109 protein-coding genes, 3 tRNA genes, 3 rRNA genes and 1 riboswitch (2 of these 116 only partly in view) are annotated in these 111538 nt (G+C 63.0%); of the genes, 47 read left to right on the forward strand and 68 right to left on the reverse strand.

Annotated features, from left to right (window positions below):
• Nucleotides 1–437, reverse strand: the 5' end (the start) of a protein-coding gene (locus BXE_RS19490; protein ID WP_011489928.1) for a long-chain fatty acid--CoA ligase. 1237 nt of this gene lie to the left of the window's left edge; 437 of the gene's 1674 nt are visible here — the first part of the coding sequence; the start codon lies at nucleotides 435–437; its stop codon lies beyond the left edge, outside the window.
• A 146-nt stretch (nucleotides 438–583) separates the two neighbouring features.
• Entirely contained in the window at nucleotides 584–2662 is a 2079-nt protein-coding gene (locus tag BXE_RS19495; protein WP_011489929.1) for a molybdopterin-containing oxidoreductase family protein, read from the reverse strand.
• A 178-nt stretch (nucleotides 2663–2840) separates the two neighbouring features.
• Here BXE_RS19495 and BXE_RS19500 point away from each other — a divergent pair, with 178 nt between their 5' ends.
• On the forward strand, nucleotides 2841–4037 hold the full coding sequence (locus BXE_RS19500; protein WP_038457302.1) for a M20 aminoacylase family protein: 1197 nt from the start codon (nucleotides 2841–2843) through the stop codon (nucleotides 4035–4037).
• A gap of 199 nt (nucleotides 4038–4236) precedes the next feature.
• Here BXE_RS19500 and rrf read toward each other — a convergent pair.
• From rrf to BXE_RS19530, 6 genes are all read right to left on the reverse strand, one after another.
• Nucleotides 4237–4350: ribosomal RNA gene (gene rrf, locus BXE_RS19505) — 5S ribosomal RNA — on the reverse strand.
• Nucleotides 4351–4525: 175 nt separating this feature from the next.
• A 23S ribosomal RNA gene (locus BXE_RS19510) occupies nucleotides 4526–7407 on the reverse strand.
• A 294-nt stretch (nucleotides 7408–7701) separates the two neighbouring features.
• A tRNA-Ala gene (locus BXE_RS19515) sits at nucleotides 7702–7777 on the reverse strand.
• Between the two features lie 81 nt (nucleotides 7778–7858).
• Nucleotides 7859–7935 (reverse strand) — tRNA-Ile (locus tag BXE_RS19520).
• Nucleotides 7936–8013: 78 nt separating this feature from the next.
• A 16S ribosomal RNA gene (locus BXE_RS19525) occupies nucleotides 8014–9544 on the reverse strand.
• Together the 16S, 23S and 5S rRNA genes with 2 tRNA genes alongside form the textbook arrangement of a ribosomal RNA operon.
• Nucleotides 9545–10031: 487 nt before the next feature.
• A complete protein-coding gene (locus BXE_RS19530; RefSeq protein WP_011489931.1) occupies nucleotides 10032–10808 on the reverse strand; it encodes an enoyl-CoA hydratase in 777 nt (258 codons plus the stop codon).
• Between the two features lie 137 nt (nucleotides 10809–10945).
• Here BXE_RS19530 and paaN point away from each other — a divergent pair, with 137 nt between their 5' ends.
• From paaN to paaK, 5 genes are all read left to right on the forward strand, one after another.
• Complete coding sequence (gene paaN, locus BXE_RS19535) at nucleotides 10946–12646, forward strand: phenylacetic acid degradation protein PaaN (protein WP_011489932.1); 1701 nt, start codon at nucleotides 10946–10948, stop codon at nucleotides 12644–12646.
• A gap of 139 nt (nucleotides 12647–12785) precedes the next feature.
• Complete coding sequence (gene pcaF / locus BXE_RS19540) at nucleotides 12786–13988, forward strand: 3-oxoadipyl-CoA thiolase (RefSeq protein ID WP_011489933.1); 1203 nt, start codon at nucleotides 12786–12788, stop codon at nucleotides 13986–13988.
• A gap of 50 nt (nucleotides 13989–14038) precedes the next feature.
• Nucleotides 14039–14830, forward strand: a complete 792-nt coding sequence (gene paaG, locus BXE_RS19545; RefSeq protein ID WP_011489934.1) for a 2-(1,2-epoxy-1,2-dihydrophenyl)acetyl-CoA isomerase PaaG — start codon at nucleotides 14039–14041, stop codon at nucleotides 14828–14830.
• A 1-nt stretch (nucleotide 14831) separates the two neighbouring features.
• On the forward strand, nucleotides 14832–15293 hold the full coding sequence (gene paaI / locus BXE_RS19550) for a hydroxyphenylacetyl-CoA thioesterase PaaI (RefSeq protein ID WP_011489935.1): 462 nt from the start codon (nucleotides 14832–14834) through the stop codon (nucleotides 15291–15293).
• 205 nt (nucleotides 15294–15498) lie between these two features.
• Nucleotides 15499–16803 carry a phenylacetate--CoA ligase PaaK gene (gene paaK / locus BXE_RS19555; protein ID WP_011489936.1) on the forward strand — a complete coding sequence of 435 codons (1305 nt, stop codon included), beginning with the start codon at nucleotides 15499–15501 and terminating at the stop codon, nucleotides 16801–16803.
• A 58-nt stretch (nucleotides 16804–16861) separates the two neighbouring features.
• Here the strand turns inward: paaK and BXE_RS19560 are convergent, their stop codons facing one another.
• The gene (locus tag BXE_RS19560; protein WP_011489937.1) at nucleotides 16862–17986 is read right to left on the reverse strand and encodes a murein transglycosylase A; all 1125 of its coding nucleotides are present in this window, start codon (nucleotides 17984–17986) and stop codon (nucleotides 16862–16864) included.
• A 28-nt stretch (nucleotides 17987–18014) separates the two neighbouring features.
• Here BXE_RS19560 and BXE_RS46605 point away from each other — a divergent pair, with 28 nt between their 5' ends.
• The gene (locus tag BXE_RS46605) at nucleotides 18015–18185 is read left to right on the forward strand and encodes a hypothetical protein (RefSeq protein ID WP_007180284.1); all 171 of its coding nucleotides are present in this window, start codon (nucleotides 18015–18017) and stop codon (nucleotides 18183–18185) included.
• A gap of 57 nt (nucleotides 18186–18242) precedes the next feature.
• Here BXE_RS46605 and apaG read toward each other — a convergent pair whose 3' ends face one another.
• Nucleotides 18243–18617 (reverse strand): Co2+/Mg2+ efflux protein ApaG, encoded by a 375-nt coding sequence (gene apaG, locus BXE_RS19570; protein WP_007180283.1) that lies wholly within the window; start codon nucleotides 18615–18617, stop codon nucleotides 18243–18245.
• Between the two features lie 289 nt (nucleotides 18618–18906).
• Between apaG and rpe the strand changes: the two genes are divergently transcribed.
• From rpe to BXE_RS19610, 8 genes are all read left to right on the forward strand, one after another.
• Nucleotides 18907–19590 carry a ribulose-phosphate 3-epimerase gene (rpe, locus tag BXE_RS19575; RefSeq protein WP_007180282.1) on the forward strand — a complete coding sequence of 228 codons (684 nt, stop codon included), beginning with the start codon at nucleotides 18907–18909 and terminating at the stop codon, nucleotides 19588–19590.
• Nucleotides 19591–19616: 26 nt separating this feature from the next.
• Nucleotides 19617–20333 (forward strand): phosphoglycolate phosphatase, encoded by a 717-nt coding sequence (locus BXE_RS19580; protein ID WP_011489938.1) that lies wholly within the window; start codon nucleotides 19617–19619, stop codon nucleotides 20331–20333.
• A 367-nt stretch (nucleotides 20334–20700) separates the two neighbouring features.
• Nucleotides 20701–22194 (forward strand): anthranilate synthase component I, encoded by a 1494-nt coding sequence (gene trpE, locus BXE_RS19585; protein WP_011489939.1) that lies wholly within the window; start codon nucleotides 20701–20703, stop codon nucleotides 22192–22194.
• 13 nt (nucleotides 22195–22207) lie between these two features.
• Nucleotides 22208–22810, forward strand: coding sequence for an aminodeoxychorismate/anthranilate synthase component II (locus tag BXE_RS19590; protein ID WP_011489940.1), 603 nt, complete (start codon nucleotides 22208–22210; stop codon nucleotides 22808–22810).
• Between the two features lie 17 nt (nucleotides 22811–22827).
• On the forward strand, nucleotides 22828–23859 hold the full coding sequence (gene trpD, locus BXE_RS19595) for an anthranilate phosphoribosyltransferase (RefSeq protein ID WP_038458510.1): 1032 nt from the start codon (nucleotides 22828–22830) through the stop codon (nucleotides 23857–23859).
• An 18-nt stretch (nucleotides 23860–23877) separates the two neighbouring features.
• Entirely contained in the window at nucleotides 23878–24663 is a 786-nt protein-coding gene (gene trpC / locus BXE_RS19600; protein WP_011489942.1) for an indole-3-glycerol phosphate synthase TrpC, read from the forward strand.
• 46 nt (nucleotides 24664–24709) lie between these two features.
• Nucleotides 24710–25336, forward strand: coding sequence for a CYTH domain-containing protein (locus tag BXE_RS19605; RefSeq protein ID WP_011489943.1), 627 nt, complete (start codon nucleotides 24710–24712; stop codon nucleotides 25334–25336).
• Nucleotides 25337–25424: 88 nt separating this feature from the next.
• Nucleotides 25425–26264 carry a uracil-DNA glycosylase gene (locus BXE_RS19610; RefSeq protein WP_011489944.1) on the forward strand — a complete coding sequence of 280 codons (840 nt, stop codon included), beginning with the start codon at nucleotides 25425–25427 and terminating at the stop codon, nucleotides 26262–26264.
• A 128-nt stretch (nucleotides 26265–26392) separates the two neighbouring features.
• Here the strand turns inward: BXE_RS19610 and BXE_RS19615 are convergent, their stop codons facing one another.
• From BXE_RS19615 to BXE_RS19630, 4 genes are all read right to left on the reverse strand, one after another.
• A complete protein-coding gene (locus tag BXE_RS19615; protein WP_011489945.1) occupies nucleotides 26393–26989 on the reverse strand; it encodes an FMN-dependent NADH-azoreductase in 597 nt (198 codons plus the stop codon).
• A gap of 153 nt (nucleotides 26990–27142) precedes the next feature.
• Nucleotides 27143–28933, reverse strand: a complete 1791-nt coding sequence (locus BXE_RS19620; RefSeq protein ID WP_011489946.1) for a M61 family metallopeptidase — start codon at nucleotides 28931–28933, stop codon at nucleotides 27143–27145.
• 95 nt (nucleotides 28934–29028) lie between these two features.
• Nucleotides 29029–29754 (reverse strand): DsbC family protein, encoded by a 726-nt coding sequence (locus BXE_RS19625; protein ID WP_011489947.1) that lies wholly within the window; start codon nucleotides 29752–29754, stop codon nucleotides 29029–29031.
• A 122-nt stretch (nucleotides 29755–29876) separates the two neighbouring features.
• Nucleotides 29877–31049, reverse strand: a complete 1173-nt coding sequence (locus BXE_RS19630) for a UbiH/UbiF family hydroxylase (RefSeq protein ID WP_011489948.1) — start codon at nucleotides 31047–31049, stop codon at nucleotides 29877–29879.
• 397 nt (nucleotides 31050–31446) lie between these two features.
• Here BXE_RS19630 and ychF point away from each other — a divergent pair, with 397 nt between their 5' ends.
• Nucleotides 31447–32541: a redox-regulated ATPase YchF gene (gene ychF, locus BXE_RS19640; RefSeq protein ID WP_011489950.1), complete on the forward strand. Its 1095-nt coding sequence runs from the start codon at nucleotides 31447–31449 to the stop codon at nucleotides 32539–32541.
• A 122-nt stretch (nucleotides 32542–32663) separates the two neighbouring features.
• On the opposite strand, the gene BXE_RS19645 is transcribed toward ychF, so the two are convergent.
• Nucleotides 32664–33638, reverse strand: coding sequence for a glycerophosphodiester phosphodiesterase family protein (locus BXE_RS19645; RefSeq protein ID WP_011489951.1), 975 nt, complete (start codon nucleotides 33636–33638; stop codon nucleotides 32664–32666).
• 322 nt (nucleotides 33639–33960) lie between these two features.
• Here BXE_RS19645 and ugpB point away from each other — a divergent pair, with 322 nt between their 5' ends.
• The 7 genes from ugpB to BXE_RS19680 all read left to right on the forward strand — a co-directional run bounded on the left by ugpB (nucleotide 33961) and on the right by BXE_RS19680 (nucleotide 41968).
• Nucleotides 33961–35286: a sn-glycerol-3-phosphate ABC transporter substrate-binding protein UgpB gene (gene ugpB / locus BXE_RS19650; protein WP_011489952.1), complete on the forward strand. Its 1326-nt coding sequence runs from the start codon at nucleotides 33961–33963 to the stop codon at nucleotides 35284–35286.
• Nucleotides 35287–35351: 65 nt separating this feature from the next.
• Nucleotides 35352–36236, forward strand: coding sequence for a sn-glycerol-3-phosphate ABC transporter permease UgpA (ugpA, locus tag BXE_RS19655; protein ID WP_011489953.1), 885 nt, complete (start codon nucleotides 35352–35354; stop codon nucleotides 36234–36236).
• The gene (gene ugpE, locus BXE_RS19660) at nucleotides 36233–37078 is read left to right on the forward strand and encodes a sn-glycerol-3-phosphate ABC transporter permease UgpE (RefSeq protein WP_011489954.1); all 846 of its coding nucleotides are present in this window, start codon (nucleotides 36233–36235) and stop codon (nucleotides 37076–37078) included. The genes ugpA and ugpE overlap by 4 nt, the downstream gene beginning before the upstream one ends.
• 96 nt (nucleotides 37079–37174) lie before the next feature.
• On the forward strand, nucleotides 37175–38263 hold the full coding sequence (locus BXE_RS19665) for a sn-glycerol-3-phosphate import ATP-binding protein UgpC (protein ID WP_011489955.1): 1089 nt from the start codon (nucleotides 37175–37177) through the stop codon (nucleotides 38261–38263).
• A gap of 49 nt (nucleotides 38264–38312) precedes the next feature.
• Complete coding sequence (locus BXE_RS19670) at nucleotides 38313–38612, forward strand: DUF3761 domain-containing protein (protein WP_011489956.1); 300 nt, start codon at nucleotides 38313–38315, stop codon at nucleotides 38610–38612.
• A 244-nt stretch (nucleotides 38613–38856) separates the two neighbouring features.
• Nucleotides 38857–40524 (forward strand): energy-dependent translational throttle protein EttA, encoded by a 1668-nt coding sequence (ettA, locus tag BXE_RS19675; RefSeq protein ID WP_011489957.1) that lies wholly within the window; start codon nucleotides 38857–38859, stop codon nucleotides 40522–40524.
• 322 nt (nucleotides 40525–40846) lie between these two features.
• Nucleotides 40847–41968 carry a DUF748 domain-containing protein gene (locus tag BXE_RS19680; protein ID WP_011489958.1) on the forward strand — a complete coding sequence of 374 codons (1122 nt, stop codon included), beginning with the start codon at nucleotides 40847–40849 and terminating at the stop codon, nucleotides 41966–41968.
• 99 nt (nucleotides 41969–42067) lie between these two features.
• Here BXE_RS19680 and BXE_RS19685 read toward each other — a convergent pair whose 3' ends face one another.
• Genes BXE_RS19685 through BXE_RS19695 form a run of 3 tightly spaced genes read right to left on the reverse strand, consistent with a single transcriptional unit; the run spans nucleotide 42068 to nucleotide 44811 of the window.
• Nucleotides 42068–42691, reverse strand: coding sequence for an HAD family hydrolase (locus BXE_RS19685; protein WP_011489959.1), 624 nt, complete (start codon nucleotides 42689–42691; stop codon nucleotides 42068–42070).
• Nucleotides 42692–42722: 31 nt separating this feature from the next.
• On the reverse strand, nucleotides 42723–44537 hold the full coding sequence (locus tag BXE_RS19690; RefSeq protein ID WP_011489960.1) for an aminopeptidase P family protein: 1815 nt from the start codon (nucleotides 44535–44537) through the stop codon (nucleotides 42723–42725).
• Nucleotides 44538–44556: 19 nt separating this feature from the next.
• On the reverse strand, nucleotides 44557–44811 hold the full coding sequence (locus tag BXE_RS19695) for a hypothetical protein (protein ID WP_011489961.1): 255 nt from the start codon (nucleotides 44809–44811) through the stop codon (nucleotides 44557–44559).
• Between the two features lie 204 nt (nucleotides 44812–45015).
• Between BXE_RS19695 and BXE_RS19700 the strand changes: the two genes are divergently transcribed.
• The 7 genes from BXE_RS19700 to BXE_RS19730 all read left to right on the forward strand — a co-directional run bounded on the left by BXE_RS19700 (nucleotide 45016) and on the right by BXE_RS19730 (nucleotide 51165).
• On the forward strand, nucleotides 45016–45726 hold the full coding sequence (locus BXE_RS19700; RefSeq protein WP_011489962.1) for a response regulator transcription factor: 711 nt from the start codon (nucleotides 45016–45018) through the stop codon (nucleotides 45724–45726).
• A 63-nt stretch (nucleotides 45727–45789) separates the two neighbouring features.
• Nucleotides 45790–47076, forward strand: coding sequence for a glutamyl-tRNA reductase (gene hemA / locus BXE_RS19705; protein ID WP_011489963.1), 1287 nt, complete (start codon nucleotides 45790–45792; stop codon nucleotides 47074–47076).
• A 124-nt stretch (nucleotides 47077–47200) separates the two neighbouring features.
• Nucleotides 47201–48283, forward strand: a complete 1083-nt coding sequence (prfA, locus tag BXE_RS19710) for a peptide chain release factor 1 (RefSeq protein WP_011489964.1) — start codon at nucleotides 47201–47203, stop codon at nucleotides 48281–48283.
• Nucleotides 48284–48290: 7 nt separating this feature from the next.
• On the forward strand, nucleotides 48291–49151 hold the full coding sequence (prmC, locus tag BXE_RS19715) for a peptide chain release factor N(5)-glutamine methyltransferase (protein ID WP_011489965.1): 861 nt from the start codon (nucleotides 48291–48293) through the stop codon (nucleotides 49149–49151).
• Nucleotides 49152–49269: 118 nt separating this feature from the next.
• On the forward strand, nucleotides 49270–49581 hold the full coding sequence (gene grxD, locus BXE_RS19720) for a Grx4 family monothiol glutaredoxin (RefSeq protein WP_007180255.1): 312 nt from the start codon (nucleotides 49270–49272) through the stop codon (nucleotides 49579–49581).
• Between the two features lie 44 nt (nucleotides 49582–49625).
• Entirely contained in the window at nucleotides 49626–50225 is a 600-nt protein-coding gene (locus BXE_RS19725) for a UbiX family flavin prenyltransferase (RefSeq protein ID WP_011489966.1), read from the forward strand.
• 154 nt (nucleotides 50226–50379) lie between these two features.
• Nucleotides 50380–51165, forward strand: a complete 786-nt coding sequence (locus BXE_RS19730; protein WP_011489967.1) for a DODA-type extradiol aromatic ring-opening family dioxygenase — start codon at nucleotides 50380–50382, stop codon at nucleotides 51163–51165.
• A gap of 115 nt (nucleotides 51166–51280) precedes the next feature.
• On the opposite strand, the gene BXE_RS19735 is transcribed toward BXE_RS19730, so the two are convergent.
• Complete coding sequence (locus BXE_RS19735) at nucleotides 51281–52876, reverse strand: APC family permease (protein ID WP_038457296.1); 1596 nt, start codon at nucleotides 52874–52876, stop codon at nucleotides 51281–51283.
• A 481-nt stretch (nucleotides 52877–53357) separates the two neighbouring features.
• On the opposite strand from BXE_RS19735, the gene BXE_RS19740 reads away from it, so the two are divergent.
• On the forward strand, nucleotides 53358–53561 hold the full coding sequence (locus tag BXE_RS19740) for a cold-shock protein (protein WP_007180251.1): 204 nt from the start codon (nucleotides 53358–53360) through the stop codon (nucleotides 53559–53561).
• A gap of 111 nt (nucleotides 53562–53672) precedes the next feature.
• Here BXE_RS19740 and BXE_RS19745 read toward each other — a convergent pair whose 3' ends face one another.
• Nucleotides 53673–54923: an Hsp70 family protein gene (locus BXE_RS19745; protein WP_011489969.1), complete on the reverse strand. Its 1251-nt coding sequence runs from the start codon at nucleotides 54921–54923 to the stop codon at nucleotides 53673–53675.
• 188 nt (nucleotides 54924–55111) lie between these two features.
• On the opposite strand from BXE_RS19745, the gene BXE_RS19750 reads away from it, so the two are divergent.
• Nucleotides 55112–56587, forward strand: a complete 1476-nt coding sequence (locus BXE_RS19750; protein WP_011489970.1) for an MFS transporter — start codon at nucleotides 55112–55114, stop codon at nucleotides 56585–56587.
• A gap of 53 nt (nucleotides 56588–56640) precedes the next feature.
• On the opposite strand, the gene BXE_RS19755 is transcribed toward BXE_RS19750, so the two are convergent.
• A complete protein-coding gene (locus tag BXE_RS19755) occupies nucleotides 56641–57234 on the reverse strand; it encodes a nitroreductase family protein (RefSeq protein WP_171913301.1) in 594 nt (197 codons plus the stop codon).
• Between the two features lie 203 nt (nucleotides 57235–57437).
• Entirely contained in the window at nucleotides 57438–58721 is a 1284-nt protein-coding gene (locus BXE_RS19760) for an MFS transporter (protein WP_011489972.1), read from the reverse strand.
• Nucleotides 58722–58876: 155 nt separating this feature from the next.
• On the opposite strand from BXE_RS19760, the gene BXE_RS19765 reads away from it, so the two are divergent.
• Together BXE_RS19765 and BXE_RS19770 are read left to right on the forward strand one after the other, a co-directional pair.
• Nucleotides 58877–59527, forward strand: coding sequence for a TetR/AcrR family transcriptional regulator (locus BXE_RS19765; RefSeq protein WP_011489973.1), 651 nt, complete (start codon nucleotides 58877–58879; stop codon nucleotides 59525–59527).
• A 94-nt stretch (nucleotides 59528–59621) separates the two neighbouring features.
• Nucleotides 59622–60176, forward strand: a complete 555-nt coding sequence (locus BXE_RS19770) for a DUF1415 domain-containing protein (RefSeq protein ID WP_011489974.1) — start codon at nucleotides 59622–59624, stop codon at nucleotides 60174–60176.
• A 42-nt stretch (nucleotides 60177–60218) separates the two neighbouring features.
• Here BXE_RS19770 and BXE_RS19775 read toward each other — a convergent pair whose 3' ends face one another.
• Complete coding sequence (locus BXE_RS19775; RefSeq protein ID WP_011489975.1) at nucleotides 60219–61061, reverse strand: class I SAM-dependent methyltransferase; 843 nt, start codon at nucleotides 61059–61061, stop codon at nucleotides 60219–60221.
• Between the two features lie 387 nt (nucleotides 61062–61448).
• Here BXE_RS19775 and BXE_RS19780 point away from each other — a divergent pair, with 387 nt between their 5' ends.
• A complete protein-coding gene (locus BXE_RS19780; protein ID WP_007180243.1) occupies nucleotides 61449–61769 on the forward strand; it encodes a hypothetical protein in 321 nt (106 codons plus the stop codon).
• Nucleotides 61770–61862: 93 nt separating this feature from the next.
• On the opposite strand, the gene BXE_RS19785 is transcribed toward BXE_RS19780, so the two are convergent.
• Nucleotides 61863–62072, reverse strand: a complete 210-nt coding sequence (locus BXE_RS19785) for a DUF1059 domain-containing protein (protein ID WP_038457288.1) — start codon at nucleotides 62070–62072, stop codon at nucleotides 61863–61865.
• 385 nt (nucleotides 62073–62457) lie between these two features.
• Between BXE_RS19785 and BXE_RS19790 the strand changes: the two genes are divergently transcribed.
• Nucleotides 62458–63750, forward strand: a complete 1293-nt coding sequence (locus BXE_RS19790) for a TIGR03862 family flavoprotein (RefSeq protein WP_011489977.1) — start codon at nucleotides 62458–62460, stop codon at nucleotides 63748–63750.
• A 45-nt stretch (nucleotides 63751–63795) separates the two neighbouring features.
• Here the strand turns inward: BXE_RS19790 and BXE_RS19795 are convergent, their stop codons facing one another.
• The 8 genes from BXE_RS19795 to BXE_RS19830 form a co-directional block, all read right to left on the reverse strand.
• Entirely contained in the window at nucleotides 63796–64920 is a 1125-nt protein-coding gene (locus BXE_RS19795) for a methyltransferase (RefSeq protein ID WP_011489978.1), read from the reverse strand.
• A 704-nt stretch (nucleotides 64921–65624) separates the two neighbouring features.
• Nucleotides 65625–65700: transfer RNA gene (locus BXE_RS19800), tRNA-Thr, on the reverse strand.
• Nucleotides 65701–65719: 19 nt separating this feature from the next.
• Nucleotides 65720–66229 (reverse strand): ClpXP protease specificity-enhancing factor, encoded by a 510-nt coding sequence (locus tag BXE_RS19805; protein WP_011489979.1) that lies wholly within the window; start codon nucleotides 66227–66229, stop codon nucleotides 65720–65722.
• 70 nt (nucleotides 66230–66299) lie between these two features.
• Entirely contained in the window at nucleotides 66300–66911 is a 612-nt protein-coding gene (locus BXE_RS19810) for a glutathione S-transferase N-terminal domain-containing protein (RefSeq protein WP_006052302.1), read from the reverse strand.
• A gap of 95 nt (nucleotides 66912–67006) precedes the next feature.
• Nucleotides 67007–67762: a cytochrome c1 gene (locus tag BXE_RS19815; protein ID WP_007180225.1), complete on the reverse strand. Its 756-nt coding sequence runs from the start codon at nucleotides 67760–67762 to the stop codon at nucleotides 67007–67009.
• 22 nt (nucleotides 67763–67784) lie between these two features.
• Nucleotides 67785–69164 carry a cytochrome b gene (locus BXE_RS19820; protein ID WP_011489980.1) on the reverse strand — a complete coding sequence of 460 codons (1380 nt, stop codon included), beginning with the start codon at nucleotides 69162–69164 and terminating at the stop codon, nucleotides 67785–67787.
• Nucleotides 69164–69784, reverse strand: a complete 621-nt coding sequence (gene petA / locus BXE_RS19825; RefSeq protein WP_011489981.1) for a ubiquinol-cytochrome c reductase iron-sulfur subunit — start codon at nucleotides 69782–69784, stop codon at nucleotides 69164–69166. The genes BXE_RS19820 and petA overlap by 1 nt, the downstream gene beginning before the upstream one ends.
• A gap of 231 nt (nucleotides 69785–70015) precedes the next feature.
• Entirely contained in the window at nucleotides 70016–70762 is a 747-nt protein-coding gene (locus BXE_RS19830; protein ID WP_011489982.1) for a Nif3-like dinuclear metal center hexameric protein, read from the reverse strand.
• Between the two features lie 19 nt (nucleotides 70763–70781).
• Here BXE_RS19830 and BXE_RS19835 point away from each other — a divergent pair, with 19 nt between their 5' ends.
• Nucleotides 70782–72005: a Do family serine endopeptidase gene (locus tag BXE_RS19835; RefSeq protein ID WP_011489983.1), complete on the forward strand. Its 1224-nt coding sequence runs from the start codon at nucleotides 70782–70784 to the stop codon at nucleotides 72003–72005.
• 179 nt (nucleotides 72006–72184) lie between these two features.
• On the opposite strand, the gene tatC is transcribed toward BXE_RS19835, so the two are convergent.
• From tatC to BXE_RS19985, 29 genes are all read right to left on the reverse strand, one after another.
• Nucleotides 72185–72964 (reverse strand): twin-arginine translocase subunit TatC, encoded by a 780-nt coding sequence (gene tatC, locus BXE_RS19845; RefSeq protein WP_011489984.1) that lies wholly within the window; start codon nucleotides 72962–72964, stop codon nucleotides 72185–72187.
• Between the two features lie 34 nt (nucleotides 72965–72998).
• Nucleotides 72999–73526: a Sec-independent protein translocase protein TatB gene (gene tatB / locus BXE_RS19850; RefSeq protein WP_011489985.1), complete on the reverse strand. Its 528-nt coding sequence runs from the start codon at nucleotides 73524–73526 to the stop codon at nucleotides 72999–73001.
• A gap of 39 nt (nucleotides 73527–73565) precedes the next feature.
• Nucleotides 73566–73805 (reverse strand): Sec-independent protein translocase subunit TatA, encoded by a 240-nt coding sequence (gene tatA / locus BXE_RS19855; RefSeq protein WP_007180217.1) that lies wholly within the window; start codon nucleotides 73803–73805, stop codon nucleotides 73566–73568.
• A 240-nt stretch (nucleotides 73806–74045) separates the two neighbouring features.
• Entirely contained in the window at nucleotides 74046–74411 is a 366-nt protein-coding gene (locus BXE_RS19860) for a histidine triad nucleotide-binding protein (protein ID WP_011489986.1), read from the reverse strand.
• 81 nt (nucleotides 74412–74492) lie between these two features.
• Nucleotides 74493–74888, reverse strand: coding sequence for a DUF4870 family protein (locus BXE_RS19865; RefSeq protein WP_011489987.1), 396 nt, complete (start codon nucleotides 74886–74888; stop codon nucleotides 74493–74495).
• 128 nt (nucleotides 74889–75016) lie between these two features.
• On the reverse strand, nucleotides 75017–75412 hold the full coding sequence (locus BXE_RS19870; RefSeq protein ID WP_011489988.1) for a phosphoribosyl-ATP diphosphatase: 396 nt from the start codon (nucleotides 75410–75412) through the stop codon (nucleotides 75017–75019).
• Nucleotides 75409–75819: a phosphoribosyl-AMP cyclohydrolase gene (gene hisI / locus BXE_RS19875; protein ID WP_011489989.1), complete on the reverse strand. Its 411-nt coding sequence runs from the start codon at nucleotides 75817–75819 to the stop codon at nucleotides 75409–75411. Before hisI ends, BXE_RS19870 begins: the two co-directional genes overlap by 4 nt.
• A 1-nt stretch (nucleotide 75820) precedes the next feature.
• Nucleotides 75821–76594: an imidazole glycerol phosphate synthase subunit HisF gene (hisF, locus tag BXE_RS19880; RefSeq protein ID WP_011489990.1), complete on the reverse strand. Its 774-nt coding sequence runs from the start codon at nucleotides 76592–76594 to the stop codon at nucleotides 75821–75823.
• A gap of 217 nt (nucleotides 76595–76811) precedes the next feature.
• On the reverse strand, nucleotides 76812–77564 hold the full coding sequence (hisA, locus tag BXE_RS19885) for a 1-(5-phosphoribosyl)-5-[(5-phosphoribosylamino)methylideneamino]imidazole-4-carboxamide isomerase (RefSeq protein WP_011489991.1): 753 nt from the start codon (nucleotides 77562–77564) through the stop codon (nucleotides 76812–76814).
• Between the two features lie 214 nt (nucleotides 77565–77778).
• The gene (gene hisH, locus BXE_RS19890; protein ID WP_011489992.1) at nucleotides 77779–78420 is read right to left on the reverse strand and encodes an imidazole glycerol phosphate synthase subunit HisH; all 642 of its coding nucleotides are present in this window, start codon (nucleotides 78418–78420) and stop codon (nucleotides 77779–77781) included.
• Nucleotides 78417–79037 (reverse strand): YchE family NAAT transporter, encoded by a 621-nt coding sequence (locus BXE_RS19895; protein ID WP_011489993.1) that lies wholly within the window; start codon nucleotides 79035–79037, stop codon nucleotides 78417–78419. The genes hisH and BXE_RS19895 overlap by 4 nt, the downstream gene beginning before the upstream one ends.
• 75 nt (nucleotides 79038–79112) lie before the next feature.
• Nucleotides 79113–79700, reverse strand: coding sequence for an imidazoleglycerol-phosphate dehydratase HisB (gene hisB / locus BXE_RS19900; protein ID WP_007180208.1), 588 nt, complete (start codon nucleotides 79698–79700; stop codon nucleotides 79113–79115).
• 115 nt (nucleotides 79701–79815) lie between these two features.
• Complete coding sequence (gene hisC / locus BXE_RS19905; protein ID WP_011489994.1) at nucleotides 79816–80886, reverse strand: histidinol-phosphate transaminase; 1071 nt, start codon at nucleotides 80884–80886, stop codon at nucleotides 79816–79818.
• A gap of 176 nt (nucleotides 80887–81062) precedes the next feature.
• On the reverse strand, nucleotides 81063–82385 hold the full coding sequence (gene hisD, locus BXE_RS19910; RefSeq protein WP_011489995.1) for a histidinol dehydrogenase: 1323 nt from the start codon (nucleotides 82383–82385) through the stop codon (nucleotides 81063–81065).
• A 53-nt stretch (nucleotides 82386–82438) separates the two neighbouring features.
• Entirely contained in the window at nucleotides 82439–83137 is a 699-nt protein-coding gene (gene hisG, locus BXE_RS19915; protein WP_011489996.1) for an ATP phosphoribosyltransferase, read from the reverse strand.
• Nucleotides 83134–84495, reverse strand: coding sequence for a UDP-N-acetylglucosamine 1-carboxyvinyltransferase (gene murA / locus BXE_RS19920; RefSeq protein WP_407668611.1), 1362 nt, complete (start codon nucleotides 84493–84495; stop codon nucleotides 83134–83136). The genes hisG and murA overlap by 4 nt, the downstream gene beginning before the upstream one ends.
• A 12-nt stretch (nucleotides 84496–84507) precedes the next feature.
• Nucleotides 84508–84747 carry a BolA family protein gene (locus BXE_RS19925; protein ID WP_007180203.1) on the reverse strand — a complete coding sequence of 80 codons (240 nt, stop codon included), beginning with the start codon at nucleotides 84745–84747 and terminating at the stop codon, nucleotides 84508–84510.
• Nucleotides 84748–84762: 15 nt separating this feature from the next.
• Entirely contained in the window at nucleotides 84763–85527 is a 765-nt protein-coding gene (locus BXE_RS19930; RefSeq protein WP_011489998.1) for an ABC transporter permease, read from the reverse strand.
• Complete coding sequence (locus tag BXE_RS19935) at nucleotides 85524–86456, reverse strand: ABC transporter ATP-binding protein (RefSeq protein WP_011489999.1); 933 nt, start codon at nucleotides 86454–86456, stop codon at nucleotides 85524–85526. Before BXE_RS19935 ends, BXE_RS19930 begins: the two co-directional genes overlap by 4 nt.
• 171 nt (nucleotides 86457–86627) lie before the next feature.
• Nucleotides 86628–86921: an STAS domain-containing protein gene (locus BXE_RS19940; protein WP_011490000.1), complete on the reverse strand. Its 294-nt coding sequence runs from the start codon at nucleotides 86919–86921 to the stop codon at nucleotides 86628–86630.
• Nucleotides 86918–87550, reverse strand: coding sequence for an MlaC/ttg2D family ABC transporter substrate-binding protein (locus tag BXE_RS19945; protein WP_038458503.1), 633 nt, complete (start codon nucleotides 87548–87550; stop codon nucleotides 86918–86920). The genes BXE_RS19940 and BXE_RS19945 overlap by 4 nt, the downstream gene beginning before the upstream one ends.
• A gap of 117 nt (nucleotides 87551–87667) precedes the next feature.
• Nucleotides 87668–88711, reverse strand: a complete 1044-nt coding sequence (locus BXE_RS19950; RefSeq protein ID WP_011490002.1) for an MlaA family lipoprotein — start codon at nucleotides 88709–88711, stop codon at nucleotides 87668–87670.
• A gap of 11 nt (nucleotides 88712–88722) precedes the next feature.
• Nucleotides 88723–89268 (reverse strand): outer membrane lipid asymmetry maintenance protein MlaD, encoded by a 546-nt coding sequence (mlaD, locus tag BXE_RS19955; RefSeq protein WP_007180197.1) that lies wholly within the window; start codon nucleotides 89266–89268, stop codon nucleotides 88723–88725.
• A 90-nt stretch (nucleotides 89269–89358) separates the two neighbouring features.
• A complete protein-coding gene (gene mlaE, locus BXE_RS19960) occupies nucleotides 89359–90126 on the reverse strand; it encodes a lipid asymmetry maintenance ABC transporter permease subunit MlaE (protein ID WP_011490003.1) in 768 nt (255 codons plus the stop codon).
• Nucleotides 90123–90944, reverse strand: a complete 822-nt coding sequence (locus BXE_RS19965; RefSeq protein ID WP_011490004.1) for an ABC transporter ATP-binding protein — start codon at nucleotides 90942–90944, stop codon at nucleotides 90123–90125. Before BXE_RS19965 ends, mlaE begins: the two co-directional genes overlap by 4 nt.
• Before the next feature lie 94 nt (nucleotides 90945–91038).
• Nucleotides 91039–92142 (reverse strand): thiamine phosphate synthase, encoded by a 1104-nt coding sequence (thiE, locus tag BXE_RS44425; protein ID WP_011490005.1) that lies wholly within the window; start codon nucleotides 92140–92142, stop codon nucleotides 91039–91041.
• Nucleotides 92139–92954: a thiazole synthase gene (locus BXE_RS19975; protein ID WP_011490006.1), complete on the reverse strand. Its 816-nt coding sequence runs from the start codon at nucleotides 92952–92954 to the stop codon at nucleotides 92139–92141. Before BXE_RS19975 ends, thiE begins: the two co-directional genes overlap by 4 nt.
• Nucleotides 92955–93009: 55 nt before the next feature.
• Complete coding sequence (thiS, locus tag BXE_RS19980; RefSeq protein ID WP_038457271.1) at nucleotides 93010–93207, reverse strand: sulfur carrier protein ThiS; 198 nt, start codon at nucleotides 93205–93207, stop codon at nucleotides 93010–93012.
• Nucleotides 93208–93288: 81 nt separating this feature from the next.
• Complete coding sequence (locus BXE_RS19985) at nucleotides 93289–94419, reverse strand: FAD-dependent oxidoreductase (RefSeq protein WP_011490008.1); 1131 nt, start codon at nucleotides 94417–94419, stop codon at nucleotides 93289–93291.
• A gap of 217 nt (nucleotides 94420–94636) precedes the next feature.
• Nucleotides 94637–94760: riboswitch (TPP riboswitch) on the reverse strand.
• 383 nt (nucleotides 94761–95143) lie between these two features.
• Here BXE_RS19985 and BXE_RS19990 point away from each other — a divergent pair.
• From BXE_RS19990 to BXE_RS20010, 5 genes are all read left to right on the forward strand, one after another.
• Nucleotides 95144–96895 carry an ABC transporter ATP-binding protein/permease gene (locus BXE_RS19990; protein ID WP_038457270.1) on the forward strand — a complete coding sequence of 584 codons (1752 nt, stop codon included), beginning with the start codon at nucleotides 95144–95146 and terminating at the stop codon, nucleotides 96893–96895.
• A complete protein-coding gene (locus BXE_RS19995) occupies nucleotides 96892–97701 on the forward strand; it encodes an SDR family NAD(P)-dependent oxidoreductase (RefSeq protein WP_011490010.1) in 810 nt (269 codons plus the stop codon). The genes BXE_RS19990 and BXE_RS19995 overlap by 4 nt, the downstream gene beginning before the upstream one ends.
• 287 nt (nucleotides 97702–97988) lie before the next feature.
• Nucleotides 97989–98456: a hypothetical protein gene (locus BXE_RS20000; RefSeq protein ID WP_011490011.1), complete on the forward strand. Its 468-nt coding sequence runs from the start codon at nucleotides 97989–97991 to the stop codon at nucleotides 98454–98456.
• A 68-nt stretch (nucleotides 98457–98524) separates the two neighbouring features.
• Nucleotides 98525–99166, forward strand: coding sequence for a hypothetical protein (locus BXE_RS20005; protein WP_011490012.1), 642 nt, complete (start codon nucleotides 98525–98527; stop codon nucleotides 99164–99166).
• Between the two features lie 106 nt (nucleotides 99167–99272).
• Entirely contained in the window at nucleotides 99273–100010 is a 738-nt protein-coding gene (locus tag BXE_RS20010) for a response regulator (protein ID WP_011490013.1), read from the forward strand.
• Between the two features lie 76 nt (nucleotides 100011–100086).
• On the opposite strand, the gene BXE_RS20015 is transcribed toward BXE_RS20010, so the two are convergent.
• Genes BXE_RS20015 through BXE_RS45925 form a run of 3 tightly spaced genes read right to left on the reverse strand, consistent with a single transcriptional unit; the run spans nucleotide 100087 to nucleotide 101690 of the window.
• Nucleotides 100087–100755 carry a flagellar basal body L-ring protein FlgH gene (locus BXE_RS20015; RefSeq protein ID WP_038457268.1) on the reverse strand — a complete coding sequence of 223 codons (669 nt, stop codon included), beginning with the start codon at nucleotides 100753–100755 and terminating at the stop codon, nucleotides 100087–100089.
• Between the two features lie 50 nt (nucleotides 100756–100805).
• The gene (locus BXE_RS20020) at nucleotides 100806–101519 is read right to left on the reverse strand and encodes a hypothetical protein (RefSeq protein ID WP_011490015.1); all 714 of its coding nucleotides are present in this window, start codon (nucleotides 101517–101519) and stop codon (nucleotides 100806–100808) included.
• Between the two features lie 3 nt (nucleotides 101520–101522).
• Complete coding sequence (locus BXE_RS45925; RefSeq protein WP_216668815.1) at nucleotides 101523–101690, reverse strand: DUF6726 family protein; 168 nt, start codon at nucleotides 101688–101690, stop codon at nucleotides 101523–101525.
• A gap of 240 nt (nucleotides 101691–101930) precedes the next feature.
• On the opposite strand from BXE_RS45925, the gene BXE_RS47275 reads away from it, so the two are divergent.
• The 3 genes from BXE_RS47275 (at nucleotide 101931) to BXE_RS20035 (ending at nucleotide 104339) form a co-directional block, all read left to right on the forward strand.
• Nucleotides 101931–102218, forward strand: a complete 288-nt coding sequence (locus tag BXE_RS47275) for a hypothetical protein (protein ID WP_011490017.1) — start codon at nucleotides 101931–101933, stop codon at nucleotides 102216–102218.
• Nucleotides 102219–102330: 112 nt separating this feature from the next.
• Nucleotides 102331–103071 carry a response regulator gene (locus tag BXE_RS20030; protein WP_011490018.1) on the forward strand — a complete coding sequence of 247 codons (741 nt, stop codon included), beginning with the start codon at nucleotides 102331–102333 and terminating at the stop codon, nucleotides 103069–103071.
• A complete protein-coding gene (locus BXE_RS20035) occupies nucleotides 103068–104339 on the forward strand; it encodes an ATP-binding protein (RefSeq protein ID WP_011490019.1) in 1272 nt (423 codons plus the stop codon). Before BXE_RS20030 ends, BXE_RS20035 begins: the two co-directional genes overlap by 4 nt.
• A gap of 180 nt (nucleotides 104340–104519) precedes the next feature.
• Here BXE_RS20035 and BXE_RS20040 read toward each other — a convergent pair whose 3' ends face one another.
• Nucleotides 104520–105467, reverse strand: a complete 948-nt coding sequence (locus BXE_RS20040; protein WP_038458495.1) for a tyrosine-protein phosphatase — start codon at nucleotides 105465–105467, stop codon at nucleotides 104520–104522.
• Between the two features lie 221 nt (nucleotides 105468–105688).
• Between BXE_RS20040 and BXE_RS20045 the strand changes: the two genes are divergently transcribed.
• Both BXE_RS20045 and BXE_RS20050 read left to right on the forward strand, forming a co-directional pair.
• Nucleotides 105689–106948: an MFS transporter gene (locus BXE_RS20045; RefSeq protein WP_011490021.1), complete on the forward strand. Its 1260-nt coding sequence runs from the start codon at nucleotides 105689–105691 to the stop codon at nucleotides 106946–106948.
• A gap of 17 nt (nucleotides 106949–106965) precedes the next feature.
• Nucleotides 106966–108231, forward strand: coding sequence for a D-amino acid dehydrogenase (locus tag BXE_RS20050; RefSeq protein WP_011490022.1), 1266 nt, complete (start codon nucleotides 106966–106968; stop codon nucleotides 108229–108231).
• 219 nt (nucleotides 108232–108450) lie between these two features.
• Here the strand turns inward: BXE_RS20050 and BXE_RS20055 are convergent, their stop codons facing one another.
• The 3 genes from BXE_RS20055 to BXE_RS20065 form a co-directional block, all read right to left on the reverse strand.
• Entirely contained in the window at nucleotides 108451–108945 is a 495-nt protein-coding gene (locus BXE_RS20055) for a type II toxin-antitoxin system VapC family toxin (protein WP_011490023.1), read from the reverse strand.
• A complete protein-coding gene (locus tag BXE_RS20060) occupies nucleotides 108932–109678 on the reverse strand; it encodes a hypothetical protein (protein WP_011490024.1) in 747 nt (248 codons plus the stop codon). The genes BXE_RS20055 and BXE_RS20060 overlap by 14 nt, the downstream gene beginning before the upstream one ends.
• A 491-nt stretch (nucleotides 109679–110169) precedes the next feature.
• A protein-coding gene (locus BXE_RS20065) for a glutamate synthase subunit beta (protein WP_011490025.1) crosses the window boundary here: on the reverse strand, nucleotides 110170–111538 show its 3' portion. The gene runs 101 nt beyond the window's last position; the window shows 1369 of its 1470 coding nt (coding positions 102–1470); its start codon lies off the right edge, out of view; its stop codon occupies nucleotides 110170–110172.

The following is a 111538-nucleotide window of genomic DNA, read 5'->3' on the forward strand; positions in this document are numbered from 1 at the left end:
ACATGCTTGACCGAGGTGTTGCGTACGATCGCCTGCAGCGTGACGGCGAAGTTCTCGAGCAGAATGATCGCCTCGGCGCCACTGTCCTTGAGCTGATGCTCCAACTCACGCGGGGTGTAAAGCGGGTTCACGTTCACGACCACGTAGCCCGCGCGCAGGATAGCGGCAATCGCCACCGGATATTGCAGCACGTTCGGCATCATGATCGCAATGCGTGCGCCGCGGGCCAAGCCCTTCGACTGAAGCCATGCGGCGAGTTTGCGCGAAAGCACGTCGAGCTCGCCGTAGCTGATTTCCTTGCCCATGCAGACGAACGCCGGCTTGGCGCGGTGGTCGCGGAATGCTTCTTCGAGCAGTTCTCCGACCGACGAGTAGCGGCTTGGGTCAATCTCTGCGGGAACGCCGGGTGGATAAGATTTCAGCCAGATTTTGTCCATGCAGCGTCTCCTCCTTTATTTTCGAATGGTCGTGCTAAAAACGCATCGTAGCATGGGCACCTCTCGGTTATTTGCGAAAAGCGGCCGGGTTAGACTGCAGCCTCGAACCCTCAGAAGACGAGCACCGCTCGGCGATTGAAGGTATTTCAGACGCGCTCGACTTCGACGAGGCAGTCGTAAAAAGTCGCCGATCCGCCCAGATCGGTGAGCGCCTGGCTGGTGACCTGATTGGCGTTGCGGCCGTCCGGAGCAAGCTTCTTCCACCAGATCGACAGGCCCACCACGAGCCCCTCGCGTGCTTTATCGGTAACGCGGACGCGCGCCTGCATCGACCCGCGATCGTTAAAAATGCGCACCTGATCGCCGTCGACGATATCCCGCGATTGCGCGTCGGCCGGATGCATGTCGAGATGCGGCTCGCCTTCGGTCGAACGCAGACTTTCGATATTCACGAAGGTGCTGTTCAGGAAGTTGCGGGCGGGCGGCGAGATCATCGCCAGCGGATAACGGGCGGCAAGTTCCGGCGCGCCATCAGCGGATTCGTAGGGAGGCAGATAGTCCGGCAGTGGGTCGAGTCCCCGTTGCGCGAGGCGCTCGCTGTAGAACTCGCATTTGCCGGACGGCGTTTGGAACCCCCCTTCGGCGAAAGGCGCATCGGGCAGATTCAGCTTGGCCCAGCCGGTCTTCTTGAGGGTCTCCCAATCTACGCCTTCGAGCGTTCTGTCTTGCCAGCGAAACGCCGCCTGCGCGACGGTCTCGTCGCTCTCGAACAGCGCGGGCTCGTCGAGGCCCATATGACGCGCGATGCCGCGGAAAATCTCCGTGTTCGGAAGCGCTTCGCCGACCGGCGCGATTGCCGGCAGGTTGACCATGACGTGCGTGTGGCCGTACGACTTGTGCACGTCGAGGTGCTCGAGTTGAGTTGTCGCGGGCAGCAACAGATCGGCGTAGTCGGCTGTGTCGGTCTGGAAATGCTCGAGGACGATTGTGAACAGATCTTCGCGCGCGAAACCCGCGGCGACTCGCTCCGAATCTGGCGCGACAGCCACCGGATTCGAGTTGTAGACGACGATCGCTTCGACCTTGGGACCGAACGCCGCGTCGCCCTTGTGCAGCAGCGCGTCGCCGATCCCGTTCATGTTGATGACGCGGCTCGTCCTGGTCGGCCAACCCGGCATCAGGTCCGGACGCTGCAACGCATACGAGTCGACCGGCGCCCAGCCGCCCGACGACAGCAACACGCCCCCCGCTCTCTCGCGCCAAGCACCCGTGAGCGACGGCAGGCAAGCGATCGCGCGCACGGCATTGCCGCCGCCACGTACGCGTTGCAGGCCGTAGTTCATGCGGATCGCGGCCTTTCTGGTGCCACCGTAAAGTCGTGCGAGATCGACGATCACCCGTTCGTCAATACCGCAGATTTCCGCAGCGCGCGACGGCGGGTAGCTAAGCGCGCGGGCTTTCAGCGCTTCAAAACCTGACGTATGAGCTTCGATGTAAGCGTGATCGAGCAGATTTTCCCTGATCAACACGTTGATCATACCGAGCGCCAAAGCGCTGTCGGTGCCCGGTTTCAAAGCGATGTGCTGATGGCATTTTTCGGCCGTCAGCGAGCGGTACGGATCGATTGCGATCAGCCGTGCACCGCGGCGTTTGGCCTGTTGGGCGCGCGTCCAGAAATGGAGGTTCGACGCGATCGGATTCGAGCCCCAGATGAGGATGAGCTCGCTTTCGTCGAAAAACTCGGTGAGCATGCCGAGGCTCGCGCCGTAGGTGTACTTCAGCCCGGCTGTGCCGGCGGCCGCGCAAATCGTGCGATCCAGTTGCGAGGCGCCGAGCTTGTGGAAGAACCGTTGTGCAATGCTGTCGCCCTGAATCAAGCCCATTGTGCCGGCATAGCTGTAAGGGAGGATTGCCTCCGGCGCGCGATGTGCAATTTCCGACAGGCGACGCGCCGCGAGCTGGAACGCCTCGTCCCAGCCGATCGGCTCAAAGCGCCCCTCGCCTTTGCGCCCGACACGCTTCATTGGCCGCGTCAGTCTCTGCGGATGATGCACGCGCTCCGCGTAGCGGCTGACCTTGGTGCACAGCGCGCCTTGCGTTGGAGGATGCTCGGGATCGGCGACGACCTTGATCGCCCGACCGGCCTCGACCGTCACGCGCATCGCGCAGGTGTCGGGGCAATCGTGCGGGCACACGGCGCGAGCGTGTTCAGTCGGAGCATTCATCGGCGGTCCGTCGTGGGGAGCGGTAAAGCAATGGGAGATTCTATTACGTCAATTGCCGGTTAACCCGCACGGTCCCGCCAAAAACGCCTTCGGCGTAGAATCGATGATCACCGTGCCCGGGCCAGCGCGTTCCCGAGCGATTCCACGCAAGCCAGCACACACGCATCATCACTCCATCATGAAACTGATTCCCGAAATCCAGGCCGCTCACGGCGAAATCCAGACCCTCCGACGAACGATCCACGCCCATCCGGAACTGCGTTACGAAGAGACAGCGACAGCTGATCTGGTTGCGCGAACTCTTGAGTCGTGGGGTATCGAAACACACCGAGGATTGGGCAAAACCGGCGTGGTTGGCGTATTAAAACGCGGCAATGGTTCACGCTCCATTGGTCTGCGTGCTGATATGGATGCGTTGCCGATACAGGAACTGAACAGCTTCGATCATCGGTCGAAAAACGACGGCAAGATGCACGCGTGCGGCCATGATGGACATACCGCGATGCTTCTGGGCGCCGCGCGGCACCTCGTCAAGCACGGCGAATTTGACGGCACGATCGTGTTTATCTTCCAACCCGCCGAAGAAGGCGGTGCCGGTGCGCAGGCCATGATCGACGACGGCCTGTTCGTGAAATTTCCGGTCGACGCAGTGTTCGGCATCCATAACTGGCCGGGCATGGCGACGGGTCACTTCGGTGTGACCGAAGGTCCGATCATGGCATCGAGTAACGAATTTCGCATTGAAATCAAAGGGGTGGGCTCGCACGCAGCGATGCCGCACAATGGTCACGACCCGGTGTTTACCGCCGTGCAGATTGCAAATGGATTACAAAGCATCATCACGCGGAATAAGAAACCGATCGACACGGCAGTACTGTCGGTCACTCAGATTCACGCTGGCGACGCGGTCAACGTGGTCCCGAACAATGCGTGGATCGCAGGCACGGTACGGACATTTACAATCGAGACCCTCGATCTGATCGAAGCGCGTATGCGTAAGATCGCAGAGAGCACTGCAGAAGCCTACGACTGCTCCGTCGATATTCAATTCCACCGAAACTATCCGCCAACGATCAACAGTAGTGAAGAGGCCCGCTTCGCGGCGACGGTCATGAAAGAGATTGTCGGTGCAGAAAATGTCGACGACGCAGTTGAGCCGACGATGGGCGCAGAGGATTTTTCCTTCATGCTGCTCGCTAAACCGGGCTGCTATGCCTTTCTGGGCAATGGAAACGGCGGCCACCGGGATTCAGGCCACGGCGCGGGTCCGTGCATGCTGCATAACGCGAGCTATGACTTCAATGACGAGTTGTTGCCGATCGGCTCGACATACTGGGTAAGGCTTGCCCAACGGTTCCTGGCGCAGGAGAAATAGAATTCTTTCGAGGAGCCGTTTGATTTGGTGATTAGTTCGCCGTCTGGGCTCCCCTCGCTCTTTGGATTAGATGTCTTTCTCGGACTTCACTTGAACGCGAACGTACCTAAGTGAGGCTCAGGTCGCGGTGGTTTCGTGGCGTCCGGTAAACGCAGAAACCCCACCTGTGTTGGGGTGGGGTTTCTGATGCTGCTTGGGAGCCTGACGATGACCTACTTTCACACGGGTAATCCGCACTATCATCGGCGTGGAGTCGTTTCACGGTCCTGTTCGGGATGGGAAGGGGTGGGACCGACTCGCTATGATCATCAGGCATGACTGGTTGCCGCGCTGGATCTGGGGCCAGCGCGGCCAATCGGGAAGAAGTAGTTTCTGGTGATGCTCACCAGGGGTGGAGCGTGGGGTTGTGTTGTTTCTGCTGGCACAACACGGATCACTCAACCGTGCGTGTCCTGTTTCCCCCTGTGGGGGCAAGACACACCTGTTATAGGATCAAGCCTTACGGGCAATTAGTATCAGTTAGCTTAACGCATTACTGCGCTTCCACACCTGACCTATCAACGTCCTGGTCTTGAACGACCCTTCAAGGGGCTCGAAGCCCCGGGGATATCTCATCTTAAGGCGAGTTTCCCGCTTAGATGCTTTCAGCGGTTATCTCTTCCGAACATAGCTACCCGGCGATGCCACTGGCGTGACAACCGGTACACCAGAGGTTCGTCCACTCCGGTCCTCTCGTACTAGGAGCAGCCCCCTTCAAATATCCAGCGCCCACGGCAGATAGGGACCAAACTGTCTCACGACGTTTTAAACCCAGCTCACGTACCTCTTTAAATGGCGAACAGCCATACCCTTGGGACCGGCTACAGCCCCAGGATGAGATGAGCCGACATCGAGGTGCCAAACACCGCCGTCGATATGAACTCTTGGGCGGTATCAGCCTGTTATCCCCAGAGTACCTTTTATCCGTTGAGCGATGGCCCTTCCATACAGAACCACCGGATCACTATGACCTGCTTTCGCACCTGCTCGACTTGTCGGTCTCGCAGTTAAGCACGCTTATGCCATTGCACTATCAGCACGATTTCCGACCGTACCTAGCGTACCTTCGTACTCCTCCGTTACACTTTGGGAGGAGACCGCCCCAGTCAAACTGCCTACCATGCACTGTCCCCGGTCCGGATAACGGACCAAGGTTAGAACCTCAAACAGACCAGGGTGGTATTTCAAGGTCGGCTCCACGCAGACTGGCGTCCACGCTTCAAAGCCTCCCACCTATCCTACACAGACCGGTTCAAAGTCCAATGCAAAGCTACAGTAAAGGTTCATGGGGTCTTTCCGTCTAGCCGCGGGGAGATTGCATCATCACAAACACTTCAACTTCGCTGAGTCTCGGGAGGAGACAGTGTGGCCATCGTTACGCCATTCGTGCAGGTCGGAACTTACCCGACAAGGAATTTCGCTACCTTAGGACCGTTATAGTTACGGCCGCCGTTTACCGGGACTTCAATCAGGAGCTTGCACCCCATCATTTAATCTTCCGGCACCGGGCAGGCGTCACACCCTATACGTCCACTTTCGTGTTTGCAGAGTGCTGTGTTTTTATTAAACAGTCGCAGCCACCAGTTTATTGCAACCCCTTCACCCTTCTGGCGCAGGCCAGTCAGGCTACAGGGGCGTACCTTATCCCGAAGTTACGGTACCAATTTGCCGAGTTCCTTCTCCCGAGTTCTCTCAAGCGCCTTAGAATACTCATCTCGCCCACCTGTGTCGGTTTGCGGTACGGTCTTGTTAAACTGAAGCTTAGAGGCTTTTCCTGGAACCACTTCCGATTGCTTCTTCACCGAAGTGAATGGCCTCGCACCCTTGAATCCTGCGCCCGGATTTGCCAAAGCGCCTTCTCCAATGCAAGGACCGGGACTTCCAACACCCGGACAACCTTCCGCGATCCGTCCCCCCATCGCATTTAACAATGGTGCAGGAATATTAACCTGCTTCCCATCAGCTACGCATTTCTGCCTCGCCTTAGGGGCCGACTCACCCTACGCCGATGAACGTTGCGTAGGAAACCTTGGGCTTACGGCGAGGGGGCCTTTCACCCCCTTTATCGCTACTCATGTCAGCATTCGCACTTCCGATACCTCCAGCACACTTTTCAATGCACCTTCGCAGGCTTACGGAACGCTCTCCTACCATGCATATAAATATGCATCCGCAGCTTCGGTATATTGCTTAGCCCCGTTACATCTTCCGCGCAGGACGACTCGATCAGTGAGCTATTACGCTTTCTTTAAAGGATGGCTGCTTCTAAGCCAACCTCCTGACTGTTTTAGCCTTCCCACTTCGTTTCCCACTTAGCAATATTTGGGGACCTTAGCTGGCGGTCTGGGTTGTTTCCCTCTTGACACCGGACGTTAGCACCCGATGTCTGTCTCCCGTGATTGCACTCTTCGGTATTCGGAGTTTGCTATGGCGTAGTAATCCGCAATGGACCCCACAACCATGACAGTGCTCTACCCCCGAAGGTGATACACGAGGCACTACCTAAATAGTTTTCGGAGAGAACCAGCTATTTCCAGGTTTGTTTAGCCTTTCACCCCTATCCACAGCTCATCCCCTAACTTTTCAACGTTAGTGGGTTCGGACCTCCAGTACGTGTTACCGCACCTTCATCCTGGCCATGGATAGATCACCTGGTTTCGGGTCTACACCCAGCGACTGAATCGCCCTGTTCGGACTCGCTTTCGCTACGCCTGCCCTAATCGGTTAAGCTTGCCACTGAATGTAAGTCGCTGACCCATTATACAAAAGGTACGCCGTCACCCTCTTTCAAAGGCTCCGACTGTTTGTATGCATGCGGTTTCAGGATCTGTTTCACTCCCCTCCCGGGGTTCTTTTCGCCTTTCCCTCACGGTACTGGTTCACTATCGGTCGATCACGAGTATTTAGCCTTGGAGGATGGTCCCCCCATCTTCAGACAGGATTTCACGTGTCCCGCCCTACTTCTCGCATACCTAGTTCTTCCATGATGTTTTCGTCTACAGGGCTATCACCTGCTATGGCAGCACTTTCCAGAGCTTTCGACTAACACTACGGATAAAGAATGCAGGCTGGTCCCATTTCGCTCGCCACTACTCTGGGAATCTCGGTTGATTTCTTTTCCTGCGGTTACTTAGATGTTTCAGTTCACCGCGTTCGCTTCACGCAGCCTATGGATTCAGCTACGGATGACCCATACGGGCCGGGTTTCCCCATTCGGATATCGGAGGATCAAAGCTCGTTTGCCAGCTCCCCTCCGCTTTTCGCAGGCTACCGCGTCCTTCATCGCCTGTGATCGCCAAGGCATCCACCACATGCACTTGTTCGCTTGACCCTATAACGGGTGTGTCTCTCGATACACACGCTACAGGTTGAGTATTCGTGTTGCGCCGTATTCCAAAGCAATCTTTCGATCACCTTTTCATACATTGATACAATCACAACCCTGATTCACCTACTCGCACACCCATCTCTAAGTATGCTTTCGTGAATCTCCTTACTACTTCTTCCTGATTGTTAAAGAACGACAGCCGATATCACGGTTGCTATAACCATGTATCACTCTGACTGGCTCAATCGCCAATGCACAACGCTCTGCTTCTCTCGCAGAACGCTACGCATTGAGGATTGGTGGAGGATGACGGGATCGAACCGACGACCCCCTGCTTGCAAAGCAGGTGCTCTCCCAGCTGAGCTAATCCCCCAGTCATGCACACACCAGATCCGCCCTGCCCCCTTCGGGGGTGGGATGCCCGTAAGCGCTAAAGCGCCAACGGTCATCGACATGGTGGGTCTGGATGGATTCGAACCATCGACCCCCGCCTTATCAAGACGGTGCTCTAACCGGCTGAGCTACAGACCCCTGAGTCTGTCTGCGTTTCTGTCTTCAATTTCACAGCCGATAAGCGTGAGCGCTCAACGCTTGACACGTTAGCTCGGGAAAGGAGGTGATCCAGCCGCACCTTCCGATACGGCTACCTTGTTACGACTTCACCCCAGTCATGAATCCTACCGTGGTGACCGTCCTCCTTGCGGTTAGACTAGCCACTTCTGGTAAAACCCACTCCCATGGTGTGACGGGCGGTGTGTACAAGACCCGGGAACGTATTCACCGCGGCATGCTGATCCGCGATTACTAGCGATTCCAGCTTCACGCACCCGAGTTGCAGAGTGCGATCCGGACTACGATCGGTTTTCTGGGATTGGCTCCCCCTCGCGGGTTGGCGACCCTCTGTTCCGACCATTGTATGACGTGTGAAGCCCTACCCATAAGGGCCATGAGGACTTGACGTCATCCCCACCTTCCTCCGGTTTGTCACCGGCAGTCTCCCTGGAGTGCTCTTGCGTAGCAACTAGGGACAAGGGTTGCGCTCGTTGCGGGACTTAACCCAACATCTCACGACACGAGCTGACGACAGCCATGCAGCACCTGTGTTATGGCTCCCTTTCGGGCACATCCACCTCTCAGCAGACTTCCATACATGTCAAGGGTAGGTAAGGTTTTTCGCGTTGCATCGAATTAATCCACATCATCCACCGCTTGTGCGGGTCCCCGTCAATTCCTTTGAGTTTTAATCTTGCGACCGTACTCCCCAGGCGGTCAACTTCACGCGTTAGCTACGTTACCAAGTCAATGAAGACCCGACAACTAGTTGACATCGTTTAGGGCGTGGACTACCAGGGTATCTAATCCTGTTTGCTCCCCACGCTTTCGTGCATGAGCGTCAGTATTGGCCCAGGGGGCTGCCTTCGCCATCGGTATTCCTCCACATCTCTACGCATTTCACTGCTACACGTGGAATTCTACCCCCCTCTGCCATACTCTAGCCCGCCAGTCACAAATGCAGTTCCCAGGTTAAGCCCGGGGATTTCACATCTGTCTTAGCGAACCGCCTGCGCACGCTTTACGCCCAGTAATTCCGATTAACGCTTGCACCCTACGTATTACCGCGGCTGCTGGCACGTAGTTAGCCGGTGCTTATTCTTCCGGTACCGTCATCCCCCCACCGTATTAGGGCAGAGGTTTTCTTTCCGGACAAAAGTGCTTTACAACCCGAAGGCCTTCTTCACACACGCGGCATTGCTGGATCAGGCTTGCGCCCATTGTCCAAAATTCCCCACTGCTGCCTCCCGTAGGAGTCTGGGCCGTGTCTCAGTCCCAGTGTGGCTGGTCGTCCTCTCAGACCAGCTACAGATCGTCGCCTTGGTAGGCCTTTACCCCACCAACCAGCTAATCTGCCATCGGCCGCCCCTGTAGCGCGAGGTCCGAAGATCCCCCGCTTTCCTCCGCAGAGCGTATGCGGTATTAATCCGGCTTTCGCCGGGCTATCCCCCACTACAGGACACGTTCCGATGTATTACTCACCCGTTCGCCACTCGCCACCAGGGTTGCCCCCGTGCTGCCGTTCGACTTGCATGTGTAAGGCATGCCGCCAGCGTTCAATCTGAGCCAGGATCAAACTCTTCAGTTCAAACCTGTTACTGTTTTTCGGGCTCTTCCGAGCCCGGTCGCTCACTCAACGTACTGACGAATGATCCAACCATCTTGCGACAGTCAAACCTTCCTTTCATTACTGTGTGAGACCTGATACTTCCGCTTTACGGCAGATCCCGGAAGATCCGCCCCGCATCGCGCATCAAGCGCCCACACTTATCGGCTGTTAATTTTTAAAGATCGGGTCCGCATTCACCACCAAACCGCCACCGGAGAACCTCAACAACTCACACCACCGGTACCGCTTTGTTCTGCGTCGCTGCATCAGCAGCAGAGAAACGAGATTATGAAGAACTTTCGCTACGTCGTCAACAGGTTTTTCCAACTTTTCCAACCCGCCCACTTCGCTGAAAGCCTTGCCACTGCTGGCTCTCCCGCCTCCCGCGCCCCGTTGTCCGGAGCACGAAAGAGCGAGATTCTAGCGAGCCGGACTCCGCCTTGCAAGCGTTATTTTGACAAGCGTATTAACGATGTTTGAAAACCGGTTTGCGCTTCTCCACGAACGCGGCCATGCCTTCCTTCTGGTCTTCGGTAGCGAAGAGCGAATGGAACAGGCGGCGCTCGAAATGCACACCTTCCGCGAGCGTCGTCTCATAAGCACGATTAACCGATTCCTTCACCATCATCACGGCCGGCAACGGGAATTCTGCGATCGTGGCAGCCGCGGCTACCGCCTCGTCAACCAGAGAAGCAGCCGGAATAACACGCGACACCAGGCCGGCACGCTCGGCTTCGGCGGCATCCATGAAACGCGCGGTCAGGCAAAGGTCCATTGCCTTCGCCTTGGAGACGGCGCGCGGCAACCGCTGCGTGCCTCCGGCACCCGGCATGATGCCGAGCTTGATTTCCGGCTGACCGAACTTTGCCGTGTCGGCGGCAAAAATAATATCGCACATCATCGCCAATTCGCAGCCGCCGCCAAGCGCAAAGCCCGCCACCGCCGCAATGATCGGCTTGCGGATGGAGCGGACCGTTTCCCAGTTGCGGGTGATGTAGTCCCCCTTATAAACATCCATATAGGTATAAGTGGACATCATGCCGACGTCTGCACCGGCCGCGAACGCTTTCTCGCTGCCGGTCACCACGATCGCACCGATCGCGTCGTCGGCATCGAACTCGCGCAGCGCCGCGCCCAGTTCGTCCATCAATGCGTCGTTCAGCGCGTTCAGCGCCTTCGGTCGATTCAAAGTGACCAACCCGACCCGCCCCCGCGTCTCAACCAGAATATTCTCGTAAGCCATGCCACCTCCTAAGGGTAGAAACATCGCGCGCGAAAACACTTCGCGCGGCCATCCTAATAATGCTAACATTCCCCAACCAACCGGTCGGTCAATTATTAGACAGGCTTTCCCCAACGTACGAGCCAAGTCCCCCTGCCATGACACATCCGCTATTCACCAAACACGAAGACACGCTGCAAAAGGCACTCGCCGCGATCGAAACGCGCGGCTACTGGAGCCCGTTCGTCGAAATGCCCAGTCCGAAAGTGTACGGGGAAACAGCTAACGCAGACGGCGAAGCCGCATTCAAAGCGCATCTCAACACGACGTTCCAGCTGGACCAACCGTCGACGGGCGAAACTGTCGGTGCCGAAGTCTCGCCGTTCGGATTCCCGCTCGGCGTGCGCTACCCGAAATCCGCCCCCACCGCACTGATCGCGGCGGCCGCCGTTGCCCAGCGTGACTGGCGTGCGGCTGGTCCGCAGGCATGGATCGGCGTGTGCCTCGAGATTCTTGCCCGCGTGAATCGCGCCAGCTTCGAAATTGGTTACAGCGTGATGCACACAACCGGTCAGGCGTTCATGATGGCCTTCCAGGCCGGCGGCCCGCACGCACAAGACCGCGCACTGGAAGCCGTCGCGTACGCGTGGGACCAATTGCGCCGCATTCCCGGCGACGCCCACTGGGAAAAGCCGCAAGGCAAGAATCCGCCGCTCGCCATGCACAAGCATTACACCGTCGTGCCGCGCGGCACCGGCCTGGTACTCGGCTGCTGCACCTTCCCGACGTGGAACGGCTATCCGGGCCTCTTCGCCGACCTGGCCACAGGCAACACGGTCATCGTCAAGCCGCATCCGGGCGCAATCCTGCCGCTCGCCCTGACTGTACGCATTGCGCGCGATGTTCTGCGCGAAGCGGGTTTCGATCCGAACGTCATCACCTTGCTGGCCACCGAACCGAATGACGGCGCGCTCGTCCAGGAGCTGGCCCTGCGCCCGGAAATCAAGCTCATCGACTTCACGGGCAGCACGCAAAACGGCACGTGGCTCGAACGCAATGCGCACCAGGCGCAGGTTTACACCGAAAAAGCCGGCGTGAACCAGATCGTGATCGACTCGGTGGACGACATCAAAGCCGTTGCCCGCAATATCGCCTTCTCGCTCGCGCTGTACTCGGGCCAGATGTGCACCGCGCCGCAAAACATCTATGTGCCGCGCGGCGGTATCCGCACCGCGGAAGGCACGCTCGGGTTTGACGAAGTCGCTCAAGCCATTGCCGCCGCCGTGCAAAAACTCGTCTCCGACCCGGCCCGCGCGGTCGAAATACTCGGCGCGATTCAGAACGAAGGTGTGGCGCAACGCATTGAGGAAGCCGCAAAATCCGGTCGGGTTCTCGTCGAGAGCCAGACGCTCGAGCATCCCGCTTTTGCGGGCGCCCGCGTGCGCACGCCGCTCGTGGTTCAGCTGGATGCCGCGACCGACTACGCGCAGTTCACCAAAGAATGGTTCGGCCCGATCTCTTTCGTGATCGCGACGGACTCGACTGCGCAGTCGCTCGACCTCGCCGGCGCAATCGCTGCCGAACATGGCGCACTGACGTTGTCGGTCTATAGCACGGACGAAGCGGTGCTCGAACAGGCGCACGAAGCATCCATTCGTGGTGGCGTGGCCTTGTCGATCAATCTGACGGGCGGTGTATTCGTCAATCAGTCGGCGGCCTTTTCGGACTTCCACGGCACGGGCGCGAATCCGGCAGCCAATGCCGCGCTGGCCGACGCGGCCTTCGTTGCGAATCGCTTCCGCGTAGTTCAAAGCCGCGTTCATGTTGAACCGAAAGCGGCGCCGGCGGTAGCTGGCTGAATGGCATAAGACAAAGTGGCATAAGACAAAGCACGGCTTCGTCCTATACCGTTTGGCCGAATGGACCGGGCTGTGCGCTCCAACTAACATGAGACATCGGATCGGCATTTCGCGCCGATCCGCCCCAGCAGGAATCCCTATGAACGACGCCTTCATTTGCGATGCGATTCGCACCCCAATCGGCCGCTACGGCGGCGCCCTGAAGGATGTCCGCGCCGACGACCTCGGCGCGGTGCCGATCAGGGCGTTGATCGACCGCAATCCCGGCGTCGACTGGCGCGCCCTCGACGACGTGATCTACGGCTGCGCCAACCAGGCGGGCGAAGACAACCGCAACGTTGCGCGCATGTCGGCATTGCTGGCCGGCTTGCCCACTGAGGCACCGGGCGCCACCATCAACCGCCTGTGCGGCTCGGGTATGGACGCGGTCGGCACCGCGGCGCGCGCCATCAAGGCGGGCGAAGCGCGTCTGATGATCGCCGGCGGCGTCGAAAGCATGACACGTGCGCCGTTCGTCATGGGCAAGGCGACTGGCGCGTTCTCCCGCCAGGCTGAGATCTACGACACGACCATTGGCTGGCGCTTCATCAATCCGCTGATGAAACGCCAGTACGGCGTCGATTCGATGCCTGAAACCGCGGAAAACGTCGCCGTTGAATTCAGCGTGAGCCGCGCGGATCAAGACATGTTCGCGCTGGCAAGCCAGCAAAAGGCGGCTCGCGCACAACAGGACGGAACGCTGGCCCAGGAAATTGTCGGCGTCGAAATCGCGCAAAAGAAAGGCGACCCAGTGCGCGTGCTGCTCGACGAACACCCGCGTGAAACGTCGCTCGAAAGCCTGGGCAAGCTCAAAGGCGTGGTTCGCCCCGACGGCAGCGTGACAGCCGGCAACGCGTCCGGTGTGAACGACGGTGCCTGCGCGCTGTTGCTCGCGAACCAGCAGGCCGCCGACCAGTACGGCCTGCGCCGCCGCGCCCGCGTGGTGGGCATGGCGACCGCGGGCGTCGGGCCGCGCATCATGGGGATCGGTCCGGCGCCGGCTACGCAAAAGCTGCTGAAGCAGCTCGGCATGACGCTCGAACAATTCGACGTGATCGAGTTGAACGAAGCGTTCGCATCGCAAGGCCTGGCAGTTCTGCGTACGCTCGGCTTGCGCGACGACGACCCGCGCGTCAATCCGAACGGCGGAGCCATCGCGCTCGGCCACCCGCTGGGCGCATCGGGTGCGCGTCTGATCACGACCGCGCTGTACCAGCTGGAACGGATCAACGGCCGCTTTGCGCTTTGCACGATGTGCATCGGCGTAGGCCAGGGCATCGCGCTGGTCATCGAGCGGCTCTGACACGAGCACCACAGCGCCCATCGGTCAACGAGACTTCGAGGAGACACCCAATGTCATATGAAGCGATCCGTCTCGACATCGACGCATCGAGCCACGTCGCCACCATTACGCTGAATCGGCCGGACAAGCTCAACAGCTTTACTCGCGCGATGCATCAGGAATTGAGCGCCGCGCTGGACCAGGTCGAAGCGTCCGGTGCCCGTGCGCTCGTGCTCACCGGCGCGGGCCGCGGCTTTTGCGCCGGCCAGGATCTGGCCGACCTCGACTTCACGCCAGGCGCCATGACCGATCTGGGTGAACTGATCGAACAACATTTCAATCCGTTGATTCGCCGCCTGCAGGCATTGCCGTTGCCGGTCATCGCCGCGGTGAACGGCACGGCTGCCGGCGCCGGCGCCAATCTCGCGCTCGCGTGCGACCTCGTGCTCGCAGCTCGCTCCGCGAGCTTCATTCAGGCGTTCGTGAAGATCGGCCTGGTGCCGGACTCCGGCGGCACATGGTTCCTGCCGCAGCGTGTGGGCATGGCTCGCGCATTGGGACTCGCCATTACCGGCGACAAACTCAGCGCGGAAAAAGCCGAAAGCTGGGGTTTGATCTGGCAGGCAGTCGAAGACGCCGAGCTCGCCGGCACCGCGACAAAACTCGCGTCCCAACTCGCGCAGCAACCCACGCGCGCCATCGCAGCAATCAAGCAGGCCATGCGCGCGGGCGCGACGCAAACGCTCGATCAGCAACTCGATCTGGAACGGGATCTGCAACGCGAACTGGGCGCTTCCCACGATTACGCGGAAGGCGTGCAGGCCTTCGTGGAAAAGCGCGCGCCGCGCTTCGAGGGCCGCTGACATGTCCACTCGAGCCAACCATCCCAGCCAGATGACGCCTGACGAACTGGCCCGCGCAACCGCCGTGGCCATGTACGAGAACGACGCGTGCAGCCGCGCGCTCGGCCTCGAAATCGTCGAAGTGCGCCCCGGATACGCGCGTCTGCGCATGGCCGTACGCGACGACTTTCTGAACGGCCATCAGATTTGCCACGGCGGCCTGATTTTCACGCTCGCGGATTCGACGTTCGCGTTCGCCTGCAACACGTACAACATCAACACGGTCGCAGCTGGCTGCTCGATCGAGTTCCTGCGGCCCGTGCAAGGCGGCGACGTGCTGACGGCGGAAGCCGTCGAGCAGACGTTGAGCGGCCGGACCGGCATCTACGATATCCGCGTGACGAATCGTGCCGACGAAACCGTCGCGATGTTTCGCGGCAAATCGGCACAGATCAAAGGGAACCTGATTCCGGCAGGCGATTGATATCGGCAACCCCGCGGCAGCCCCACGGCAAGCTCGCGTCAAGCACCCGGCAATCGCACGATGCCCCGCGACAAAACCCGCGGCAGATTCGCGGCTCAGTGGAGCTCCCGGGCGCCGCCCGGTTAAACGACCGCCGGCGCCCCGGTTTTCGCGCACGAGCGCATGTACACCAGACCCAGGCATTAAGGCAGCAAGGAGACATTCGATGACCACCGCCCTTCCGCTCGATCCAATCGAGACCGCCAGCCGCGACGAACTTGCCGCCCTTCAACTTGAACGGCTCAAATGGTCGCTGAACCACGCCTATGAAAACTCGCCGGTTTATCGGCGCAAATTCGATGAAGCCGGCGTTCACCCGAGCGACGTGAACAGCCTCGCGGACCTGGCGCGCTTTCCCTTCACCACCAAAAAAGATCTGCGCGACAGCTATCCGTTCGGGATGTTCGCCGTACCGCAGGACCAGGTTTCACGGATTCACGCGTCGTCCGGTACTACGGGCAAGCCGACCGTGGTGGGCTACACCGCGCGCGACATCGACACGTGGGCGAATCTCGTCGCGCGCTCGGTCCGCGCCGCCGGCGCACGGCGCGGCGACAAGGTTCACGTGAGCTACGGCTATGGCCTGTTCACGGGCGGTCTCGGCGCGCATTATGGCGCCGAGCGCGCGGGGCTCACCGTGATCCCGTTCGGCGGCGGCCAGACCGAAAAGCAGGTGCAACTGATCCAGGACTTCCGGCCGGACATCATCATGGTGACGCCGAGCTACATGCTCTCGATTGCCGACGAACTCGAGCGTCAAGGCGTGGACCCGGCCAATTGTTCGCTGCGCATCGGCATTTTCGGCGCGGAACCGTGGACCAACGACATGCGTCAGGCAATCGAAAAACGCATGGGCATCGATGCCGTCGACATCTACGGTCTGTCCGAAGTGATGGGACCCGGCGTCGCGTCGGAATGCGTGGAAACGAAAGACGGTCCGACCATCTGGGAAGATCATTTCTATCCCGAGATCATCGATCCCGAAACCGGCGAAGTGCTGCCGGACGGCGAACTCGGCGAGCTGGTGTTTACGTCGCTGACCAAAGAGGCGCTGCCGATCATCCGTTACCGAACGCGCGATCTCACGCGCCTCCTGCCGGGCAGCGCCCGCACCATGCGCCGAATGGAAAAAATCACCGGCCGCTCGGACGACATGATGATCGTGCGCGGCGTGAACGTGTTCCCCACGCAGATCGAAGAACTGCTGCTCAAGCAGCCCATGCTCGCCCCGCACTATCAGATCGTGCTGACCAGGGAAGGCCCGCTCGACGTGTTGACGTTGAATGTCGAGCCGTGCCCGGAAACGGCACCTGACACCGCCGCGTTGAACACGGCCAGGCAGGCGTTGGCCTATGACATCAAGGCACTGATTGGCGTGAGCGCGGTGGTGAACGTGCTGGGCGTGAACGGGATCGAGCGTTCGGTGGGCAAGGCGCGGCGTGTGGTCGACAAGCGCAAGTCGGGGCTGTAACAAACAGGAATGAGCGCGCGACACGGCGGATAACGCCGCGCCGTGCGCTACTTACACATCAGGAATTCGGCAGCAACAGCCACATCCGGCCGCCCTGCTTCATCTTGCCGGCAAGGTCGCCGGCGTCGTCGCCCAAGCCCCAGAAGTAATCCGCGCGCACACCGCCCTTGATCGCGGAGCCCGTATCCTGCGCGAAGACGAGGCGATTCATTGGCGAATTGGTCAGCGGGCGCGTGGTCTGCAAAAACACCGGCGTGCCGAGTGGAATCGCCGTCGGATCGACCGCGATCGACCGCTCCGGCGTCAGCGGCACACCCAGCGCGCCGATCGGGCCGTCCGCGCTGCCGTTCGGCACGCTTTCGCCGGACGGCATCTCACGGAAGAACACAAAACGCGGATTCGTATCGAGCAGCGCATCGACCCGGCTCGGGTTCGCACGCGCCCATGCCTTGATACCCTGCATGGTCGCCTGCGCCGGCGTAAGTTCGCCGCGATCCAGCAGCCAGCGACCAATCGATTTGTACGGCTGATTGTTGGTGCCGCCAAAGCCAAGACGCATCACGCTGCCGTCTTCCATCACGATGCGCCCCGAGCCCTGCACCTGCAGGAAGAACGCCTCGATTGGATCATCGACCCATACGATTTCATTACCGTTGAGCACCCCCGCGCGCTCGAGTTGCGCGCGCGCCGGCAGCGGTGCGCCCGCGCGATAACCGCTTGGCCAGCGATACAGCGCGGTCTGATACACGCCGTGCCGCGTGCGCGAACCACGCAGCAAGGGCTCGTAGTAACCGGTAACCAGGCCGTCCACCGTGCCGTCGGTATTCGCTAGCTGGAAGGGCGTGAAATAAGCTTCAAAGAAAGCCCGCGCACTGGTGACGTCGAGGTCGTCGATGTGCGAGGCCGCCGCACATGCGCGCGACCAGTTCGGTTGACGCGCCAGCCTCACGCAGTTTTGCCGCAATGCGGCGGTCGCGCCGATCAGCGAATCGTCCTGCCAGCCCGGCACCTGCTGCCATGCAACTGCCGTCAGCCGGGTCGCGGCAATCTGTCCTGGTATGATCGCCGCACCCGTGGGTGGCGAAACTGAAGGCCGGACCGCGCCGCTGCCGCCGCAGGACGCCAGCAATACCGCGACCGAAAGCGCACCGAGCCACCCTGCGGCCGTGCGGACAAAACGCATACAATGTTCGTTCTTGATGGAAACCGCCATGTCTGATCTGTTCGACGAATACCCGATGCTTATCTTCGCGCTGGAATCGCTCCTCGCGCTCTTCCTGCTCGTCTTTATCGTTGTATGGACGTCGTCCGGCAAGAAGAAAGCGGCGCGTGCCAACGCCACTGAACAGCAAAAGCAACAAAAACAGCAAAAACCGCAGTAAAGCTGCGCGTTGAATCGCGCATTGAGCTTTCTAAAGACCGCGAGCCACGCGCCCGGTTCAATGCAACGTACGCGGCATGCGCAGGATGAACTCCGGCACCGGCGCATCGAACCGCTCGCCGTCCTCGGCCACACAGAAGTATTCTCCGCGCATGGTGCCGACCGGTGTGGCGATCACCGCCCAACTCGTGTACTCGAAATGCTCGCCCGGTTTGAGCAGCGGCTGATGGCCGACCACGCCAAGACCCTTCACTTCCTGCACGTTCTTGTCGCTGTCTGTGATGACCCAATGCCGCGCGATCAACTGCGCGGGCACCTGGCCGGTGTTACGGATAGTCAGCGTGTATGCGAATGCATACTGGCGGCGCTCCGGGTCCGACTCTTCGGGCAGATATTGCACCTGCGTCGAGACGCTGAATTCGTACTGGCTCATCCTGATTCCGGTCTGCTGAAACGCGGTGTGAAATGTCGCGGGAAAGCCCGAACGCCAATGGTTTGCGGGCGCATTGGCGAAGCGGCGCTGATGGTGTTGGCATTCTGCTTGATGCGCGACACGCCCGCAACCGGACAAATCCCTTTGGCCAGGGACCAGTAAGACGTTTTGTCACACTCGCCACCCGAATCGATGCCGGGCGTGGCGCGGGCCTCAAAGCGGCGGCGAACCGGGACGCTCGCGCACAAAACGGTAAAATGGCGCTTTCCCGCTTGCCTCCGCCCCCGCCATGACGCAATTCCGCATCGCCCCAAGCATTCTGTCAGCCGACTTCGCCCGCCTCGGGGAAGAAGTGCGCAATGTCGTCGCCGCCGGCGCCGACTGGATCCACTTCGACGTGATGGACAACCACTACGTGCCGAACCTGACCATCGGCCCGCTCGTTTGCGAGGCGATCCGCCCGCATGTGGACGTGCCGATCGACGTGCATCTGATGGTGCGTCCGGTCGACCGGATCGTGCCGGACTTCGCCAAGGCCGGCGCAAACCTGATCAGCTTTCACCCGGAGGGCTCGGATCATATCGACCGCACGCTCTCGTTGATCCGCGACCACGGCTGCAAGGCCGGCCTGGTGTTCAATCCGGCCACCTCGCTGAATTATCTGGATCACGTGATGGACAAGGTCGATCTCGTGCTGATCATGTCGGTGAATCCGGGTTTCGGCGGCCAATCGTTCATTCCGGAAGCGCTCAACAAACTGCGCGAAGCGCGCCAGCGCATCAACGCCTACACGGAGCGCACCGGCCGCGAGATTCATCTGGAAGTGGACGGCGGCGTGAAGGTGGACAACATCGCCGAAATCGCGGCGGCCGGCGCGGACACCTTCGTGGCCGGCTCGGCGATTTTTGGCCAGCCGGACCACAAGGTCGTGATCGAGAAAATGCGCGCAGCACTCGCCAACATCCAGCACTGAGAATCGACGCATAACCGGCACGCAAGATGACCACTCCGTTCCCCGCCCCGACTTTCACCGGCCCGCGCCTGCAAGCCGCGATCATCGACCTCGACGGCACGATGATCGATACCGCCGACGACTTCACCGCCGGCCTGAACGGCATGCTCGCGCAACTCGACGCGCAGGAGACTTCGCGCGAGGAAGTGGTCGGTTATGTCGGCAAGGGTTCGGAGCATCTGATCCGCAGCGTGCTGGCGCCGCGCTTCGAAACGGAGCATGCGCAAGACCGCTTCGACGAAGCGCTCGCGATCTATCAGGCGGAGTACGCAAAGATCAACGGCACGCACACGCGGCTTTATCCCGATGTCGAAGCCGGCCTGATCGCCATGCGCAATGCCGGCCTCAAACTCGCCTGCGTGACCAACAAGCCGCATCGGTTCGCGGTCGAGCTGCTGCAGCAATACGGGCTCGCCCAGTATTTCAGCGTCGTGCTCGGCGGCGACAGCCTCGCGAAAAAGAAGCCCGATCCGCTGCCCATGCTCACCGCCGCAGCGCAACTGGGCGTCGAGCCGCAGGCCACGGTCGCCATCGGCGATTCGGAAAACGATGCACTGGCAGGCCGCGCGGCGGGCATGGCCACGTTGACGGTGCCCTACGGCTACAACCACGGCCAAGCTATACAAACAATAAAATCCGATGGTATAGTTGCCTCGCTGCTGGACGCCGCCAAGGCGATCGCAGCGCACCAATCCACGACTTGAAAAGTCCTTCATCCTCATGTTTCTGAATAAAAAACGGAGTCTGATTAGCATCGACCGGGGAGCCTGGCCCTGGCGTCGCTGGTCGCGCTAACCTCGCTTGAGGTACGCTGAAGCTCGTCTTCGGCAACCGTTTTTTACTTCGCTGCGCTCACGCGTTTTTTCCATCATTTTGTTTCGCTGCATCGGTTGATTCGGCCTGCGTGTACCCGCAAAGTACATCTGTGCGCTGAAATCCCTTGCACGCGTCGATGGGAAACTCGCGCCGGTCGGTATCATCGTGTCGAAACGTCGAACGAATGCCTGACCGGGCGCGCCACGCCCCGCTTTGTCCAACGCACGCCGCCGGACCACCGTACAGGATCGGAACATGACCGAACTCGAATTCCAGTCCCTCGCCAACGAGGGTTTCAACCGCATCCCGCTGATCGCCGAAGCGCTCGCCGACCTCGAAACGCCGCTCTCGCTGTACCTGAAGCTCGCGCAGAGCGAGCGCAACGGCGCCAACTCGTTCCTGCTGGAATCGGTGGTGGGCGGCGAACGTTTCGGCCGCTACTCGTTCATCGGACTGCCGGCGCGCACGCTGCTGCGCACCCGCAACGGCGTGTCGGAAGTGGTGCGCGACGGCAAGGTCGTCGAAACGCACGAGGGCGACCCGCTCGAATTCATCCAGCAGTTCCAGGGGCGTTTCAAAGTGGCGCAACGCCCCGGCTTGCCGCGTTTCGCGGGCGGTCTGGCCGGCTATTTCGGCTACGACGCGGTGCGCTACATCGAGAAAAAGCTTGCGCACACGGCGCCGAAAGACGATCTGAATCTGCCCGACATCCAGTTGCTGCTGACCGAAGAAGTCGCGGTGATCGACAATCTCGCGGGCAAGCTCTATCTGGTGATCTACGCCGACCCGACGCAGCCCGAGGCGTACACCAAAGCCAGACAGCGTCTGCGTGAATTGCGCCAGCGTTTGCGCACTACCGTGCAGCCGCCGGTCACTTCGGCCAGCGTGCGCACCGAGACCTACCGCGAGTTCGCGAAAGACGATTACCTGGCGGCCGTGCGCAAGGCAAAGGAATACATCGCGGCCGGCGAACTGATGCAGGTGCAGGTCGGCCAGCGCCTGACCAAGCCGTATCGCGACAATCCGCTCTCGCTGTACCGCGCGCTGCGCTCGCTGAATCCGTCGCCGTATATGTATTTCTACAACTTCGGCGACTTCCACGTGGTGGGCGCATCGCCGGAAATTCTGGTGCGCCAGGAAAAGCGCGGCGAGGATCGCATCGTCACGATCCGTCCGCTCGCCGGCACGCGTCCGCGCGGCAACACGCCGGAACGCGACGCCGAACTCGCAACCGAACTGCTGAACGACCCGAAGGAAATCGCCGAACACGTCATGCTGATCGACCTTGCGCGTAACGACGTGGGCCGCATCGCGCAAATCGGCTCGGTGGTCGTCACCGACAAGATGGTGATCGAAAAGTACTCGCACGTGCAGCACATCGTGAGTTCGGTCGAAGGTAAGCTGAAACCCGGCACCACCAATTTCGACGTGCTGCGCGCCACTTTCCCGGCCGGCACGCTGTCTGGCGCGCCGAAGGTTCGCGCGATGGAACTGATCGACGAACTCGAACCCGTGAAACGTGGCCTGTACGGCGGTGCGGTCGGCTATCTGTCGTTCACCGGCGAAATGGATCTGGCCATCACCATTCGCACCGGCGTGATCGCGAACGGCAATCTGTACGTGCAGGCGGCAGCGGGTGTAGTCGCGGATTCGGTGCCGGAATCCGAATGGCAGGAGACCGAGAACAAGGCGCGCGCCGTACTGCGCGCCGCGGAACAAGTGCAAGACGGCCTCGATAGCGACTTCTGACCGGAGACACACCATGCTGCTCATGATCGACAACTATGACTCGTTCACCTACAACCTGGTGCAGTACTTCGGCGAACTCGGCGAAGACGTGCGCACCTACCGGAACGACGAAATCACGCTGGACGAAATCGCGAAGCTCAACCCCGAGCGCATCTGCCTCTCGCCTGGTCCGAGCAATCCGCAACACGCCGGCATCACGCTGGACGTGCTGCGCGAATTCAGCGGCAAGACGCCGATTCTCGGCGTCTGTCTCGGCCATCAGGCAATCGGCGAGGCCTTCGGCGGGCGCGTGGTGCGCGCGCAAACCATCATGCACGGCAAGGTCAGTACGATCGAAACCGACTGCAAAGGCGTGTTTGCGGACCTGCCGAAGCATTTCGTCGTGACCCGCTATCACTCGCTCGCGATCGAACGCGAATCGCTGCCCGACTGTCTGGAAGTGTCGGCGTGGACCGAAGACGGCGAGATCATGGGCGTGCGTCACAAAGAACTGGCCGTTGAAGGCGTGCAGTTCCATCCTGAATCGATCCTGTCCGAACACGGCCACGCGCTGCTCGAAAACTTCCTCAAGCAGTCGAAGCGCGCCGGCGCACAAACGTCCAATCGCAACGCTTGATGAAGAGAGACGACATCATGTCGATTACGCCCCAGGAAGCGCTGCAACGGACCATCGAGCACCGCGAGATTTTCCACGACGAAATGCTGCACCTGATGCGGCTCATCATGCGCGGCGAACTCTCGCCCGTGATGGCGGCCGCGATCATTACCGGCTTGCGCGTCAAAAAAGAGACCATCGGCGAAATCACCGCCGCCGCCACGGTGATGCGTGAATTTGCCCGGCACGTCGAGGTGCAGGACAACTCGAACTTCGTCGATATCGTCGGCACCGGCGGCGACGGCTCGCACACCTTCAACATTTCCACGGCGACCATGTTCGTCTCCGCCGCGGCGGGCGCCAAGGTCGCGAAGCACGGCGGCCGCAGTGTATCGAGCAAGTCGGGCAGCGCGGACGTGCTCGAAGCGCTCGGCGTGAATATCGACTTGCAGCCGGAACAGGTGGCGGCTTCCATCGCGGAAACCGGCATGGGTTTCATGTTCGCGCCGAACCATCATCCGGCCATGAAGAACATCGCGCCGGTGCGCCGCGAACTCGGCGTGCGGACCATCTTCAACATTCTCGGGCCGCTCACCAATCCGGCCGGCGCGCCCAATCAGCTGATGGGCGTGTTCCACGCCGACCTCGTCGGCATTCAGGTGCGCGTGATGCAGCGCCTCGGCGCAAAGCACGTGCTGGTGGTGTACGGTATGGACGGCATGGACGAAGTCTCGCTCGGCGCGGCGACGCAAGTCGGCGAGTTGCGCGACGGCCAGATTCACGAGTACGAGATTCATCCGGAAGACTTCGGCATGCAGATGGTGTCGAACCGCACGCTGAAAGTGGCCGACGCCAACGAATCCAAAGCGATGTTGCTCGAAGCGCTCGACAACAAGCCGGGCGTCGCGCGCGAAATCGTCACGCTGAACGCGGGCACCGCGCTGTATTCGGCGAACGTGGCTTCGTCGATTGCGGACGGCATCCAGTTGGCGCGCGAAGCGATCGCGAGCGGCAAGGCGCGCGCGAAAGTCGACGAGCTGGCCCGTTTCACCCAGCAATTCAAGCAGTAACCACGTAGCGAGACACTTATGAGCGACATTCTCGACCGCATCATCGCGGTCAAACGCGAAGAAGTCCGGGCGGCCGAACAGAGCGCGCCGCTCGAAGAGCTGCGCCTCGAAGCGTCGTCGCGCGACCTGCGCGATTTCGTCGGCGCGTTGCGTGCGAAGCACGCGGCGGGTCTCGCCGCGGTGATCGCCGAAGTCAAGAAGGCGAGCCCGTCCAAAGGCGTGCTGCGCGAACACTTCGTGCCGGCCGAGATCGCGCGTTCGTATGAAAAACACGGCGCAGCCTGCCTGTCCGTGCTCACCGACGTGCAGTTCTTCAAGGGTAGCGTCGCGTATCTGGAGCAGGCGCGCGCGGCCTGCAATTTGCCGGTGCTGCGCAAAGACTTCATCGTCGATCCGTACCAGATCGTCGAAGCCCGCGCGATGGGTGCCGACGCCATCCTGCTGATTGCCGCCGCGCTCGAAACCTCGCAGATGCAGGATCTCGAAGCGCTCGCGCATTCGCTGGGCCTCGCGGTGCTGGTAGAGGTGCACGACCGCGACGAGCTCATGGAAGCGCTCACGCTGAAAACGCCGCTGATCGGCATCAACAACCGCAATCTGCGCACCTTCGAGACGTCGATCGAAACGACGATCGGCATGCTCGAAGCGATTCCCGACGACCGCATCGTCGTCACGGAGTCGGGCATTCTGTCGCGCGTCGACGTGGAGCGCCTGCGCGCAATGGATGTGCACACGTTCCTCGTCGGCGAGGCGTTCATGCGCGCGGACGAGCCGGGTGTGGAACTTGCGCGGATGTTTTTCTGAGCGCGCTGTCGACACGCGGCAAGCGGCATACGTAGCGGAGCAGGTCATGGGCATGGAACGCGAAATCAAACTGGCGCTGCCGCCCGCGCAGGTGGAGGCGGCGACGCAGTGGTTCGTCGCACGCACCGGCGCGCAGGGTACACCGATCAAGCTGGTGAATATTTACTTCGACACGTCTGACCTGACGCTGGCAGGCTCGAAGAGCGCCTTGCGTTTGCGCCAGACGCCCGAGGGCTGGCTGCAAACCTTCAAGACGGTCGGCAAGGCCGAGGATGGTTTGCACAGCCGGCACGAATGGGAAATGCCGGTGGCGGGCGAAAGGCTGGAGATCGACGCGTTGCTGCGCGAGTGCGACGAACCGTCGGCTGCGGATGCCTTGCGTCAGGCCGCGCCCGAACTCATCGAACTCTTCCGCACGAATTTCACCCGGACGCTGTGGCAGCTTCAGACGGACAGTGCCCAAGTCGAAGCGGCGATCGATCAGGGCGACGTGCTCGCCGAGGTGGACGGCCAAACGCGCCGCGCGCCGATCTCGGAAGTCGAACTCGAACTGAAGTCCGGCGACGAAGCCACGCTCCAGGCGCTCGCCACGGAACTCGGCAAGCAGATTGCCGCTCTGGCACCAGACAACATCAGCAAGGCGCAGCGCGGTTACCAGTTGCGGGCGGGTTGAGCGCCGCAAAGCCGCTCCTCCGGCGCTCGCGCTGAATGCCGTGCCCACACCTTGAGCAACGCAGCGTTTGCTGCGACACTTCCCCGCCATGACCTCCGCTTCCCGCACCCGCTCCAATCCGTCGCAGGCTTCGCTGTTCGGCGACGCCGCATCCGAGCCAACCAGCGCCACGTCGACCACGCCGCAGAAATCCGGCGCCAGCGCGCCGCCGCCAACGCTCGAGGCGCAATTCGACGCGCTGCCGCCGGCATGGCGCGCGCATCTCAAACCGTTCATCGAAAGCGACGCCTACGCGCCGCTCTGCCGCTTTGTCGACGGTGAGCGCGCCGCCGGCAAAACCGTCTATCCCGCCGACGTATTCCGCGCGCTGCGCCTGACCAGTCCCGATGAAGTGAAAGTGGTGATCCTCGGCCAGGATCCGTATCACGGCGAAGACCGTGGCACGCCGCAAGCGCACGGGCTGGCGTTTTCGGTAGCGCCGAACGTGCGCACGCCGCCGTCGCTGCGCAACATCTTCAAGGAGATCGCCGCAAGCCTTGGCCACGAGACGCCGCGTCACGGCTGTCTCGACACCTGGGCGAAGCAGGGCGTGCTGCTGCTGAACACGGTGTTGACGGTGGAGCGAGACTCGGCCGCCAGCCACGCAAAACGCGGCTGGGAAAAATGCACCGACACGCTGATCCACGAACTCGCGATGCGCCATGACGGCCTCGTGTTCATGCTGTGGGGCGCGCATGCGCAAGCCAAGCGCGCGCTGCTCGGCGGCAAGTCGCATTGCGTGCTGGAAGCACCGCATCCGTCGCCGCTGTCGGCGCATCGCGGTTTTCTCGGCTGCGGGCATTTCGCCAAGGCCAACGAATATCTCGCACAGCACGGCCGCGAGCCGATCGACTGGCGCCTGCCAGATGAAGCACAAATGCTCGCCTGAAAGCGCCGGCATCGGACATCAGGCATCGGCGAAACATCGGCGCCTAAAAAAACGCCACGGACTCAAAATCCGTGGCGTTTTTCATTCCACCGGGCGATTCGCCGCAAATTGAAGCGGCGCGGCCAGCCTTACGCGGCGGCGATCGCTTCGCGCGCGGAAGCCAGCGCGGCGCTGGCAGCGTCCGGGCCCATGTTCAGCCCTTCGGCGTAAATGAAGCTCACGTCGGTCATGCCGAGGAAGCCGAGGAAGCTCTTCAGGTACGGCGTCTGGCTATCGTTCGGCGTGCCCAGATACTTGCCGCCGCGTGCCGACACGACGTAAACCTTCTTGCCCTTCACAAGCCCTTCCGGACCGTTCGCCGTGTATGCGAACGTGATGCCGGCGCGTGCGATGAAGTCGAAGTACGTCTTCAGTTGCGACGAGATACCGAAGTTGTACATCGGTGCGCCGATCACCACGATGTCGGCGGCTTGCAGTTCGGCGATCAGCGCTTCGCTGCGCGCTGCGATCGCGGCTTGCTCGGCCGTGCGTTGGTCGGCCGGCGTGAAGAACGCGCCGAGGACGGCGTCGTCCAGATGCGGCAGCGGTTCGGCTTGCAGATTGCGGACGACGACTTGCGCGCCCGGATTCGATTGTTGCAGCTTTGCGGTCAGCTCGTTGACGAGTAGCGTCGAGTTCGCGCCTTGCGAGCGGGCTGCCGAGTTGATTTGCAGGATCGTGGTCATGGTTGACTCCAGTTGGGGCGCGCAGTGTTGCGCGAGTGGAGCCATTGTGTTTTTTTACCGACCCGGGAAAAAGCCGTCCGGCGGCGACGGATTGTTGCAGTGGTAGAACAATCCGCCACGCTCCGCCGCCCAATAGCGACGGCCGGATGACGATCAGCTTGCCAGCCAGTACTCGCGCGCCTTGCGCGCGGCGGGCCGCTTGTCGCTGACGGCGAGCTTGTAGCGCGCCACCTCAGGGCCGTCCAGCTTGACTTGCGTGGTGCGCAACTCGTCGCGGCGGAAAGCGTGAACCTCCACCTTCGCGCCCGGCTGGTAGCGCGCGAGCAGCCCGTCAAGATTCGAGCCGGTCACGCGCAGGCCGTCGAGCGCGATCAGCACGTCGCCGGCCGAGAGCCCGGCTTTCTGCGCGGCGCTGCCCTCATGAACCGCCGCGAGCGTGCAATCCGCGCCGCCGCGCACACGTGCGCCGAGCGACGGCTTGCCGTTCTTGTCGAGCTCGGGCGCAATCGCGACGCCGAACGGCGCGAGCAGCGTGTCGAGCGGCAGATCGCGCGTGCCGTGCACGGCTTCGGCGAACAACCCGGCCAGTTTCGCGCCGGTCGCTTCCGCGAACAGCGCCTCGATCTCGCTTTCTTCCACACCGACCGGCTTGCCGCGATAGAAGTCACGGCCGAAGCGCTGCCACAGCAAGCGCATCACGTCGTCGAGCGATTTGCGGTTATTGGTCTGCGCGCGGATGGTCAGATCGAACGCGAGCGCGACGAGCGAGCCCTTGGTGTAATAGCTGACGATCGCGTTCGGCGCGTTCTCGTCCTGCCGGTAGTATTTGACCCAGGCGTCGAACGAGCTTTCGGCGACGCTCTGCTTGAGGCGCCCGCTGCCGCGCTGCACGCCGCCGATCACCTTGCCGAGCAGGCCGAAATAGTCGTCCTGCGAAATCAGGCCGCTGCGCACGAGGATCAGGTCGTCGTAGTAAGACGTGAAGCCTTCGAACAGCCACAGCAGCGACGTGTAGTTTTCGACGCTCAGGTCGTACGGCGCGAACACGGCCGGTTTGATGCGCTTCACGTTCCAGGTGTGGAAGTATTCGTGGCTGCACAGGCCGAGATAGGTTCGGTAGCCTTCGGTCAGCGCCTCGCGCCCTTCCACCGGCAGATCGCCGCGATTGCAGATCAGCGCGGTCGAAGCGCGGTGCTCCAGCCCGCCGTATCCATCGGTGACGGCCTGGGTCATGAACACATAGCGATCCACTGGCGCTTTCTTCGACTTGGGCTCGAACAACGCGATCTGCGCTTCGCAAATGCGCTTCAGGTCGGCGGACAGACGCGCCATGTCCAGCCCGACCACGCGCCCGGCGATCACGATGTCGTGCGGCACGCCATGCGCCTTGAACGTGGCCAGCGCGAATTCGCCCAGCGTGACGGGGTGATCGATCAGCTCGTCGTAGTTCTGCGCGCGGTACTCGCCGAAACCATAACGCTTCGTGCCGCGTGCTTCCGGCAGCGCGGTGGCCACACGCCAGTTGCGATACGCCGCGCCGTCCGGTTTCTGGATATCGACCACGCACTGCGCTTCCTCGTGACCGAGCGGCGAGAGGAACACGCTCGTGCCGTTGAAAAAGCCCGTCGTGTCGTCGAGATGCGCGGCGCGCACCGACAGATCCCACGCGTAGACCTCGTAGCGCAGCGTCAGCGCGCCTTTGACCGGCGCGGCCTGCCACGTGTGCTTGTCGGTCTTTTCGACGTGCACCTTGCGGCCGGCGTCGTTGAAAGCGCGCAGCGTCACGATGTTGCGGGCGAACTCGCGCACCATGTAGCTGCCCGGAATCCACACCGGCAGCATGAACCGCTGGCCGGCCGGATCGGGGTCGGCGACGGTCACGGTGACTTCGAACAGGTGGGCGGCGGGCTGTTTGGGAACGATGGTGTAGCGGATCGGCTTCATCGGCGGCGAATTGGAAGTGTTCTGGCGGGGATGGTCGGGCTTGATGCGAAAGGAGGCGCACGTCGCGCCTCCTTTGCCGGATGGGTTGGGCGTGCTCAGCGTACCGCGGACATTTCCTTGTCCAGCCGGTCGGCCGGCACGGCGCCGGGCAGACGGCGGCCGTCCGCGAGGAACACCGTGGGCGTGCCGTCGACGTTCATGGCATGGCCGAGCGCGAGGTTTTTGTCGATCGCGGCGGTGTCGCAAGTGCCGGCGGCGGTGGGCGCCTGATGGTCCTGCATCCACGACTCCCAGGCCTTCGCGCGGTCCGCCGAGCACCAGATCGACTTCGATTTCATGGTCGAGTCCGGCGACAGAACCGGGTACAGGAAGGTATAGATCGTCACGTTGTCGATCGACTTGAGCGACGTTTCGAGCTGCTTGCAGTACGGGCAGTTCGGGTCGGAGAACACGGCGATCTTGCGCGCGCCGTTGCCCTTCACGACCTTCACGGCATTGCCGAACGGCAGGCTCGCGAAATCGATACGGTTGGTTTCCGCGAGGCGCGCTTCGGTCAGATTCTTGCGGGTCTTTGCGTCGACCATGTCGCCGAGCAGCAGATAATCGCCGTTCGCGTCGCTATACACGATCTGCGTGCCGAGGTTCACTTCGTACAGGCCGGCAATGGGCGACTTCGTCACGCTCTTGATCGTCACGTCCGCGAGACGCGTTTGCAGCGTGGCCTTGAGCTTGTCGGTGGTCTGGTCGGCCTGTGCCGAACAGCCGATCGTGACGGCGGCGATGGCAAGCGCGGCGGCCGCGATGCGGAAAGTCTTTTTCATGCTGAATTCCTGGGTTCAGGCGCGCGTTTGGCGCGTTTCGTGACGGTTCCGGTCTGACCGGAACCGCGTCCATCCGTTCATGATACCTGTCTGGCCGGCTGCGGCACGCCGGACCGCGCGCGTCAACCCAGCGCGGCCGACACCAGCCAGCGTTTGATGAACGGCTGCGCCCCGACGAAAGCCATGCCGGTATTGCGCAGCGCCTTGGCGAACGGACCGGGAACGGAAAACAGTTTTTGCAAACCGTCGGTGGCGATCATCAGCGCGCGGATGTCTTCGCGGCGCGCCCGTTCGTAGCGGCGCAGCAGCACCATGTCGCCGAGATCGCGGAACGACTCCTTGCCGGCGACGGTGTCGGCGAGCGCCGCGACGTCGCGCAAACCCAGGTTCATGCCCTGCCCGGCGAGCGGATGGATCAGATGCGCGGCGTCGCCGACCAGCGCGACGCGCGGCGCCACCAGCCGGTCCACCGTTTGCAGCGCGAGCGGGAAACCTTGCGCGGGCGTCACGCAGTCGAGCGCGCCGAACTGGCCGCCCGTGACGCGCTCCACCTCAGCGGCGAGCTGCGCCGGATCGAGCGCGACCAGTTGTGCGGCGTGCTCGGTGCGCGCCGACCACACCAGCGAAACGTGACCGTCCGGCATGGGCAGCAGCGCGATGATCTCGCCGTCCTTGAACCACTGATAAGCAGTCTCCCCGTGCGGCTTCCCGGCCTTGAAATTGGCGACCACGCCGGTCTGCCTGTAGTCGCGCCGGTCCATTTTCGAGCCGATCTGCGCGCGCACCCACGAGTGCGCGCCGTCCGCGCCGACCACCAGATCGGCCTCGATCACATTGCCGTTGGCGAGGCCGACGCTGGCGCTGTCAGCGGTGAAGTCCAGCGCCTGAGCGCGCGTGTCGATCCAGGTGAGATTCGGCTGGAAGCGCAGCGCCGCATCCAGCGCGCGCTCGATCACCGACGACTCGACGATCCACGCCAGTTGCGGCACGGAAGCCTGGAACGCGGAGAAATGCAGCTCGGCGTGCGCATCGCCATAGACGCGCATGTCGTAGACGGGCCCGAGCCGCGTCAGATCGAGCGCCTGCCAGACCCGCAAACGCTCCAGCAGAGCCTGTGAGCTCGACGACAGCGCGTAGACGCGCGAGTCGAAGCTGGCGCCGGGAGGCAGCGGCGCGCAAGGTTGCGCGAGCAGCGCCACGCGCAGTCCGCCTTGCGTGAGCGCGAGCGCCGCGGTCTTGCCGACGAGCCCGCCGCCGATCACGGCCGCGTCAAAGGTCTGGTGGTGTGCGTTCATCCGCGCATTATAGCCGCGGGGGTTGCGAGGGACGGATCGACGCGCGCGGCATTTGCGCCCGGACAAGCGCGCCGCTACTCACGGATGACCGGCCGCCGCCAGCGCCGTGTTCGCCCCGCGCAGCCGCTTCGATTCGCGGCTGGAAGGCAGGCGGCTCCGGGCGCCAGCCTTGGACGGCAAGCGCCGCTCGCCCTCCGCCGCCGCAGTCAGCCGATCCGAACGGGTTACAATTACGCTTTCCGTGAAAACTCGCACCCGGTCGTCGAGCCAACGCCCCGATCCGGTGTCTTGTCCCGCTCCGCTGCATTTGTCCGCCACGCCACACGCGAAGGCTTCCCGAATCCTGCACACAGCGTCGAGCGCGTCACGCAACTTACTGAATCACTGAAGGATTTCCATGAGCCTCAAATGCGGCATCGTCGGCCTGCCTAACGTCGGCAAGTCCACTCTGTTCAATGCGCTGACCAAGGCGGGCATCGCCGCCGAAAACTATCCGTTCTGCACGATCGAGCCGAACGTCGGCATCGTCGAAGTGCCGGACGCGCGGCTGAAGGCGCTCGCTGAAATCGTCAAGCCGGAGCGCATCCTGCCGGCCGTGGTGGAATTCGTCGACATCGCCGGTCTCGTGGCCGGCGCGAGCAAGGGCGAAGGTCTGGGCAACCAGTTTCTCGCCAACATCCGCGAAACGGATGCGATCACGCACGTGGTGCGCTGCTTCGAAGACGAGAACGTGATTCACGTCGCGAACAAGGTCGATCCGCTGTCGGATATCGAAGTGATCAACACCGAACTGGCGCTGGCCGACCTCGCCACCGTCGAAAAGGCGTTGGCGCGCTATTCGAAGGCGGCCAAGTCGGGCAACGACAAGGAAGCCATCAAGAACGCCGCCGTGCTGGAAAAAGTGCGCGCTCAGCTCGACCAGGCCAGGCCGGTCCGCGCGCTCGACCTCTCGGACGAAGAAAAAGCCACGCTCAAGCCGTTCTGCCTGATCACCGCCAAGCCGACCATGTACGTGGCCAACGTGAAGGAAAACGGTTTCGAGAACAATCCGCACCTCGACGCGGTCACGAAGTTTGCGGCCACGGAAAACGCGCCGGTCGTCGCCGTGTGCGCTGCGATCGAAGCGGAAATCGCCGACCTCGACGAAGCCGACATGGAAGTATTCCTCGCCGACATGGGCATGGAAGAACCGGGCCTGAACCGCGTGATCCGCGCCGCCTTCAAGCTGCTCGGCCTGCAAACCTACTTCACGGCCGGCGTGAAGGAAGTGCGCGCGTGGACGATCCATATCGGCGATACGGCGCCGCAGGCTGCGGGCGCGATTCACACGGACTTCGAGCGCGGCTTCATTCGCGCGCAGACCATCGCGTTCAACGACTTCATCACCTATAAGGGTGAGCAAGGCGCGAAGGAAGCCGGCAAGATGCGCGCGGAAGGCAAGGAATACGTCGTGCACGACGGCGACGTGATGAACTTCCTGTTCAACGTGTGAGTATTGAGTTCGAGCCTCGGCTTCGGCGCGAGGCGGCCACGGGTGGAAACCCGAGCACCGCCGCCCAGCGCCACCCACCGCCGCTGACCTCACAAGAGCCCGCCTTGCGCGGGCTCTTTACTTTACTGCCGGCCGTTCATGCCGGCACGCGCACACTGCAGCGGCAACGCAATACCATCCCTGACTTCCGCCATCTTCGACGGTGAATCCGCGAGCACCGCGTCGATGCCGAGGCATGCCGCCGTCCGGTAATCGTCCGCATCGTTCACGGCAATCGCGACGATTCGTACGCCGCGCTTCTGCCGGAAGCATGCGACTGTGGCAGGCGTCCACAGCGTAGCCTGGACGTCCGACCGCCCTTCCCCCAACGTGAACTTCTCGACCACCGTCACCGCGCGATGCAACTCGAACGCGCTCATGGCGTGTTCGGCCGGCGCGTCCACACAACCCTGATGCAGCAGCACACGCACGAGCCGCCCACGCGTCGCATCGCGCGATTCGAACAGCCTCGCTTGCGGATAAGCCGCAAAAGTCTTTTGATAAGCCGCTTCGGTCGAATAGATCGACACCCGCTGCCACGCGTTTTCTTCATCGAGCACGCGCGCGACCACCTGCGTTTGCGGTTCGGCGGGCAGCGCCTTCATGTCGAGGATGACCGGCATGCCTGGCGGCATGCTGCGCAGCGCCGCGCGCAATGTCGGAATGCCCAAAGGGCGATCGCGGTAGGGATACGTGTCCGCGCGCTGGAACTTCCACCCGGCATTCACGCGTGCGAGTTCCGCCGCCGTATAGGCGGACACCGGGCCCGACGCGTCGGTCAACGCCGACAGATCGGCCGGCCGATAGAGAACCGGCACGCCGTCCCGGCTCAACTGCACGGTGAGCCACATCGCATCGGCGTGGTTCGAGATCGACAGCCGAATCGCTTCGAGCGTGTTTTCCGGCGCATCGCCCGTGCCGCCGCGATGCGCGATGATCGCCGGCAACGCGCTCAGCTGGGCGACGGCGGTATTCGTCGCCACGGGCGCAAGTGAACAACCCGCCAGTGCAACGCTTGCGATGCCACTACCTGCGACAAATCGTATTGAACTCAGCATCTGGAATCCTGATTAATACGCACCGAAGCGTAACGTACCCGAAGCGGGCGCGACCCAAACCAACGCCTATCATGCCCGCGCGCAAACGGCCACGTCCAGCGAACGAGGTCCGCGCCTGCTCACACGCAAACTTGCACGTTCCAACGCCGGCTGTTTCCGTTTTGTGACACCGATGTTAAATTGCGGAATTCGGCGCCCGTCAAAAAAACGGCGTCCGACGCTCGGCAGCCGACGCCGGACTGTCATCGAACACAAATAGAATCGCGCGATTCGCGTCAGCGCCCGTTCCGATCAGCAACCAGGTTGCATGGGAGACAAATCGATGAGTTTGAAGCCGCTAATCCGTTCGCTTTCCGTTGCCGCCGTGTTGTGCGCCGGCCTCAGTCAGGCGGCCCACGCCGCAACAGAAATCCAGTTCTGGCACGGCATGGAAGCCGCGCTGGGCGAACGGCTGAACGACATTGCCAACGCATTCAACGCGTCGCAAAGCGACTACAAGATCGTGCCGGTCTTCAAAGGCACTTACGACCAGACCCTCGCTGCCGGCATCGCCGCGTATCGCAGCGGCAATGCGCCAGCCATCCTGCAGGTCTATGAAGTCGGCACCGCCACGATGATGCAGGCGAAGAAAGCCGTGATCCCCGTCTCGGAAGTATTCAGACAAGCTGGCGTGCCGCTCGATGAAAAGGCCTTTGTGCCGACCATCGCCAGCTATTACAGCGACGCGAAAACCGGCGAGCTGATCTCGATGCCGTTCAATAGCTCGACGCCGGTGCTCTACTACAACAAGGACGCCTTCAAGAAAGCCGGTCTCGACCCGAACCAGCCGCCGAAAACCTGGGCCGAACTGCAGGCCGACGCACAGAAGCTGAAAGCGTCGGGCATGGCGTGCGGCTATTCGTCCGGCTGGCAGAGCTGGATTCAACTCGAGAACTACAGCGCCTGGCATGGCGCGCCGTTCGCGTCGAAGAACAATGGCTTCGACGGCCCGGACGCGCAACTGGAATTCAACAAGCCGCTGCAGGTCGCGCATATCCAGTTCCTGCAGAACATGCAGAAGGATGGCACGTTCACCTACGTCGGCCGCAAGGACGAACCGGTGTCGAAGTTCTATAGCGGCGACTGCGGGATCATCACCAACTCGTCGGGGTCGCTCGCCACGATCAAGAAGTATGCGAAGTTCAACTTCGGCACCGGCATGATGCCGTACGACGCCAGCGTGAAGGGCGCGCCGCAGAACGCGATCATCGGCGGAGCGAGCCTGTGGGTGTTGTCGGGCAAGGATCCGGCTGTGTACAAGGGCGTGGCGAAATTCCTCGCGTATCTGTCGTCGGCACCGGTTGCCGCGAAGTGGCATCAGGACACCGGCTATCTGCCGGTCACCACCGCCGCTTATCAACTGACACAGCAGCAAGGCTTCTACGAGAAGAACCCGGGCAGCGACACCGCCATCAAGCAGATGCTCAACAAGCCGCCGCTGCCGTACACGAAGGGCTTGCGTCTGGGCAACATGCCGCAGATCCGCACCGTCATCGACGAAGAGCTCGAACAGGTGTGGGCACAGAAGAAGACGCCGCAACAGGCGCTCGATGCCTCCGTGTCGCGTGGCGATGAACTGCTGCGCCGCTTCGAGAAAGCCGGTAATTAAGCGTGCAAGGTTCCGGTGCGCCCGCACCGGAACCCGTGCCTGCGGCAGAACCTTGGAAATCATCGATGGAAAAGCGCTCCAGCTTCGGCACCAGCCTGCTGCCCTACCTGCTCGTCGCGCCGCAGCTCGCGATCACGCTGCTGTTCTTCCTGTGGCCGGCCGGTGAGGCGCTGTGGCAATCCACGCAAAGTCAGGACGCGTTCGGCACGTCGAGCGAGTTCGTCGGGCTTGCCAACTTCAGGCAGCTCTTTGCTGATCCTCTTTACCTGTCGTCGTTTTATACGACGCTGATCTTCTGCGCGCTCGTCACGGTGTCGGGACTCGTGATCTCACTGCTGCTGGCGGTCTGCGCGGATCGTGTGACACGCGGCGCCAGGACATATCAGACGCTCCTGATCTGGCCGTACGCGGTCGCGCCCGCCATCGCCGCGGTGTTGTGGTCGTTCCTGTTCAACCCGAGCATCGGCCTCGTCACCTATGCGCTGGCCAGGTACGGCATTGTGTGGAATCACGCGCTGAACGCGGGGCAGGCCATGTTCCTCGTGGTGCTCGCGTCTGTCTGGAAACAGGTCAGCTATAACTTTCTGTTCTTCTACGCCGGCTTGCAGGCAATTCCGCGCTCGCTGATCGAAGCGGCGGCGATCGACGGCGCCGGTCCGGTGCGGCGCTTTTTCGGCATCGCACTGCCGCTGCTGTCGCCGACCAGTTTCTTCCTGCTGGTGATCAACATCACCTACGCGTTCTTCGATACCTTCCCCGTGATCGACGCCGCCACCGGCGGCGGCCCCGCGCAAGCCACCCGCACGCTGATCTACAAGATCTTCGCCGAAGGTTTCCAGGGGCTCGACATCGGCAGTTCGGGCGCGCAGTCGGTGATCCTGATGGTGATCGTCGTCGCGTTGACGGTCGTGCAATTCCGCTTCATCGAACGCAGGGTTCAATACTCATGATCGAGAACCGCCGCGGTTTCGACCTCTTCTGCCACGCGGTGCTGATGCTCGGCGTCGTGCTGGTGGTGTTTCCGGTGTACGTCGCGTTCTGCGCGGCGACCATGAGCGAGCACGAAGTGTTCAGCGTGCCGCTCTCGCTGGTGCCGAGCACGCATCTGTTCGAGAACATCGCGACCGTCTGGTCGCAAGGCAGCGGCAACGCGGCGGCGCCGTTCGGCCGCATGCTGTTCAACAGCCTCGTCATGGCGCTGGTGATTTCGATCGGCAAGATCGCGGTCTCGATGATCTCCGCGTACGCGATCGTGTTCTTCCGTTTTCCGTTCCGCAACCTCGCGTTCTGGCTGATTTTCATCACGCTGATGCTGCCGGTCGAAGTGCGGATCTTTCCGACCGTGCAGGTCGTGTCGTCGATGCATCTGAGCAATACGTACAGCGGTTTGACGTTGCCGCTGATCGCCTCGGCCACCGCGACATTCCTGTTCCGCCAGTTCTTCATGACGCTGCCGGACGAACTCATGGAAGCCGCGCGGATCGACGGCGCGGGCGCCATGCGGTTTTTCTGGGACGTCGTGTTGCCGCTGTCGAAAACGAACATGGCGGCCCTCTTCGTCATCACGTTCATTTACGGCTGGAATCAGTACCTGTGGCCGATTCTGATCACGAGCCAGCAATCGCTGACCACGGCCGTGGTCGGCATCAAAAGCATGATCGCCTCGGGCGACACCGCGACCGAATGGCACCTGGTGATGACCGCGACACTGCTCGCAATGCTGCCGCCGCTCGCCGTCGTGCTGACGATGCAGCGCTGGTTCGTGCGCGGACTCGTGGACGCGGAGAAGTGAGCGGCGCTTCGGCTAGCATTTTTTCATGCGTTGAAATAGACAACACGGCGGACAACACCGCGCGACACGCGGCAAGCAACGAAAGGCTAAAACGGCATGGCTGCACTGACTCTGCAAAGCGTTAAAAAAACCTACGACGGCAAACAGTTCGTGCTGCACGGCATCGACGTGGACGTCGCCGACGGCGAGTTCGTCGTGATGGTCGGCCCGTCCGGTTGCGGCAAATCGACCTTGCTGCGGATGGTGGCGGGACTCGAACGCATCTCCGAGGGCAGCATTTCGATCGCCGGCAAAGTGGTCAATCAGCTGGAGCCTAAAGATCGCAACATCGCGATGGTGTTCCAGAACTATGCGCTCTATCCGCACATGAGCGTGGCCGAAAACATGGGCTACGCGCTGAAGATCGCGGGCGTGGACCGCGCGCAGATCCAGAAACGCGTGAACGCCGCCGCGCAGATTCTCGAACTCGAAGCGCTGCTGCAACGCAAGCCGCGCGAGTTGTCCGGCGGGCAACGGCAGCGTGTCGCAATGGGCCGCGCGATCGTGCGCGAGCCGGCCGTGTTTCTGTTCGACGAACCGCTGTCGAATCTCGACGCCCGACTGCGCGTGCAGATGCGGCTCGAAATCCAGCGTCTGCATGCACGGCTTGCCACCACGAGTCTGTACGTGACGCACGATCAGATCGAAGCGATGACCTTGGCCCAGCGCGTGATCGTGATGAACAAGGGCCACGCCGAGCAGATCGGCGCGCCGACCGAAGTCTATGAGCGGCCCGCCACGGTGTTCGTTGCGAGCTTCATCGGCTCGCCGGGAATGAATCTGCTGGAAGGCCGCGTGTCGGACGACGGCGCTGTTTTTGCAGTCGCCGGCAACGGTCCGGAACTGCCGCTCGCGGGCGTGGTATCGATCGGCCGCGAAGTCGCAAAAGGACGCGAATGGACGCTCGGCATCCGCCCGGAACACATGAGCCCGGGTCAGGCGGACGCGCCTCACGCAACGCTCACCGTCGATTCCTGCGAACTGCTCGGCGCGGACAATCTGGCGCACGGCCGCTGGGGCAAGCATGACGTGACGGTGCGCTTGCCGCACGCGCATCGGCCCGCAGCGGGCGAAGCGCTACAAGTGGCGCTGCCCGCGCAGCATCTGCATTTCTTCGATCCGGCAAGCGGAAGACGCGCCAATTGACGCCTGATAAAACCCACCAGCGGTCGAAATAACAGGCACTCGGAAAACCATGACAAGCTTGACTCGCAACACACTGCGCGCCTGCGCGGCAATGACGGCGGCGCTGCTGTTCAGCGTGTCGTCCGCGTTCGCCTATGTGGCGCCGGGCACCACGCCCGACGAAGCGAACCTCAGCAATCACAACAGCTACACCAATCGCGACGGCAACACCGTGCACGCGCCGGCCCGCTCCCTATCCGGCAAGGCGCCGGAAGGCGCGACCGCGCGCTGCCGCGATGGCACGTACAGCTTCAGCCGGCACCGCAGCGGCACGTGCTCGCGGCACGGCGGCGTGGCGGATTGGCTCTGAGCATCCGAACCGCCCTTGGCCGAACGGATATCCAGCGCACACCCACTGCCGTCCGGCGCCCCTGCCGAAGTACAATGCCACCTGAAGGAGCCGCCCGCGCGCGAGGCGTCGCGAAGTTCGGCGCCGCGCTCCACGCCGCGCCGGCCGGCACCGGGCGCGCCGCCCGGCCATAACACCGATTACCCATCCACCCACGGCAGCCCGCCCCTTCGCGGCCGGCGTCGTCAACGTCTATTGCAAGCAAATGGCCCAATACGTCTTCACCATGAACCGGGTCGGCAAGATCGTGCCGCCCAAGCGTCAAATCCTGAAAGACATCTCGCTGTCGTTTTTTCCCGGCGCGAAGATCGGCCTGCTCGGCCTGAACGGCTCGGGCAAGTCGACGCTGATCCGCATCATGGCCGGTGTGGACAAGGACATCGAAGGCGAAGCCACGCCTATGCCGAACCTGAACATCGGCTATCTGCCGCAGGAACCGCAGCTCGATCCGAACAAAACCGTGCGTGAAACGATCGAGGAAGGTCTCGGCGACGTGTTCAACGCGCAGAAGAAGCTCGACGAAATCTACGCGGCTTATGCCGAACCGGACGCCGACTTCGACGCGCTCGCCGCCGAGCAGGCCAAGTATGAAGCGATCCTCGCCACGTCGGATGGCGGCAACGCCGAGCAGCAGATCGAAATCGCCGCCGACGCACTGCGCCTGCCGCCCTGGGACGCGAAGATCGAACATCTGTCGGGCGGTGAAAAGCGCCGCGTCGCGCTGTGCAAGCTCCTGCTCGAAAAGCCGGACATGCTGCTGCTCGACGAGCCGACCAACCACCTGGACGCGGAATCGGTCGACTGGCTCGAACAGTTCCTCACGCGCTTCCCGGGCACCGTGGTCGCCGTGACTCACGATCGCTACTTCCTCGATAACGCCGCCGAGTGGATTCTCGAACTCGACCGCGGCCACGGCATTCCGTGGAAGGGCAACTACAGCAGCTGGCTCGACCAGAAGGAAGAGCGGCTGAAGCAGGAAGAGTCGTCGGAATCGGCGCGCCAGAAGGCCATCAAGAAGGAACTGGAGTGGGTGCGCCAGAACCCGAAGGGCCGTCAGGCGAAGTCGAAGGCGCGTATCGCGCGCTTCGAGGAACTGAACAGCCAGGACTACCAGAAGCGCAACGAAACCTCGGAAATCTTCATTCCGGTCGGCGATCGGCTGGGCAATGAAGTGATCGAGTTCAAGAACGTCAGCAAGTCGTATGGCGACCGTCTGCTGCTCGACAACGTCAGCTTCAAGATTCCGGCGGGCGCGATTGTCGGCATCATCGGACCGAACGGTGCGGGTAAATCGACGCTGTTCCGCATGCTCACCGGCCGCGAACAGCCGGATTCGGGCGAGATCGTGCAGGGCCCGACCGTCAAGCTCGCGTACGTGGATCAAAGCCGCGATGCGCTGGACAGCTCGAAGACCGTGTTCGAGGAAATTTCCGGCGGCGCGGACGTGCTGACAGTCGGCAAGTACGAAACGCCGTCGCGGGCGTATATCGGCCGCTTCAATTTCAAGGGTGGCGACCAGCAGAAGATCGTCGGCAATCTGTCGGGCGGTGAACGCGGGCGGCTGCATCTGGCCAAGACGCTGATCTCGGGCGGCAACGTGCTGCTGCTGGACGAACCGTCGAACGACCTCGACGTCGAAACGCTGCGCGCACTCGAAGACGCCTTGCTCGAATTCGCCGGCTCGGTGCTGGTGATCTCGCACGATCGCTGGTTCCTCGACCGGATCGCCACGCACATCCTCGCGTTCGAAGGGGATTCGCAAGTCACGTTCTTCGACGGCAATTACCAGGAGTACGAAGCGGACAAGCGCACGCGTCTGGGTGAAGAAGGTGCACGTCCGAAGCGTCTGCGTTACAAGCCGATCGCGCGATAAGCGCCAAACCGGGCGGCTTGCGCGTGACTTGTCGGTTGTGACGACGCCCGAGCCGCGTTGACGGCCGCTTGCCGCGCAAGGCACGGGGCGGTGGATATTTCGCGGCACGGCGTCGCGGCACAGCGCGGCAGATGCCGCGAATTATCCGGCGTCGGCGGGTGAGCGGTACGGCACACGCATTGCGTGCCACGACGTGGTACATGTCATCGTGGCAGAGCTCGTGCGCTCCGCCCGAAGACCCCATTCAGGCGCGCGCCTATCCGGCAAGCGCGCAGGCCAATCACTGCCACACCGCCCGGAACGCGGTGACGAGGAGGCAAGCATGGCGATGTCGAAGGGCAAGCGCTGGGCCGTCGCCGTGGGCAGCGTGCTGCTGGTGCTGATCGTCGTCGTGGTCGGCGCCCTGCAGTTCGCGCAACGCGAGGTCAAGGAGCGCGTGATTGCGGCGCTCGGGCCACTGGGCAGCGCCGAAACCATCGATGTTGGACTAACCTCAGTCCGTCTCACCAACGTCCTTCTCAAAGCGCCGCCTGGCTGGCCGGCCGGCGACCCGCTGCGGGCGGACGAAATCACGCTGACACCGGACATTCGCGATCTGATCGCGCGGCGCATGCACATTCGCAGCGTGGTAGTGCGAGGCTTCGACATCGCCGTGCTGCGCACGAAAGACGGCGCGATTCGCCTGATGCCGAATCTGCGGCAAACGGTGAATCAATCCGACACGGAAGCCAGCGGCGCGGCCGCCCCCGTTCCCCGCGAAAAGCAGGTCGATCACATCAGTTTCGAGCAGGGCAACTTCCACTTCTACGATATGACGGTCGGGCCGCCGCCGTTCAAGGTGACGGTCAGCGACGCCAACGCGACCGTCGACAATCTGCGCCTGCCCGCCCTCACCGAGCCGACCAGCATCACGGTCACGGGTTCGATCAAGGGGCCGGCGCATACGGGCACGGTGTCGTTCGGCGGCTGGATCAAGATCGCCAGCAAGGATTCGCAGACCAGCAGCAAGCTGCGCGGCGTCGACCTCGTGATGCTCGACCCGTACCTGATCAAGAAAGCCGGTGCGAAGGCACAAGTGACCGGCGGCACGGTCGACCTGACGGTCGACTCGACGGTGCGCAACTATCAGCTGCACGCACCCGGCACGCTGACGGTCCACAATCTGCAACTCGCCGACAGCGGCAACCCGCTCGATACCTTCATGTCGATTCCGACCAAAGCCGCGGTCGCCGCGCTCAAGACGCACAACGGCGACATCACGCTGCATTTCGTTCTGGACGGAAATCTGCGCGACCCGAAATTCTCGGTGCAGGAAGGGCTGATGAAGCGCATCGGCACCGGCTTTGCGAAGGCGCTCGGCGTAAGCGTGGAGGACGTGGCGAAAGGCGCGGGGCAAACCGTGAAAGGCCTGGGTAACGCGTTGAAGAATCTGCTTGGCCAGTAGGCCGGTCGGTTGGGGACGAAACGCGCCTAAATAAACCGAAGCGACGCGGCGCCGCTGGAACGGCTGACGCGCCGCCTTGCCGTTAGAACCGCCGCGGCGTCAAACCGGCAATCCCAACTCGCGCAGTTTCGCTTCGGTTTGCGCGGCGCTGGTGTGATGCACGCCGTGCCAGCCGAGCGCGGTCGCGGCCTCGGCGTTCTTCAGGTTGTCGTCGATAAAGACGAGTTCGGCGGGCTCGATGCCAGGCAATTGCGCTTCGATCCGCTCACGCATGGCTGCGAAGATGGCCGGATCGGGCTTCACCAGCCCCACCCGCCCCGACACAACGATGTCGCGAAACCGCCGCAGCACCGGGTAATGCTCCCACGCATACGGAAAGGTCTCCGCCGACCAGTTGGTCAACCCGAAGAGCGGCACGCCGGCCGCTTCGAGCTTCTCCATGATTGCCACGCCCTCTTCGAGCACGCCGGCCACCATCTCGTGCCAGCGCTCGTAGAACGCGCGGATCAGCGTTTCGTGATCGGGAAACTTCGTGACGAGTTCCTCGGTGGCTTCGACGATCGGCTGGCCGCCGTCCTGACGGATCACCCAGTCCATCGAACAGACGTGCGTCAGAAACCAGCGGCGCTCGGTCTCGTCAGGAATCAGCTCCCGATACAGATACTCAGGGCTCCAGTCGATCAGCACGCCGCCGAAATCGAATACCACTGCCTTGATGGCCATGCACGCTCCGTAAGCCGATTCCCGATTGCGATCAGATGGGTTGCGTGCGCAACTCCAGCCATGCTTTGGCCTCGCCCGAGACGTGCGGCGCGAGGCGCGTGCGCACGGTCTCGTGATACGCGTTCAGCCACGCGCGTTCGTCTTCGCGCAGCAGCGACAGATCGAGGCAACGCGTGTCGATCGGGCACAGCGTCAACGTCTCGAACTTGAGGAAGTCGCCGAACTCGGTCTGGCCGGCTGGCACGTTCAGCACGAGGTTCTCAATCCGCACGCCCCATTTGCCCGGACGGTAAATGCCCGGCTCGACCGAGGTGATCATGCCCTCTTCCATCGCGGTCCACGGTTCGGCCGGCGCATAGTGCGAAATCACCTGCGGGCCTTCGTGCACGTTCAGGAAATAACCCACGCCGTGACCGGTGCCGTGGCCGTAATCAGCGCCGGCTTCCCAGATCGGCGCGCGGGCGATTGCGTCGAGCATGGGCGAACGGATACCGCGCGGAAAGTGCGCGCGCGAAAGCGCCATCGTGCCCTTGAGCACGATCGTGAAATCGCGCCGCTGTTCTTCGCTGATGGTGCCGACGGGTACCACGCGGGTGATGTCGGTCGTGCCGCTCAGATACTGCGCGCCGGAGTCGATCAGCAACAGGCCGTTGCCCTCGATCACCGAGTGCGATTCTTCAGTGGCGCGGTAATGCGGCATTGCGCCGTTCGCGTTGAAGCCGGCGATCGTCGCAAAGCTCAGCGACACGAAACCCGGCCGGCGCGCGCGAGCCGCCGTCGAACGTTCGTCGATAGTGAGTTCGGTGATCGTTTCGCGGCCCAACGCGCCTTCGAACCAGGCGAAAAATTCCGCCAGCGCCGCGCCGTCCTGTTCCATCGTCTCGCGCACATGCCCGGCTTCCGCCGCGGTCTTGCGCGACTTGAAGAAGGTGGACGGATTGACGGCCTCGATCACCTTGACCGTGGCCGGCACGGATTGCAGCGAGCCGAACGTAATGCGGCGCGGGTCGATCAGCAGCGTGCTGCCGGCGGGCAGCGCGGCCAGCGCGTCCGCAGCTTTGGCATACGGCTCGATGCTGATGTTGTCTTTCGCCAGCGCCTCGGCCAGTGCCTGCGGCACCTTGCCGTCAGCGACGAAGAGCGATGCGTGATCGACTCCGATCAGCGCGTGCGCCACGAATACCGGGTTGTAGCTGACGTCGGCGCCGCGCAGATTCAGCAGCCAGGCAAGATCGTCGAGCGTGGAGATGAAATGCCATTGCGCGCCCTTGTCCGCCATTGCGCGGCGAATCTGCGCGAGCTTGTCCGAACGGGCGACGCTCGCGTGCGGCGCGGCATGCTCGAACACGGCGGCCGCCGGCAGCGACGGACGCTGCGGCCAGATCGCGTCGAACAGATCGACGTCGGTGCGCAGTTGCACACCGCGCGCGCTCAGCGCCTGGCTCAAGGCCCGCGCCGCCGCCACGCCGAGCACGGCACCGTCCACGCCGACCGTGCCGCCTGCCGGCACGTTCTGCGCGAGCCATTCGAAATGCGGCGCGGTTTGCTGGCCGCCGGTCATCTTCATCAACTGAACGCCGGTTCCCGCCAGTTGCGCGTAGGCCTGTTCCCAATAGCGGCTGTCCGTCCAGACCCCCGCGAAATCCGCGGTGACGATCAGCGTGCCGGCCGAGCCGGTGAAGCCCGACAACCACTGCCGGCCTTGCCAGCGCCCTGGCAGATACTCGGACAGATGTGGGTCCGCGGACGGCACCAGATAGGCAGCGACGCCTTCGCGCGCCATTGCGTTGCGCAAAGTGGCGAGCCGTTCGGGAATGGAGGAGGTTTCGGGAAGTCGGGCATTCATCGGAGTCACCTGCAAATATTCATCGACGGGAAAGCAAGCCGACCGTCACGGCAACGGCGATCAACGCAACGGCGGTGCATACCGGCCATTCGAGCGTATCACCGTCATGGAAGAGACCGGTCACGTTGCCGGCCATGTGCGCGACAGCCGCGCCCAGCACCCCGGCCAACAGCGCCAGCCACCAACGGGCGCGGCTCGCGCGTCGCAGCGGATGCAGCCACCAGCCCGCCAGGCCGATCGCCGCCCCCAAGACCAGAAGGCCGGGCCACCCCATTAACGGCCGGCCTCGCGCAGTTTCGGATTCGTCTCATGGGCGCAAGGGGCCAAAACAGCTAGCATTTTTGTCTCATTAACTATAGAAGTTCAGCACGGCGCTTTCCGCATAGCGGTTGAGTTTAGGGGTCGGGGTGATGTTAGGCAAGTTGTAAGCCTTACGAAAAAGCCTGGTCCCCGGTCATTGCCACGCTGAAAGCGCGCCATGCGAATCGCCCTTATCGAGCCGGACTTGCGGCATGCAGAACTGGTGGGCCGGCTGGTTTTCGCCGGCGGTCACCTGTGTCAGCACTTCACCGCGAGCGTCCCGTTTCTGGCTCGCGCCAACGACGAATTCTTCGACCTTCTCATCACCGAAAGCTGGGCCGGCGACCACTCCGCGGAAGACGTCATCCCACGCGCCCGCGCCATCCTGCCGGGCCTGCCGGTGATCGTGCTGATGTCGGCGCCGCGCGAAAGCCAGATTGTCGCCGCGCTGCACGCCGGTGCCGACGACTGCCTGAGCAAACCGGTCCGCGGCCCCGAGATGCTGGCCCGGGTGGACGCGCTGCTGCGCCGCGCCGGCTTGCGGCGGCCGCCCAACCGGCGGCGCGACATCATCGGCGAATATGCATTCGACGCGGCGCAGTTCGCCGTCACCTTCCGCAACCGGACGGTCACCCTCACGCCGAAAGAATTTCGCCTCGCGCTGCTGCTCTTCAGCAATCTGTCGCGGCCGGTGTCGCGGGCGCATATTCTCGAAAACGTCTGGACGCGCCGCCGCGACGTAAGGTCGCGCACGGTCGACACGCATGCATCGCGCGTGCGTAGCAAATTGCAGCTTCACCCCGAACACGGTTACTGCCTAACACCGCTTTACGGCTACGGCTATCAACTCGATGCGATCCCGCCGGAAGCCGTTGCGGCCGTCGAATGACGTCTGTGCAATGTGAAAATCGTGGAAACGCTATAATATTGAGCTAAACCATAGCTCCCCCAAATGCAGCTTCTAACGATCGGAATCAATCACCACACTGCGCCTGTCGCCTTGCGCGAACGCGTGGCGTTTCCGCTCGAACAGATCAAGCCCGCATTGGACACCTTCAAGAGCATCTGGCTCGGTCCGTCGGCCCGCACGGCGCCCGAAGCGGCGATTCTGTCCACCTGCAATCGCACCGAGCTCTACTGCGCGACCGACGACCAGGCCGCGCGCGAAGCCGCGATCCAGTGGCTGTCCCGCTACCACAACCTGCCCATCGGCGAACTCGCGCCGCACGTCTACGCGCTGCCGCAGTCGGAAGCCGTGCGCCACGCGTTTCGCGTTGCATCGGGGCTGGATTCGATGGTGCTGGGCGAGACGCAAATCGTCGGGCAAATGAAGGACGCGGTGCGTACCGCATCCGAAGCTGGCGCACTCGGCACCTATCTGAACCAGTTGTTCCAGCGCACCTTCGCCGTCGCGAAGGAAGTGCGCAGCACGACCGAAATTGGCGCGCAGTCGGTTTCCATGGCCGCCGCCGCCGTGCGCCTCGCCCAGCGGATTTTCGACAAGGTCGCGAACCAGCGCGTGCTGTTCATCGGCGCGGGCGAGATGATCGAGCTGTGCGCCACGCATTTCGCGGCGCAGCAGCCGAAGGAACTGGTGGTCGCGAACCGCACGGCCGAGCGCGGCACGCGTCTCGCCGAACGCTTCAACGGCCGCGCCATTCCGCTGTCGGAACTGCCCTCGCGCATGCATGAGTTCGACATCATCGTGTCGTGCACTGCGTCCACCTTGCCGATCATCGGCCTGGGCGCGGTCGAGCGGGCGGTGAAAGCGCGCCGTCACCGGCCGATTTTCATGGTCGATCTGGCCGTTCCGCGCGATATCGAACCCGAAGTCGGCCAGCTCGAAGACGTGTTCCTGTACACCGTCGACGACCTCGGCGCGATCGTCCGCGAAGGCAATGCTTCGCGGCAAGCCGCGGTCGCGCAGGCCGAAGCGATCATCGAAACGCGCGTGCAGAACTTCATGCAATGGCTCGACGCACGCAGCATCGTGCCGGTGATCCGCCATATGCACACGCAGGCCGACGTGCTGCGTCGCGCCGAGGTGGAACGCGCGCAGAAAATGCTTGCGCGCGGCGACGATCCGGCCGCCGTGCTCGAGGCGCTGTCGCAGGCGCTCACCAACAAACTGATCCACGGCCCCACGCACGCGCTCAATCGCGCGAGCAGCGAAAACCGTGACACGCTCATCGAACTCATGAGCGGCTTCTACAAACACTCCGGTTCCACGGAGCGTTAGCGGCGCAGCCAGCGCCGCGCTGTCCGGGCCGTCCGCAAGTGGCCCGCGACGTGCTTCTGACCCAAGGGCATCCGCCCACTCCCTAGTTGTCGTCCTTGCCGGAGCCCGCTCCGATACCCGCCCGATGAAAACGAGCATGCAACGCAAGCTCGACCAGCTCACTACCCGGCTGGCCGAACTGAACGATCTGTTGAGCCGCGAGGACATCACCTCGAATCTCGACCAATACCGCAAGCTCACGCGGGAACACGCCGAGCTCGGGCCGGTGGTCGAGCATTACGCGCTGTGGCGCCAGGCCATGAACGACGCCGCCACCGCGCAGGAACTGCTGGCGGACGCGTCCATGCGCGACTTCGCGGAAGAAGAGATTCGGGCGGCGCGTGAGCGCATGGACAAGCTCGGCGCCGAGTTGCAGAAAATGCTGCTGCCGAAAGATCCGAACGACGATCGCAACATCTTCCTGGAAATCCGTGCCGGCACGGGCGGCGATGAATCCGCGCTGTTCGCGGGCGACCTGCTGCGCATGTACCTGCGCTATGCCGAGCGCAACCGCTGGCAAGTGGAGATGATGTCGGCGAGCGAATCCGACCTGGGCGGCTACAAGGAAGTGATCGTGCGGATCGCCGGCGAAGCCGCCTATTCGAAGCTCAAGTTCGAGTCCGGCGGGCATCGCGTGCAACGCGTGCCGGCGACCGAAACCCAGGGCCGCATTCACACGTCGGCGTGCACGGTCGCGGTCATGCCGGAAGCGGACGAAATCGGCGAAGTCGAGATCAATCCGGCCGATCTGCGGATCGACACGTTTCGCGCGTCCGGCGCGGGCGGCCAGCACATCAACAAGACCGATTCCGCGGTGCGCGTCACGCACTTGCCGACCGGCATCGTCGTCGAATGTCAGGACGACCGTTCGCAGCACAAGAACAAGGATCGCGCGCTGAAGGTGCTGGCCGCTCGCATCAAGGACAAGCAATCGCACGAGCAGCAGGCGAAGGAAGCCGCCACGCGCAAGAGCCTGATCGGCTCGGGCGACCGCTCGGAGCGGATTCGCACGTACAACTTCCCGCAAGGGCGTCTGACCGATCACCGCATCAACCTGACGCTCTACCGTCTCGACGCAATCATGGACGGCGATCTCGACGAGCTGATCGCGGCACTCGTCAGCGAGCATCAGGCTGAGTTGCTGGCGTCGCTGGGCGACGCGGACTAACGCGCGCATGACTTCGGCCACGTCTACCGCGCCGACGACACCGGCCGCGCTGTTACGCGCCTCGCCACTGCCACCGCCCGAAGCGCGGATCCTGCTCACGCACGTGCTCGGCTGGCGGCCCACGCAGCTGATTACGCGCAGCGACGAACCGCTCGGCGCCGAGCTGGTCGAGCGTTACCGGGCTTTAGAAGCGCGCCGCGCGGCCGGCGAGCCGGTCGCGCAACTGGTCGGCGCCCGGGAATTTTTCGGACTGGATTTCGAAGTCACGCCGCACGTGCTGATACCGCGCCCCGAAACGGAATTGCTGGTCGAAACCGCGCTGGCGGCGCTGGAAAATCTCTCGCGGCCTCGCGTGCTCGATCTCGGCACCGGAACCGGCGCGATTGCCGTCGCGATCGCATCCATGCGGCCCGACGCGCAGGTCTGGGCGCTCGACCACTCCGCCGAAGCGCTGGCGGTGGCCACGCGCAACGCCGCCCGTCTGCTCGACGCGAAACGGCCCGGCGGCGCCGTGGCGTTGACCCAAAGCGACTGGTACGACTCGCTCGACGCCGCGCTGCGCTTTGACGTTATCGTCAGCAATCCGCCGTATATCGCGAGCGGCGATCCGCATCTGGCGCAAGGCGATCTGCGCTTCGAACCGCGCGGCGCGCTCACCGACGAAGCCGACGGGCTCAGCGCCATTCGCGCCATCATTGCCGGCGCGCCCACACGGCTTGCCGCCGGGGGCGTATTGTGGATCGAGCACGGCTACGATCAGGCGGAAGCCGTGCGCAAACTGCTGACGGCGCGAGGTTTCACCCAGGTCCGCTCGGAGCGCGATCTCGCCGGCATCGAACGGATCAGCGGCGGACGGTTGGCCGGGTGACCCGCATCGCCTAATATCCACAAAGGCCGAGAGGACAAAGCAGCGCTCGGCCTGCCGTATCGAAATCCGCTATCATTTCAGCCTATTCCCTACACATAACGGAACCGCAAGGTCAGTCATGGATACGCAACAACGCATCAAGCAAATCGTCGACGACAACGCCGTCGTCCTCTTCATGAAAGGCACCGCCCAGTTCCCGATGTGCGGTTTTTCGGGCCGCGCCATCCAGATCCTGAAGGCGTGCGGCGTCGGTGAGATCAAGACCGTCAACGTCCTCGAAGACGACGAGGTCCGCCAGGGTATCAAGCAGTTCTCGAACTGGCCGACCATTCCGCAGCTCTATGTGAAAGGCGAATTCATCGGCGGCTCGGACATCATGATGGAAATGTACGAATCGGGTGAGCTGCAGCAGTTGTTTGCCGCCGCCTGAGCGGCCACGGTCCACACGCTTGCATTCCTGAGGCGCCGCGAGCCATGCAAACACACACTGCGGCGCCACGCCGGCTGATCGTTGCGATCACCGGCGCGACGGGTGCCATCTACGGCATCCGGCTGCTCGAAACGCTGCGCCGGCTGGGCGGCGTGGAAAGCCACCTGCTGATTTCCAGCGCGGGCTGGCTCAATATCCAGCACGAACTCCGGTTGAGCAAAGAAGACGTCCATCCGCTCGCGGACGTCGTCCACTCGGTGCGCGACGTGGGCGCGAGCGTCGCGTCGGGCTCTTTTGCCACCGACGGCATGGTTGTCGCTCCCTGCTCCATGAAGACGCTTGCCAGCGTCGCACACGGTTTCTCGGACAACCTGATCACGCGCGCCGCCGACGTCACGCTCAAAGAGCGCCGCCGGCTCGTGCTGCTCGTGCGCGAAACGCCGTTCAATCTGGCGCATCTGCGCAACATGACGGCCGTCACCGAAATGGGCGGCGTGATCTTTCCGCCCTTGCCGGCCTTCTACAACCAACCCGCTTCCATCGACGAAATGGTGGATCACACCGTGGCGCGCGTGCTGGATCTGTTCGCGCTCGGACCGGCTTTGGCCCCGGCGTGGGCCGGGCTGCGCGGCGCTCAGGAATAGCGCGCCGGGCAGCGCTGAGTCTGTGCATCGGCACAGATTAATAACACCTGCGACACAATCAATTCCGTTTTCACCCGTTTATCAAACAACGGTTCATCGCTATATTGGTAGCAACCCAATCTCCACGCCGCCCTTTAGCTGCGGTGTTGCTGCCATGAACCGCTTGCCTTCGCTTTTCCTGTCGCACGGCGCGCCGACGCTGCCGATCGACCCGTCGTTGCCGTCCGCCGAATTTGGCGTACTCGGCGCGCAACTGCCGCGTCCGGAATCGGTGCTGATGCTGTCGGCCCATTGGGGCACGGCGCAACCGGTGGCGAGCACGTCGACCGCGCCGGAGACCATCCACGATTTTTACGGCTTTCCGCGTCGGTTATACGAGATTCAGTATCCGGCTCCCGGCGCGCCCGATGTAGCGCGCCGCGCGGCCGTTCTGCTCAACGACAACGGCATCCTTACGGACGTCCAGCCGCACGGACTCGACCACGGCGCATGGGTACCGATGCTGCTCATGTTCCCCCATGCCGACGTACCGGTCGCCCAATTGTCGATCCAGCCGCATATGGACGCTGCGCATCACTTTCGCGTCGGCCGTGCGCTGCGGTCGCAGAGGGACGACGGCGTGATGGTGATCGGCTCCGGCCAGATCACGCACAACCTGCGCGCCGCCGACTTCTCTGCGCGCCCAGAGGATGCCGATCCGCGCGTCGCCGAATTCACCGGCTGGTTCGAGGAAAAGCTCGCCGTGCACGATATCGACGCCCTGCTCGACTACCGCCGCCAGGCGCCGCACGCGGCACTGATGCACCCTACCGACGAGCATCTGCTGCCTGTATTCGCCGCCCTGGGCGCGGCGGACGACGATTACTCGCTGGCCATCCAGTCGCTCGGAACCTACCAGCGCTCGCTGGCCATGACGAACTACGTGTTTGGCGCCGCGTGATCCATCCGTTGTCTTAAGCACGGCTGCAAATAAAAACCCCCGCCTGAATTGCTTCAGGCGGGGGTTTTTGCAGCGGATCCGACTACGATCCAGCCAGCAGACTCAGTGCGGCAGCCTAGTGCGCACCAATGCCTTCGAGCACTTCATCGTGCTCCTGGCGCTCGTCCAGATATTCCGACCGATAGCCGCTATTCACGCCCCAGTAGTAGAACACCAGCGAAAACGCGATGACCACCAGCATGTCCCAGCCGTAAGGGATGAGGTCGTGACCGCCGAACTGCTTGCTGCCGATCAGCGACAGAATCGCCATCACCGGCAGATAGGCGACCAGCCACCATGCCGCCTTCAGATCACGGCCCCAGCCGGCAAAACCCGACTTCGCCTGAAAGTAGAAGTACACCGGCAACGCGACGACCATCAGCAGAATGATCTCGCCGGTCAGCGGCCACTTCGCCCAGTACAGGATCAGCGACGCGCAGACGAACGCGAACGGGGCAATGATCTTCATGCCCGGAATATGCAAGGGACGCTCGAGGTCCGTTGCCGCACGGCGCAGCGACATCAGGCTGATCGGGCCGGTCAGGTATGAGATCACGGTGGCGACGGAAATCACCGCCGCGAGCGAACTCCAGCCGCGGAAGAAGAACAGGAAAATGAACGACACCAGCAGGTTGAACCACATTGCCGGGCGCGGCACGCCGTAGAACGGGTGCACGTTGCCGAACATCTTCGGCATGGTGTTGTTGCGCTCCATCGCGTAGATCATGCGGCTGGTGGTCGCCATGTAGGTCGTACCCGTGCCGCTCGGGCTGACGAACGCGTCGACATAGAGCAGGATCGCCAGCCAGTTCAGGTTTAGCGCGATCGCCAGTTCCGCAAACGGCGAAGCAAAGTTGAAGTGGCTCCAGCCCTTCATCACGTCGCTCGGGTTCACCGCGCCGATATACGCGATCTGCAACAGAACATAGATCACCAGCGCCAGCAGGATCGAGCCGATCACCGCGAACGGCACGCTTCTGGCCGGATTGCGCGCTTCACCGGCAAGGTTGATCGGGCTCTGGAAACCGTTGAACGCGAACACAATGCCGCTCGTCGCCACGGCGGTCAGCACCGCCGACCAGCCGTACGGCGCGAAGGTACTCACTTCGCCGAAATTTTCCTTGTGGAAGCCCGTCAGCATCAGGCCGAGGATGGTCGCGCCCGGAATCAGAAACTTGAAGATCGTGATTGCCGAATTGGCGCGCGCGAACAGTTTCACGCCCCAATAGTTCAGCAGGAAGTAAATGATCACGAGTGCCGCGGACAGTAATAACCCGTGGGTGGTTAATGATCCGTCCACGAATAACGCATGCGCCCAGGGATAGGGCCATGTACTCATATATTGAATGGATGCTTCAGCCTCGATGGGAATAACTGAAACAATCGCAATCCAGTTAGCCCATGCGCTGATGAATCCAACCAGCGCACCGTGCGAATAGCGCGCGTAACGCACCATGCCGCCGGATTCCGGGAACATCGCGCCGAGTTCTGCGTAGGTCAATGCGATCGCGAGAATCACGACCGCGCCGATCACCCACGCACAAATGGCAGCGGGCCCGGCAATTTTTGCAGCCTTCCAGGCGCCGAACAGCCAGCCCGATCCGATGATCGAGCCCAAGCCGGTGAGCATCAGCGCGAATGGCCCGATGTTCCGTTGTATAGAACTTTTCACGTCTTCTCCTGTGTCGGCCGGAGCCGGTGTTTCAGCACCCAGCCCGGCCCCATGCAAGTTTGCAGCAAAACCATGTCGGCACCGCGTGACATCGCTCGTGGCGCTGGAGACGGGTGACGCACGTGCTTGCGCGACGGTCCATTCTAAACAGGTGCAACCGACGCGCGGCGCGTAGTTTAACGGTTGCACCCCGCCCCTGCAGCGAAACCAAGGGTTCTCCCTGGCAAAAAAACAGACGGAAAGCAAGGTTTGTAAGCAACTTTTGCGCCCGTTGCCAGAAAATACGTAAAGTTGTGTGGAGACTGTTGACCTTCTCTCAAAATCGCCGTATAACGTTCGGGCAGGATTTCAAGCGGCGAGTGAATTGGTCTTTCGTAGTTCGCCCATCAACGGTACTCCGGTTGGTCCCATTACCCCCTTCCTTGATTTTCATGCACCCTCTGGGCTTCGGCCTTATTTACCATCTTTAGGAACAAGTAATATGGAAACCGGTACCGTCAAATGGTTCAATGACGCAAAGGGCTTTGGCTTCATCACGCCGGACGGCGGCGGCGAAGATCTGTTCGCGCATTTCTCGGAAATCCGCACGGAAGGCTTCAAGACGCTGCAAGAAAACCAAAAGGTTACGTTTGAAGTGAAGACGGGCCCGAAGGGCAAGCAAGCTGCTAACATCAAGCCGGTGTAAGCAACACGCTCCCTTCAGGACGCAAAAAAACCCCGCCTCGGCGGGGTTTTTTTATATCTGCTTCAACTAGAACAGGGATTATCTTCGCAATATGCGACCGATAATGTCCGGTTATCCAAACACACGCCGCGCGTGAATACCGAGTCCCGTCGCCACACTCGCGAGACGGTCGCCGAATACCGCCCTGGCATCGGGAAATGCCGCCGCCAATGCGCCCGATAGAAACGCCAGACCCGTCGAGCCGCCGGTGAAATAGATGGCGTCGACGTCGCGTGTCGCGACCCCGGCCGCCTGCACCGTATCGCGCGCCGCCTGCACGATGCGCAGCGTTTCGTCGTGGCCGGCCTTGATGAGTTGTGCTTCGTCGAACGCGAGGCGCAGGTCGTCTTCCACTTCGTCGAGATCGATCACGGTCTCTCCACCCGCCGCCACGCCGATCTTCGCCTCTTCCGCATGCGCGGCCAGCGCATGGCCGAGGCGCCGGTCCACGACGCGCATCAGGCGGTCGTGATGCTTGACCTCCGTGAACAGATGGCGCATCAGCGCGAGTTCGCTGACCCGCTTCGGGGAGTAGACGGTGTTGATCAGATGCCAGGTCGCGAGATCGAAGTAGACCCGGTTCGGGATCTCGCGGCCTTCCGGGTCCAGCGTCTGATAGCCGAGTTCACGCAGGATCGTCGCCAGTTCCACGCGGCGGTCGAAATCCGTACCGGCGACGTGCACGCCGTGGTGGGCCAGCACGTCGTCCTTGCGCTCGACGCGCTTCATCCGCTCGGGCCCGACCCGCACCAGCGAGAAGTCCGAGGTACCGCCGCCGATGTCGGCCACCAGCACGAGCCCTTCTTCCGCCAGATGCGACTCGTAGTCGAACGCGGCCGCGATCGGCTCATACTGAAAGTGAATCTCCTGCAGACCGACCGAGCGTGCGGCGGCTTCGAGTTGCCGCTGCGCCATCTGATCGGCACGCGGGTCGTCGTCGACGAAAAACACCGGGCGGCCCAGCACGGCGCGATGAATCGGGCCGCCGACGCTTTGTTCGGCCGAGCGCTTGAGGTGATCGATGAAAATCGCGATCACGTCGGTGTACCTGATCGCGGAACCGTCGCCCAGATCCGTGGAGTTCTCCGCGAGCGGCGAGCCGAGAATGCTCTTCATGGAACGCATCAGGCGGCCGTCGAAGCCGTCAATGTACGCGGCGAGCGCCGCCCGCCCGAATTCGCGGGTGTCCTCGTCGGTATTGAAAAAGACCGAGGTGGGCAGCGTGGTATAGGCGCCCTCGACCGGCGCGAGCCTGAGCGCGCCGCCGTCAGGAACGGCCACGGCCGAGTTGGAAGTACCGAAGTCAATCGCGCAATAGTTCATGGCAGGAATCGCCGCTCACGGCTGGCGCGGACAGAAGGGGAGCGGCTTTGTAACACGAAAGACCGATCAGCATCAACTGACGTTTTCAACTCAGTCGCGATAACGGAGAAGTGCGGTTCGACGGAACGAATATTGCTCATTTCGACAGGATACGCCGCCAATTTTCGGATTTCAGGAGACTTCAAGCAATGAGCGCGCCGCCCACAGCCGCTGTTCACGAAAAAAGCACGACGCTCGTCGATACGGATCTGCCTTCGCGGCTCGACCGCTTGCCGTGGGGCCGGTTTCACTCGCTGATCGTGGTGGCGCTAGGCGTGACCTGGCTGCTCGACGGGCTGGAAGTGACGCTGGCGGGCGCGGTGGCGAGTGCGCTGAAGTCCAGTCCATCGTTGCACTTTACCAACGCCGACGTTGGTCTGGCCGGCAGCGCTTACATTGCCGGAGCGGTGCTGGGCGCACTGGGGTTCGGCTGGCTGACCGACCGGCTCGGCCGCCGCAAGCTGTTTTTCATCACGCTCGCCCTTTATCTGGCGGCAACCGCGGCCACCGCGCTGTCGTGGAATCTGGCCAGCTTTCTGCTGTTTCGCTTTCTGACCGGCGCGGGCATTGGCGGCGAGTACACAGCGATCAACTCGACAATCCAGGAATTCACGCCCGCGCGCGTGCGCGGCTGGACCGATCTGGGCATCAACGGCACGTTCTGGCTCGGTGCGGGGCTCGGCGCGGCCGGCTCGCTGGTGCTGCTCGATCCCCATCTGCTGCCGGCCGACTGGGGCTGGCGCGCCTGTTTCTTCATCGGCGCGGTACTCGCGCTGGGCATTCTGCCGATGCGCATCTGGGTGCCGGAAAGCCCCCGCTGGCTGCTCACGCACGGCGACGAGCGCGACGCGCGCGCGATCGTCGAAGGAATCGAAACGCGTTTTCGCAACGAAGGCCACACGCTCTCCGACAATGACCTCACGCGTCTACGACTGCGCGCTCGCGGACATACGCCGCTACGCGAGGTATTTCATACGCTCTTCAACGTACACCGGCGGCGCGCGCTGGTTGGCCTGTCGCTGATGACCGCGCAGGCGTTTTTCTACAACGCGATCTTCTTCACCTACGCGCTGGTGCTCACCGATTTCTATCACGTGCCGGGCGACCACATCGGCTGGTATCTGCTGCCCTTCGCGCTCGGCAATTTCCTCGGACCGCTGCTGCTCGGCCGGCTATTCGACGTGATCGGCCGACGCAAGATGATCTTTGCGACTTACGCGATGTCCGCCGTCCTGCTGACGCTGAGCGGCTATCTGTTCGAGCAGCAGTTGCTCACCGTCGTCACGCAGACGATCGCGTGGATGGTGATCTTCTTTTTCGCGTCGGCAGCTGCGAGTTCGGCTTATCTGACCGTCAGCGAATCCTTCCCGCTGGAGATTCGTGCGCTGGCCATCGCGGTGTTCTACGCGTTCGGCACGGCGCTCGGCGGTATCGCCGGGCCCGCGTTCTTCGGCAGGCTCATCGACACGCATCAGCGCAGCGAAGTGTTTTCGGGCTATCTGGTCGGCTCGGCGCTGATGCTGGCGGCGGCGGTGATCGCCGCGATCTGGGGCGTGGATGCGGAGCGCAAGTCGCTGGAGAACGTGGCGACGCCGCTGTCGAGCGTCGCGGAGGGCGCGGAATAAAAAACGCGCGGTCGTCGCCGCGCGTTTCACTTCGGCAAAAAGCTGCAAGCCGTTCAGAACGCCTTTTTCCAGCCGCCGCCGTAGGCGATCTCCGCCAGCGGCAAACGCTGACGCACCGACTTCTCGCGCTCGCGCAGCACCGGATCCAGCTTGTCGACATCGCCGTAATGACCGAGCGAGATGATCGCGATCACGTCGACGTCGCTCGGCAGCTTGAATGTGGTGCGGAACGCGTTCACGTCAAAACCGCTCATCTGGTGCGCGGCGAGTCCGAGCGCATGCGCCTGCAACACCAGCGCCATTGCCGCGGCGCCCGCATCGTACGGCGCGCAGCGATTCACCTCGCCCTTGCTGGTGAGCGTGTGCGCGGTCACCGCGATCAGCACCGGCGCCGGCGCGTTCCAGCCCTGGTTGAACGGCACCAGCGTGGCAAAGGCCTGCTTGAACGAGACTTCATCGACGCTGCGGTCGAATACGAGGAAACGCCACGGCTGCGCGTTATACGAAGACGGCGCCCAGCGTGCCGCTTCCAGCACGGATTGCAAATGCTCGCGGCTCACCGGTTCGCTGGAATACGCGCGCGGGCTCCAGCGGCCTGCAATCAGCTCGTGAATGGCAACTGCGGTAGGGGCGGGTTTGTTGGTCATGCGCTTCTCTCGGTCGAAATTCATGATCGACGGGCGAATCGCCCGGGGTCACATAGCATAACCGGGCTTTGGCGCGCGCGCTCCATCGGGCGAACAGTTTGTTTTTGCGCTGACGGGCAATGGAGAAACGGCCCCATGCGGGGCCATTTCTTCAACCGCGCCGTGCTCCGCGCGCGGCGGGGCGCGGCGCGCCGCCTGCCGCGTCACACCGCCTGCGGCTCCGGCACCTTGGCAGGCCGGTTGATCCGCAACACGATCACCGCCGCCACGAGGCACAAGCCGCCCGAAATCATCGACGCCACCGTGTAGGTGCCGAGGCTCGCCCGTAGCATCCCCGCGCCGAGCGCCGCGAACGCCGCGCCGAGCTGGTGGCCGGCGACCACCCAGCCGAACACCACCGGCGCCGCCTCCTTGCCGTAGACGTCGGTAGCGAGGCGCACCGTGGGCGGCACGGTCGCGATCCAGTCGAGACCGTAGAACACGGCGAACAGCGGCAGACCGAAAAAGTCGATGCCGAACGCGTGTGGCAGATACATCAGCGACAAACCGCGCAGACCGTAGTACCAGAACAGCAGCACACGGCTATTGAAGCGGTCCGACAACCAGCCCGAGAGCGTCGTGCCGAACAGATCGAAGATGCCCATAGCGGCGAGCAGCGAAGCGCCCTGCACTTCCGTCATGCCATAGTCGCCGCACATCGCGATCAGATGGGTGCCGACGTAGCCGTTGGTGCTCGCGCCACAGATAAAAAAACTGAAAAACAGCAGCCAGAAGTCACGGGTCTTGCTCGCCATCGCGAGCGTGCCGAAGGCGATGGCCAACGGATTCTGTCTGGTGACCGTGCCGTTGATGGGCGTATCGTGCGGTTCGCCGTAGGGACGCAGCTTCATGTCGGACGGACGTTCGGGCAACAGAAACGCCACCAGCGGAATCACGATGGCGGCAGCAATGGCGACGGTCCACACCACCTGCCGCCAGCCGTCATGCTCGGCGATGGCGGCGAGCATCGGCAGGAACACCAGTTGGCCGGTCGCCGAACTGGCCGTGAGAATGCCCATGACGAGGCCGCGCCGCGTCGTGAACCAGCGCGTCACCACGGTCGCCGACAACGACAGCGCCGCGACGCCCGTCGAACCGCCGACCATCACGCCCCAGATCAGCACCATTTGCCACGGATGCGTCATCAGCGAGGAGAGCGCCACGCCTGCGGCCATCGTGCCGAGCGCGGCCAGCAGCGTGGGCCGCACGCCGAAACGCTGCATGGCCGCAGCCGCGAACGGGCCCATCAGGCCGTACAGCGCGATATTCACCGAAATCGCCAGTGAGATCGTTGCGCGGCTCCAGCCGAATTGATGCTCGAGCGGCACCATCATCACGCTCGGCGTGGCGCGCGTGCCGGCCGCTGCCAGCAACACCAGAAACACCACCGCGACGGTCAGCCAGCCATAGTGGAAGCGTCCGCCAATCAGTTTCGCTGCCCAGTTCATCGGTTCTCCAATCGACGCCTGCCTCGCAGGCCACGCCGCTCATATTGTTACGAATTCGGTAAAGGACTTGTGACAGCTCTGTCACAATGGGTGTTGCGATGTTAGTTACTGATCGGTAACATGTCAAGGCGTCGAGTTTATTCAGGTGATCATCCATGTCCGACAGTGAAACCCCCAAGCAGGCCAGCGCACGGCGTACGCGCGGCGCACAGACGGCGGGGCCGCAGGCGCAGCAGCATCTGCTTCGCGCCGCGGACGAACTGTTTTACCGTGAGGGCGTGCGCGCCGTCGGCGTCGATGCGGTGGTCGAACGCGCCGGTGTGAACAAGATGAGCCTGTACCGCCAGTTTTCGTCGAAGGACGACCTGGTCATGGCTTATCTGGAGCGCAAGGACGAGCAGTTCTTCGGCTACGTGGAGAGGAGTTTCGCCAAACATCCGGGCGAGCCGGCGAAACAGCTTCAGCAATATGTCGACGACCTCGCAGTGCGCGCGTCGGTGGATCATTATCGCGGCTGTCCTTTCGTGAACGTGTCGGTGGAGTTTCCGGACGCGGCGCATCAGGCCCGGCAGTTCGTGTTCCGCAACAAGGCGCGGTTGATGGAGCGGCTCACGGAACTGGCCGCCGCGGCAGGTGCCGACGATCCGGTAACGCTCGCCAATGCGCTCGGTTTGATAATAGAAGGCGTGTACGCGGCCAGCCAGACCTACGGTCCAGGATGCGGGCCCATTCTGGCCGCGCCGAAGGTCGCCGCGCAGTTGATCGCCGCCGCATGCGGCACGGCAGCGGCGCCTTCGGACGGTTGAGGTTCGTCTGGCGCGATACTGTTTTCGCGAGACGCGAATCGACGCCGATCCGCGCCGTTAGAATGGCGTTTTATCTCTCACGCCACCGCCTGCCATGTCGTTGCCCGCCGAATCCCACGATGCCGTCGTTGCCGCTACTCGCCACTGGCTAACCGAAGCGGTGATCGGTCTCAACCTGTGCCCGTTCGCGAAGGCGGTGCATGTGAAGGACCAGATTCGCTACGCGGTCAGCAATGCCGTGGACATGGAAAGCGTGCTGACCGATCTGGAAACCGAGCTTCACACGCTGATGGCAGCCAGCCCGGATGCCGTCGACACGACGCTGTTGATCGTGCCGCAGGCGCTTGACGATTTTCTCGACTACAACGACTGCCTGTTTTTCGCCGACCGCATGCTCAAGCAGCTTCGGCTCGAAGGCATCGTCCAGATTGCCAGCTTTCATCCTCTTTATCAGTTCGAGGACAGCGGGCCCGACGATATCGAGAACTACACGAATCGGGCGCCCTATCCGATTTTGCACCTGCTGCGCGAGGACAGCATCGAGCGCGCGGTTCAGGCCTTTCCCGATGCGCAAGAGATTTACGAGCGGAATCAGGAGACGCTTCGGCGAATCGGCCTTGCCGGGTGGAACGCCTTGATGAAACAGTAATTCACCGGGAGCGAGGGGCTTGTCGCGGAAAAGAACGGCCCGTCAGGCCGAAACAAAAAACCGCTCTTTCAGTTCCTCGATACCGAGTGTTTCCATCACCTCGTTCAGGCGCTCGGCCGGCCGGCGCCTCGGCAAATCCTTGTACTGGGCGATGATAAGTTCATTCTTCATGGAATGCTCCCACCCCACCAGCTCGGTCACGCTGACCTGATAGCCGTGCGCTTCGATCTGCAAACACCGCAGCACATTGGTGATCTGGCTCCCAAACTCCCGTGTATGCAACGGATGCCGCCAGATCTCCGTCAATGCGTTCCCGAGAGACTTGCCCTTGTTCTGCCGCAGCACGCCCGCCACCTCGGCCTGGCAGCACGGCACGACCACGATGTACTTCGCCTTCTTTTCCAGCGCGAAGCGCAGCGCGTCGTCGGTTGCCGTATTGCAGGCGTGCAGCGCCGTCACGACGTCGATCCGGGCCGGCAGGCGATCTGACGTGATCGAGTCCGCGACCGACAGATTCAGGAACGACATGCCCGTAAAACCCAGCCGGGCCGCCAGTTCCTCCGACTTCGCGACGAGTTCCTCGCGCGTTTCAATGCCGTATATGTGCGATGCACCACCCGTCTGCGCCTGAAACTCCTTGAAGAAAAGGTCGTACAGGATAAAACCTAGATAGGACTTGCCCGCGCCGTGGTCGACGAGCGTCACGGCGCCCCGCTCGTCCCTGAGCTCCTTGAGCAGCGGCTCGATGAATTGGAACAGGTGGTAGACCTGTTTCAGCTTGCGACGGCTGTCCTGGTTCATCTTGCCGTCGCGCGTGAGGATGTGAAGCTCCTTCAGCAACTCGACGGACTGGTTTGGACGGATTTCGTGGGTTTTGCTGGACATCGGGGGGAAATCGTCATCATTTGCAACGCGAACGTGCGACAGGTGACGGAAAAAGGGAAAAGTTGCTGCCAGTTTACCCAAAGTGCGGCTCGCTTACCGGAAGAGCCGCGCGGATCATGTAAGAAATCGCGTCCAACTGGAACACTTCCTGCTCGTAAAGGCTTTATGCAGAAGATTCAGATGGAGGCCAAAAGCAGCGTGCGCATCGGCCTCGCCCCGTCGGCGGCGGCCGTATCGCTCATAACAACTGGCTGCGGCCGTGGCTTTGATCACGCGAACCGGATGCATGTGGGGAGGACGGACCCGGAACACGGGCCGAACGTTACGTAACCAGTAGCGCGCCGAGACATCAACCGGACGCGCGCTCGGAAAATAGAAGAGGCAGCAATGGATACGGTACCCAACGGAAACGTCGAACAGAAGTTTCAGGAAATGCTGGCGAAGCTCGTCGCTACCCCCGCCTGGTCGGAAAAGCAGCAACTCGAGCTGGAAATGGCCCGCGACATCTCCACGGAAATGCTGCGTCTCGCCGAAGTCATGCGCGACGGCAGCGTAGATATGGAAACCTGCCTGACCATGCTCAAGTACGCCAAAGTACTCGACTTCGTCATGACCACGCTCGCCTCGCGGCGCGACATCAAACCGCAAACGCTGCGGGTCATCTTCAAGCTCGCCGGGCTGAAGGTCGACGAGGCGTACCCTGGCTAGAACAGTTCAAGGAGGCCGGGACGCGCACGGGCGGCAAGGCGCCGCTCGCGCGGGTCGCACGGCCTGTCTCATTTCCCGGAGGAAAATGGCAACTCATGCGCGCGGCGCTTCGACCGGTGGCGTGCCGTCGTGAAAGAGCGTCTTGAGTTGCGAGCGCAATTCCGGCGAATCCGCATGTTTATGCACGGTGACCGCATGCTGAACCGCGGCGTCGAGCAATTCGCTCTCGCTATCGGCGGATAGGGCGACGGTGCAGTTCATTTCGCTCGGAAACTCGCGGCAATCAATGTATTTGCGGGACATGGCAGTCTCCTTGATCCAGACGTTCAGGTAGCCACGCAGGCAGCAGACGCGCGAACCACATTGCATTCCTCCGAGACGCGGCACCACAGACAGCAAGGGTAGCGTCGCGCGGCGAGAAGGAGAGAATCTGGGTTTGACGCGCAGAAGACGCGCACGGCGTCCGATGGAAGGTGTCTGAAAATTATAGGTCGCGGCTGCCCGCAGCGAAGCCTCCGGGCGCAGGCCCGCCAGACGCGGGACCGCCTGAACCCAGTCATTTTCGGCCCGCCGGCGTGCCCGCGCGTTTGCCCTGCGCTGGCCGCGGTGTGAAAATAGTGCCCTTCGCGCCGCCCGTTTCACCCGATCCAGCCGGCGCGCCGCCTCTTCCGCTCATCCGCAGGCCCGCATGTCATCCTCATTCGATTCCGCCCGCGTCGCCGTGATCGGCGGCGGCCCCGCCGGCCTGATGGCCGCCGAGGCGCTCGCCTCGCAAGGCGTGCAGGTCGACGTCTACGACGCCATGCCGTCGGTCGGGCGCAAATTCCTGATGGCGGGCAAGGGCGGCATGAACATCACGCATTCAGAGTCGCTCGAGCCGTTCCTTGGGCGCTATGGCGCGCGCCGTGCGCAACTCGCACCGCTGGTGAAAGCCTTCGACCCCGAAGCCCTGCGCGCATGGCTGCACGGGCTGGGCGTGGAGACCTTCGTCGGCAGTTCGGGGCGCGTTTTTCCAACCGATATGAAAGCCGCGCCGATGCTGCGTGCCTGGCTGCATCGATTGCGCGAAGCGGGGGTGCGTTTTCACATGCGCCACAAGTGGGTCGGCTGGGATGCCGCAGCAGGCGGCGACGCCGCGACGCATACGCTCCGATTCGCGACGCCGGGCGGTGAGCAAGCCCTGAGCTTCGACGCCGTGGTATTCGCGCTTGGCGGTGCAAGCTGGCCGCGTCTCGGATCGGACGCCGCGTGGGTGCCGCTAATGGCTTCGCGCGAAGTGCCCGTAACGCCCTTGCTGCCGGCAAACTGCGGCTTCGACGCGGACTGGAGCCCTTATCTGCGCGAGCGTTTTGCGGGCCAACCGGTCAAGCCGGTAGCCATTGCGCTCACAGGAGTAGACAATAAAGTCCACAATCGACAAGGTGAAATACTTCTGACTGAAACGGGCCTCGAAGGCAGCCTGATTTACGCGTTGTCGGCCGTCATCCGCGACCGAATCGTGGCCGACGGGGCCGCGACGATCGCGCTGGATCTGGTGCCAGGCTTGCCTTTGGAGCGAGTCGTCGCCGAAGTCACGCGACCGCGCGGCTCACGCTCGATGTCGACTCATCTGCATGGCAGGATCGGCATTGGCGGGGTCAAACTGGCTTTGTTGCATGAGATTTTGTCGAAAGAAGCCTTCGCCGACGCCGACCGCCTCGCGCACGCCATCAAGGCGCTGCCGGTGCGCCTGACGCGCGCCCGGCCGGTCGCAGAAGCGATCAGCACCGCCGGCGGCATTCCCTTCGAAGCGCTCGACGGGCATCTGATGATCGAACGCCTGCCGGGCGCATTCTGCGCGGGCGAAATGTTGGACTGGGAAGCGCCGACGGGCGGCTACCTGCTTACGGCCTGCTTTGCCAGCGGCCTCGCAGCGGGGCGTGGCGCGGCGGCTTACCTCGCCACGCTCGCCAGACTCAAGGCGCGCGACGCATCGGCGTGACGCGCCGCGTTGCCCGCTTCACGGCGTGGCAACACCTCCCGCCGCTTATCGTGCCCTGAGACGCCACAGCGATGTCACTTCGGCCATGCGCGCCGTGTGCAGCGCGTCGGTTTCATCGGTCGATTTGGGGTGGCGCGGACGAATTTCCTCGCGCCCCGCCACGACCAACCCCGCCCTGTCGATAGCGGCAAGCAGCCAGTCGCGCGTGCGCAAACCGAGATGCTCAGCGAAATCCGACATGATCAGCCAGCCTTCCCCGCCCGGCGACAGATGCTCCGAAAGCCCATTCAGGAAACCGAGCAGCATGCGGCTCTCCGGATCATAGATCGCATACTCGATCGGAGAAGCCGGCCTTGCCGGCAGCCACGGCGGATTGCAAACTACGAGCGGCGCCCGGCCTTCAGGAAACAGATCGGCCTGCACGACCTCGACCTGCCGGTCGTATCCCAGCCGGGTCAGGTTCTCGCGCGCGCAAGCGAGCGCACGAGGATCCTGATCGGTAGCGATGATCTTCTTCACGCCGCGTTTTGCCAGCAGCGCGGCCAACACGCCCGTGCCCGTACCGATATCGAACGCCTTGTTCAGCGAAGGCAGCGGCGTCCGCGCGACGAGATCCACATACTCGCCGCGCACCGGTGAAAACACACCGTAGTGGGGGTGGATCCGCTCGCCGAGCGCCACGATCTCGACGCCCTTCTTGCGCCATTCGTGCGCGCCGATCATGCCGAGCAGTTCGCGCAGCGATACGACGGACGCCTCGCCAGCGGGTGGTCCATAAGTTTCGATGCAGGCTTGCTGGACATCGGGCGCGCGGCGCAGCGGAATACCGTACGCGGCGTCGAGTGGAATCAGAATCATGCCGAGCGTGCGCGCGCGTTGCGACTGGGCCTGCCGGTGCAGATTGAACGCGTCGATCGGCGTCTCGCCGTGCTTGCGAGGCTTGCGCTCGAGCCGGCGCGTGACCGCCTGAAGCAGCTGGCGAGCGTTCTGGAAGTCGCCGTTCCACAGCAGCGCCGTACCTTCGCAAGCGAGGCGGTAAGCGGAATCGGCAGTAGTACGGTCGTCCGCGACGATGACACGCCTGGGCGGCGGCACGGCCGCTTCGGAGCGCCAACGCGCGACGCGGGGGCCGTCGGCTTCGGGCCAGGTGATGGTTGCAGGGCTGGTCATGATGGAGGTGGGATCGGTGTTGCGGGAGCGACGCGCTGGGAAGCCGCGTCATCGGGGGCGTTGCCCGCCGGGGTACTTGATAGCGTGCCGACTGACGCCCGAATAGTACCTCTCTCGTCCGGGGTCGCGGTGCGCTAATTCGCCGGTGAAAATCTGGTGAAGCGGGTGGGCGGTCGCGATCGGCGGGCCAATCGTGGACGAGATTTTGGACAAAAAAGTCTACTATCGACAAGGTGAAAGAGATATGGCGATTTCGGTCCCTATCGAGCCTCGCCTCCATGCAGCCTAGATTCCGCTCGTTTGTGCCGTCCGCTTCTTATTCGACAAAAAATAGGTGAAAACGATTATACGAGTCCGTCAACCCACGTCACGCGGCGCCATGTTATGTAGGTGTTTACAACCATTTAATAGACAGACAGGAGTCTGCCCGGTATAGTTTTTCTCGATTAATGGACTACAGCCGTATCCCGAAGAACCTGAGAGACCAACCGCAGCGCCGGATCACATCCACAGCGTTAGCTCAAAATAAGCCTTCAGTTGCGGACGTTCATTGGCGTCCGCAACTGGTTTTTTCATTAATCCGGTTATTCCCGACAATCTCCATTTATGCGCGGTGGATTTAATCACCCGTCGTCGCAAACGCGTACGCGCGCACAAAATAAAAACGGGGTTTCTGAATGAACAGAAACCCCGTTTAGTACAACTGGTGCCGGCTGCAGGACTCGAACCCGCCACCTCATGATTACAAGTCAAGCGCTCTACCTGATGAGCTAAGCCGGCATGAGGCCGTGATTCTACTTCATTTTACGATCTTGAGGCGAGCCCTTCCGCCACCTTTCGATCCGTCGTCGTCGGGCTGCGGGCCGCCGGTCGAGCTATCCGCTTTAGCGGTGGCGGCGTCCGTGGCCGGCGCCGTTTCGACCGCACGCGGCGCGGGCGGGTCCGTCTCTTCGGTCACTTCCGCGTCGGCGCCCGAGTCCTGCGCTTCACCGCCCGCTGACTCGACCGGGAACGCCATACCCTGGCCGTTTTCACGCGCGTAAATCGCGAGAATATTGGCGATCGGCACCTCGATCTTGTGCGACTTGCCGGAGAAACGCGCGCTGAACTCGACCCACTCGTTGCCCATCTGCAGCTGGCTGGTCGCCTCGAAGCTGATGTTCAACACGATTTCGTTGTCGCGCACAAACTGACGCGGCACGCGCGTCTGATTGTCGACCCGGACCGCGATGTGCGGCGTATAACCGTTATCCGTGCACCACTCATAGAGCGCGCGCAGCAGGTAAGGCTTGGTGGAAATCTCTTGCATCAACAGTCCTCTTGCCGGGCGCGGGCCCGCGCCCAGTCAGCCGCGCGGCGCCCTTACCCCAAAGCCAAACTCAACGACGCATCACCTTTTCCGAAGGCGTCAGCGCTTCGATATAAGCCGGGCGGCTGAAAATGCGCTCAGCGTACTTCATCAGTGGTGCGGCATTCTTCGACAGTTCAATGCCGTAATGATCCAGACGCCACAGCAGCGGTGCGATCGCGACGTCGAGCATCGAGAACTCTTCGCCGAGCATGTACTTGTTCTTCAGGAAGATCGGTGCGAGTTGCGTCAGACGATCGCGGATCGCGAGACGGGCCTTCTCGTGATTCTTCTCGGCGGCCTTGCCCTTTTCGTTCTCGAGCGTGCCGACGTGCACGAACAGCTCTTTCTCGAAGTTCAGCAGGAACAGGCGTGCGCGGGCGCGCTGAACCGGGTCGGCCGGCATCAGTTGCGGGTGCGGGAAGCGCTCGTCGATATACTCGTTGATGATGTTCGATTCGTACAGAATCAGGTCCCGTTCGACGAGAATCGGCACCTGACCATACGGATTCATCACGGCGATGTCTTCCGGCTTGTTAAACAGGTCGACGTCGCGGATCTCGAAGTCCATGCCCTTTTCGAACAACACCAGCCGGCAGCGCTGGGAGAACGGGCAAGTTGTGCCGGAATACAGAACCATCATGTTTACGTTTCCTCAAAAAGCTGAAAGGCCAGCGCGCGGAAAAACCGTTCAGCAGGTTTTTCCTGGCGCCGGCCCCACGCCGGGTGACGGCGTGATTATTTGATATGTTTCCAGTACGCGGCGTTCAGTCGCCAGGCGAAAAAGCTCAGGATACCGAGGAACATCAGCACCCACACGCCAAGCTGTTTGCGGGTTTTCTGGGTCGGTTCGGACATCCACGACAGGTACGACACGAGGTCGGCCACAGCAGAATCATAATCTACCGGCGACATCGTCCCCGGAGTGACCTGTTGGAAGCCAACAAATTTGTGTACCGTCTCGCCAGTTTTTTCGTCGGTTTCGTCACCGAACTTCGCGGTACGTTGCCCCTGAAGCTGCCACAGCACGTGAGGCATGCTCACGTTTTCATACACCAGATTGTTCCAGCCGGTCGGCCGCGTATTGTCGCGGTAAAAGCTGCGCAAATACGTGTACAGCCAGTCCTTGCCGCGCGCCCGCGCTTCCACCGACAAATCCGGCGGACTTGCGCCGAACCACGCTTTCGCGTCTTCGGGGCGCATCGCCACGGTCATGGTGTTGCCGATTTTATCCGTGGTGAACAGCAGGTTCGCCTGAATTTCGTTCGGCGTAATGCCGAGGTCGGTCAGCCGGTTGTAGCGCATCAGGTTCGCGCTGTGGCAATTCAGGCAATAGTTTACAAACAATTGCGCGCCGTGCTGCAAGGAAGCGAAATTCTCCGCGTTATCCGGCGCGCGGTCGAGCGGGAAATTCTCGTCCGCGTAAGCCGGGGCGGCCAGCACCGCGAGCAGTGTCGCGCCGATCAGCGCGCACTTCGTAAGCAGTTTTTTCATTTCGTGTTCTCCTGGCTCGCGATTAGTGAGGCTTGAACCGCACCCGTTCGGGCGGCTGCTTGAACGTGCCAAGCCGCGTCCAGAACGGCATACCGAGGAAAAACGCGAAGTAGATCAGTGCGCAGATCTGCGCGATCAGCGTGGCGGCCGGCGACGGCGGTTTGGTGCCGAGGAAGGCCAAAGTCAGAAACGCGGCCACGAAGATGCCATAGAACACTTTGTGAAAAAACGGCCGGTAACGGATCGACTTGACCGGCGAGCGGTCCAGCCACGGCAGGAAGAACAGCGAAACGACCGCGCTGCCCATCACCACCACGCCCCAGAACTTCGATTCGGTGAACGCCATAGCCAGAATCACCAGCACCGCGAGCACCGGCAGACCGAGCCGCCACTTGCCGCGCGCGCGCACCAGCGCGAGCAGGCCGAGCAGCGCGATCACGACCATCAGCACGATCTTGAACGGGTCGGTGGTGGCGCGCAGCATCGCGTAGAAGGCGGTGAAGTACCACACCGGCGCGATTTCGGGCGGCGTTTGCAGCGGGTTGGCCGGCACGAAGTTGTTCGCTTCGAGGAAGTAGCCGCCCATCTCCGGTGCAAAGAAGATGATCGCCGCGAAGATCAGCAGGAACACCGTCACGCCCATGAAATCGTGCACCGAGTAGTACGGGTGGAACGGAATGCCGTCGAGCGGAATGCCGTCCGGATCCTTCTTCGCCTTGATCTCGATGCCGTCCGGATTGTTCGAGCCGACTTCGTGCAGCGCGACCAGGTGGGCGATCACCAGACCGATCAGCACCAGCGGAATCGCGATCACGTGAAACGCGAAGAAGCGGTTCAGCGTGACGTCCGAGACCACATAGTCGCCGCGAATCCACAGCGACAGATCCGGCCCGATGAACGGAATCGCCGAGAACAGGTTGACGATCACCTGCGCGCCCCAGAACGACATCTGGCCCCACGGCAGCAGATAGCCGAAAAACGCCTCGGCCATCAGGCACAGGAAGATCGCGCAGCCGAAGATCCACACCAGTTCGCGCGGCTTGCGGTACGAGCCGTACATCAGCCCGCGGAACATATGCAGATAGACGACGACAAAAAACATCGACGCGCCCGTGGAGTGCATATAACGGATCAGCCAGCCCCACGGCACCTCGCGCATGATGTACTCGACCGACGAGAACGCGAGCGTCGCGTCGGGCTTGTAGTTCATGGTGAGAAAGATGCCGGTGACGACCTGGTTGACCAGCACCAGTAGCGCGAGCGAACCGAAGAAGTACCAGAAGTTGAAGTTCTTCGGCGCGTAGTACTCGGAAACGTGCTTCTTCCAGGTGGAAGTCAGCGGAAAGCGCCGGTCGATCCAGCCGACCAGCCCGGTCGTCTCTACTTCGTGTTCGATCGCCATTACGCTTCTCCTTTCTCGTCCTTGCCGATCACGAGGCCGGTGGCCGACGTGAACATGTAAGGCGGGATGTCGAGGTTCTGCGGCGCAGGTTTGTTCTTGAAGACGCGGCCGGCCATGTCATAGGTCGAGCCGTGGCACGGGCAGAGAAAGCCGCCTGGCCAGTCGTCCGGAAGATTGGGCTGCGGGCCCTCCTGGAAGCGCGGCGTCGGCGTACAACCCAGATGGGTGCATACGGCGACGGCGACGAACAGATTCTTGTGGTCGGCGCGTGAACGGTACTCGTTATTGCAGTACTCCGGCAACGGCATTGAAAAAGGATTCTTGGTGTGGGGATCCGCTACTTCGTTATCGGCTTTCTGGACATCGGCGAGCATCTTGTCGGTGCGGTTGATGATCCACACCGGTTTGCCACGCCAGGCTACGGTCTTCATGTCGCCGGGCTTGAGATCGCCGATATCGACTTCGACCGGCGCACCTGCTGCCTTGGCCTTTTCAGATGGTGCAAACGAACTAACAAAGGGTACGACAGTGGCAACGCCTCCTATGCCACCTGCTACGGTCGTCGCTATCAGCCAGGTACGGCGGCTGCCGTCGACGCGTTCATCTTCCTTGTCTCGCATCACACGCCCCACTTCTGAGTTGGATTTTTCCTTCACGTCGCTTCTACCGCCGCTAGTTTGCGCGAATGGAGTCGCCATTTACAAGGGCCGATTGCCAAAAACCGTGCGAAGCCCTTGATAAATCAGGGTTTCTCCGTACGGATCGCAAACTTTTTTGCACCTCCTTTTAAGTGCCCTCTGCGTTATTCCTGCTTTTTTCTTCTCTAATGCGTTTTATCTGAATTTCGCGATTCAAACGGGATTAGGGATATCGATAAAGAGGTGTTCGATATCGAACTGCTCGGACAGGTGCTTGCCCACCGCCTGCACGCCGAAGCGTTCCGTGGCATGGTGGCCCGCTGCGAGAAAAGCGACGCCGCTTTCCGCCGACGTATGCATCACCGACTCCGACACTTCGCCGGTCAGATAAACGTCGGCACCCGCGTCGATAGCCGCGTCGAACATGCCTTGCGCGGCGCCCGTGCACCAGGCCACGCGGCGCAGTTCGCGCTCCGCGTCGCCGAATACGAGCGGCGTGCGGCCGAGCGTCTGCTCGACTTGCGCGGTGAAGTGGGCGAGCGTGATCGGCATCGGAAAGGTGGCGAGCCAGCCAAGATCGTTCTCGCCGAAGCGCGCGTCGCTGATCCAGCCCATCTTCGCGCCGATCTGCGCGTTGTTGCCGAACTCCGGATGGTCGTCGAGCGGCAGATGATAGGCGAACAGATTCAGCTCGTTGGCGATCAGCAGTTTGAGACGACCATATTTACGGCCGGTGATCTGCGGCGCCTCGTTGCGCCAGAAGTAGCCGTGGTGGACCAGCACCGCGTCCGCGCCCCAATCCAGCGCGGCTTCCAGGAAGGCTGCCGAAGCGGTTACGCCGGTCGCCAGCCTGTTGATCCTGCGACGCCCTTCGACCTGCAGCCCATTGGGGCAATAGTCCTTGAAGCGCGCGGTTTCAAGGAGATTGTTCAAGTACAATTCAAGTTCGATCCGATCCATATAAACCTCCAGTCTTCAGATGCTTAGACGCTTTTGGCTGTTTTTTGCCCAAGCGGTGACCGTGCTGTTGGCGCTCATGTTCATCATTGCGACTCTCAAGCCGCAGTGGCTGCAGCGTCAGGGGCAATTCGGCAAGCAACTCGCCGAGCCGATCGTCGCCCTCCGGGAAGTGGCGCCAGGCATCGGCAGCGGCCCAGCCCAGGCGTCGTATGCGGACGCCGCGCAAAAGGCCATGCCCGCGGTCGTCAACGTGTTCTCCAGCAAGGATGGCTCACTGCCGCCCGACCCGCGCGCGAAAGATCCGCTGTTCCGCTACTTTTTCGGCGACAAGAACAACCGCAAGCAGCAGGAGCAGCCCGCATCCAATCTGGGCTCCGGCGTGATAGTGAGTTCGGAAGGTTACATTCTAACGAACCAGCACGTCGTGGACGGCGCCGACCAGATCGAAATCGCGCTGGCCGACGGCCGCACCACGAATGCGAAGGTCATCGGCATCGACCCGGAAACGGATCTGGCCGTGCTCAAGGTCAACATGACCAATCTGCCCACCATCACGCTCGGCCGCATGGACCAGACGCGCGTCGGCGACGTGGTGCTGGCGATCGGCAACCCGTTCGGCGTCGGCCAGACCGTGACAATGGGTATCGTCAGCGCGCTTGGGCGCAATCACCTCGGCATCAACACGTTCGAAAACTTTATTCAGACCGACGCGGCTATCAACCCGGGCAACTCGGGTGGCGCACTGGTCGACGTGAACGGCAACCTGCTCGGCATCAACACTGCCATCTATTCGCGCTCGGGCGGCTCGCTCGGCATCGGCTTCGCGATTCCCGTGTCGACCGCGCGCAGCGTGCTGGAGAGCATCATCACCACGGGTTCGGTCACGCGCGGCTGGATCGGCGTCGAACCGCAGGACGTCACGCCGGAGATCGCCGAATCGTTCGGGCTGGATCAGAAGTCGGGGGCGATTGTTGCGGGCGTATTGAAGAACGGTCCCGCGGACCGTGCGGGCATCAAGCCGGGCGACATTCTCGTGAACGTGAACGGGCAGGAGATCACCGACACTACGCGCCTGCTGAACGTGATCGCGCAAATCAAGCCGGGCACGGCTGCGAAGGTGCATCTGGTGCGCAAGAGCCGCGAGATGGATCTGGACGTCACCATCGGCAAGCGCCCGCCGCCGCCGAAGCAACCGGTCGAGGATAATGGCGGCGGTGATCAGCAGGATGACGACGGGGGTTGAGATTCAGGTGCTGGAAGAGCGCTACGCTTCCCGCCGCCCCGTTTTCATAGCCTCTTCGAGCATGCCGAGAGTAAGCGATCTACCGCCGAGGGTTTCGCGCGCACTGGCGCTGAACGGCGACTTGGCTACCGTTGCGAAGAAAGGGCCGCTTTTCAGCTTTGCGGCCGGATAGTGGTGGTTCACTCCGACGCACCCGCATCCTCGATCACCACCGGCTGCTTGCCTACGATCAACCGCGCCGCAATGATCCCCGCCTCGTAAAGCACGATCAGCGGAATCGCCAGAATCAACTGCGAGAACACGTCCGGCGGCGTGACCACAGCGGAGATGACAAAGGCGCCCACGATCACATACGGACGAATCTCCTTGAGCTTCTTGAGCGTCACCACGTTCATGCGGACCAGCAGCACCACGACGATCGGCACTTCGAACGTCACGCCGAACGCGATGAACATGGTCAGCACGAAGCTCAGGTAATTGTCGATATCCGTGGTCATCTCCGCGCCGAGCGGCGCGTTGTAGTGCGCCATCACGCGGAAAATAGTCGGGAACACCACGAAGTACGCGAACGCCATGCCGCACAGGAACAGCGTGTAGCTGCTGCCCACCAGCGGCCCGACCAGTTTCTTCTCATGCTGGTAAAGACCCGGCGCAACGAACGCCCAGATCTGATACAGCACGATTGGCAGTGCGATCACAAAGGCCACCAGCATGGTCACCTTCATCGGCACGAAGAACGAGCCGGTCACATCCGTGACGATCATCTTGCCGTCTTTCGGCAGATTCTGCATCAGCGGCCGCGCCAGCAGCCGGAAGATATCCGGCGCCCAATACACGAGTCCGACGAACACCACGACGACGGCAAGGCCGGCGCGAATGATACGGTCGCGCAATTCAACGAGGTGGGAAATGAAGGTCTCTTCAGTGCCTTCGTCCTGGGTTTGCTGGGGGTCGCTCACACCGGCCCTCGGTTAGAGATTGTCGTTCTGATCATCAGAAGAACCGCGTCGGACGACGCATGGTGGCCGGCGTATGCCGCGCCACGCGCGCCGCACCCGACTGCACACGCGTGCGGCGCGTGGTTGCGCGTTTGTACCAGGTGGGCATGGCCGTCTGCCTGACGCGCCAGTTCTTGCGTTTGGCCCCGGCGGCCGGCGTGCTGCCGGGCCACGATGTATTGCCTGCATTGCCGACGTCTTCGAGCGCGCCGCCCGCAATGCTCGGCGACACCGACGTGCCGCTGTTCCACGCGTCGTTCAGCTCGCTCTCATGCTTGCGCAGATTGTCCTGAACGGAGGTTTCGACGTTGGTCGCGGCTGCCTCGAACTCGCTTTTCATGCGGCGCAGTTCGTCGAGCTCGATTTCGCGCGTGACTTCGGCCTTCACGTCGTTGATATACCGCTGCGCACGGCCGAACAGCGCGCCGGCCGTGCGGGCGACGCGTGGCAGGCGCTCAGGGCCGAGTACGACCAGCGCGACGACGCCGATCAGCGCCATCTTGGTTAGACCGAGGTCCAGCATGAAGTGGAATGTCCGTCAGTAACGCGGTTAAGCCGCGGCTTAGCGGTAATCGCCCGAACGCGGCGCCTTTTCCTTCGCATCCACATCTACGGCGCCGTTACGCGGCAGTTCGCGCTGTTGCGCTTCGCCCGCCGGCGTTTCGGCTTCCTTCATGCCTTCCTTGAAGCCCTTCACGGCGCCACCCAGATCGGTGCCGATATTGCGCAGTTTCTTCGTGCCGAACACGAGCGCCACGATCAACAACACGATCAACCAATGCCAAATGCTCAACGAACCCATGACTACTCTCCTTAACCCCGATATCGCACCGTGATGCGGTGAAACTCGGACGCCTTGCAGCGTGAATCGAAGCGCGTACGCTTCATCTATATATACGTTACCGCGAGCCCTTCCGGTTCAACCCGCGACACGGAATGCCATTGTGGCCAGACGATCGCGTCGGCGACATTACAATGCGGCAAAAACATCGGCCGCGCTATTGTCCGTGACCAAAACTCACCGCGCCGCCCGGTTGCCCTGTCAACCCATGCGCTGCCAGGGGCGCGGTCCCGCGAGAATATGAGCGTGCAGGTGATACACCTCCTGCCCGCCGCCCGGACCGGTATTGATTACCGTGCGAAAACCCGTTTCGCCGCCCGTGTACGCCACGCCTAACTGATCCGCCAGACGCGCGGTCAGGACAAGCATTCTACCAAGCAGCGGTGCATCGCTTCCGGTGCAATTCGACAGCGTGGCGATGTGCCTGCGCGGGATCACCAGCACGTGGGTTTCGGCGGCCGGGCGGATGTCGCGGAAGGCAACGAACTCGTCGTCTTCGTGGACTTTGGTCGACGGAATCGCGCCGGCGGCGATCTTGCAGAAAAGGCAGTTCGGGTCGTGACTCATCGTATTCCTGACACAGTATGGCTGGAGCGCGAAACGTGCGCGGCGCGGTTCATGTCAGGCCCGGCAACGCCCGGACGAAACTCAGAACCAGCCGCGCGGATTCGCGAGCGGCTTGTTATCGTACAGATACAGCCAGCCTTTGATAATACGGTACAACATCCAGATGCTCACGGCCCACAGTACCGGAATGCCGATCACCACGAACAGCAGCACGCCGCCGATCGCATAACCCAGCAAGGCCATCCAGAAGGAACGGATCTGCCACTCGAAATGGGCTTCATACGGCGTGCCCACCACGTCGGGCCGCTTGACGTAGTTGATGATGATCGCGATCAGGATGGTCAGGCCGCCCGTCAGCCAGTGGACCGCGTACAGCGCGTAGAGAACGTGGGTGAGCGTGCGCAGGCTGCGCTCGCGCTCCGGCTCGATCGCGTTGCGATAAACCGGCGGCGGATAGCTTTCGTGCGACTGTTCCATGCTTGCGTCCTCCCGAGGATGCGCGTCAGATGCGTTCAGTGCAATATGGGCGCCGTTGCTCGCCAGTTCAAGACGGTGCGCCGAACGTCCGTCGTTCGGCCTCCGCTCAGTTGCCGCTCAGCCGTCGCTCAGTCGCCGTTCTGCTCGCGGTCGCGGCTCTTGCGCAGCGCCTTTTCCTCGATACCCGACATGCCTTCGCGGCGTTCGAGTTCGGCGAGCACGTCAGCCGGGCTCAGATCGAAGTGCGACAGCATGACGAGGCAATGGAACCATAAGTCCGCGACTTCGCCGACCAGCGCCTTCGGCGCGCCGCCGTGGCGTGCGTCCTTGGCGGCCAGCACGACTTCGGTGGCTTCTTCGCCGATCTTCTTCAGCACCGCGTCGTCGCCTTTGTGGAACAGGCGCGACACATACGAGACCTCCGGATCGCCGCCCTTGCGGCTGTCGATGATCGCCGCGAGGCGCAGCAGCGTGTCGGTGGTGGACGCGGCGTTGGACGGCGTGGTTTGCGTGGATTGCGTCATTTGTAGATCTGTTCGGGGTCTTTCAGCACGGCGTCGACGGCAACCCAGTCGCCATCTTCCACCGAGCCTTCGAATTTCTGGAAAAAGCACGAGTGGCGGCCGGTATGGCAGGCAATGCCCGACACCTGCTCCACTTTCAGCAGCACGACGTCTTCGTCGCAATCGAGCCGCACTTCGTGCACATGCTGCACGTGGCCGGACTCTTCACCCTTGAACCACAGGCGCTGACGCGAGCGCGAGAAATACACCGCGCGGCCTGTTTCGACGGTTTTCGCCAACGCTTCGCGGTTCATCCACGCGAACATCAGCACGTCGTTCGTCGACGCTTCCTGCGCGATCACCGGCACGAGGCCGTTCGCGTCCCACCTGACCTTGTCGAGCCAATTGACTGCCGAGGGATTCACCACGTCACAACCTCACCGAAATGCCCTGATCGGCCATGAAGCGCTTGGCCTCGCCCACGGTGTGTTCGCCGTAGTGGAAAATGCTCGCGGCGAGTACCGCGTCCGCGTGGCCTTCCTTGATGCCGTCGGCCAGATGCTGCAGGTTGCCCACGCCGCCCGAGGCGATCACCGGGATCGGCACCGCATCGGACACGGCGCGCGTGAGAGCGAGATCGAAGCCGCTCTTCGTGCCGTCGCGGTCCATGCTGGTGAGCAGGATTTCGCCGGCGCCGAGTTCGGCCATCTTGCGCGCCCATTCGACCGCGTCCAGCCCGGTAGCCTTGCGTCCGCCGTGCGTGAAGACTTCCCAGCGCGGCACTTCGCCTTCTGCGGAGACGCGCTTCGCGTCGATCGCGACCACGATGCACTGCGAGCCGTATTTGTCCGTCGCGTCTTTCACGAGCTGCGGATTCGCCACCGCCGACGAATTCATGCTGATCTTGTCCGCGCCCGCGTTCAACAGGCGCCGCACGTCTTCGACGGCGCGCACGCCGCCGCCGACCGTCAGCGGAATGAACACCTGCGAGGCGACCGCTTCGATGATCGGCAGGATCAGATCGCGCTGATCCGAGGTGGCGGTGATGTCGAGGAAGGTGAGTTCGTCCGCGCCCTGATCGTCGTAGCGGCGGGCGATTTCGACCGGGTCGCCCGCATCGCGCAGTTCGACGAAGTTGACGCCCTTGACCACGCGGCCAGCCGTGACGTCGAGACAGGGGATGATGCGTTTAGCTAGAGCCATGATCTTGCAATTCTGCCAATACCGCTGATGAGGCCGCTCGCCTGGATGAGCGGCACAATGCCGGCGCGGTCAGTCGCGCCGCCGGTGAGTTCCACGCAACCGGCTCGAGACGGTATGCCGGTGTCAGGCCGCGCCGCTCGGACGCCGGCGATTCGCTCGCCGCGACGCCGAACGCACGAGGCGCGAGCGGCAAGCCTGCCGACCCCGCCTCCCCGTTTTAAGCGTCGTCCGATTCGCGCAGCCGGTCCGCGAGGGTTTGCGCCGCCGCGAAGTCGAGATCGCCCGAGTAGATGGCCCGCCCGCAGATCACGCCTTCGATGCCTTCGTCTTCGACTTCGCACAGCGATTCGATGTCCGCAAGGTTCGACAAGCCGCCGCTCGCGATCACCGGAATCTTCACCGCGCGCGCGAGACGCACCGTCGCTTCGATGTTGATGCCCTGCAGCATGCCGTCACGGCCGATGTCGGTATAGATGATCGACTCGCAGCCGTAGTCCTCGAACTTGCGCGCGAGGTCGGCCACTTCGTGGCCGGTGAGCTTGCTCCAGCCGTCGGTCGCGACCTTGCCGTCTTTCGCATCCAGCCCCACGATGATATGGCCGCCGAACGCCGTGCAGGCATCTTGCAGAAAGCCGGGATTCTTCACCGCCGCCGTGCCGATGATCACGTACGACAGACCGTCGTCCAGATAGCGCTCGATCGTGTTCAGGTCGCGAATGCCGCCGCCCAGCTGAACGGGAATCTCGCCGCCCACCTCTGCGATGATCGCGCGAATCGCGTCTTCGTTCTTCGGCTTGCCGGCGAACGCGCCATTCAGGTCGACGAGGTGCAGACGCCGGGCCCCGCGATCGACCCAATGTCGGGCCATCGCCGCCGGTTCCTCGGAAAATATCGTCGCCTGGTCCATATCGCCCTGTTTGAGGCGTACACACTGACCGTCTTTCAGGTCGATGGCGGGAATCAGCAGCATAGCAATCGGGTGTTGTCTGGGAAGGGGTTGAAGGTCGGCGCGAGCGGCTGAGGGTTCAGCCCGCCGGGACGCCGTTTCGCTAGTTTAGTACAACTCTTTCGACGTCCTTGCGCGGCGTCGGGCGCAAGCGAAATCGCGGTGCTGCGGGTGCGGCGCGCGGCGATCGTTCCGCTTGTGGCAGAACGACGCACGGCAACAGGATGAAGAAAGGCGCTCACGGGTTCCAGTGCACGAAGTTGCGATACACGCGCAGCCCCGCTTCGGCGCTCTTTTCCGGGTGGAATTGGGTCGCGAAGATGTTATCGCGCGCCACCGCCGAGGTAAAGGGCACGCCGTACACCGTTTCGCCCACGGTATGGGCCGCATTATCGGGCACCACGTAGTAACTGTGCACGAAGTAGAAGAACGCGTTGTCCGCGACACCGTCCCACAGCGGATGCGGCCGGGTCTGATGCACGCGGTTCCAGCCCATTTGCGGCACCTTGAAGCGCGAGCCGTCGTCCTGCAACTGGCCTTCCAGATCGAAGCGCAGCACCTTGCCGGGCAGTAGACCGAGACCCGGCGTGTTGCCTTCCGCGCTCCAGTCGAACAGCATCTGCTCGCCGACGCACACGCCCATCAGCGGCTTGGTGCGGGATGCTTCGATCACCGCTTCCTGCAGGCCGGACTCGCCGAGACTGCGCATGCAGTCGGGCATCGCGCCCTGGCCGGGCAGCACCACGCGGCCGGCGGCGTGGATCGCTTCCGGCCGGTCGACGATCGCCACATCCGCTTCCGGCGCGGCTTTGCGCAGCGCCTGGGCAACCGAACGCAGGTTGCCCATTCCGTAATCCACAATCGCTATCGAAGTTTTCATTTCAAATTAGGCAGCAATGCCTTCAATCCATCGACGATGAATTCCACCGCCAGCGCCGATAACATCAAACCCATGAGCCGCGTGCCGATGTTGATACCCGTGCGACCCACCCAGCGGGCAATCGGTTCGGCAAGGCGCAGCGAAAAAAAGCAGATCGCCGCCAATACCGCGCCGATCGCGACGAGGCTGATCCGGTCGTACCAATGCGCCGAGCCGGCCGCATAGATGATCGTAGTACTGATCGCGCCCGGACCGGTCAACAACGGAATCGCCAGCGGCACGACCGCGATGTTGTCCTTCTGCTCCGCTTCGTGGCGCTCTTCCGGCGTGGAACGGCTGTTGCCGATCTGCGCGTTCAGCATGTTGATCGCCATCAGCAGCATGATGATCCCGCCGCCCACTTCGAGCGAGCCGACCGAAATGCCGAAGAAGGCGATGATCTGCTGCCCGAGCAGCGTGGTCACCGCAATCACGCAGAACACCGAAATGGCCGCGATCCGGATGGTTCTACGCCGCTCGGCGTCGCTCTGATGCGCTGTCAGGCTCATGAAGAACGGGATGGCGCCGACCGGGTTGATCAACGCCAGCAGCGAAATAAACGACTTCAGAATGTCCATCGCACACCGGGCGCGAGCGCAAACGGCGCCGGTCCCGGTCCAGGTAAATAGGCCGATGAGCCGGCTGGTGAGCGCTTAAAGGCTGCCCTTGGTCGACGGAATCTGTCCGGCCGCGCGTTCGTCCAGTTCGGTAGCCATGCGCAATGCACGCCCGAACGCCTTGAACACCGTTTCCATCTGATGATGGGCGTTCAGGCCGCGCAGGTTGTCGATATGCAGCGTCACGCCGGCGTGATTGACGAAGCCGCGGAAAAATTCGATGGACAGATCGACGTCGAACGTACCGATGCGCGCGCGCGTGAACGGCACATGGAATTCGAGCCCCGGACGACCGGAAAAATCGATCACGACGCGCGACAGCGCTTCGTCGAGCGGCACGTAAGAATGACCGTAACGGCGGATGCCCTTCTTGTCGCCGATCGCTTTCGCGACGGCCTGGCCGAGCGTGATGCCGGTGTCTTCGACCGTGTGATGGTCGTCGATATGCAGATCGCCATGCGCTTCGATCTCGAGGTCGAACAATCCATGCCGCGCGATCTGGTCGAGCATGTGGTCCAGAAACGGCACGCCGGTGGCCAGCTTCTGCTGACCGGTGCCGTCCAGATTGATCTTCACACGGATCTGCGTTTCGCTGGTGTTGCGAACGACTTCCGCAAGGCGCATGGTAATTCCTCGAATCTGGCTAGAAAGCGATAGGTATGTGGGATGGAAAAACGGCAGGGCTGCGCGCGCTATCCCGTGATGAGGAAAAGCGCTTGCGCGGCCATTCGGCACGCCTTCAATGCAATACGAGCTTCAGTGCGGCCAGCAATTGCGCATTTTCTTCGGGCGAACCGACGGTCAAACGCACGCAATTGGCCAGCAACGGATGCATTTTACTCACGTTTTTGATCAAAACCCGCGCCGCCAGCAGCGTTTCGAACAGGACCGACGCGTCCGGCACACGCACCAGCAGGAAGTTGCCGGCGCTCGGGAACACTTCGGCGCCCGGCAACTGGGCGATCGCGTGCGCGAGTTTCGTGCGTTCTTCGCGCAATTGCGCGGCTTGAGAATCGAGCACGTCGACGTGGTCGAGCAGGAAATCCGCGGCGGCCTGCGTGAGCACGTTGGTGTTGTACGGCGGCCGCACCTTGTCGAATTCCGTCAGCCAGCCCGGTTTGCCGACCAGATACCCGAGACGGATTCCGGCCAGGCCGAGCTTGGACACCGTGCGCATCACCACCACGTTGTCGAACGCGTCGGCGCGCGGCAGCCAGCTTTGCTGCGCGAACGGCTGGTAGGCCTCGTCGATCACCACGAGGCTCTTGCTGGCCGCGGCGATGATGCGCTCCATGTCGGCGTCGTCGAACAGCGTCCCGGTCGGGTTGTTCGGATACGCGAGGTAGATGATCGCCGGCTGGTGCTCGGCGATGGCGGCCAGCATCGCTTCGGTATCGAGCGTGAAATCCGCTTTCAGCGGCACGCCGACGAACTCGAGATTCGCCAGCTTCGCCGACATCTGGTACATCACGAAGCCCGGCACCGGCGCGAGCACCTTGGCGCCCGGCTGCGCGCACGCGACCGACACCATGCTGATGATTTCATCCGAGCCGTTGCCGAGCAGCACGTCGCAGCCGGGCGGCACCTGCATCACACGCTTGATCTTCTCGATCAGCGCATCCGGACGCGGCGCCGGATAGCGGTTCAGCGCGACGCCGGCGAGGTGCTCGCCCAGATGCGCGGCCAGCACCGGCGGCAGCGGGAACGGATTTTCCATCGCGTCGAGCTTGATATAGCCCGTGGCGTCCGGAACCGGATAGCTCGTCATCGCGAGCACGTCGCGGCGGATGATGTCTTGAGGTGTCGTCATAGGTCGGTGGAGCGGGCCGCAAGGGAACGCAAGCCCGGCGTCGGCGGCATGCTGGCCGCCAGAGGTTGGTCTGTTTGTCTTGTCTGTATTTAACGTGGAACCGCACGCAATCCGTCGCCGGCGTTCGAGGGCATCGGCTCGATGCCCGCTCGGCCTCGGCGTCGGACCCGACGCACTCAGCCGTTTTGCCGCATCCGGTATTCGGCGCTGCGGGCATGCGCCTGCAGGCCTTCGCCGTAAGCGAGTTCGGCGGCGATCTCGCCCAGCGTCTGCGCGCCCTCCGCGCTGACCTCGATCACGCTCGAACGCTTGAAGAAATCATAGACGCCCAAAGGAGACGAGAACCGTGCGGTACGAGACGTAGGCAAAACGTGATTTGGCCCCGCACAGTAGTCGCCGAGGCTTTCGCTGGTGTAGCGGCCGAGAAAGATCGCACCGGCATGGCGGATCAGCTGGCCCCACTGCTGCGGTTCCAGCGCGGAAATTTCGAGGTGTTCCGGAGCGATGTCGTTGGCGATCGCGCAGGCTTCCGCCATATCGCGCACCTTGATCAACGCGCCGCGGCCTTCCAGCGACGCGCTGATCACATCGCGGCGCGGCATGGTGGGCAGCAGTTCGTCGATCGCATCTTTCACGCGGCCGATGAACGCGTCGTCCGGGCACAGCAGAATGGACTGCGCGAGCTCGTCGTGCTCGGCCTGCGAGAACAGGTCCATCGCCACCCAGCGCGGATCCGTGGTGCCGTCGCACAGCACCAGGATTTCGGACGGCCCGGCGATCATGTCGATACCGACCGTGCCGAACACGCGGCGCTTGGCCGACGCGACGTACGCGTTGCCCGGACCGCAGATCTTGTCGACCGCGGGAATGGTCGCCGTGCCGTACGCCAGCGCGCCCACCGCCTGCGCGCCGCCAATCGTGAACACGCGATCCACGCCGCCGAGCAGCGCGGCCGCGAGCACCAGCGGATTCTTCACGCCGTCCGGCGTCGGCACCACCATGACGATTTCGCGCACGCCGGCCACTCGCGCCGGAATCGCGTTCATCAGCACTGACGACGGATACGCCGCCTTGCCGCCCGGCACGTAGATACCCGCGCGATCGAGCGGCGTGACCTTCTGGCCGAGCACGGTGCCGTCGGCTTCCGTGTACCGCCAGCTATGGCTGCCGCATTCGATCTTCTGCTTCTCGTGGTAGCCGCGCACCCGCGCCGCCGCCGCTTCGAGCGCCGCGCGACGCTTCGGTTCGAGGCCTTCCAGCGCCGCTTCCAGCTCCGACATCGGCAGTTCGAGCGCGTCGACGCTCTTCGCCTCGACACGGTCGAAGCGGCTCGTGTACTCCAGCACCGCAGCATCGCCGCGCGCCTTCACGTCGTTCAGAATCTGCGCGACCGAGCGCTCGATTGCTTCGTCTTCGCTCGCCTCGAACGCGAGCACCGCGTGCAGCGACTTCTGGAAGTCGGGAGCGGTGGAATCGAGTTTGCGAATCTTGATAGACATACGGGTATCCGTTCCGGTAAGGCGCTCGTTACTGCATGTTCGCACCGACGCGATCAGGCCGTCGTGGAGCCGGCTTTCGACGCACGTTCGAACGCGTCGAGAATCGGCCGCAATGCGGCGCGCTTGAGCTTGAGCGCCGCCTGGTTCACCACGAGGCGCGACGAAATCTGCATGATCTCCTCCACCTCGACGAGATTGTTGGCGCGCAAGGTATTGCCCGAGCTCACCAGGTCGACGATCGCGTCGGCGAGACCGACCAGCGGCGCCAGTTCCATCGAACCGTACAGCTTGATCAGATCGACGTGCACGCCCTTGGCGGCGAAATGCTCGCGCGCGGTTTCGACGTACTTGGTCGCCACGCGCAGGCGGGCGCCCTGGCGCACCGCATTCGCATAATCGAAACCGGCCGCGACCGCGACCGACATGCGGCAACGCGCAATATCCAGGTCGACCGGCTGATACAGGCCGCTGCCGCCGTGTTCGAGCAGCACGTCTTTACCCGCCACGCCGAAGTCGGCCGCGCCGTATTCGACGTAAGTGGGCACGTCGGTGGCGCGCACGATGATCACGCGCAGGTTCGCGTCCGTGGTCGGCAGGATCAGCTTGCGCGAGGTCTCCGGATCTTCGGCCACTTCGATGCCGGCTGCGGCGAGCAGCGGCAACGTCTCTTCAAAGATACGCCCTTTCGACAACGCCAGCGTGAGCGGCGCGCTCACCGCCGGCGACGACGAAGTTTGCGGCATTGCGCTCATGCCTGGCTCCCCGAGACACGGCGCACCTTCGCGCCGAGAGCGGTGAGCTTGGTTTCCATGCGGTCGTAACCGCGGTCGAGGTGATAAATCCGGTCGATCAGCGTTTCACCGTCAGCGCGCAATGCGGCGATCACGAGACTCGCCGACGCGCGCAGGTCGGTTGCCATGACTTTCGCGCCGGAAAGCTGCTCGACGCCGGTCACGAGAGCGGTGTTGCCGTCGATCGTGATGTTCGCGCCCAGCCGGTTCAATTCCTGCACGTGCATGAAGCGATTTTCGAAGATCGTCTCGACGACCTGCGAGGTGCCCGTCGCGATCGTGTTCAGCGCCATGAACTGCGCCTGCATGTCGGTCGGGAACGCCGGGTATTCGGAGGTGCGGAACGTGACCGCGTTGGGACGTTTGTTCATGCGCACGCGCATCCAGTCGTCGCCTTCTTCGACCGTGACGCCGGCTTCGCGCAGCTTTTCGGTCACCGCTTCGAGAATCAACGGACGGACCTTGCGCAGCGTGACGTCGCCACCGGCAGCCGCCACCGCGCACAGGAACGTGCCGGCCTCGATCCGGTCCGGAATCACCGTGTGCTTCGCGCCATGCAGCTTGTCGACGCCCTGGATCACGAGGCGATCCGTACCGATGCCTTCGATCTTCGCGCCCATCTCGACCAGCAGATGCGCGAGATCGCCGACTTCCGGCTCACGCGCCGCGTTCTCGATCACGGTCTCGCCTTCGGCCAGCACGGCGGCCATCAGCAGGTTTTCGGTGCCGGTCACAGTGATCATGTCGGTGACGATGCGCGTGCCCTTCAACCGCTTTGCGCGTGCTTCGATGAAGCCGTGCTCGATGGTGATCTCGGCGCCCATCGCCTGCAGGCCTTTGATGTGCTGATCCACGGGGCGCGCGCCGATCGCGCAGCCGCCCGGCAGCGAGACGCGCGCGTGGCCGAAGCGCGCCACCAGCGGGCCGAGCACGAGGATCGAAGCACGCATGGTCTTGACCATTTCGTACGGCGCGACGAGGTTGTCCACCTTCGACGCGTTCAGCGACACGCGGCCGTCGCCGCTCTCGATCTGCACGCCCATCTGGCCGAGCAGCTTGAGCATCGTGCGCACGTCCTGCAGGTCGGGCACGTTCTCCAGATGCACCGGCTGCGCGCTCAGCAGACCCGCGCACAGAATCGGCAACGCCGCATTCTTCGCACCCGAGACGACGACTTCACCCGACAGCGGGTAGCCACCTTCAATGACGAGTTTATCCATGCCTGTCAATTCCTGATTGACCCGGACTTCGGCCGGGGCTGCTTTGACTGTGTTCGACGCGCCGCTACCGGCGTCGCGCCCTTCTTGAGTAATTCGCACTAAATTTCCAGATTACGCGTTCTGCCATTCGGCGGGCGTCAGCGTCTTCATGCTGAGCGCGTGGATTTCTTCGCGCATGCGGTCGCCGAGCGCCGCGTACACGAGTTGATGGCGCTGGATCGGACGCTTGCCTTCGAAGCTCGGCGAAACGATGGTCGCAAAGAAATGCTGGCCGTCGCCTTCGACTTCGAGATGCTGGCAGGCAAGCCCAGCCGCGATGTATTGCTTGACCTGTTCGGGAGTCGGCAACATGAGAGAAGCTCCTGATCAGTGGCGCAGTTTGTAGCCGGAAGCGAGCATGCGCATCGCCACCACGGCCAGCACCACAAAGAAACCGGCGACGATCGCGAGGCTCGCGAGCGGATTGATATCCGACATCCCGAAGAAACCGTAGCGAAAGCCGTCGATCATGTAGAAAAAGGGATTGAGCCGCGATACTTCGCGCCACACCGGTGGCAGCGTATGCGTGGAGTAGAACACGCCCGAGAGGAACGTGAGCGGCATGATCAGAAAATTTTGAAACGCCGCCAGCTGATCGAATTTTTCGGCCCAGATACCGGCGATCAAACCGAGCGTGCCGAGAATCGCCGCGCCGAAAATCGCGAAGAGAACGATGTAGAGCGGCGCGCTGAAACTGACCGGCACGAACCAGATCGTCACGATGAACACGCCGAAGCCGACCGCCAGCCCTCGCGCCACGGCCGCGAGCACATAGGCGCCGAACATCTCGTAGTGCGACAGCGGCGGCAACAGGACGAACACCAGGTTGCCGGTAATCTTGGACTGGATCAGCGAGGACGAACTGTTGGCGAATGCATTTTGCAGCACGCTCATCATCACGAGACCCGGAATCAGGAAACTCGTGTATTCGACGCCCGGATAGACCTGCACATGACCGCGCAAAGCGTGGCCGAAAATCGTCAGATACAGGAGCGCGGTAATGATCGGCGCCAGCACGGTCTGGAACGCCACCTTCCAGAACCGCAGGAGTTCTTTATAAAACAGCGTGGTGAATCCACTGTAACCGCTCATGCAAGCCCCTCGATCACTTCCGGACCGTTCATCACCTGAACGAACACATCTTCGAGGTCGGCCTTGCGGACCTCGATTTCTTCGAATGTGCAGCCCGCTGCGCGGCACTGCGCGAGAATTTTTTCGACGTCGTCGTAACTCGCGAGACGCAGCAGATGCTGGCGGCCATTGCCGTTGCCCGTGCCGCTTTCCACTTCGAGCACACGCAGATCGGCGGGCAGGACGCCTTGCGAGAAACGCAGGAACAGTTGCATGCCGGCAAAGCGTTGCAGCAGCGTGCTGGTGCGCTCGAGCGCCACGACTTCGCCGCGCCGCAGCATGGCGATGCGATCGCACAGCGACTCGGCTTCTTCCAGATAGTGCGTGGTCAGCACGATGGTGTGGCCTTCGCGATTCAGGCGCGAAATGAACTTCCACAGCGTTTGCCGCAATTCGACGTCGACGCCCGCGGTCGGCTCGTCGAGCACGATCACCGGCGGCCGGTGCACCAGCGCCTGCGCGACCAGCACGCGGCGCTTCATGCCGCCCGACAGCGCGCGCATGTTGGCGTCGGCTTTGTCGGTGAGGTCGAGATTGGCCATGATCTCGTCGATCCACGCGTCGTTGTTGCGCAGCCCGTAGTAGCCGGACTGGATGCGCAAGGTTTCGCGGACCGTGAAAAACGGATCGAACACGAGCTCCTGCGGCACCACGCCAAGCGCGCGGCGCGCGGCGCGGAAATCGCTGACGACGTCGTGGCCGCGCACCGCGATGCTGCCTTCGTCGGCTCGCGCGAGCCCGGCGAGGATGCTGATGAGCGTTGTCTTGCCCGCGCCGTTCGGACCGAGCAGTCCGAAGAACTCGCCTTCTTCAACTGTGAGGCTGACGCCCTTGAGCGCTTGCAAATCCTTGTAGCGCTTCTTGACGTTACGAATTTCTATGGCTGACATTGACTGTGGGCCGCGTGCGTCGCGGCGCCTAAAGGAGCCCTGAGGGGGCGCACAAATGCTGGAAGGAACGGAATTGGGGCCGGTTATGGGCCCCAAAAAACGTTTGATTATAGGGCAAAAATCAGTGGCCCTATCTCAGCCGGGGGGTTGGGAAGTGACGCGGTTAGCGCGTCAATGTCGCGCCGAAAGCAGGGTATCGACGCCGTAGGCTTGCGCGAGGCTGGCGAGGCCAGCCGGCAGATTGACGATCTCGAACGGGGCCCGGCGTGCCTGCGCGGCCCGCTGCCACGCGATGAGGACGGCCAGCGCGGACGAATCGAATTGCGCGAGCGGCGCGCAATCCACGCCGTTCGCGCCCGCCGCGATGCGTTGCAAACCCGCCGCGAGCGCGGCGCTCGCGCTCTCGTGGGTCAGCGTCGCGCCGCTTTCGAAGCGGTTGGCGACAGGGTTCGACACTTCGCTCACGACTGCTTGCCCGCGGCGAGTTGCTGGTTGCGCTGTGTGAGGAACTGGATCAGTCCGTCCACGCCCTTCTGCTGGATCTGTTCGTTGAACTGTTGCTGATACGCCTGAATCAGCCATGCGCCGAGCACGTTGATGTCATACACGCGCCAGCCTTGCGGCGTCTTGTACAGACGGTAGTCGAGTTCGATCGGCGAGCCGTTGTTCATCACAACCGAGCGCACCACCGTGTCGGTGTCGTCCGGGTTCATGCGGAACGGCTTGTATTGAATCTGCTGGTCGCGCACCTGAGCCAGCGCGCCCGAGTATGTACGGATCAGCAGCATCTTGAACTGCTCGACCACCTGGCTTTGCTGCTCCGGCGTGGCGGTGCGCCAGTTGCGGCCCATTGCCAGTTGCGTGGTGCGGCGAAAATCCGTGTACGGCAGGATCTTTTCGTTGACCAGCCGGGTGATGTGCGAGATGTCACCTTGCTGGATCGACTTGTCCGCGCGAATTGAGTCGATCACCTGCTGGGTGACCGTCTTGATCATGCCGTCGGGCGAATTGGTGTCGACCGTTTGTGCTGAGACACCGGCACTGGCGAACGAGAACAGCGCGGCGAACAGCGGAATCAGGAAGAATTTTTTCATCATAGGGAGCCTTGCCTTAAAAATGGTGCAGCCGTTTGAGCCGACATTAGCACGCGAGTTCAGCCGCAATCCATGCGCAAACTGCGAGAGTCGTATCGATCTGTTACGGCTGCACGATCAACGCAATTTGAACGACGGAAAATTGAAACGCGTAGGCGGAACCAGCTGACCGGCCGGAATCTGCGTCGTTTCAGGGCCGCCGTTCAGGTCGAGCGGCGGCGTTTCGGCGCTGCCGGACGCGGCTTCCGGCGCTGCCGCAGTGCCCGAGGCCGCTTGCGGTGGCGTTGCCGCTGTCGCGCCGGAAGCAGGCGCCGCCCTGGCTGCAGCAGCACCCTGCGTGCCTGCCGCACCCGCCGTTCCGGTTACAGCGCCTGCCGGCGCACCGGCCGCGCTGCCGTCCACATCGTCGTATTTCGGCAGCGGCGCTTCGTCGCCGTAGTTCGGCAGCGCCTGCGACTGCCTGCCGTCCGACAACAGGTACTGACGACGTTGCAGATACGCATTGCGCACGAACGAGTATTTGTCGAGCGCGGCGCCTTCCAGCACGTCGCTCGCGCCCAGCAGATTGGCGCGCGTGTTGACCACATTCAGGCCGTACAGCGCCCAGCTCAGACCCGCCGGATCGACGTAGCTGAGCGGGTTGATATAGTAATTGCCGATCGAGCCGACCGCGTCGCGCACGGTGCTCGGCCCGAACAGCGGCAGCACGAGGTACGGGCCCGCCGGCACGCCGTAGTGGCCGAGCGTCAGGCCGAGGTCGTTGTCGTGCTTGGGCAGCCGGGCAAGCGTCGCCACGTCGAACAGGCCGCCCACGCCGAACACCGTATTGATCACGATCCGCATGATGTCTTCGACACCGTCGGTGATCTTCAACTGCAGCAGGTTGTTGGCCGCAATGTAGACGTCGCCGATATTCGAAAAGAAGTTCGTCACGCTGTCGCGCACCGGCTGCGGGGTCGCCCAGACATAGCCCTTCGCGACCGGCTTGAGCGCGTACTGGTCGAGCTTGTCGTTGACGGTGAACATCGTGCGGTTCAGACCTTCGAGCGGGTCGCCCTTGGTCGGTGTCTGCACGGTGGTACAGCCGGCGAGCAGCGCTGTGACGACTGCCAGTTTAGCGATCGGGAAGGCATGCGCGGCCCGGATGCGTGTGGTCTGCATTCTTTTTCTCCTTATTGAGCGCCCGCGCCGGAGGCGGGCAGGCCCGGTGCCGCAGGCGCTGCTGCGGGTGCGCTGCCGGCCGCGCCAGGCTTGGACGCACCGGAATCCGCAGCCTTGCTATACAGGAATTGTCCAATGAGGTTTTCCAGCACGATCGCCGATTGCGTCATGGAGATGGTGTCGCCCGCCTTGAGCATCTCCGTGTCGCCACCGGGTTCGAGCCCGATGTATTGCTCGCCGAGCAGACCCGACGTCAGAATCTTCGCCGACGTGTCTTTCGGAAACTGATACTGCTTGTCGAGATCGATCGTGACGACGGCCTGATATGCGTTGCTGTCGAAGCCGATCTCACCGACCCGCCCGACCGTCACACCCGCGCTCTTCACAGGGGCGCGCGCCTTCAGTCCGCCGATATTGTCGAATTTGAGCTTGACCGGATACGTTGCCTGGAACGACAACGAGCTCATGTTGCCGGCCTTCAGCGCAAGGAAGAGCAACGCCACGAAACCCAACACCACGAACAGGCCGACCCAGAAGTCGAGAGCAGTCTTTTTCATCGTCATCCCAAAGTGAATCCGCCGCGCCGTCGACACTCCCGCCGCGCGCGTCCGGTAGACGCACCGCTGGCGAAACAGTGTGGCGCAGTCTTAGCTGAACATCAGCGCGGTCAGCAGAAAATCGAGGCCGAGCACCGCAAGCGACGCGTACACGACTGTCTTGGTCGTGGCGCGCGACACGCCTTCCGGCGTCGGCTTGGCTTCATAGCCCTGAAACAGCGCAACGAACGTCACCGCGAGGCCGAACACCACGCTCTTGACGACGCCGGCGCCCACGTCGTGCCAGACATCGACGCCGCCTTGCATCTGCGACCAGAACGCACCGGCATCGACACCGATCAGCAGCACGCCCACCACATAGCCGCCGAATACGCCGACCGCGCTGAAAATCGCGGCGAGGATCGGCATTGAAATAATGCCGGCCCACAGGCGCGGCGCGATCACGATCTTCACCGGGTCCACCGCCATCATTTCCATTGCGGTCAGTTGCTCGCCCGCCTTCATCAGGCCGATCTCGGCCGTGAGCGACGTACCGGCGCGCCCGGCGAACAGCAGCGCCGTGACCACCGGCCCGAGCTCGCGCACGAGCGAGAGCGCGACCAGCAGTCCGAGCGCCTCCTCGGAGCCGTACCGGGTCAGCGTGTAATAGCCCTGAAGACCGAGCACGAAGCCGACGAACAGGCCCGACACGGCGATGATCACCAGCGAATAATTACCGACGAAGTGGATCTGCTTCGTGACAAGACGTGGACGGCGCAACAACGGGAAAAACTCGAGCAGCAGCCGGAAGAAGAAACGCGTGGCATAGCCGGCCGTGCCCAGCCCGTCGAGCACGGAGCGGCCGATCGCACTGATCATGACTGACCTCCGCCAATGCCGAAGTCCGCCGCGAGCGGCGTCTTGCTGGGATAGTGAAATTTGAAGGGGCCGTCCGGCGCGCCGTCGATGAACTGGCGCACGGTGGGATCGGTCGATTCCCGCAGTTCGGCGGGCGTACCTGCGGCATGAACCCCGCCGTTGGCGAGGAAGTAGACGTAATCGGCGATCGCGAACGACTCCGGCACGTCGTGCGTGACTAGGATCGACGTGGCGCCGAGCGCCTGATTCAGCGCGCGAATCAGGTTCGCGGTAATGCCGAGCGAAATTGGATCGAGACCGGCGAACGGCTCGTCGTACATCATCAGTTCGGGATCGAGCGCGATGGCGCGCGCGAGTGCCACGCGCCGCGCCATGCCACCCGAGATCTCCGACGGCAGCAGGTCGCGCGCGCCGCGCAAACCGACCGCGTTGAGCTTCATCAGCACGAGGTCGCGGATCAGTTCGTCGGGAAGGTCGGTGTGCTCACGCAGCGCGAAGGCGACGTTGTCGAACACGGACATGTCGGTGAAGAGCGCGCCGAACTGGAACAGCATGCCCATCTTGCGCCGCAGCGCGTAGAGGCCGTCGCGCGTTTGCCGGCCGATGTCCTGGCCGTGGAACAGAACTTCGCCGCGCTGGGCGCGCACCAGACCGCCGATCAGGCGCAGCACCGTGGTCTTGCCGCAGCCCGACCCGCCCATGACCGCGACGACCTGGCCGCGCTCGAAGCGCAGGTTCAGGTTCGACAGGACGAGCCGGTCGCCATAACCGAAGTCGACGTCGCGCAACTCGAGTAAGGGCTCGGGTGAGGAAGACACGAAACTGACAGTCCTTTTACACGGAAGGCCGAATTATAGGGCCATCGTGCAAAAGTTGCCCTGAGGGTGCCCCGTCCTTAACCAAACGTGACGATTATTGCGTAAACGCGTGTTGCAGTGCAGAAACGGCAGAGGCCGGGTCCGCCGCTTCGGTCACCGCGCGCACCACGGCCGCGCTGCCCACGCCCGTGGCCAGCACGTCGGGCAGCACTTGCAGGTCGATGCCGCCGATCGCCACCAGCGGCACGACGCCATCGAGCAACCGCACGTAGCGGGCCAAACGCCGCAGGCCTTGCGGCTCGGTCGGCATGATCTTGGTGGTGGTCGGAAACACCGCGCCCAGTGCAATGTAGCTCGGCCGGAAATGCAGCGCTTTCAGAATCTCGTAGAAACCGTGGGTCGACAGACCGAGCCGCACGCCTGCCGACGCGAGCGCGGCGAGGTCCGCCGTATGCACGTCTTCCTGGCCGAGGTGGACGCCGTAAGCGCCGGCTTCGAGCGCGGCCTGCCAATGGTCGTTGATGAACACCTGCGCATCGTACTGACGGCCGACCGCCACGCAGCGGGCAATTTCGCGCTTCAGTTCGTCGGCGGGTTCGGCGGATTTGCGGCGCAACTGCACCGTCTTCACGCCGAAACCGACTACCCGCTCGACCCATTCCGCGGTCGGCAGCACGGGATACAGGCCGAGCCGCTCCGGGCAGCGCGCGAACGCCTGCGCAGGCGCGTCGGGCAAACCGGCAAGACGCGGAAAGCGGCTGAGATCGGTGGGAAAGGCGTCGTCGGCACTGGTTTCGTCGCCGTCGCGCCAGGCCAGCGCCAGCACCAACGCGTCATGCGGATCGAAGCCACAATCCAGGAAGGCCGCCAGCGCGGCAATCCAGTCTTCCGCCAGATGGCCTTCCAGGCGGTATTTTTCGCCGCCCAGATGCAGCGTGGCCTTCTCCTCGGCGGCTTCGATCACGCCGGCGCCGCGCACCAGCCAGTGCGCCATCTGCTCGCCGTGCTGCTGCGCGTCGGCAATCACGATCAGGTCGCTGCCGTTCAGTTCGTCCGGCGCGGTCAGGCAGATGCGCCACGGCGCGTGCGTCGGCGGCCAGTCGCCCAGCCGGGCGCGGATGCGCTCGGCGGCCTCTGTGAGTTCGTCGGCGGGCGGCCAGAAGAGGTCGCGATCTTTCAATGTCAAAGTCTGCGTCATGCGGCGCTCCCGTCTTGATGCCAGAACGGCATGCCGACCACCGGCGTGCTCGCGTGCGCGCTTTCGCGCTCGGCCATCGGCCCCGCCAGAAAAGCCTGGCGACCCGCTTCGACGCCCAGCGCGAAGGCGCGCGCCATCGCTTCGGGGTGCGTTGCCTGCGAGACGGCGGTGTTCAGCAGCACGCCGTCGAAACCCCATTCCATGACCTGCGCCGCATGCGACGGCACGCCGAGCCCGGCGTCGACGATCAGCGGCACGTCCGGCAACCGTTCGCGCAATACGCGCAGACCGTACGGATTGATCACGCCCTTGCCGGTGCCGATCGGCGCGCCCCACGGCATCAGCGCTTCACAGCCGGCGTCTAGCAGACGGCGGCCGATCACCAGGTCTTCCGTGCAATACGGCAGCACCTTGAAGCCGTCCTTGACCAGTTGCGTGGCCGCTTCGATCAGGCCGACCGGGTCGGGCTGCAGCGTGTAGTCGTCGCCGATCAGTTCGAGCTTGATCCACTCGGTGTCGAAGATTTCGCGCGCCATATGCGCGGTCGTCACCGCCTCGCCGACGGTCAGGCAGCCGGCCGTGTTCGGCAGGAGCGGCACGCCGTGACGCTTGAGCAGGTCGAAGAAGCCGGCTTGCGCGCCGCCTTCGTTCATCTGCCGGCGCAGCGCGACGGTCACCATGCCGGGACGCGCCGCGTCGATGGAATCGGACAGCGATTGCAGCGACGGATAGCGCGAGGTGCCGAGCAGCACACGGCTCGCGAAGGTTTGTCCGTAGAGCGTGAGCGCGTCGGCGCTCTGGGGGGAAGTCATTTGCATAATCCTCGGTTTCCTCACTGCGGCCACCCGGCAGTGCGTGGCGAGCCGTTCAGCCGCCGGCCACGGGTTGCACGACGTCGAGCCTGTCGCCCGCCTGCAGCGCGCGCGCCGCGTGCTGGGTGCGCGCCACGAAATCGCCGTTCAGCGCGACCGCGAACGGCGGCCGTGCGCCGTACGCGGTAAGCGCGTCGGCGACAGTCGCGCCCTCGGGCAGCGACAACGGCTTCTGATTGATATGAATGTCCATGATGTTCGAATACGGTTCAATCGATGGCGAAAGCGGCGCGGCGCGCAGCGCTCGTCCGGAAGAGGACCACGCGCGCAACGCTCATGCCGGCTCCCGCGCGGAGTCCAGTTGAAAGAGCTCGCTCCAGCGCGCACCGCGCTGCCAGTCGGCGAAAGCATCGGCGTCGCCGATGCGGCCGTCGAGCAGCGCCGCGGCAAAGCGCACGGCTTCGTCGGCGACTTCCGGCACGATCATGTAGCCGTGCCGGTACAGGCCGTTCACGCGCAGCGTCTGCGCGCCGTCCCACAGCAAAGCCGGACGGTGGTCCGGCAAAGTTGGACGGCACTGCGAATTCAGTTCGAGGATGCGTGCCTCGCCAAAGCCGGGATGCACGGAAAACGCCGCGCTCAGCAGTTCGAGCGCCGAGCGCACGCTGACCGGCGACATGTCCTCGCCTTCCACTTCGGTGGCGCCGATCACGTAGAGATCGTCCTGCTTCGGTGCGATATAGAGCGGATAGCGCGGATGCAGCAGCCGCACCGGCCGCGTCAGTTTGATACCGGGCGCATGCACGCGCGCCACTTCGCCGCGAATGCCGCGCAGCGTGGGCAGCACGGACTTCGCGCCGAGGCCGCGGCAGTCGATCGTGATATGGGCAGACGGCAGCGCGCGATCGTCGACCGCCGTATTCCAGTGCGTTTCAACACCGCGTTGCGCGAGGCCTGCGGCGAGCGCGGCCAGCACCTGCCGGTTATCCAGCTGGCCTTCGCGCGGCAGCAGCCAGCCCTGATTGAAACGCCCCGCCAACGCCGGCTCGGCGGCGCCGAGCTGCGCGGCCGCGAGCGTGACGAAGCCTCCGTCCAGCAATTCCGGCGGAGCATTCGAGCGCACCCGGCGCTCGAACAGCGGCGCTTCGGTGCGGTCGGCGTGATGCCAGACGACCAGCGTGCCATTGCGCTGAAAGAACACCGGCTCGGGCAGCTCGGCCAGCACTTGCGGCCAGCTGTCGAGCGAACTCGCGCCGAGGCGCGTGATCAGCAACTCGGCACTGGCGGCCTCCGCGAGCGGCGCCAGCATGGCTGCGGCGACCCACGCGGCGGCTTGCGAACCGGCGGCGTCGCCACGCTCATAAAGCGCCACGCGATGCCCCAGTCCGGCGAGACGCCACGCGACCAGCCGGCCGCACAGGCCACCGCCGAGCACGGCGAAATCGGGTTGTGCAGGACGCGTCATCGCGCACACTCCGATGCGGGACGGCAGGCAACGCTGAAGCACGGCGCGCCGACGGCGGCGTGACGAAGAGCAAAACTCATATCTGAAGAATAGGCGGTCATCGAGTCCTTTCCGTACGGCCACAAAAACGCACGTACCCAGGACGAAACCGGCGGGTGAGGCCGGCCGGGCAATGCGCGCTCCAATGACAAACGCCGCCCGGCGGGGAATGGAAGACTGGCTGCTTCCGGAAACTTCCCGCGCCGGTATTACCCGGATCGGGTGCAAAGGGTCTCTCTCAGCCTCGCCGCCGCGGCATGAAAACCATGCCGCCCGTGCGCGAAGCACCCCTGTTTCGTCGAAGCCCATTAGACCATAAAAGGCGCGGCGCCCGCAAACCAGCGGCTTGCCGCGCTGCACGGAGTTTGATCCGGCACCGCCTTTCTCATTATCAATACGGCGCAGAGCGGTGCTCTGGCACAATGCCAGCACAGGATGCCGTACGAAAGCAGCGCGGCCGGCACGCCAGCCGGACTTGCCATGTTCCCGGCGGTTTCCGGCAAGGCCTCGCGGCGTGAATTAATTTTCGCTTAAGGGCTTCGCGCCAGAATCGGACGCTCGCCCGGGCGTGCGTTCGTCGAGCACGACGCCCGGGCACGTAACGCAAACCCGCCGCAGGGCAGCCCGCAGACGGGCCTGCTCCACGGGTCAGCCCCAAATGGGCCAGCACTACTTCAGGATGCTCATGACACCGAATACCTCTGCCAGCCACGCGCTGCCGCCCGACGAGAAAGTCTCCGCCTGGAGCCTGATCAAGCCCTACTGGGTCTCCGAAGAACGAAACACGGCATGGGGCCTGCTCATCGCGATCATCGTGATGAATCTGCTCGTGGTGTGGATCAACGTGCGCCTGAACCGCTGGAGCGCCGACTTCTACAACGCGCTGCAAACCAAGAACGTGCACGACTTCCCGCACCTGCTGATGGTGTTCTCGGCACTCGCGTTCGGCTTCATCATTCTCGCCGTGTACGGGCGCTATCTCCGCCAGATGCTCGGCTTCCGCTGGCGCCAGTGGCTGACCACGCGCTACCTGAACGAGTGGCTGAAAGACAGCGCGTTCTACCGGATCGAGCGCGACCGCCTCGCCGACAACCCCGACCAGCGGATCAGCGACGATCTGCAATCGTTCGCCACCAGTACCCTTTCGCTGACGCTCGACCTGCTGTCCACGGTCGTCACCCTGGTGTCGTTCATCACGATCCTGTGGTCGCTCGCCGGCGCGCTGACCATTTCGCTCGGCGGCATGCCGATCGAGATCCCCGGCTACATGGTGTGGGCCGCGGCGCTTTATGCCGTGGTCGGCTCGCTGATCATCCAGAAGGTCGGCCATCCGCTTGTGCCGATCAACTACCAGGCGCAGAAAGTCGAGGCGGATTTCCGTTTCGGTTTGATCCGTCTGCGTGAAAACGCCGAGCAGATCGCGTTCTACAACGGCATGGAGACCGAGAAGAAGAACGCGCACTCGCTGTTCGCGCGTATCCGCGACAACTGGTGGCAGGTGATGAAGTACACCAAGCGCCTCACGTTCGTGCTGAGCTTCTACGGCCAGATCGCGATCATCTTTCCGCTGGTGGTCGCCGCGCCCCGCTACTTCGCCGGCGCCTTCACGTTCGGCGTGCTGATGCAGATTTCCAGCGCATTCGGCACCGTCAGCGACTCGTTCTCCTGGTTCATCAACAGTTACGGCACGCTGGTCGAATGGCGCGCCACCGTGAACCGGTTGCGTGAATTCAAGCGTGTCGTGCACGCGCCGCGGCTGAAGGAATCGGTCTCGCCGGCTACCGCGCATGGCGGCATCAATCTGCATTTCGTCGACGAAGACAAGCTCTCCACCAACGCCCTCAAACTCGCCCTGCCCAACGGCAATCCGCTGTCGCGCATTCGCGATGTCGCGATCCGGCCGGGCTCGCGCTGGCTGGTGCGCGGCCCGTCGGGTTCGGGCAAGAGCACGCTGATGCGCGCCCTCGCCGGCTTGTGGCCGTTCGGCGACGGCTCGATCGACGCCCCGGTCAACGCGCGCATGATGTTCATCCCGCAGGTCAGCTACATGCCGATCGGCACGCTCAAGGCGGCGCTCGCCTACCCCTCCTCCGCCGACACCTACACCGACGACGAATGCCGCGAAGCACTCGTCGTCTGCCATCTGTCGGAGTACGCGGACCGCCTGCAGGAATCGGGGCACTGGACCCGCATTCTTTCGCCGGGCGAGCAACAGCGCCTTGCCGCCGCGCGCGTGCTGCTGCACAAGCCGGACTATCTGTTCCTCGACGAAGCGACCAGCGCGCTCGACGCGGAAAACGAGGCACGCCTGTATCGCCTGTTCACCGAACGGCTGCCGAAGGCGGCGATTGTCAGTGTCGCGCATCGCGAGTCGCTGGCCGCGTTCCACGACGAAACGCTCGACGTCGAGCGCTCGGACGAAGCGGTCGCGGCATGAGCAGCATGAGCCGCGTCGACGATCTGAACGAAGCGGGCAGCGCCGGATTCGAGCGCGTCGTGCTGATCACCGGCGCCGGGTCCGGCATCGGCGCCGCGCTGGCCCGGCGCATCGCCGCGCCGCGCTCGGCCTTGATGTTGCACGCACGCGGCGCCGATCACGAAGCGCGTGAACGACTCGCCCATGTCGCCGCCGATTGCAGCGCGAACGGCGCGCGCTGCGCGACGGTGTACGGCGATCTCGCCGAACGCGGCGCCGCGGAGCATGTGATCCATCAAACGCTCGCAAGCTTCGGCGCGCTCGATCAACTGGTCGCCAACGCCGGCCACGCACAGCGCCAAACGCTTGGCGGACTCGATCCGGACGCGTTCAGCGCAGCCTTCGCGGCCATGCCGGCCGCGTTCGCGGCGCTCGTCAAACGCGCAACGCCCGCGCTGGAGACGTCGAAACGCGGCCGCGTAATCGCGCTCAGCTCGTTCGTCGCACACCGCTATCGCGCGGACGCGCCGTTTGCCGCGACGGCCGCCGCGAAAGCGGCGCTCGAATCGCTGGCGAAAACCGCGGCGGCGGAACTGGCGCCGCACGGCGTGACGGTCAATTGCGTGGCGCCTGGCTACACCCGTAAAGATCGCGGCCCGAGTGCCGATAATGCAGCAGTGTGGACGCGCGCCGCCGAAGCGACGCCGCTCGGCCATGTCGCCGAACCCGCGGATATCGCCGCGCTGATTGCGTTCCTGCTCTCCGACGAGGCGCGCCACATCACCGGCCAGGTAATCCACATCGACGGCGGCCTCACGCTCGGCTGAGCGAAAGGCGCCACGCAAGCCGCACGTACCTCACAAGCGCCACACGTGCGGCACCTCGATCGCAACGCCACCGCACACCGCCACGCCAGAACGCCGCGCGCCGGCCGCCCACCCTGGCGACGCCGAACAACGCGCCGCAACATCCCGAAACACGCGAGAAGAGTTCGAAAGCATTTGCGAAGCCGGCAAGCTGTTCCGTGCTTTGAAAATGCCCTCCGGCGGCGACGATAGCCGTGCGGGCCGTACCACGTCCTGCCCCACGTCATCCACCGCTACTGGATTCTCACATGTCATTCGATCGCCGCTCCCATCCTTTGACCCAGCGTCTCGCGCTCGCTTTCGGCGCTCTGCTCGTCGCGAGCGCCGCGCATGCGGCGCAAGCGAACCAGGCCAGTCTCGCCAACGAGCCGGCCGACGTTTGCCCCGCGCTCAGGCACATCGTCGACGCCGCTGATTTCCGGCGGTTGCAGACCCAATCCGCCGCGCAACTGCCGGGCACGGAAAGCGCCGACGACTGCCGCGCCAGCACGCATGCGTACGATTGCCACTGGCGCGCGCACTGGCAAGCCGACGGTGTCGTCTCCGATCCGCTCGAAGAATTCGGCGCCGATATCGCGGCCTGCTTCCCGAATGTCGTGCATGACATCAACACACCGACGCGCCAGCATTTCATCGTGACCACCGCCGAGCGGCGCGTCAGTGTCACGGCCAGCGTGCAAGGGCAGAACGAATTGCGCCTGCGCGTCACGCGCTGAGCGTGAGCCCGATCGCCGTTACCCGCTGTGATTCCCGCCATTCACCAACCGACACCCGGCGCCGCCTCATGACCTTCATGCCGACCCCGCGCGCTGACGCTTTCACGCGAGCCCCACGGGCCGCGTGGATCGTGTTGCGGCGTCCGTGCGCGTGGCTCGCGGTCTCCGCGACGCTGGCGTTTGGGTTGAACGGCTGCGCATGGACGCTGATCCAGGCCGCCGACGCCACCGGTTCAGTCATACAGGCGGGCTACGCGATCGCCGCGAACTACTCGTCGCCGACCTTCGTCAACGGCGGGCCGGCCGACGTGCGCCACGTCTGCGTCGAAGTGAACCAGAACGTCTCGATCGGCGATTTCGTGCCGGCGCTGCAACTCGCGCTCGACCGGCGCGGCATTCGTTCGGACGTCTACAATCCGGGCACGTCGCCCGCCGGCTGCGAGGCGCGTCTCGTCTACAACGCTGCGATCGACTACGGCCGCCGCTCGTTCAGCGACGAAACAATCCAGTACCTGTCCATCATCGACCTGACGCTGATCCAGAACGGCCGCATTCTGGTCACGGCCCGCTATCAGACCGGCGGCCTGAACACCGACCGCTTCTCTTCGGCCTCGACCAAGCTCAATGGCCTGATCGCGCGAATGGTGGTGGATCGGACCGACTTCGCGCGCCAGCCGCCGCAGACCATTCAGACTTCCCAGGCGAACTAGGCGAACCAGGCGAGGCGCCCGGACCGCTTGCTTTCTCTTACATGGGAAAGGATTCGAAAGCGTGACGCGCTTTGCTCCGCGCGCACGCTTCTCTAAGATGACCTGAATGAACCCATCCATTCTTGTCGTCGACGACGACCCCGTCGTACGTGAGCTCGTCAGCGGATATCTGCAGGGACGCGGCTTCAAGGTTGACACGCTCCAAGACGGCATGGCGCTGCAGCGCCAATTGCAGCACGAGCGGCCGGCCCTGATCGTGCTCGACATCATGATGCCGGAGCTCGACGGCATCAGCGCGCTGCGCGCATTGCGCGTGGCCGGCGACGACATTCCCGTGATTCTGCTCACTGCGCGCGCCGATCCGATCGACCGCGTGATCGGCCTCGAACTCGGCGCGGACGACTATCTCGGCAAGCCCTTCGAACCGAGCGAACTGGTCGCGCGGATTCGCACCGTGCTGCGCCGTCGCGGATCCATTGCCCCGAGCGCGCCGGAACAGCGCGCGCCCTACCGCTTCGGCCGTTTCGAAGTGAATTTCCCGGCGCGCGAACTGCGCCGGGACGGCGAGCGCATTGCGTTGCGTTCGAGCGAATTCGCCATGCTCAAGATATTCGTCACCCACGCGATGACCGTGCTCACGCGTGCGCAGCTGCTGGAGAAGCTGCACGGCAATAGCGAGTTGCATCGCAATCGCAGCCTGGACGTCTCGATCTGGCGTTTGCGCCGGCTGATCGAAGTCGATCCGTCCGAGCCGCGCTACGTGCAAACCGTGTGGGGACGCGGCTACGTGTTCGTGCCGGACGGTGAAATCGGCGCAGCCGAACGCGACGCGCCGCTGGCCTGACCGTGTGGCACAAGGCGCGATGGATATCGCCTCGTGCACTTCTTATGCCACAGGAGGTATCCCGCACGCCGGCCGCTCAGAACGTCAGCACGCTCAGGAACATTCTCTGCAGCCAGCCCATTGTCGTGGCGTCGGACACCATCCCCACGCCGGCCTGTTCGATACGCGCGTTCGCCACCTTGCTCGACGCCACGTAGTTGCCCGCTTCGATATCCTTGGGATTGACGATGCCCGACAGGCGCAGCCGGTCGCGGTTGCCACTCATCGCAATCACTTTCTCGCCCGACACCACGAGATTACCGGTCGACATCGTGCCGATCACCGTGACGGCAAGCGTGCCGCTCATGCCGCTGATGTCGGTGAGACTGCCTTGTCCCTTGTAGTCAGTGCTCGCCGAGCCGATGTTGAACAATCGCGCGAGCCGCGCGGCGGCGTTGGTGGAGTGGTCGGCGGCGTCGGCGGTAATACTGCTCGAACGGCTCGCCGCCGCGGTCGCGCTGTTATTGCCGCTATACGATTCCGCGAGACGGATCGTCAATACGTCGCCGATATGTTGCGCACGCGGTGTTTCGTATAGCAGCAACGGCGCGCCGGCCTGATAGATCGCGCCCTGCGTGTTGACGTTCAACGGCGCCGAGGCGAGCGGCGGCGCCATCGGCGTATCCACGATCGAGTTTTGCCGGCTCGCGCAAGCCGCGAGGCAGGCAGCCGCTCCGACCGCGACAGTGAAATGTAGCGCAGTCATGCATGCTCCTTGTTCGAAACGGGCCTCACGGCCACACACAATGCCGCGCATCAACCCGCCTCGGCGCCGCTTGCCTGCCATTGCCGCACGACCGACTTCACCCACGCGTCCGAGCCCTTCAGCAAATAGGTGAGCGTGCCGTTGCGAGTGCCCGGCAGAAAGCACAATGTGATCGAGCTCACCGCGTTTTCCCAGACGTAAGTTGGCATCGCGCCCGCGGCCGACACGTTCTGCGTCGCCTGACGCGGTGGTCCGTAGCGGTCCGCGAGCGCGTCGCGCAAGTCCTCGGCGGTGATCTCGTCGATCACGAAAGAAATCTCGTACAGCCGCAGCGCGCTTTGCCCGTCCACGCGCGCAAAGCGCAGCACATGCTCCAGCGCGGGCGCGCCGTCCACCACCGCTTGCGACACCACCCAGCCGCTGTCCGCGCGATACGCCCAGCGGCATGCCACCGTGAGACTCTCGTGCGACTTCAGCCGCATGCCGAGCGCGCCCGCCTGCACGTCCGTCTCGCAGACCGGCACGCTGCCGGGCGGCGTGGCACGCACGGTCGAACCTGCGCGGAATTCGTCGAGCGTGATGCCGAGCGCCACACCACGGAACGCGAACGGCGCGTCTTGCGAGCGCCGCCGTGCATCGGCGGAAGGTTCTTTCGACGCGGCGCTCGCCGCACCCGTCTCACGCACGAGCGGCTGCGCTCGAACGGTCAACGGGAACACTCCGCCCAGTAAAACCAGCGCGCAGGCAATCCGTTTGAGTGTCATGATTCAGTCGATGGCGGATGAACACATGTCGAACGGCGAGGCCGCGGCATGGCCGACGACCGGAATGATTTTCAGCGTGGCCGAGGTCAGCCGGCACGGCAGCGCGGCAACGGCGCAGCCACCCAGAGGCAGTAGCGCCGCGCCGAGCGTCAACCACGCGGCAACTCGCATGAAGCAGTGAAGAATTCTCGAGGTCGACACACGGGCCCCGATACGTCAGGCTGTGGTATTGACGTGATGCCCGACCAGCCCGGCAGGTAACGAGGGCTGTGGCCAGCTGGCAGACTCCCGTGTCTGCGCGGCGGCGCTCGAACTGCTGGCGGCTGTGGACCTTTCCGCCGGCGGCGTGGGCGCCAGCGAAGAAAAGCGGGTGGAGGTGAGATTGCTGGGAACGGTCATGATGAGCCTCGCGTGGCGCTAGGTTTCGATTTCACGCCGCCTGCCGTGGGCCCAAGGCGTCAGGCTGTTTTTCAGCATGCGGCGCAACGTACTGCACGACGAATCATCTCGCCGCTCGCGCGGTGCCGATGCACGAAGGAAAGCGCGCTTTCCAGCGGTTCTTACGAGCCGTTGCGCGCCGTTGCGGCCGGTTCCAAATACGCGCAAATTCTTTCTTGGGAGGAATGTTGGGGATGCGAAGCGAATGGGAAGGCGCGGCAGCCCACATTGCCGAATATGGCCGCGCTGAATATGCCGTGAGCCTTGTGTGACGGTCGCTGCGCACGAGCCGCCAACAGCCGCGCAGCGTAGCGTAAGCATTGGTAAGAAAACAGTCGGACGCCTGTCGCACAGGCCAGTCTAAAATTTCGCCATGAATCCACAGGTCCTTATCGTCGACGACGATCCGGTCGTACGCGATCTGCTTTGCAAGTTTCTGCAATCGAACGGCTTCGATGCGTCCGTGCTCCACGACGGCACCCATCTTCAGCGCCGGCTCGAACGTGAACGGCCGTCGGTCGTCGTGCTCGACATCATGATGCCGAACACCGACGGCCTGCGCGCGCTCACCGCGCTGCGCGCCGCCGGCGACGATATTCCGGTGATCTTCGTGACGGCGCGCGGCACGGTGGCCGATCGCATTGTGGGACTCTCGCTCGGCGCGGACGACTACCTGACCAAGCCGTTCGATCCACGCGAATTGCTCGCGCGCATCCACACGGTGCTGCGCCGGCGCGGGCCGTCCACCACCAGCGCGCCGGAAGCCCGCAAGCCGTATCGCTTCGGTCCGTTCGAGCTCGACTTCGCAACCCGTTCGCTGTGCCGGGACAGTTCGAAGCTGCCGCTGCGCGACAGTGAGTTCGCGCTCCTGAAGATCTTCGTCAACAATCCGTACAAGGTGCTCTCGCGCGTGCTGATTCACGATCTCGTGCATCGCGACAATCTCGCCTTCCGCGACCGCAGCCTCGACGTGCCGATCTGGCGCCTGCGCCGCGTGATCGAAGACGATCCGTCGAACCCCTGTTATGTGCAGACGGTGCGCGGCAAAGGCTATGTGTTCGTGCCCGATGCCGACGGCACACCCTTCGCCGACGAGGCTGCTTCAAGCGCATGAAGAACCCGCTGAACACGCTGTTCGGCAGGATGGCGTTACTCTCGGCGGCGGTGTTGTTCGCGATTCAGGCCGGCTGGTTCGTGCTGGTAGTGATGCAGCCGCCGCGCCATGAAATCGACGGCTTCGCGCGCGGCATCCTGCTGGTGTTGCAGGCGATCAACGGCGAGCCGATGAAAGGCGCCGCGCTCGCGCCCGCCATGCGCGTGCATCTCGTGCCCACCTGGAACATGCCGGCGAGCGTGCACCTGCACGAGCCGGCCAATCATCCGCTGGTCGAACTGAGCCGGCATCTGCGGGAGAATCTGCCGCCCGGCACCCGGATCGCCGTCGACGACCTGCGCCCGCCGCAGTTGTGGGTGCTGTTTCCCGGCAAGTCGAACTGGGTTGTCGTGCCGGTGGACGTACCGCCGCGCCCGCGCTTCCTCATCGAATCGGTCTCTATGCTGCTCGCCGCGTTGATCCTCTCCGTGTTCGCGGCCTGGCAGATGCAGCGGCCGCTGTCGCGCGTCGCCGACGCCGCGCGCGCGTTCGGCTCGGGCGGCCGTCCGGAGCCCGTGACGGTGCAAGGCCCGCGAGAGCTGCGCGATCTGATCGGCTCGTTCAACGACATGATGCGGCGCCTGAACGAAGCCGGCGACGATCAGGCCGTGATGCTGGCCGGCGTCGCGCACGATCTGAAAGCGCCGCTCACGCGGCTGAAGTTGCGCGCGAGCGTATTGGTGGCGGAAAACGAGCGCGCCGGTCTGATTCGCGATGTCGACTCGCTGACAAACATCGTCCAGCAGTTTCTCGAATTCGCGGGCCAGTCCGCCGAAGCCGGGCCGCCAGTCGAAGTGGACGATTTCCTGCGGGAACAGTTCTCTGCCGGCGACAGCACCGAAACACCGCTCTTCACGCTCGACCTGAGCGCCGGTCCGGCGTTCACGCTACCGCGCACGCTGCTCGACCGGCTGGTCACGAACCTCGTCGATAATGCGCTCGAACATGGCGCGCCGCCCGTGGATATCGGCACCGCGCGCCATGACGGCCATTGGGTGATCAGCGTACGCGACCACGGTTCCGGCATTCCCGACGGGCGCATTGCCGCCGCCATGAAGCCGTTCGTGCGGCTCGACGCCGCGCGCGGCGGCGAAGGCCATTGCGGGCTGGGTCTCGCGATCGTCGCGCGGCTCGCGCACGATCGCGGTGGACGGTGTCACGTGCGCAATCACGCGCAGGGCGGTCTGGAAGTGCGGATCGAATTGCCCGTGGTGCCGGCGCTGACGTGACGGAAGTTGCGCGGGCACTTCTTATGGGCGCTTACGCGCCCTTACTGGATGGACTCTCGCAGGCGCGGCGGCCTTATAGTCGGCCCCGGCAACCTCGATGCCGCCCTTCTCCGTCCGCCCGCTCCCTTGGGGCGGACTTTTTTTGCCTGCGGTGAACGCAACACGCTGACGGCTGACGCTTCAAACCACGAGGCGGCTGTGCAAAGTGTCGATGGTCGCCTGCGAGACGCCGAGGCCTTGCGTCAGGTAGCTCACCATCGTGCCGTAGCTCGCCTGCACCTGGTCGAAGCCGGCCTGCAGATAATTTTCCTGAACGCTCAACAACGGCGCTTCGACCGAAGCGGCGGCGTCGCCGTCCTGCGTGCGCAGCGTCTCGGTTTGCGCCTTGATCTGCGGCGCCAGATAGACGTTGCTCAACAGATAGTCCTGAATGATCACGTCGAGCGGCACATTCGCAATGCTGAGCAGGAGCGCCGCGACCCAGCCCGCGCGATCCTTGCCCGCGCTGGAATGAAACAGTTGCGCGCCGGGAGCGTCGGCCAGATTCGTCAGGAGCGCACCGTAAGCGGCGCGCTGGGCGGCGCCGGTCACGTAGCCGCGCGCCTGCGTTTCCATGAACGCGACGGCGGCCGCCGCCGTGTCGAAAGCCGGCGCGACGAAGTCGGCGGTGCCCAGCACGTTGAGCGTCCGGGTTGTCGCGCCGCGCGGCAGGATATCGGCGGTTCGCGCGATTTCAGCCGGCGTGCGCAAATCGTAGACCGAGGCAATGCCGAGCCGGTCGATCGCGGCCTCGTCGACGGCGTCGAGCGTCAACGCGTTCGCGCGATAGAACGCGCCACGGCGCATCTGTTTGCCGTCGACGGTCGGATAGGGCGCCGCCCCCGCGAGATCGCGGAAGTTGCCGACCGAGGCAAGACGCGGCGTTGCAGGCGGATCGTCGCCGAGGTTGCCGCCGCCGCATGCGGACAGCAGCGAGCCGCCCACGCCGGAGATCAGCAGCACGCCGGCTGAGCGCTTCAGAAAGTTCCGGCGCGATGCCGCGGCCTCGCGGGTCGAAATCGGGCTTGTCCGCAGGAACATGCTCGCGGAGCGGCGCAACGGCGAGCAGGTTTTTGCGGTGGCGGACATGAGGCGTGGCTGGCGCGGACGTGAGAAGGTGAGTCGCAGCATCGGCACTGCGAGTGCAGTTTAACCACGCTCTGTATATTTTGGGTTACACGGTAGTAGTTGGTAAGGAATGGCTGCCATTTTTGACCACAACTGGCCCCACTACGCCACGCCCCGTAGAATACGAACACCCCACATTCGAGCCCACGGCAGGCCGACACGTCCTGGCGACCACAACAAAAATGCCCTCTCTCCAATGGTTTACCGAACTGACCCAGCGCGAACGCCGCACGCTGTACGCTGGCTTTGGCGGCTACGCGGTCGACGCCTTCGACTTCATGATCTACTCCTTCCTCATTCCGACGCTGATCGCGACATGGGGCATGACGAGGAGCGAAGCCGGCATGATCGCCACCAGTTCGCTGATCTCGTCGGCGGTGGGCGGCTGGCTCGCCGGCATTCTCGCCGACCGCTATGGCCGCATCCGGGTGCTGCAGTGGACCATCGCCACCTTTGCGCTCTTCACCTTTCTGTCGGGCTTCACCCACTCGTTCTGGCAACTGCTCGCCACCCGCACGCTGCAGGGCATTGGCTTCGGCGGTGAATGGTCGGTCGTGACGATCATGATGGCCGAAACCATTCGCTCGCCTCAGCACCGCGCGAAAGCCGTGGGCACCGTGCAGAGCAGCTGGTCGTTCGGCTGGGCGGCTGCGGCGATCATCTACTGGGCCTTTTTCGCGCTGCTGCCGGAGCAATATGCGTGGCGCGCCTGCTTCTGGATCGGGCTGCTGCCCGCGGCGTGGATCATCTACATTCGCCGCAACGTGAGCGATCCGGAAATCTTTCTCGAAACGCGCCGGGCCCGCGAGAACGGCTTCGACACCTCGCACTTCCTGCAGATCTTCTCCGCCGCTCACCTCAAAACCACCCTGCTCGGCAGCGCGCTGTGCACCGGCATGCTCGGCGGCTATTACGCGATCACCACCTGGTTGCCGACTTATCTCAAGACCGTGCGCCATCTGTCGGTGTTCAACACCAGCGGCTATCTGATCGTGCTGATCGTCGGTTCGTTCACGGGCTACATTGTCGGCGCGATTCTGTGCGACAGGATCGGCCGGCGCGCGTCGTTCGTGCTGTTCGCCATCGGCTCGTTCGTGCTCGGCATGTTCTACACCATGCTGCCGATCACCGACGGCATGATGCTCGCGCTCGGTTTTCCGCTCGGCATCGTGGTCCAGGGGATTTTCGCGGGCGTGGGCGCCTACCTGTCCGAACTGTATCCGAATGCGATACGCGGCTCGGGACAAGGCTTCTGCTACAACCTCGGGCGCGGGCTCGGCTCGTTCTTTCCGATTCTGGTCGGTACACTGTCGCAAACCATGACGCTGGTGAAGGCGATGGGCGTCGTGGCGGGCTCGGGCTATCTGCTCGTGATCATCGCGGCGATGTGTCTGCCTGAGACCAAGGGCAAGGTGCTCGGGACCACCCGCCCCGCTGCCTGAATCCGCTGTACATACACATGAAAACGATTGTTCTGGGCGGCGGCGTGATCGGCGTCGCCACGGCTTTTTACCTGCGCCAGCAAGGCTGCGAGGTGACCGTGATCGAGCGTGAGCCGGATGTCGCGCTCGCCACCAGTTTCGGCAACGCGGGGGTGATCGCACCAGGCTACGTGACTCCTTGGGCCGCGCCCGGGATGCCGGCCAAGATTCTCAAATACCTGTTCAAACCGGCCTCGCCGCTCATTTTCCGCCCAACTCTCGATCCCGCTCAATGGCGCTGGATCGCGCACTGGCTGCGCGAATGCGATCTCGAACGGTTTCGCGTCAACAAGCAGCGCATGCAGCGCATTGCTTACTACAGCCGCGAGTGCCTGCGCGAATTCCGCGGCCGCCATCCGTTCGACTATGGCCGCAGCCAGGGCTATCTGCAGCTGTTCCGCAGCGAGTACGACGTCGAACTCGCGCAGCCGGCGCTTGCGGTGCTGCGCGAGGCCGGCATCGCGCACCGGGAAGTCAGCGCGGCGCAGTGTGCCGAAATCGAGCCGGGCTTGCGCTGGGCGCGTCAGACGCCGCTTTCAGGCCTCTATCTGCCCGACGACGAAGCCGGCGATTGTGCCCGCTTCACCCGCGAACTGCGCGCGATCTGCGAGCGCAACGGCGTGCGTTTCCGTTTCGACACGCGGGTGAGCTCGCTCGACGTGGAAGGCGGTGCGGTGCGCGCGGTGCGTATCGAGAGCGAACGCGGCGCCGGGAGGTTGCACGCGGATGCCGTGGTGGTGGCGCTGGGCGTCGACAGTGATTCGCTGCTTGCGCGGCTCGGCGTGAAGGTGCCGCTTTACCCCGTGAAAGGCTATTCGGCGACACTGCCCATCACCGATGAAGAAAAAGCCCCGCGCGCCGCGTTGATGGATGAGTCGTTGAAGACGGCGATCACGCGCTTTGGCAACAACCTGCGGGTGGCCGGCACCGCAGAACTCGGCAATCGCCAGAGCACGTTGCGCGAACAGGCGCTGCAAACGCTGATGAAAGTGCTCGGCGACTGGTTCCCGCATGCGGCCAATCCCACGTCCGCGCATTTCTGGGTGGGTCGCCGTCCGATGACGCCGGATGGCGCGCCGCTGCTCGGTCCGTCAGGTGTGGAGAAACTGTGGTTGAACCTTGGACACGGCTCGACGGGCTGGGCGATGTCGATGGGGTCGGGTCGCGTGGTCGCGGACCTGATTACGGGCCGCAAGCCGGAGATCGATCTGGATGGACTGACGCTGGCGCGGTATCGCAACTGACGTTGGCGGCGCGGGCACATGCTGCACTATGGCTACACGATGTCGGACCTGGTGGAATGGGCTCAGCACAAGCTGCATTTGCCAGGCAGTCTGCTTCGATCCATTCAAAGATAGTCCACCGTTCGACATATGCTGGAGAGGGTTGGCCTGCTCTCTGGAAATACGACCGAAAGCAACTTGCCAAACTGCCAGCAAACCAGAGGGACGTAAGCTGCCGCACTACTCTGGGTCGGGCAGGTCGAGTGTGCTTTGCTTTGGCTTCAGTGGGATATCTCTAACTCGACACACGGCTATACCCAAACGGGTCGCCTCAGCGATCAGGTCTGAGTCCTCTGTGTAGATCGCCGTAACCTGAAGCACGCGCGCGATAGCCAGGATCTGACGATCTACCTTGATTTTCTGCCAATGAGATTTGGAAGCGCCTTTCTTTCCACCTTTCGCGCGCGTCACCTCGTCGATGGCCGCGAGTTCCGTCGCCGCAATCTCGTCGAATGGAAGGATTCTGATTGCACTGCGCTTCTTGAGCGCCTGGATTACGCTGGACGTTCCCAATCCCGTACCACAGAGAAATTCGGCCCATGCTGGAGCCGGAACGCCAATAACTGTTTTCGCTGCAACGATATCTTGAATTAGTCCGGAAAGGCGTTCGAACGTCTCGTCGTTTTCGTCCCCGGTGGACAATGAGATAAGTACGTTTGCATCAAAAATTATCATCCAGGCCCCGGAGTTTTTTCCACGCTCCCAGCGGATCTTCGACATCCGCCCAACCATTGTTCTTGACGTTGCGCAACGCCGTTACGACATCATCAAAACCCGCATTGTCCAAAACCTCAAAAGACTGGATCAAAAGCGACTCAAGGGCCCACACGCCGCTGCTCGTACGGCTCCACTTTCCATTGCCCGACACGCGTAGCGTTTCCCCCAGGAAGTAACGCGACAGTTCCTTGGCTTGTGCGCGACCGCGTATCTCGCAGGTGAATACCGCGCCCTCTTGATCCTGAATCGCCACGGGTATGGTGTCGTCGCGCCCGCCAATCCTGATCACAACTCCGTCGATCGTAGTGGGTTGATAAATCGTAATGGGATCGACAATCGGCAGCTTACGACCAGGAAACTCGAGGAGCTTTGCCTTACCGCTTCGCGTGATGGTTCCGACTGCGTTGTCGGCCCTCAATAACCGGTCGATCGAGCGAAATGCTTTTTGAACTTCCGGGTCGGGATCTCCCATTCGCACACTTTGCAAACGCTGGACAACCTTCGGAAAAGCTGGGTCCTCAACCCTTACCTGCACAATCGCACTACCCTTGCGCAACTTCTCGAAATGAACGGAATCGTCGTTCCCGTACAAGATAGCCAGGTGCGCGAGATATTGCGCCAGCCTGGCCATAGGCAGCGTCTCGGGCGTAAAGCTGTCGATTCTGAAGTTGAGGCGTTCCCGGGTATCCATGTTTGTCTCGAACTACGAAGATGGGCCGAGCCCTGCTGATAAAGAATCTTAGCAGGGCGGTCAACACATAGCCTACCCCTTTGGTGGCATTTCAGCACGAACACACAAAAGTTATGATCAAGATAGGAGCCGTTAGAGGACACTTCTCAATCTGCGAGAGGGTCGCCGTACTGTCCAGTTTGTCATCCGTCTTCTTTTAAAGTGTGAGGTGCGAACGTGTGTCCGGGTTTCACTCAGATTGAAAAATAGTCTGACAATCGGGCCTGACTAGCCACGATGATGGCATTGGCAATCCGAGAACCTCACGACAAACAGGTGCGAACTGGTGAGGGTCACTCGCGCTGACTAAAAAACCGGGTCACCCTCGCGGGTGCCCGGCCTTATTTTTTCACCGCTCGATGTGCCGCTCACGTAGCACGTCTGTCGTCTCCACCTCTTCCTGCAAGCAGTAGCCGGCTTTCGCGCCAAAGCGCGAAGCCGGCCGGAGACGTTTAGCGCGGCAGTTCCGAATGACCCATCAGGAACGCGTCGACGGAACGCGCGCACTGGCGGCCTTCGCGAATCGCCCACACCACCAGCGACTGGCCGCGACGCATGTCGCCCGCGGTGAACACTTTGTCCACCGACGTGTAATACGCCTTGTCGCCTTCGGTCGACGAACGCACGTTGCCGCGCGCATCCTTGTCGACGCCGAACGCTTCGAGCACCGGCGAGACCGGCTGCGTGAAACCCATCGCGAGCAGCACCAGATCGGCCTTCATTTCGAATTCGGAGCCCGGCACTTCCTGCATCTTGCCGTCCTTCCATTCGACGCGCGCCGCGATCAGCTTCTCGACCTTGCCGTTCTTGCCTTCGAGGCGCTTGGTCGCGACCGCCCAGTCACGCGAGCAGCCTTCGTCATGCGACGACGACGTGCGCAGCTTGATCGGCCAGTACGGCCACACAAGCGGCTTGTTCTCTTCTTCCGGCGGTTGCGGCAGCAGTTCGAATTGCGTGACGCTCTTCGCGCCATGACGATTCGAGGTGCCCACGCAGTCCGAACCCGTATCGCCGCCGCCGATCACGACCACATGCTTGCCCTTCGCGAGCAGCTGGTTCGCGACCTTGTCGCCGGCATTGACCTTGTTCTGTTGCGGCAGGAATTCCATCGCGTAGTGGATGCCTTCCAGCTCGCGGCCCGGCACCGGCAGATCGCGCGGCGTTTCCGAACCGCCCGCGATCACCACTGCGTCGAACTCTTCCTTCAACTGATCCGGCGTGATGGTTTCCTTCGCCGTGTTGCCGATATGCGCCGGCAGCGAATCCGCCTTGCCGATGAACACGTTGGCGCGGAACGTCACGCCTTCGGCTTCCATCTGGCGCATGCGGCGATCGATCAGCCACTTCTCGAGCTTGAAGTCGGGAATGCCGTAACGCAGCAAGCCGCCGATGCGGTCGTTCTTCTCGAACACGGTGACATCGTGCCCCGCGCGCGCGAGTTGCTGCGCGACAGCCAAACCAGCGGGGCCGGATCCGACCACGGCGACCTTCTTGCCGGTCTTGTGCTTCGGCGGCAGCGGCGCGACCCAGCCTTCGGTCCATGCCTTGTCGATGATCGCGTGTTCGATCGACTTGATGCCGACCGGGTCATTGTTGATGCCGAGCGTGCACGCCGCTTCGCACGGCGCCGGGCAGATGCGGCCCGTGAACTCGGGGAAGTTGTTGGTGGAGTGCAGCACTTCGATCGCGTTCTTCCAGTCCTGATGAAACACCAGGTCGTTGAAGTCCGGGATGATGTTGTTCACCGGGCAGCCGTTGTTGCAGAACGGAATGCCGCAGTCCATGCAACGTGCGCCTTGAATCTTCGCTTCCTCGTCGCTC

It is taken from the genome of Paraburkholderia xenovorans LB400 (assembly GCF_000013645.1).
GTDB lineage: Bacteria > Pseudomonadota > Gammaproteobacteria > Burkholderiales > Burkholderiaceae > Paraburkholderia > Paraburkholderia xenovorans.

Excerpts from the sequence above, each read along its gene's own strand:
- ychF (WP_011489950.1), top strand. The coding sequence starts at position 31,447 with ATGAGCCTCAAATGCGGCATCGTCGGCCTGCCTAACGTCGGCAAGTCC.
- BXE_RS19860 (WP_011489986.1), bottom strand. The coding sequence starts at position 74,411 with ATGAGTCACGACCCGAACTGCCTTTTCTGCAAGATCGCCGCCGGCGCG.
- BXE_RS19590 (WP_011489940.1), top strand. The coding sequence starts at position 22,208 with ATGCTGCTCATGATCGACAACTATGACTCGTTCACCTACAACCTGGTG.
- BXE_RS19725 (WP_011489966.1), top strand. The coding sequence starts at position 49,626 with ATGCAAACACACACTGCGGCGCCACGCCGGCTGATCGTTGCGATCACC.
- BXE_RS20050 (WP_011490022.1), top strand. The coding sequence starts at position 106,966 with ATGAAAACGATTGTTCTGGGCGGCGGCGTGATCGGCGTCGCCACGGCT.
- BXE_RS19630 (WP_011489948.1), bottom strand. The coding sequence starts at position 31,049 with ATGAACGCACACCACCAGACCTTTGACGCGGCCGTGATCGGCGGCGGG.
- thiE (WP_011490005.1), bottom strand. The coding sequence starts at position 92,142 with ATGACGCAGACTTTGACATTGAAAGATCGCGACCTCTTCTGGCCGCCC.
- BXE_RS19680 (WP_011489958.1), top strand. The coding sequence starts at position 40,847 with ATGGCGATGTCGAAGGGCAAGCGCTGGGCCGTCGCCGTGGGCAGCGTG.
- trpC (WP_011489942.1), top strand. The coding sequence starts at position 23,878 with ATGAGCGACATTCTCGACCGCATCATCGCGGTCAAACGCGAAGAAGTC.
- BXE_RS19865 (WP_011489987.1), bottom strand. The coding sequence starts at position 74,888 with ATGGAACAGTCGCACGAAAGCTATCCGCCGCCGGTTTATCGCAACGCG.
- tatA (WP_007180217.1), bottom strand. The coding sequence starts at position 73,805 with ATGGGTTCGTTGAGCATTTGGCATTGGTTGATCGTGTTGTTGATCGTG.
- BXE_RS19700 (WP_011489962.1), top strand. The coding sequence starts at position 45,016 with ATGCGAATCGCCCTTATCGAGCCGGACTTGCGGCATGCAGAACTGGTG.
- BXE_RS20005 (WP_011490012.1), top strand. The coding sequence starts at position 98,525 with ATGACCTTCATGCCGACCCCGCGCGCTGACGCTTTCACGCGAGCCCCA.
- BXE_RS20015 (WP_038457268.1), bottom strand. The coding sequence starts at position 100,755 with ATGACTGCGCTACATTTCACTGTCGCGGTCGGAGCGGCTGCCTGCCTC.
- pcaF (WP_011489933.1), top strand. The coding sequence starts at position 12,786 with ATGAACGACGCCTTCATTTGCGATGCGATTCGCACCCCAATCGGCCGC.
- BXE_RS19815 (WP_007180225.1), bottom strand. The coding sequence starts at position 67,762 with ATGAAAAAACTGCTTACGAAGTGCGCGCTGATCGGCGCGACACTGCTC.
- mlaE (WP_011490003.1), bottom strand. The coding sequence starts at position 90,126 with ATGATCAGTGCGATCGGCCGCTCCGTGCTCGACGGGCTGGGCACGGCC.
- BXE_RS46605 (WP_007180284.1), top strand. The coding sequence starts at position 18,015 with ATGTCTGATCTGTTCGACGAATACCCGATGCTTATCTTCGCGCTGGAA.
- ettA (WP_011489957.1), top strand. The coding sequence starts at position 38,857 with ATGGCCCAATACGTCTTCACCATGAACCGGGTCGGCAAGATCGTGCCG.
- BXE_RS19760 (WP_011489972.1), bottom strand. The coding sequence starts at position 58,721 with ATGAACTGGGCAGCGAAACTGATTGGCGGACGCTTCCACTATGGCTGG.
- BXE_RS20010 (WP_011490013.1), top strand. The coding sequence starts at position 99,273 with ATGAACCCATCCATTCTTGTCGTCGACGACGACCCCGTCGTACGTGAG.
- BXE_RS19985 (WP_011490008.1), bottom strand. The coding sequence starts at position 94,419 with ATGACGCGTCCTGCACAACCCGATTTCGCCGTGCTCGGCGGTGGCCTG.
- BXE_RS19945 (WP_038458503.1), bottom strand. The coding sequence starts at position 87,550 with ATGAAAAAATTCTTCCTGATTCCGCTGTTCGCCGCGCTGTTCTCGTTC.
- BXE_RS19750 (WP_011489970.1), top strand. The coding sequence starts at position 55,112 with ATGAGCGCGCCGCCCACAGCCGCTGTTCACGAAAAAAGCACGACGCTC.
- trpD (WP_038458510.1), top strand. The coding sequence starts at position 22,828 with ATGTCGATTACGCCCCAGGAAGCGCTGCAACGGACCATCGAGCACCGC.
- ugpB (WP_011489952.1), top strand. The coding sequence starts at position 33,961 with ATGAGTTTGAAGCCGCTAATCCGTTCGCTTTCCGTTGCCGCCGTGTTG.
- paaK (WP_011489936.1), top strand. The coding sequence starts at position 15,499 with ATGACCACCGCCCTTCCGCTCGATCCAATCGAGACCGCCAGCCGCGAC.
- BXE_RS20045 (WP_011490021.1), top strand. The coding sequence starts at position 105,689 with ATGCCCTCTCTCCAATGGTTTACCGAACTGACCCAGCGCGAACGCCGC.
- BXE_RS19665 (WP_011489955.1), top strand. The coding sequence starts at position 37,175 with ATGGCTGCACTGACTCTGCAAAGCGTTAAAAAAACCTACGACGGCAAA.
- BXE_RS20035 (WP_011490019.1), top strand. The coding sequence starts at position 103,068 with ATGAAGAACCCGCTGAACACGCTGTTCGGCAGGATGGCGTTACTCTCG.
- BXE_RS45925 (WP_216668815.1), bottom strand. The coding sequence starts at position 101,690 with ATGCGAGTTGCCGCGTGGTTGACGCTCGGCGCGGCGCTACTGCCTCTG.
- prfA (WP_011489964.1), top strand. The coding sequence starts at position 47,201 with ATGAAAACGAGCATGCAACGCAAGCTCGACCAGCTCACTACCCGGCTG.
- BXE_RS19695 (WP_011489961.1), bottom strand. The coding sequence starts at position 44,811 with ATGGGGTGGCCCGGCCTTCTGGTCTTGGGGGCGGCGATCGGCCTGGCG.
- BXE_RS20030 (WP_011490018.1), top strand. The coding sequence starts at position 102,331 with ATGAATCCACAGGTCCTTATCGTCGACGACGATCCGGTCGTACGCGAT.
- BXE_RS19935 (WP_011489999.1), bottom strand. The coding sequence starts at position 86,456 with ATGTCAGCCATAGAAATTCGTAACGTCAAGAAGCGCTACAAGGATTTG.
- BXE_RS19785 (WP_038457288.1), bottom strand. The coding sequence starts at position 62,072 with ATGTCCCGCAAATACATTGATTGCCGCGAGTTTCCGAGCGAAATGAAC.
- BXE_RS19625 (WP_011489947.1), bottom strand. The coding sequence starts at position 29,754 with ATGAAAAAGACTTTCCGCATCGCGGCCGCCGCGCTTGCCATCGCCGCC.
- BXE_RS19560 (WP_011489937.1), bottom strand. The coding sequence starts at position 17,986 with ATGCGTTTTGTCCGCACGGCCGCAGGGTGGCTCGGTGCGCTTTCGGTC.
- ugpA (WP_011489953.1), top strand. The coding sequence starts at position 35,352 with ATGGAAAAGCGCTCCAGCTTCGGCACCAGCCTGCTGCCCTACCTGCTC.
- BXE_RS19925 (WP_007180203.1), bottom strand. The coding sequence starts at position 84,747 with ATGTTGCCGACTCCCGAACAGGTCAAGCAATACATCGCGGCTGGGCTT.
- BXE_RS19605 (WP_011489943.1), top strand. The coding sequence starts at position 24,710 with ATGGGCATGGAACGCGAAATCAAACTGGCGCTGCCGCCCGCGCAGGTG.
- BXE_RS19780 (WP_007180243.1), top strand. The coding sequence starts at position 61,449 with ATGGATACGGTACCCAACGGAAACGTCGAACAGAAGTTTCAGGAAATG.
- BXE_RS19670 (WP_011489956.1), top strand. The coding sequence starts at position 38,313 with ATGACAAGCTTGACTCGCAACACACTGCGCGCCTGCGCGGCAATGACG.
- BXE_RS19740 (WP_007180251.1), top strand. The coding sequence starts at position 53,358 with ATGGAAACCGGTACCGTCAAATGGTTCAATGACGCAAAGGGCTTTGGC.
- BXE_RS19745 (WP_011489969.1), bottom strand. The coding sequence starts at position 54,923 with ATGAACTATTGCGCGATTGACTTCGGTACTTCCAACTCGGCCGTGGCC.
- BXE_RS19805 (WP_011489979.1), bottom strand. The coding sequence starts at position 66,229 with ATGCAAGAGATTTCCACCAAGCCTTACCTGCTGCGCGCGCTCTATGAG.
- BXE_RS19530 (WP_011489931.1), bottom strand. The coding sequence starts at position 10,808 with ATGGCTTACGAGAATATTCTGGTTGAGACGCGGGGGCGGGTCGGGTTG.
- BXE_RS19830 (WP_011489982.1), bottom strand. The coding sequence starts at position 70,762 with ATGGATCGGATCGAACTTGAATTGTACTTGAACAATCTCCTTGAAACC.
- BXE_RS19615 (WP_011489945.1), bottom strand. The coding sequence starts at position 26,989 with ATGACCACGATCCTGCAAATCAACTCGGCAGCCCGCTCGCAAGGCGCG.
- BXE_RS19820 (WP_011489980.1), bottom strand. The coding sequence starts at position 69,164 with ATGGCGATCGAACACGAAGTAGAGACGACCGGGCTGGTCGGCTGGATC.
- BXE_RS19690 (WP_011489960.1), bottom strand. The coding sequence starts at position 44,537 with ATGAATGCCCGACTTCCCGAAACCTCCTCCATTCCCGAACGGCTCGCC.
- hisA (WP_011489991.1), bottom strand. The coding sequence starts at position 77,564 with ATGCTGCTGATTCCCGCCATCGACCTGAAAGACGGTCAGTGTGTACGC.
- BXE_RS19500 (WP_038457302.1), top strand. The coding sequence starts at position 2,841 with ATGAAACTGATTCCCGAAATCCAGGCCGCTCACGGCGAAATCCAGACC.
- paaN (WP_011489932.1), top strand. The coding sequence starts at position 10,946 with ATGACACATCCGCTATTCACCAAACACGAAGACACGCTGCAAAAGGCA.
- BXE_RS19765 (WP_011489973.1), top strand. The coding sequence starts at position 58,877 with ATGTCCGACAGTGAAACCCCCAAGCAGGCCAGCGCACGGCGTACGCGC.
- BXE_RS19895 (WP_011489993.1), bottom strand. The coding sequence starts at position 79,037 with ATGGACATTCTGAAGTCGTTTATTTCGCTGCTGGCGTTGATCAACCCG.
- BXE_RS19620 (WP_011489946.1), bottom strand. The coding sequence starts at position 28,933 with ATGAAGCCGATCCGCTACACCATCGTTCCCAAACAGCCCGCCGCCCAC.
- BXE_RS19995 (WP_011490010.1), top strand. The coding sequence starts at position 96,892 with ATGAGCAGCATGAGCCGCGTCGACGATCTGAACGAAGCGGGCAGCGCC.
- BXE_RS20055 (WP_011490023.1), bottom strand. The coding sequence starts at position 108,945 with ATGATAATTTTTGATGCAAACGTACTTATCTCATTGTCCACCGGGGAC.
- petA (WP_011489981.1), bottom strand. The coding sequence starts at position 69,784 with ATGCGAGACAAGGAAGATGAACGCGTCGACGGCAGCCGCCGTACCTGG.
- apaG (WP_007180283.1), bottom strand. The coding sequence starts at position 18,617 with ATGAGCCAGTACGAATTCAGCGTCTCGACGCAGGTGCAATATCTGCCC.
- BXE_RS20060 (WP_011490024.1), bottom strand. The coding sequence starts at position 109,678 with ATGGATACCCGGGAACGCCTCAACTTCAGAATCGACAGCTTTACGCCC.
- hemA (WP_011489963.1), top strand. The coding sequence starts at position 45,790 with ATGCAGCTTCTAACGATCGGAATCAATCACCACACTGCGCCTGTCGCC.
- BXE_RS19870 (WP_011489988.1), bottom strand. The coding sequence starts at position 75,412 with ATGACGCAATCCACGCAAACCACGCCGTCCAACGCCGCGTCCACCACC.
- mlaD (WP_007180197.1), bottom strand. The coding sequence starts at position 89,268 with ATGAAAAAGACTGCTCTCGACTTCTGGGTCGGCCTGTTCGTGGTGTTG.
- BXE_RS19730 (WP_011489967.1), top strand. The coding sequence starts at position 50,380 with ATGAACCGCTTGCCTTCGCTTTTCCTGTCGCACGGCGCGCCGACGCTG.
- BXE_RS19775 (WP_011489975.1), bottom strand. The coding sequence starts at position 61,061 with ATGTCCAGCAAAACCCACGAAATCCGTCCAAACCAGTCCGTCGAGTTG.
- hisB (WP_007180208.1), bottom strand. The coding sequence starts at position 79,700 with ATGCGCCTTGCGGAAGTCGTTCGCAACACCAGCGAAACGCAGATCCGT.
- thiS (WP_038457271.1), bottom strand. The coding sequence starts at position 93,207 with ATGGACATTCATATCAATCAGAAGCCGTTGTCGCTGCCCGAGGGCGCG.
- hisD (WP_011489995.1), bottom strand. The coding sequence starts at position 82,385 with ATGTCTATCAAGATTCGCAAACTCGATTCCACCGCTCCCGACTTCCAG.
- BXE_RS19930 (WP_011489998.1), bottom strand. The coding sequence starts at position 85,527 with ATGAGCGGTTACAGTGGATTCACCACGCTGTTTTATAAAGAACTCCTG.
- BXE_RS19755 (WP_171913301.1), bottom strand. The coding sequence starts at position 57,234 with ATGACCAACAAACCCGCCCCTACCGCAGTTGCCATTCACGAGCTGATT.
- hisC (WP_011489994.1), bottom strand. The coding sequence starts at position 80,886 with ATGACGACACCTCAAGACATCATCCGCCGCGACGTGCTCGCGATGACG.
- paaI (WP_011489935.1), top strand. The coding sequence starts at position 14,832 with ATGTCCACTCGAGCCAACCATCCCAGCCAGATGACGCCTGACGAACTG.
- BXE_RS19610 (WP_011489944.1), top strand. The coding sequence starts at position 25,425 with ATGACCTCCGCTTCCCGCACCCGCTCCAATCCGTCGCAGGCTTCGCTG.
- rpe (WP_007180282.1), top strand. The coding sequence starts at position 18,907 with ATGACGCAATTCCGCATCGCCCCAAGCATTCTGTCAGCCGACTTCGCC.
- BXE_RS19580 (WP_011489938.1), top strand. The coding sequence starts at position 19,617 with ATGACCACTCCGTTCCCCGCCCCGACTTTCACCGGCCCGCGCCTGCAA.
- grxD (WP_007180255.1), top strand. The coding sequence starts at position 49,270 with ATGGATACGCAACAACGCATCAAGCAAATCGTCGACGACAACGCCGTC.
- BXE_RS19770 (WP_011489974.1), top strand. The coding sequence starts at position 59,622 with ATGTCGTTGCCCGCCGAATCCCACGATGCCGTCGTTGCCGCTACTCGC.
- BXE_RS19990 (WP_038457270.1), top strand. The coding sequence starts at position 95,144 with ATGACACCGAATACCTCTGCCAGCCACGCGCTGCCGCCCGACGAGAAA.
- BXE_RS19835 (WP_011489983.1), top strand. The coding sequence starts at position 70,782 with ATGCTTAGACGCTTTTGGCTGTTTTTTGCCCAAGCGGTGACCGTGCTG.
- BXE_RS20000 (WP_011490011.1), top strand. The coding sequence starts at position 97,989 with ATGTCATTCGATCGCCGCTCCCATCCTTTGACCCAGCGTCTCGCGCTC.
- BXE_RS19810 (WP_006052302.1), bottom strand. The coding sequence starts at position 66,911 with ATGATGGTTCTGTATTCCGGCACAACTTGCCCGTTCTCCCAGCGCTGC.
- BXE_RS20040 (WP_038458495.1), bottom strand. The coding sequence starts at position 105,467 with ATGTCCGCCACCGCAAAAACCTGCTCGCCGTTGCGCCGCTCCGCGAGC.
- BXE_RS20020 (WP_011490015.1), bottom strand. The coding sequence starts at position 101,519 with ATGACACTCAAACGGATTGCCTGCGCGCTGGTTTTACTGGGCGGAGTG.
- hisF (WP_011489990.1), bottom strand. The coding sequence starts at position 76,594 with ATGGCTCTAGCTAAACGCATCATCCCCTGTCTCGACGTCACGGCTGGC.
- prmC (WP_011489965.1), top strand. The coding sequence starts at position 48,291 with ATGACTTCGGCCACGTCTACCGCGCCGACGACACCGGCCGCGCTGTTA.
- BXE_RS19795 (WP_011489978.1), bottom strand. The coding sequence starts at position 64,920 with ATGACCAGCCCTGCAACCATCACCTGGCCCGAAGCCGACGGCCCCCGC.
- BXE_RS19950 (WP_011490002.1), bottom strand. The coding sequence starts at position 88,711 with ATGCAGACCACACGCATCCGGGCCGCGCATGCCTTCCCGATCGCTAAA.
- BXE_RS19975 (WP_011490006.1), bottom strand. The coding sequence starts at position 92,954 with ATGACTTCCCCCCAGAGCGCCGACGCGCTCACGCTCTACGGACAAACC.
- hisG (WP_011489996.1), bottom strand. The coding sequence starts at position 83,137 with ATGAGCGCAATGCCGCAAACTTCGTCGTCGCCGGCGGTGAGCGCGCCG.
- ugpE (WP_011489954.1), top strand. The coding sequence starts at position 36,233 with ATGATCGAGAACCGCCGCGGTTTCGACCTCTTCTGCCACGCGGTGCTG.
- hisH (WP_011489992.1), bottom strand. The coding sequence starts at position 78,420 with ATGAAAACTTCGATAGCGATTGTGGATTACGGAATGGGCAACCTGCGT.
- BXE_RS19645 (WP_011489951.1), bottom strand. The coding sequence starts at position 33,638 with ATGCTGAGTTCAATACGATTTGTCGCAGGTAGTGGCATCGCAAGCGTT.
- trpE (WP_011489939.1), top strand. The coding sequence starts at position 20,701 with ATGACCGAACTCGAATTCCAGTCCCTCGCCAACGAGGGTTTCAACCGC.
- BXE_RS19495 (WP_011489929.1), bottom strand. The coding sequence starts at position 2,662 with ATGAATGCTCCGACTGAACACGCTCGCGCCGTGTGCCCGCACGATTGC.
- tatB (WP_011489985.1), bottom strand. The coding sequence starts at position 73,526 with ATGCTGGACCTCGGTCTAACCAAGATGGCGCTGATCGGCGTCGTCGCG.
- BXE_RS19685 (WP_011489959.1), bottom strand. The coding sequence starts at position 42,691 with ATGGCCATCAAGGCAGTGGTATTCGATTTCGGCGGCGTGCTGATCGAC.
- BXE_RS19790 (WP_011489977.1), top strand. The coding sequence starts at position 62,458 with ATGTCATCCTCATTCGATTCCGCCCGCGTCGCCGTGATCGGCGGCGGC.
- paaG (WP_011489934.1), top strand. The coding sequence starts at position 14,039 with ATGTCATATGAAGCGATCCGTCTCGACATCGACGCATCGAGCCACGTC.